Below are 113173 nucleotides of genomic sequence, written 5' to 3'. Positions count from 1 at the left end.
CGAGCCCCAATGGCATCGTGCTGTCGCTCGACGAGAAATTCCTGTTCGTGGCTGCCACGCGCGGCAACTGCGTCTGGCGCATGCCGCTGCTGGCCGACGGCGGTGTGTCCAAGGCCGGGCAGTTCTTCACGTCTTATGGCCCGAGTGGCCCGGATGGATTGGCGATGGACGGTGCCGGACGTCTGCTCGTGGCAAACCCCGGTCTGGCCTATGTGTGGGTCCTCAACCACCGGGCTGAGCCGGTGCAGGTGTTGACCACGGACACCGGGGCATCGCTGACCAACCTGGCCTTTGGCGGTGCAGACCGCAGAACCTTGTATTGCACCGAGTCAACCAGCGGCGTCATCCTGCGTGCCGATATGGACGAGGCCGGAACCCTGGTTCACGCAGGGAGCCACCACCCATAACGAACGGCCAGCAACGAACCAACGCTTGCCAACGCCTGTCCGCATTACGGACATCAACCATGAATGGAGACATCACCATGAACCCGATATCCCGTCGCTCCCTGGCACTCGTCGTCAGCCTCTGTGCCCTGGCACCTCATGCAATGGTGCAGGCGCAGTCGACCTATCCAAGCCGTCCGATCAAGCTGATCGTGCCGTTCCCACCTGGAGGCAACGTGGATGTCAGTGCCCGCATACTTGCTCCTGAGTTTCAGAAGGTTCTGGGCCAACCGGTCATCGTCGACAACAAGGCGGGCGCCAGTGGCACGCTGGGCCTCGACGCAGTTGCCAAGTCGCCCCCCGATGGTTACACCCTCGGTGTCGCTTCGCCGATCAACCACCTGACGGCGCCTTCCCTATATCCCAAGTTGCCCTATGACTCGATCAAGGATTTCACGCCGGTCGGTCTGATCGCCAGTGTGCCCATGGTGCTTGTGGTGGGGCCTTCCATGTCTGCCCGCTCGGTGCAGGAGTTGTTGACTGCCGCCAAAGTAAAGCCAGGTGGAATGACTATGGCTTCTGCTGGAAACGGCAGCGGAAATCACATCGTCGGGGAGCTTTTTCAGGATGCCACCGGCGTGCGCTTTGCGCACATTCCCTACAAAGGCAGTGCGCCGGCGAACTCTGATCTGATGGGAGGGCATGTCGACCTGCATTTCGACCAGCTCTCGTCGGTCCTGCCCATGATCAATGGCGGCAAGCTGCGACCGCTCGCCGTCACCACCATCACCCGTTCGGAGCAGCTTGCTGATGTTCCGACGTTGGCCGAATCGGGTGTGCCAAACTTTGACGCATCCACCACACTCGGGCTTGTGCTGCCCGGGGGCGCGTCGACCGAACTGGTAGGCAAGCTGAACCAGGCGCTCATCACGGTGCTGAAGAACCCGGCGGTGAAAGAAGCGTTCGCCCGTCTGGGTTCGGAAGCCCGCGAGAGTTCCCCGGCCGAGTACGCGACGTTCATCCGCAGTGAGATCGACCGCACGGCGCGCATCGTGAAAGAAGCCAAGATCACGCGCGACTGAAGCAAAGAAACGCAACCGCAGCCAACACTGTGATCATCGATTGTCACTTTCACGTCGTCGCACCGGCCGATGACTCCCCGATGGTGGCAGGGCGTTCCTATACGCCTGAGCCCGCATCCCTCGATGACTGGAAGGCAACTCTGGAACCCGTGGGAGTCACACACGGCGTGGTGGTTCAACCCAGCTTTTACGGTACAGACAACAGGGTCTTGTTGCGCACTTTGGGGCAGACGCCAAACCGGTTGGTCGGGGTGGCGGCCGTTGACATCGATGTGGACGACGCGGCGTTGAATCGATTGACTGCCGCTGGTGTCAAGGGTGTTCGGATGGCGCACTTCGAAGAAGGTGATCCGCGCTGCGGGGGTGGCTTTGTGAGGTTCTCGGCGTTCCAGCAACTGTTGCAGCGGCTGCGAGACCACAACCTCCATCTGCAGTTGTTCACCGACAGCCGGCTGCTGCCAGGCATCGCCGATCAGTTGGCCAACGCCGACATATCCATCGTCATCGACCACATGGGCCGCGCACCGGCCGATCTCGGGCCTGATCACGACGGCATTCGAGCAATGCGGGGATTGCTGTCGCTGGGCCAGGTGTGGATCAAACTGTCCGGCATCGCGAACTTATCGAACCAGGCTCCCGAGTTCGCGAACGTGCGCTCCATTCATGAGTCTCTGATCGATGCTCGCCCTGATCGCCTGATATGGGGTTCAGACTGGCCCCACACCAAGCCTTATGGACAAAAGCCGAGCGCCCTGCAACTGCTGCGTCTGTTTCAAAGTTGGACGCCAAAGAATTTTCAGCCGAGGATATTGAAGGACAACCCGGCAAAGCTCTATGGCTTTGCCGAACCTTGAATCGAATCGCTGGCGGTACGTCATCCCATGTGGTAGCTCAGGCCTCTCAGAGGAGATTGAGGCGTCGCGACCTCGCCAGTAGTGGCCCGATGTTCCGCATGGACGACGACCTGTCTCCCACTGCGCCGCTTCGCCAGTCGCTCTTCCGCGTGGTGTGGGCGTACCCACCGACGGCAATCGCTGCACACCCGACGCCCACAGGCCCTGTCCGAGCACCAGTTGCAGGTCGAAATGCCCCACCCGCAACTGGGCAGCTTTGGCCAGCGGCCCCAGCCTCAGTCCAGCAACTCTTTCGGAATGTTGCCGCCATTGGCCGCAATGTGCGCCAGCACGTTCTTGTGCAGCCACATGTTCATCTTGGCCGAGTCGGCCATCAGCTCGTCGGGGCAATAGAGCTCCTTGGCCAGTTCCTTACGGGCGGCCAGGCTGCTGTCCATGTCGAGCAGCTTGAGCAGATCGACGATGGAGGTGCGCCAGTTGAGCTTCTGCGGGTTGGCCGCGGCGCGCTTTTCCATCTGTGCGACCACGTCGACCATGGTGATGGACGCCACGGCGGGGGCAGCCACCGGGGCGGGTGCGGCAACCGCAGCGGGGGCGGCAGCTGGTGCCGGGGCCGCGGTGGCAGGCGCGGGCGCGGGAACGGGGTCGGCCTTGGCGCTGCCGATGCCCAGTTTTTCGAGAATGTTGTTGAAAAGTCCCATGAAGTACTCCTTGGTGAATGTTGATGGAAATCCGGTACGCAATCAGTATGGCGGCAGAAACATGAAAGTCACAAGCGCGGCATGAACTGGCGCTGGCCGGCTTCCCCCAGGTGTGCGATACGAACGTTTCCGTGGCGTCTACACGCCAGATGGGGTTTCGCCATCAACGGGGCGCCGGCCGCCCCATCCGGGCGTGGAAATGGCACGCCAGCCCCACCATACCCCCAGCAGCACCAACAGGGGCAGCACAATGGTCTGTGCAACGAACACCACGATCAGGTCGATCACGTGCGACACCACCCGCTCGGCATCGCGCTTGAGTTCTTCGATTTTTTCCCCCAGCTTCTCGCGCAGGTCCCACCAGGGCGTGCTGGAACCCGTGCCGCTGCCCAGGGCGCCCAGTTCGGCCGTCGACAATTCAATGGCCTGCTGGCTGGCCGCGTACTTGTCGGCCATGAAGACCCGATGACTGAGCTCGCTGGTGATCGCGACCACCGGGACCAGAAACCGCACGATCAGGAGCGCCATCAGCAGCCGACCCACCCAGGGAGGCGCGGCTCCCTGCCTCAGCTTCAGCCACGCCCAGCCCACCAGCAACACGGTCAGCAAAAGCGACACCAGCCAGGTCGCACCCATCTGCATCAACAACAGCTGCACCCCAAACACCACGCTGACCACCAGCATCAGCTTGGCGAACTGCTCGATCAGGTCGTTGACCGGGTCCAGCACCTGCCCCAGCGCCAGGGTGACGTTGACGAACGCGCCGCCCGTGACTTCGGTGCCCTGAATGACCGAGATCACGGCGTTGAGGCCTCGTGCGGTAGCGAACGCAGCCAGCGCACGCTTCAACCCGGCTTCGGAATGGGCCACGGCCAGCTGATCCAGCGGCTGGTACCAGGCCAGACCCACCAGCACGACGACCAGGACCAACAACAGGGTTCGGTGCACGATTCGCATGGTTCAGCACCCTAGCACAGGCCGGCGTCCTGCCAACGAAAGCGGTCTGGCCGAAACGGCTCGAGTGCGATGGAAGGGCTTTGATCCGCCAGCAACTGGGCCACCAGATGCCCCGTGGCGGCGCTTTGGGTCAGGCCTAAATGCCCGTGCCCGAACGCGTACACCACCTGCCGGCTCGCCGTGGCGTGTCCGATGACCGGCAAGGAGTCTGGCAGCGAGGGGCGGTACCCCATCCATTGCGTGCCGCCCTCGGTGCGCAGCCCCGGCAGCAAGCGCGCAGCCTTGCCCAGCATGTGGGCCGATCGCTCGAAGTTGGGCGGCAGCTTGAGGCCCCCCAGCTCCACCGCACCGCCCACGCGGATGCCGGTGGACAGCGGGGTGACCACAAAGCCGTGGGCGCCAAAGATGATCTGGCGCTTGAGGTCGAACGCCCCGGGCGGTAGCGTGGTGTTGTAGCCGCGTTCGGTTTCCAGCGGAATGGCATCCCCCAGCTGGGCCGCGAGATGGCGCGACCATGCGCCGGTGGCGATCACCGCCTGCTTTGCATGAACGGCGCTGCCCTGCGCGAACCGCAGTTCCACACCGCCACGGCGCAGCGCGATGGACCGCACCTCCGCCTGCCGCCAGGCAGCGCCCGACTGCATCACATGGCGCCCCAGCGCCGAGGCCACTTCAAACGGGTCGCTCACGGTTTCCCAGTGCGGCACGAAGGTGCCCGCCACGATGGAATTGGCCAAGCCCGGTTGCAACGCCCGCAAACGCTCCCCTTTCACGTGCTCGAAGGCAATGCCCGCTTCGGCGCGCAACTGCCAGCCCGCGAGGTTCGACTGGAACTCCGCATCGCTTTCATAGACTTGCAAGGAGCCGTCCTGGTGGATCATGTGCGAAGCCTTCGCGCGCGCCAGCATGGTGTGAAACGCGGGCGCGGCCAGTCGCATCAGCTGCGTCTGCGCCTGCAGGCTCGCCCGGTAAGCCGAAGGCCGGCTGGCCAGGCCGAAGCGCGCCAGCCAGGGCAGCATCTGGAGCGCGTAACCCGGACGGATGGACAGCGGGCCCAGAGGATCGAGCAGCCAGCGCGGCGCCTGGCGCAGGATGCGCGGTGAGGCCAGGGGCAGGATGTCGGAAAAGGCCAGCGCGCCGGCGTTCTGGGCGCTGGTTTCCTGGGCAATGCCTTTGCGGTCAATCAGCAGCACCGAACGGCCCTGGGCCACCAGATGCATCGCCACCGACAGGCCAATGATGCCGGCGCCCACCACCGCCACGTCGGCGGGTGCGGGCTCGGGGCTGAAGTTTGAACTCATGCGTCGGGCGAACTCACCGAACGAAACGCCGCGGGCAGCAAGGGATCGGCCGGGTCGGCGATCAGCCGCGCTTCGGCGGTGACGTAGGCGCGGCCGGTGATGCTGGGGATGACGCCGTGTTCGGTGGCCTGGTAGCTGGCCTCGAAGCGGCTACCGATCACGCTTTCCTGCACCCAGGTCTGGCCCGGCTGCAACTTGCCGGCCGCGGCCAGGCAGGCCAGCTTGGCGCTGGTGCCGGTGCCACACGGAGAGCGGTCGTAGGCGCCTCCGGGGCACAGCACGAAGTTGCGGCTGTGCGCGTCGGCGGCCACCGCGGGGCCGAAGAACTCGATGTGGTCGATCTCGGCACCGTCACGCCCGGTGATGCCTTCGCGCACCAGCACGGCCTTGACGGCCTCGGCCTGGCGGGTGAGTTCGCCAATGTTCTGCAGCGTCAGCTCGCAAGGCGTGCTGTGGCACAGGAAGAACCAGTTGCCCCCCCAGGCGACATCGCCCACGATCCGCCCCAGGCCCGGCACGTCGATCGCCACGTCGCGCCGGAACACCAGGCTCTCGACGTTCTGGATCGTCACCTCGTTGGCGGAGCGGAGGTGCACGCTCACAACGCCGACCGGTGTTTCGAAGCGGTGCACACCGGGCGCGATGCGGCCCATGTGGGCGAGCGTGACGGCCGCGCCAATGGTGCCGTGGCCACACATGCCCAGGTAGCCGGTGTTGTTGAAGAAGATCAGGCCGACGGCGCAGTTGCTGTCCACCGGTTCACACAGCAAGGCGCCGACCACCGCGTCGTAGCCGCGCGGTTCGTTGGCGGCCAGGGCCCGGTAGTGGTCAAAGTCGCGGGCAAAGAGGGCCTTGCGTTCGCTCAGGGGGCCGTTGCCCAGCGGTGGCCCGCCAGCCACCACCAGGCGCGTGGGCTCACCCTCGGTATGGGAGTCGATGACCTGCATCTCGATCCGCGTCATGTTCGGTGCCATGGTCAGGCCCTCCCCAGCCAACTGGCGTACCAGCGTTTGAAGAGCTCAAGCTGGCTCGTGGCGTAGTTCTTCTGGCTGTCCGACAGCGCATCGCTGGGGTTGAAGTGCAAGCTGTAAGCCTTGTGGCCCTGCAGCACCATCAGGTGCTTGAAGTACAGCACCAGGTCCACGCCTTCATCAAAAGACGACAGCACCGCCAGCGCCGCCTCCAGCTCTTGCGCCTGCTGGCGGGCCAGCACGTCGCCACGGGCCGCCTGCTCGCACAAGGCCACCAGGTGCAGCACCTCTTGGGGCAGCACGTTGCCAATGCCGGTGATGGCGCCCTGGGCGCCGCAGTTGACAAAGCCGTGGAACACCTGCGTGTCCACCCCGACCATCAGAGTCACCCCTTCATCGCGCGAGGTGATATGCTCCGCCGCGTAGCGCAAGGAGGCCGCGCCGCCGAACTCCTTGAAGCCGACCAGATGGGGAAAACGCGAGCGAAGTTCGAAGAACAGGTCGGCCTTGGTTTCGTAGCCGTAGTAGGGGCTGTTGTAGATCACGCTGGGCAGGTCGACCGCCGCGCTCAGGATGTCGGCAAAGTGGGCGCGCTGGGCCGCCGCCGAGTTGCCGCGCGACAGCACGCGGGGAATGATCATCAGCCCCTGGGCGCCACAGGCCTTGGCGTGCGCGGCCAGCGCGCAGGCGCGCGCCGTGTTCTGCGCCCCGGTGCCCACGATCACGGGCAGGCCGGCCTTGCTCAGCCGCTCGACACCTTCCATGCGCTGCTCGTCGCTCAGCAAAGGCCAGTCGCCCATCGAGCCACAGTACACCAGGGCCGACATGCCGGCCTCAACAAGGTCTCGGCCGGTCTGGACCAGGGCATCGAAGTCCGGCTGCCGGTCGGGCGTGCAAGGGGTCATCAAGGCGGGGATCGTGCCGCTGAAAATGCTGCTGTTCATGGTTCGTGTGCTCCGTTCAAGTGACTGTCGGTGACTGTTAAGCTGCCGGCAGTCTCGCAGCTTGGGCGCTCCACGTCTTGTTGGAAAGTGGGGTGCCGACTGGGGAAATTGCACAAACCCTCGGGCCCTGAATGCCATGGATGTTTCTCTGCCAGCACCCCTGTCACCAGGGTTCCTGATCGCCCAGGGCTTGTTCCGGGGCGACCTGCTGTTCGACCACGTGCCCGATACCGTGTTCTTTCTGAAAGACGCGCAGGGGCGCTACACAGCGGTCAACCACACCCTGGTCAAGCGCTGCGGCTTCGAGCACAAGGCGGAGCTGATCGGCAAGACGGCGGAGCAGGTGTTCCCGCTCCCGCTGGGCTCCGGGTTCTCGCAGCAGGACCAGCGCGTTTTGCAAGGTGGTCCTGCGATCAACGCTCAGCTGGAGCTGCACCTGTACAGCAACCGCAAACCTGGCTGGTGCCTCACATGGAAGGTGGCGATCACCGACCCACAAGGCCACATCGTCGGGCTGGCCGGTCTGTCGCGCGACATCCAGCAGCCCATGGGTTCAACAAACGAGACCGCTGCGGTCTCGCGGGTCGTCGAGCATGTCGCACAGCACCTGGACTCACCATTGCATCTGGAAGAACTCGCGGCCCTGGCGGGCCTTTCCGTGTTCCAACTGGACCAGCGCATCCGTGGCCTGTTTGGCGTGACGGCAGGTCAATACGTGATCCGGGCGCGCATCGAGCGGGCGTGCGACTTGCTGCGCCACGGCCGGGACCCGATCAGCGAGATTGCCCTGGCGTGTGGCTACGCCGACCAGGCCTCGTTCACGCGCCAGTTCCGCAAATCGGTGGGGCTCACGCCTTCGGCCTACCGAGGGATGAAGTGAAGTCAGCGGGCTGCTGAGGTGGCGTTCGGGAAGAACAGCTGCTCGCCACCAATTTTGTAAGACGCAATAGCCTTCTGCCCTGCGTCGCCAGTCACCCAGTCCACGAACTTCTGGCCTTCGGCGGCTTTCACCTGCGGATGCTTGGCCGCGCTCACCAGCATCACGCCGTACTGGTTGAACAGACGCTTGTCGCCCTCAACCAGCACCGTCATTTCTCCCCGGTTCTTGAAGTTGAGCCAGGTGCCGCGGTCGGTCAAGGCGTATGCACCACTGCTGGAGGCGATGTTCAGCGCCGGCCCCATGCCACAGCCGCATTCCTTGTAGCCCGTTCCCTTGTTGGCATCGGTATCGGTCATCTTCCAGAAGCGCAGTTCAGCCGCGTGGGTGCCGCTCTTGTCGCCACGTGAAATGAACTCGGCATTGGCGCTGGCAATCTTCTTGAGTGCACTGACGACGTCACTGCCCTTGGTACCCACCGGATCGGTCTTGGGGCCCACCAGCACGAAGTCGTTGTACATGACCTCCTGTCGCTTGGCCGAAAACCCATCGGCCACGAACTTCTCTTCCGCCACCTTGTCGTGCACGAACAGCACGTCGGCATCCCCCCTACGCGCCATGTCGATGGCCTGGCCGGTGCCCAGCGCCACCACTTTCACATCAATGCCGCTGGCCTTCTTGAATTCGGGCAGCAGGAAAGAATACAGGCCAGACTGTTCGGTGGACGTGGTGGAAGCCACCACGATGCTTTGTGCCATGGCGCCGGCGCTGGCCAGCACGGCGGTACCGAACACGGCAGCGAGGGTCAAACGGCGGAATGCATTCACAAGCTTTCTCCTTGAACAAACAAATGGGCCTGCGGGCACAGGGCACGCAGTAGGTCGTGGTTGAAAAAATCGGTAACAGGCAGATCGGCCAGCAACTGGCCCTGCTCCAGATAGATCACCCGACTGGCCAGGCGCTTGACCTGACCCAGGTTGTGGCTGCTGAACACCAGCGTGGGGGGGCGACCTGCCGCCTCTTTGCCTTCTGATGCAGCGCCCTGCGTGAATTCGGCAATCAAGGCTTCCACTTCGCGTTTGGCGTGTGGGTCAAGGCTGGCGGTGGGTTCGTCCAGCAACCACACATCGGGCCTCAATGCCCAGGCTCGCGCCAGCGCCAGACGCTGCTGCTGCCCACCGGAGAGCGCCCGTGCATTGCGCTCGGCCAGATGGGTCATACCCACACGCGCCAGCGCTACCTGTGCCCGCTCGCGCGCTTCGCGCCAGGGAACACCCTGCAACCACAAGCCCAGCACGATGTTGCGAAGCACGCTCAGGCGCAACATGTGCGGGCGCTGAAACAGCATGGCCATGCGCAGGGTCGATGCGCGGTGAACCTCGCCGCCACTGGCTCGCTGCAGCCCATGCAGGGTGCGAAGCAAGGTGCTCTTGCCGCTGCCGTTGGCCCCCACCAAGGCCACTCGCTCGCCGGCCTGAACGCGCAGGTAGATGTCGCTTAGCGCATGCAGGCGCCCTGCAGTGCCCAGGTGCACCTGTACATTGCGCAAATCGAAGCACACCGTTGGCACCTGCGACGCGTGGGTCGCCACCGGCAAGCCGCTCATGCTGACACCGCCCCGGGCAAGGCCGTCTGCGCGCTGTCCGCCCGCTCGCGCCAACGGCGCAGCCCAGCCACCAGCGCGTTGAGCAAGAGCACCACCGCCAGCAGCACCAGACCCAGACCCAGGGCGAGCGGAAGGTCGCCTTTGCTGGTCTCCAGAGCGATGGCGGTGGTCATCACACGGGTGAAGCCTTCAATGTTGCCGCCCACTATCATCACGGCACCCACTTCGGAAATGGCGCGGCCAAACGCCGTGATCAACACGGTGAGCAGCGCGTAGCGCTCGTCCCAGACCAGCAACAGGCTGCGACTCGCTTTGCCCGCACCCAGCGAGGCCAGTTGCTCGCCATGGCTGCGATCGGCGTCTTCCACCACCTGGCGGGTGAGCGCGGTCACCAGCGGCAACACCAGGCAGGCCTGTGCCACCACCATCGCCTGGAAGCTGAACAGCCACCCCAGAAAGCCCAGCGGCCCTGAGCGGGAAAGCAGCAGGTAGACCACCAGGCCGACCACCACGGAAGGCACGGCCAGCGCGGTGTTCAGCAGGGTCAGCAACATGCCACGCCCAGCAAAGCGCGACACAGCCAACCAGGCTCCCAGCACCACGCCGGCTCCGCAGGCAATCAGGCATGCGGTGGAGCTGACCGCGAGCGAGCGCCACACCACCAGCCACAGACCTGGGTCGCCGGAAAGCACCAGTTGAAAGGCAGTGGCGATACTGTCAGAGAAGGTGTTCATGGCGCGGCTCAGCATACCGCTCAAAGACTTGCTGGGAAGTACGTGAAGACGCGGTATGAACACGCCAACATAGGCATGTTTTTGCATATGTCAGACCTTGAGGCACACTCGCGCCCATGAGAAAAGTCGAGCTTTCCTACGCACTGCACCACCAGCGAACAGGTGAGTCAGACTCGGCGGCCATGTTGCGCAACCCCATGATGGATGTGCTGCACGCAGTGCGCAGCCACGGCTCGATTTCTGCTGCGGCGCGGCACCTTGGCCTGTCGTACCGGCACGTGTGGGGACAACTCAAGCAGTGGGAAGCCGAGTTGGGCCAGGAGCTGATCGTGTGGGAGCGTGGTCAGGCGGCCCTGCTCAGCCCTTTTGGTCAGCGGCTGCTCATGGCAGAGCGGTTGGCACAAGCCCGGCTGGGACCGCAGATGGAGCACTTGCGAGCCGAGCTCGAACGCGCGTTTGCGCAAGCCTTTGAACCCGCCTCCGAGGCCGGGTCCAAGAGTCTGCTCACCCTTTACGCCAGCCACGACCATGCCCTCAACGCCTTGCAGGACATGGCCGCTGGATGGGGCCCTCAACAGGCTGACTCATTGAGGCAGGCGCTGCACCTGGATCTGCGTTTCTGCGGCAGTGTGGACGCAATCCGTGCCCTGAACGAAGGACGCTGCCAGCTCGCCGGCTTTCACACCCAGCCGTTCGCCGACACCAACAGCCTCAGTGCCCGCACCTACCGGCCGCTGCTCAAACCCGGATCGCACAAGATCATCGGGTTTGCGCGGCGATCACAAGGCCTGATGGTGGCGCCTGGCAACCCGCTGCGCCTGAGGAACATGCAAGACGTGGCTCGGCTTCAGGCCAGGTTCGTGAACCGCGCCAAGGGCACAGGCACGCGCCTGCTGCTGGACGAACTGCTGGAACAGAGCCAGCTGTTGCCGCAGGACATCGACGGGTTTGACAACGTGGAGGCTTCGCATGCCGCCGTGGCACAGGCGGTGGCCAGCGGGTCTGCCGATGCCGGGCTGGGCACCGAGTACGCTGCGCGCGAAGCAGGGCTGGATTTCGTGCCGCTCACCGAAGAGCGCTACCTGCTGGTGGGCCTCAAATCCGCGCTCGATCAGGCCCCGGTGAAGCAGTTGCTCGCGCTGTTGCGCAGCCCGTCATGGGGAAAGCGCCTGGCCGAACTGCCCGGCTATGCGCCCGATCACTGCGGTGAAGTGGCGGCCATGAAACGCCTGCTGCCCTGGTGGCGGTAGAAGAAACTCAAGCCGGCAGGCGACGTGCAATTTCAGCCACCAGCTGGCGCGCCAGCGCCAGCTTGGGCGCCCGCGGCAACTCGGTAGCGCCCTGCTCGTCCACCAGCAGCAGCGCGTTGTCGTCCTGACCAAACGTATCGGGCCCGATGTTGCCCACCAGCAAGGGCACGCCCTTGCGTTCGCGCTTGGCCTGGGCATGGGCCAGCAGGTCGTGGCTTTCGGCGGCGAAGCCCACGCAGTAGAGTTTGTGCTCGCGGGCGCGCGGGCTGCTGGCAATGTCGGCCAGGATGTCCGGATTCTCTACAAACGCGAGGGTGGGCACGGCACCAGAGCCGTCTTTCTTGATCTTCTGGTCGGTCGCTTCGGCCGGGCGCCAGTCGGCCACGGCGGCAGCAGAAATGAAAATCGTCGCGTTCTGGCTCAGCACATGGAGCGACTTCTGCATGTTCAACGCCGACTTCACGTTGATACGACCCACCCCGCGCGGCGTGGGCAAACTCACGGGGCCGGCCACCAGCGTCACGTGCGCGCCGGCCTCGTGCGCCGCGCGGGCAATGGCAAAACCCATCTTGCCGCTGGAGAGGTTGGTCAGGCCCCGCACCGGGTCGATGGCTTCAAAGGTGGGCCCGGCGCTGATCAGCACATGCTGGCCCGCCAGCACCTTGGGCGTGAAAAAGCGCACCAGTTCGTACAGCAGTTCGTCGGGCTCCAGCATGCGGCCGTCACCGGTTTCGCCGCAGGCCTGGTCACCGGCACCCACGTCGAGCACGGTAGCGCCATCCTGGCGCAGCTGGGCCACATTGCGCTGGGTGGCCGGGTGGGCCCACATTTCGCGGTTCATCGCAGGCGCCAGAATCAGCGGCACCTGATCAATAGGCCGGGCCAGGCACATCAGGCTGAGCAGGTCGTCGGCCCGGCCGTGCAGCAGCTTGGCCATGAAGTCCGCACTCGCAGGCGCCACAAAAATCGCATCGGCCTCGCGGCTGAGGTTGATGTGCGGCATGTTGTTGTCAATGCCAGCCGAGGTGCGCGCATCCCACTGCGAAGTGAACACCGGCCGCCCGGAGAGGGCCTGCATGGTCACCGGTGTGATGAACTGTTCGGCAGCCTCGGTCATGACCACCTGCACCGTGGCCCCCTGCTTGATCAGCGCCCGGCACAGTTCAGCCGCCTTGTAGCAGGCGATGCCACCCGAGAGCCCCAGGACGATGTGTTTGCCAGCCAGGTCATTCATGGCGGCAATGTAGCAGAGGGACCGTGCCCTTGCTGGCATCCGGCCAAGGCCTGCAAGCAGGGGTAACCGGCCCCGGGGCGCCAGCGTCCCCCCTCTATAATCGGCATTTCCACCTCCAGCGAGCGACAGGCTCGCCCGAGACATGACCAAATTTGTGTTCGTCACCGGCGGCGTGGTGTCCTCTTTAGGCAAGGGCATTGCGTCAGCATCTCTGGCCGCGATTCTTGAATCCCGCGGCCTCAAAGTCACCCTCATCAAGCTCGACCCGTACATCAACGTGGATCCGGGCACCATGTCGCCCTTCCAGCACGGCGAGGTCTTCGTGACCGACGACGGCGCCGAGACCGACCTGGACCTGGGCCACTATGAGCGTTTCATTGAAACGCGCATGAAAAAGACCAACAACTTCACCACCGGCAAGATCTACCAGTCGGTGCTGGAGAAGGAGCGCCGGGGCGACTACCTGGGCAAGACGGTGCAGGTGATCCCGCACGTCACCAATGAAATCCAGGAATTCATCAAGCGCGGTGCCGGCATCGGCACGCCAGACGCGGTGGATGTGGCGATAGTGGAAATCGGTGGCACTGTGGGCGACATCGAGTCGTTGCCTTTCCTGGAAGCCGTGCGCCAGATGAGCCTGCGCATGGGGCCGAACAACGCGGCCTTCGTGCACCTGACCTACCTGCCCTGGATCGCTGCCGCCGGCGAGCTGAAAACCAAGCCCACACAGCACACCGTACAGAAGCTGCGCGAGATCGGCATCCAGGCCGACGCCCTGCTCTGCCGCGCCGACCGCCGCATTCCTGAAGAAGAACGCGCCAAGATTTCGCTGTTCACCAACGTGCCCGAATGGGGCGTGATCAGCATGTGGGACGTGGACACCATCTACAAGGTGCCGCGCATGCTGCACGAGCAGGGCCTGGACGGCCTGATCTGCGACAAGCTGCGCCTGAACACGCCGCCCACCAGCCTCAAGCGCTGGGACGAACTGGTGTACGAGACCGAGCACCCGCAGGGCGAAATCACCATTGCCATGGTGGGCAAGTACGTCGACCTGTCCGACAGCTACAAGTCGGTCAACGAGGCCTTGCGCCACGCCGGCATGCGCAACCACGTGCGCGTGAAGATCGAGCACGTCGACTCCGAAACCATCGAAGGCGACGCATCGGAACGCCTGGCCCGCTACGACGCGATTCTGGTGCCCGGGGGTTTTGGCATGCGCGGGGTGGAGGGCAAGATCGCCACCGCCCGCTTTGCCCGTGAGCACAAGGTGCCTTACCTGGGCATCTGCCTGGGCATGCAGGTGGCCACCATCGAATATGCGCGCCATGTGGCCGGCCTCACCCACGCCAACAGCACCGAATTCGACCCGAACACGCCGCACCCGGTGATCGCGCTCATCACCGAGTGGAAAGACGCCGACGGCAGCATCCAGAAACGCAGCGCCAGCTCCGACCTGGGCGGTACCATGCGCCTGGGCGCACAGAGCTCCGACGTGCAACCCGGCACCCTGGCGCACAGCATCTACGGCAATATCGTCACCGAGCGCCACCGCCACAGGTACGAGGCCAACGTGAACTACCTCGATCAGTTGCGTGCAGCCGGCCTGGTGATCTCCGCCCTCACTCAGCGCGAGCAACTCACGGAAATCGTCGAATTGCCCCAGTCGGAACACCCCTGGTTCATCGGCGTGCAGTTCCACCCGGAATTCAAGTCCACGCCCTGGAGCGGCCACCCGCTCTTCAACGCCTTCATCAAGGCGGCGGTTGAACACCAGCAAAGCCGACAGGCTGTGCCGGCCTGAAAGCAATCATCATGAAACTCTGCGGCTTCGACGTCGGACTGGACCAGCCTTTCTTCCTGATCGCGGGCCCCTGCGTGATCGAGTCCGAACAGTTGCAGATGGATACGGCCGGCACCCTCAAGGAAATCACCGCCAGCCTGGGCATTCCCTTCATTTTCAAGAGCAGCTTTGACAAGGCCAACCGCAGCAGCGGCACCAGCTACCGTGGCCCGGGTCGCGACAAAGGGCTGGAGATCCTGGGCAAGATCAAGAAGGAACTGGGTGTGCCGGTGCTGACCGATGTGCACAGCGAAGAAGACATCGCCGACGCCTCGCGCGTGGTCGATGTGCTGCAGACGCCCGCCTTCCTGTGCCGCCAGACCGATTTCATCCGGGCTGTCGCTCAGAGCGGCAAGCCGGTGAATATCAAGAAGGGCCAGTTCCTTGCGCCGCACGACATGAAAAACGTGATCGACAAGGCGCGTGCTGCCGCGAAGGAAGCGGGCCTGAACGAAGACAACTTCATGGCCTGCGAGCGCGGCGCCAGCTTTGGCTACAACAACCTGGTGAGTGACATGCGCAGCCTGGCCATCATGCGCGAGACAGGTGCACCGGTGGTGTTTGACGCCACCCACAGCGTGCAACTGCCTGGTGGGCAAGGCACCAGCAGCGGTGGCCAGCGCGAAATGGTGCCGGTGCTCTCTCGTGCCGCGGTGGCCGTGGGCGTATCCGGGCTGTTCATGGAAACCCACCCAGACCCGGCCAAGGCCTTGAGCGACGGCCCCAATGCGGTGCCGCTCAAGCACATGAAGGCGCTGCTGGAGACGCTGGTCGCGCTCGACACCGTGGCCAAAAAGCATCCCTTTCTTGAAGACAGCTTCAACTGAAGCGCCTACCGGAACCCGAACCCATGGCAGCCGCGTACATCATTGTCAACATGCAGATCTCCGACATGGAGCAGTACAAGCAGTACATGGCCGACGCACCGGCCGCCGTGGCGGCCTTTGGCGGTGAGTACCTGGTGCGCGGCGGACGCTTCGAAACCCTGGAAGGCGACTGGCAACCGGCACGGCTGGCCATGTTGCGCTTCCCCAGCTTCGAGCAGGCCAAGGCCTTCTACGACAGTGAGCTGTACCGGCAGGCCCGCGCCAAGCGCGAAGGTGCCACCGATTTTTTCAACCTCGTCCTGGTGGAGGGCGTGCAATGAAGCGCCTGGCCGGCATGGGGTTAGGGGCAATTGGTTCCGCCCTGCTGGGTCTGTGGCTGGCGCTCCAGTACGCGACCCCTTTGCTGGACCGTTATGTGTGCCCGCCACCCGACGGACCCAATCTGTGCCTATTGGTGGGCACCATCGCCGCAGTCGTCGGCACGCCCATCGTCTTTGCCGCCGTAGCGTCCATTGTGGTGGCGCTCTGGCCATCTTGATCTTTTTGAACCTTCAAACAGGAAAACACACATGAGTGCAATTGTTGACATCGTTGGCCGCGAAATCCTGGACAGCCGGGGCAACCCCACCGTCGAATGCGACGTGCTGCTGGAAAGCGGCGTGATGGGCCGCGCGGCTGTGCCATCGGGCGCCTCCACCGGCTCGCGGGAAGCCATCGAACTGCGTGACGGCGACAAGTCCCGCTACCTGGGCAAGGGCGTGCTCAAGGCGGTAGAGAACATCAACACCGAAATCAGCGAAGCCGTGCTGGGCCTGGACGCGTCCGAACAGGCTTTCCTGGACAAGACCCTGATCGACCTCGACGGCACCGACAACAAGGGTCGCCTGGGCGCCAACGCCATGCTCGCCGTGTCCATGGCCGTGGCCCGTGCGGCGGCCGAAGAGGCCGGCCTGCCGCTGTACCGCTACTTCGGTGGCATGAGCGCGGTGCAAATGCCGGTGCCGATGATGAACATCATCAACGGTGGCGCACACGCCAACAACTCGCTGGACCTGCAGGAACTGATGATCATTCCTGTGGGCGCACCGAGCTTCCGCGAAGCCCTGCGCTGGGGTGCCGAGGTCTTCCACGCCCTCAAGGCCATCCTGCACGACAAGCACATCAGCACCGCCGTGGGCGACGAAGGGGGCTTTGCCCCTTCCGTGGAGAACCACGAAGCCGCTCTGCAGCTGATCCTGCAAGCCATCGACAAAGCCGGCTACACCGCCGGCGAACAGATCGCCCTGGGCCTGGACTGCGCCGCCAGCGAGTTCTACAAGGACGGCAAGTACGTGCTGGAAGGCGAAGGCGGCGTGTCCCTGAGCGCCGAGCAATGGACCGACATGCTGGCCACCTGGGTCGACAAGTTTCCCATCATCAGCATCGAAGACGGCATGGCCGAAGGCGACTGGGACGGCTGGAAGGTGCTCACCGAGCGCCTGGGAACAAAAGTGCAGCTGGTGGGCGACGACCTGTTCGTCACCAACACCAAGATCCTGAAAGAAGGCATCGACAAGTCAATTGCCAACTCGATCCTGATCAAGATCAACCAGATCGGCACCCTGACCGAAACGTTCGCCGCCATCGAAATGGCCAAACGCGCAGGCTACACCGCCGTGATCTCGCACCGCTCGGGCGAAACCGAAGACAGCACCATCTCCGATATCGCCGTGGGCACCAACGCTGGCCAGATCAAGACCGGTTCGCTCTCGCGCTCGGACCGCATGGCCAAGTACAACCAGCTGCTGCGCATCGAGGAAGACCTCGGCGAAGTGGCGGTGTACCCGGGCCGCGACGCTTTCTACAACTTAAAGTGATGGCGTCCCCCTGCGTCGCTCCGCGTCTTCCCCCCGAAGGGGGGACCACATCAGTGGCCCGGCAAAGCCGGTTCCACGATGTGTGCTGGACGGCGCTCCTGGCATTCGCTCAACCTGAGCGATAGACTCGCGCCATATGGGCCACCGCCTTATCCCTGCCCTGCTCCTCGGACTGCTGTTGGTGCTGCACGCGCAACTGTGGTTCGGACGGGGCAGTGTGCCGCAGGTGACGAGCCTGAAGCAGCAACTGCTCACACAGGAAAAAGAAAACCGCGAAGCGCAGTTGCGCAACGACCAGGTGGCCAACGAAGTGCGCGATCTGCAGGAAGGCCTGGGCATGGTCGAAGAACTGGCGCGGCACGACCTGGGCATGGTCAAGCCCAACGAAATCTTTGTTCAGTTCGCGCAGCGCGGGCAGTGACGCTGATCGTGACCCTGCTGGGTGGCGAGTCCACCGGCAAAACCTCGCTGGCCCGGTCGCTCCGACAGCACCTTGTTCAACACACGTCCCTGCACGCGATCTGTGTGCCGGAAAACCTGCGCCAGTGGTGCACGCTGGCGGGACGCGCGCCACAAGCGCATGAGCAGGCCGCGCTGGCCGTGGAGCAACACCACCTCATCGTGGCAGCCACCCAGGCCCAGCCTGCACCGGATGTGGTGATTGCCGACACCACGCCGCTGGTGATCGCGGCCTACAGCGAGCTGTACTTCAACGACAACACTTTGTGGCCCGGTGCCATTGCGCATCAGCGTGGCTACCACTTGCATCTGCTCATGGGCCTGGACCTGCCTTGGATGCCAGACGGACTTTTCAGGGAGAGTCCTGCGATCCGAGACGCGATTGACACCCTTCTTCGCCGCGAACTGCAGGCAGCAGGTCTGCCGTTTCAAACGGTCTATGGTCGGGGCGATGCGCGCCTGCACCAAGCCTTGTCGGTCATGGGCCCGCTGCTTGGATGCTCCCTGGTCGACAGCGACCCCACCCTGGCCCAAGGGCGGGTGACCTGGAACTGTGAAAAATGCAGCGACCCAGACTGCGAACACCGTCTCTTCACCGCCTTGCTCAAAAAAAACGCGCCCTTGAGGCATTGACCATGACGCCCCAACACCCGCTGCCCGACTTTCGCTCACCCGCCTTCCTGAAGGCGCATATCAGCGACTGCATGGCCTTCTATCACCCGCGCGCCTTCGACCCCAGCGGCGGCATGTTCCACTTCTTTCGCGACGACGGCACGGTGTACGACCCGCACACGCGTCACCTGGTGAGCAGCACTCGCTTCGTCTACACCTACGCCATGGCGGTGCGGAACGGCTTGGCTTCAGACGCCGGGCAACCTTCACACGCCCAAGGCCTGGCTCACGCTTTTGATTTCCTTCGCCGCGCTCACCGCGATGAATCGAGCGGCGGCTACGCCTGGCAGCTGAACTGGCGCGACGGCCAAAAAACAGTGACGGACGGAACGAACCACGCCTACGGCCTGGCCTTCGTGCTGCTGGCCCATGCACACGCCCACATGGCCGGCCTGCCCGAAGCACACGGCGGCATCGCAGAAACCTTCGAACTGCTGGAGCGGCACTTCTGGGAACCCGCGCACAGGCTGTACGCCGACGAGGCCACCGCAGACTGGCGCCTGAGCGGCTACCGCGGACAGAACGCCAACATGCACCTGTGCGAAGCCCTGCTGGCTGCCTTCGACGCCACGGGCGAGACCCGCTACCTGGACCGTGCACAAACCCTGGCCGACCACATCTGCATCCGGCAGGCTGCCCTGGCAGAAGGATTGGTGTGGGAGCACTACCGGGCCGATTGGTCGGTGGACTGGGACTACAACCGCCACGACAGCAGCAACATCTTCCGGCCCTGGGGTTTCCAGCCAGGGCACCTCACCGAATGGGCCAAGCTGCTGCTGTTGCTCAATGAGCGCCGCGCCAGAGCCGACCTTATTCCCCTGGCCCGCCATTTTTTCGACACGGCCATGGAGCGAGCCTGGGACCCGGTGCACGGGGGCCTGTTCTACGGCTTTGGTCCGGACGGTCAGGTTTGCGACGATCACAAGTACTTCTGGGTGCAGGCCGAATCACTGGCTGCCGCAGCACGTCTGGCAGCAGCCACTGATGAGTCAGCGTACTGGACGCACTACGACCGGCTCTGGGCCTACGCCTGGGCGCATTTTGTGGACCATGAACACGGCGCCTGGTGGCGTATCCTGCGCGCCGACAACAGCAAGATCAGCGATGAGAAGAGCCCGGCGGGCAAGGTGGACTACCACACCATGGGCGCCTGCTACGACATATTGGAAGTGATTGAGCAGCCCCCCTGCGCCGCTTCGCGTCTTCCCCCCGAAGGGGGACCACACCTCTGACCGGCAAAGCCGGATCTTCGGTGTGCCTGGATTGAGGCACGTCGCGCCGGAGAGGTGCTCAATGCACCCCTGGTGATCCGGGGGCTTGGCTTGCCGGTTGCAGGAACACTTGCGCTGCATCCACCGGGTCAAAGAGGTACTGTGCGCCACAGAAGTCACACCCCACTTCCACTTGACCTTGCTCGGCCAGGATGGATTCGATCTCTTCCTGGCCGAGGCTGCGCAGCATGCTGCCCACGCGTTCACGGGAGCAGGTGCAGGCAAAACGGGGGCCTTCGCCGCCGACCATGGGGTCGAAGTGGCGCACGTCTTCTTCCCAGAACAGACGGCGCAGGATGGTGTCGGCGTCCAGTTCCAGCAGCTCCTCGCGCTTGAGGCTGGCGGCCAGGATCGAAATGCGGTTGTAGTCTTCGTTCCTGCCGATCTCGTCTTCATCGCTGCGCATCACGCCACTGCCGGCGAGGTTGCCCTCGCCCTGCAGGGGCAGGCGCTGGATCAGCAAGCCGGCCGCAACTTTGTCGTTGGCTGCGAGCACCAGACGGGTGTCGAGCTGCTCACTTTGCAGCATGTAGTGCTCGATGACCTCGCTGAGCTTTTCCAGTTTTTCGCGCCGGTCGCCAAACAGCGGCACCACGCCTTGATAAGGCTGGCGGCCGGGAACGCGGTCCTTGGGGTCAAGCGTGATCGCGCAGCGGCCTTCGTTGTTCACATTGACCATGTGCGACAGCGGTGCATCGGTGGCCACCTCGCCCACCACCGTGGCAGTGGCGCGCAGGCTCAGGTCGGGCTGCACTTCGGCCACGGCCAGCTTCACCGGTCCGTCGCCCATGATCTGCATGATCAGTGCGCCTTCGAACTTGATGTTGGCCTGCATCAGCGTGGCCGCTGCGGTCATTTCGCCCAGCAATTCGGTCACTGCCGCCGGGTAGCCGCCGGCCTGCTCACGCCGGCGAAGGATGTCCTGCCAGGCATCGGTCAGGCGCACCAGCATGCCGCGCACCGGCAGGCCTTCAAACATGAATTTGTGGAGTTCGGACAAAACGGTCTTTCTAAATCAAGCTGAAGCAACTGGGGGTCAGCCGATCTTTTTCAAGCCGGCGCGGTAGCGTTGCGCGTTTTCGACATAGTGTTGTGCGCTGCGCCGCAAGCCTTCGATCTGCTCCGGTGTGAGCGTTTTCACCACTTTGGCGGGGCTGCCCATGATCATGCTGCCGTCCGGGAAGGTCTTGCCTTCCGTCACCAGCGACCCTGCGCCCACGAGGCAGTTCTTGCCGATGACCGACCCGTTGAGCACGGTGGCGCCAATGCCGATCAGCGATTCATCGCCGATGGTGCAGCCGTGCAGCATCACCATGTGGCCTATGGTGACGTTCTCGCCCACAGTCAGGGGGTAGCCGATGTCGGCATGCATCACACTGCCGTCCTGCACATTGCTGCCGCGCCCGACTGTGATGGTCTCGGTATCGCCCCGCAGCGTAGCGCCAAACCAGACACTGCTGTCCTCGGACAACACCACATTGCCCATCACCTGCGCGCTGTCGGCCACCCAGGCAGATTCGGCCATGCGCGGCGCAACACCATCGAGTTCGTAAATTGCCATGTGGGGTCTCCTGTCGCGAAACCTAGAATTGTAGGGATGCAAGCCATTTCCACGCCCGCTCCGGTTTCTCTGCGCACGGAGGCCCTGCGTGCGTTGTGCATGAAGGACCCGGGTGCGAAGGTGCTGGCCACCCATGTGCTGTTCGAAGCCATGCAGATGGGCAACACCACGCTGGACCCCTCCGCCCGCCTTGAACCCGAAGCCGGGGCCCTGCTGCCCGGCCGCCCCACGAAGCCCCACCTCATTGCCCCGACGGCGGGGCCCCAGCGCTCACCCTTCACTCCCGAAGGCCTGGCCGCGCTGCTGCACGCCGTCACCCACATCGAATTCAACGCCATCAACCTCGTTGTTAAAACCTAACCAAAAGAACTACATTAATTCTTTCGTTCAACCTTGTAGTGCTTTTAGTTCAACTTCACTGAAGCCAGCTTGTCTTCTGGCATCCAGATTGAACGGACCACGCAGTCTCGGGGCGTCGTACTTCTCGGCAAGTTCTGCGTAGGTCTGAACCGGATCAAGGTCCCGCTGTTCACATAGGTAGCCGAACCACCGGTTGCCGACAGCCACATGGCCGATCTCGTCACGCAGGATCACATCCAGAATCTCGCCAGCCCGCACATCACCCGCTTGGACAAGCTTCTTCTTGATCGGTGGTGACGCATCCAGCCCACGAGCCTCAAGGGTCCTGGGTACAAGCGCCAAGCGGGCTAGCAAGTCGTCCTTCGTTTTCTCAGCCATTTCCCACAGTCCGTTGTGCGCCGGGAAATCACCGTACTCGTAGCCCATCTGCCGAAGATGGTCCCGCAACAGCGAGAAGTGCAGTGCTTCTTCTTTGGCGATCTGTGCCCATTGGACATAGAACAGATCAGGCATACACGGAAAACGCCAAACGATGTCGCAAGCCAAATCGATTGCGTTCAGCTCAATATGACAGATGGCGTGAATAAGGGTTGCCCTACCCTCAAGCGTATGCACCGACCGCTGTTTAACTTCAGTCGGTGGCACAAGGATTGGTTTCGTTGGTCTGCCGGGGACAGCACCTTGCGCTTCTACGAGCTGGTCTGCGCTCACAGGCAAATTCAAATCAAGCGAAAGCCCTGCTTCTGCCTTGTCATCAGCCTGCGTCAGGCACAACGGTTCAAGCACCGCCTGTCTAAGTGTCGTCATGTCGCTGATCGTAGCGCTCAGATCCTTCACACCGGTCCCGACTTCGTCTATATTTGGCTCACTATGTCCATTCTGGAAGTCAGCCAAATTGCAGCCAACTATGCGTCCGTCGTCTCGATGGGGCTGACTGCCGTGGTTGTGATGGTCAGCATCCTGACCTACATGGATTGCTCACCTGCTTCAAAAAAAAGAAACCTGGTTGCCGTTTGGCAATCTTGAAATAGCGTGCTAAGCAAACAAGAAGGGCTGACATTCAATGTCAGCCCTTCTTGTTTCTGGATGCTCAGTCTGCGGCCTTGGTCTGAGCTGTGCCGCTCAGACCCTTCAACCAAAGGCCGACTCACAGATCGCTACAGGGCGTCGAGTCGGCCTTTTTACGGTACCTACATTAAAACCAGTCAACCTCGCGCTCGATGCGGTCTGGCGCTTTGCCGACATGCCGGCCACCTACTACAGCGACTGGATGTGCGTGGCCCATGAAGAGGCGATTCATTTCGGCCTGCTGCGCGAGCACCTGCAAAGCCTGAGCCACGACTACGGTGACTTCGCCGCCCACGATGGGCTGTGGGAAATGTGCGTGAAGACGCAGCACGATGTGACCGCGCGCATGGCGCTGGTGCCGCGCACGCTGGAAGCGCGAGGGCTCGATGCGACACCGCCGATGCAGGCGCGGCTGCGCAAGGTGGGCACGCCTGCAGCACTGCGTGCTGTGGAGATCCTCGACGTGATTCTGCGTGATGAGGTGGGTCATGTGGCCGTGGGCAACCGCTGGTATGCCTGGCTGTGTGAGCGGGAGAGCCTGAATCCGGTGGCCCACTACCGGACGCTTGCCCGTCGCCATGCGGCGCCGCGACTTCGCCCTCCATTCAACGAAGCGGCGCGCCTGGCTGCAGGCTTCATTGCGCAGGAAATACAAGAGCTTGGCATCTGCGATCAGACGCATCCCCCAATTGGGGGATGGCCTTCAGCGCTCTCCCCTAAAAGCACGTAAAGCTTTGTGTCTTTTCCCAGTATTTGCCTAAGATGTCATGCATAACCAAGAGGCGGACTGGGCATGACAGAGAGGCGGATCGAACTCGACAAGTTTCTGGGGGAGGCATTTGATCGCATCCCCGTGGCCATGATTGTGGTCAACCAACACGGTGCCATCACTCGACTGAACCAACTCGCCGAAACCACCTTCGGCTACACAAGCGCCGAACTCATCGGTCTGCCTGTAGAAACCTTGATCCCGGCCCGCTATCGGCACGCGCATCCCGGCTATCGCCAGGGGTTTCTGGCCGAAACCACCGCTCGGCCCATGGGGGCAGGTCGCGATCTGAGCGGGCTTCGAAGGGATGGCAGTGAGTTTCCTGTGGAGATCGGCATCAACCCGGTGCAGACCAACGAAGGGCCGATGATCCTTTCGGTGATCCTCGACCTGAGTGAGCGCAAACAGAGCGAGAAGCGGATCCAGGACGCACTGGCACAAAAAGAGCTGTTGCTGCGCGAGGTGCACCACAGGGTGAAGAACAACCTCCAGGTCATCCACAGCCTGCTGGACCTGCAAGCCCTCAAGTGTTCCGACAGCGAAATGGTGGGCATGCTGCGGGACAGCCAGAACCGGGTCCGCTCGATGTCGCTGATCCACCAGACGCTGTACCAGTCGCAGAACTTCGCGCAGGTGGATTTCCAGCGCTTCCTGGGGGAGCTGCTTCCCCGCCTGACTGAGGCGTATGGATCCATGTCGAGCCAGGTGGCAATCCACGTTCAGGCCAATGAGGTGAAGCTGCCCATCAACGAAGCCATTCCCTGTGGACTGATCGTCAATGAACTCGTGAGCAATGCACTCAAGCACGGGTTCTCCCAGCGCAGCCAAGGGACGATCCAGGTCGATATCCGACAGATGGAAGAGCAACATGTGCAACTGTCCATCACCGACGATGGCCAAGGCATTCCCGAAAGCCTGGACCTGCTACACACAGGTTCGTTGGGCCTGCAACTGGTGCACCTGCTCACGCGCCAGTTACACGGCCAGCTGGATATTCACCGAGCGAACCCGACGCGCTTCTCACTGCACTTCCAGCTGGGTGCTTCGATATGACCGTACCGACGAAGATCCTGATCGTGGAAGATGAAAGCATCGTCGCTTTCAACCTCCAGCAGCGGCTGGCGCAATTGGGCTACGACGTCCCGCACGTGGCGGTCTCGGGACAGCAAAGTCTGGACATTGTCTCGCGCTGTCAACCCGACTTGGTGCTGATGGACATCCACATTGAAGGCGCAATGGATGGCATCGAGGCGGCGGCACGACTCAATGAGACGAACCCGGTACCGGTGATCTACCTGACCGCCTATTCGGAAGACTCCACGCTGGAGCGAGCGCGCAAGACGAGGCCTTACGGCTACCTGATCAAGCCGTTCTCCGAGCGCGAACTGCATGCCACCATTCAGATGGCACTGGAGCGGCACGCAGTGGAAAAGGATCTGGCAGAAAATCGCCGCCTGCTGCAGCAAGCGCTGGATGCGGCCAGCATGGGCATCCTCGAACTCGACACGTCGACCAAGGCCATGACCATCAATGGCCGCACGGCAGAGTTGCTCGGGCGGCTTGGGGGACAGCCACTGTCCCTGGACGACTTTCTGGCCGGCATCGACGAAAAAGACCGCCCAGCCGTTGCCGCCCGCTTCCAGGAGGTCCTTGGACCACTCAAAAAATTCAGCGAGGAATTCCGGTTGATGACCAGCGAGCAACCCTTGCGCTGGATCAAGGTGGACGCCAGCGTGCTGCCTGGCGGACGCATCAGTGGCGTGTTGCAGGACATTTCAGAGCGAAAGCACACTGAATGGCACCTTAGAAAGCTCAACGAGAGCCTGGAAAGCCTGGTGAGCGAACGCACCATCGAACTGCGCGAAACCCTGCGTGAACTGGAAAGCTTCAGCTATTCGGTGGCGCACGATCTGCGCTCACCCATACGCGCCATTGCTGGGCTCAGCACCATGCTGCTGAACGAATACCGCGACAACCTGAACCCCGAAGCGGTGAAGCTGGTGGCCAGGATTTCTGCCAAGAGCACACAGATGGGCAACCTCATCGATGCCTTGCTCAATCTCTCCAGGCTGTCGAAGGTGACGCCCATTCGCACCGAGATCGACATGAGCGAATTGGCCAGCGAGATCATGGCCCAGCAAATGGAGACCGAGCCCGAACGGGTGGCTACCGTGTCCATTGCGCCTGGGTTGAAAGTCCGCGGCGACGCCACCCTGGTGCGCAGCGTGCTGGACAACCTGCTGCGCAACGCCTGGAAATTCAGTGCCAAGCGGGAGATCACACGCATTGAACTGGGCAGCCAACTGCAGGACTGGGAGGAGGTGTTCTTCCTCCGGGACAACGGCTGCGGCTTCAACATGGCCCTGGCAGACGACCTGTTCAGCCCTTTCCGACGCCTGCACAGCGACGCGGACTTCAATGGCACCGGCATCGGCCTGAGCATCGTGCAGCGCATCTTGGCGCGGCACGGTGGGCGCATCTGGGCTGAGGCCCAACCCGACAAGGGCGCCACCTTCTTCTTCACAATCCCGGACTGAGCACACCCACGCGTCAGATCTGAGAGACAGAGGCCGCTGATAATCGGGGATGACTTCCGCATCCCAGACCGCTTTCGGCACCCTCCCCCTCTCCCCTGCCATGCTGGCCAACCTGGAACAGCTGGGCTACCTTTCCATGACGGCCATCCAGGCAGCAGCCCTGCCGCCCGCGCTGCTGGGCAAGGACATCATTGCGCAGGCCAAGACCGGCAGCGGCAAGACCGCCGCCTTCGCCCTCACCCTGCTTGCGAATCTGAACCCGCGACGCTTCGCTGTGCAAACCCTGGTGTTGTGCCCCACCCGCGAACTGGCCGACCAGGTGACCACCGAAATCCGCCGCCTGGCGCGAGCCGAAGACAACATCAAGGTGGTCACACTGTGCGGCGGCGTGCCGCTGCGCGGACAGCTGGCGACACTGGAACACGGCGCGCACATCGTCGTGGGCACGCCAGGCCGCATCATGGATCACCTGGAACGCGGCAGCCTGCAACTCGATGCGCTCAACACCCTGGTGCTCGATGAGGCCGACCGCATGCTCGACATGGGATTTTTTGACGACATCGTGACGGTGGCCAAGCGCTGCCCCAAAACGCGCCAGACCCTGCTGTTCTCCGCTACTTATCCGGATGGCATTGCGAAACTGAGCGCTCAGTTCATGCGCGACCCCGTCACTGTGAAGGTGGAGGCGCAGCACGCCGGCGCACAGATCGAGCAACGCTGGTACGAAGTGGCCGAGAACGAGCGTCTGGATGCGGTCAGCAAGCTGCTGGCCCACTTCCGGCCTGAGAGCACGCTCGCGTTCTGCAACACCAAAGCCCAGTGCCGCGACCTGGTGGCCGTGCTGCAGGCACAGGGCATCAGCGCATTGGCGCTGTTCGGTGAGCTGGAGCAGCGCGAGCGAGACCAGGTGTTGGTGCGATTTGCCAACCGCAGTTGCTCGGTGCTGGTGGCCACCGATGTGGCCGCTAGAGGCCTGGACATCGCCAGCCTGGCCGCTGTGATCAATGTGGACGTGACCCCTGACGCCGAAGTGCACATCCACCGCATCGGCCGCACCGGTCGCGCCGGTGAAAGTGGTCTGGCCCTCAACCTGGCCAGCATGGACGAGATGGGCAGCGTGGGCAAGATCGAACAGATGCAGGGGCGCGAATCGAAGTGGCACCCTTTGAGTGAACTCAAGCCCGCCAGCAACGAACCACTGGTGCCGCCCATGGTCACGCTGCACATCCAGGGCGGTCGCAAGGAAAAGATCCGCCCCGGTGACGTGCTGGGCGCCCTCACCGCTGACCTGGGCTACACGCGCGAGCAGGTGGGCAAGATCAACGTGAACGAATGGTCAACCTACGTGGCCGTGAACCGCGACATCGCCCAGCAGGCCGCCAGCCGGCTCAGCGCCGGGCGCATCAAGGGCAAGAGCGTGAAGGTGCGGGTATTGGAAGACTGAAACGGGCTCAGAACGTGACCTTGACCGAAGGTGCACTTCGGGTGGCTTCGCCGTGGTACACGGCTTCGATGTTGTTGCCGTCGGGATCGATGACAAAAGCGCCGTAATAGCCCGGGTGGTACTTGCGCTCACCCGGCGCACCGTTGTCCTTGCCGCCCGCAGCGAGGGCCGCCTGGTGAAAGGCATCGACCATGGCCCGGTCTTGTGCCTGGAAAGCGATGTGATGCCGGCCGGTGAGTTCGCCATTGGCGGCTTCGCTGTCGGCCGTGGAAACAAAAAGTTCGTCGGCCCAGAAGTAGTTTTCGCCGCTGCCGCCCATGGGTATCTTCAAGACTTTGAACACCGCTTCATAAAAAGCCCGGCTTGCAGGGAGGTCCTTCACAACAAGCTGGATGTGGTCGATCAGGCGACCTCGATGCAGTTCCTGTGTTTCCATGGCTATGGTCCCGTTCTGGAAAGGTTGAAACAGGTCACTGATCCTAAGGGACGCTCCCACTAAACTCTGTGCGACAGCGCTCGTAAAAAACTGAAAGCCCTGTCTCGGACCGCTGCATGATGCAGGCCGGCCGAGCCAATCAACCTGAAGGAACACGCCATGGGCGCGCAATGGAAAGCCAAACACAAAGACCTCGCCGCCAACGCCAAGGGCCGGCTGTTCGGCAAACTGGCCAAGGACATCATGATCGCCGCGCGTCACGGGGCCGATCCGGCGGCGAATTCGCGGCTGCGGCTGGTGGTGGAGCAGGCACGCAAGGTGTCCATGCCCAAGGACACGCTGGACCGTGCCATCAAGAAAGGGGCAGGCCTCACGGGCGAAGCGGTGCACTTCGAGCATGTGATGTACGAAGGCTTCGCCCCACACCGGGTGCCGGTGATGGTGGAGTGCCTGACCGACAACGTGAACCGCGCGGCCTCGGAGATGCGTGTGCTGTTCCGCAAGGGGCAGTTGGGCACTTCGGGTTCGGTGGCTTGGGACTTTGACCACGTGGGCCTGATCGAGGCCGAAACGCAAAAACCCGAGACCGACCCCGAGCTGGCCGCGATTGAAGCAGGAGCGCAGGATTTTGAGGCCTCCGACGAAGACGGCGTCACGCTTTTCCTGACGGATCCGGCCGATCTGGACCTGGTGAGCAAGGCGCTGCCCGCACAAGGCTTTACCGTGCTGTCTTCCAAACTGGGTTACCGTCCCAAAAACCCGGTCGACCCTGCCAGCCTGAGTGCCGAACAACTGGAGGAGGTGGAAAGCTTTCTTGCGGCGCTGGACGCCAACGAAGACGTGCAGAACGTGTTCGCCGGGCTCGGCGGGTAAATTCCACACCCGAACTCACCGACAATGGCGCCATGAGCGACACCCTGAAACCCACCCAACCTCCCCTGCCCGACCGCCTGTCCATCGATCCGCGCAGCCCGCACCATGTGGCTGCTGTGTTCGAACACGACATCGGCATCCGCTTCAACGACAACGAACGCTTCGACGTGGCCGAGTACTGCATCAGCGAACGCTGGGTCAAGGTACCGGCTGGCAAGACACTGGATCGCAAAGGGCAGCCCTTGATGATCGTGCTCAAGGGCAAGGTCGAGGTGTTCTACAAGTAAGGCATCCGGTGCCCTCCTGCATGCCAACGAAAGCACATTGAATGCATCGCCGATTGTTTGCAGCTTCGCTTGGCGCCATGGCATGGAGTGCGCCGGGCTGGGCCGGTTCGCAAGACGCTGAAGTGTCCTCCCCGTCCGGCTACACCGTGCCCGAAGCCTTGCTTCAACAATCGGTGGCGCGGCGCTTTCCGCTGCGTTACCCCGTGCCAGGGCTGCTGAATCTGGACGTGCAGGTGCCGCGCCTGCGGCTATTGCCCGATCAGAACCGCCTGGGTGCCGACATGGAGGTGATCGCTGCCGGACCTGCACTGAATCGCACCCATCGCGGTACCTTCGACCTGAATTTCGCGCTGCGCTACGAGGCCAGCGACCGCAGCGTGCGCGCGCACCAGTTGCGCTTCAATCGCCTGCGCTTTCCCACCCTGCAGCCCAGCGTGGTAGACCTGCTCAACACCTATGCGCCCATGCTGGCCGAACAGTCCTTGATGGAGGTGGTGGTGCACCAACTGAGTCCGAAAGATCTGGCCATGGCCGATGCACTCAACATGCAGCCGGGCAGCATCACCGTGAGCGATCAGGGACTGGTGATTGGCCTGGTCCTGAAGCCACTGTGAAAAACTGCGCCAGCAATGTCGCAACGCGCCCTGGCGCAGAATCTCCCGCATGAAAGCACCACCCAGACTGCAAACCCTGATTGACGAGGGCCTGATCGACACCGTGGTGCGCCAGCTCATGAGCGGCAAGGAAGCCACGGTGTACGTGGTGCGCTGCGGCAACGAAACCCGCTGCGCCAAGATCTACAAGGAAGCACACAACCGCAGCTTCCGGCAGGCGGTGGACTACACCGAAAACCGCAAGGTGAAGAACACGCGGCAGGCGCGCGCCATGGCCAAGGGTACCCGCTTCGGCCGTGAAGCCCAGGAAGCGGCCTGGCAGAGCGCTGAGGTGGACGCGCTCTACCGCCTGGCAGCGGCGGGCGTGCGCGTGCCACAGCCCTACACCTTTCTGGATGGCGTGCTGCTGATGGAACTGGTCAGTGACGCCGAAGGCGACGCAGCGCCACGCCTGAACGACGTGGTCTTCACACCCGAGGCCGCCAGAGCCCACCACACTTCGCTGATCAGCGAAGTGGTGCGCATGCTGTGCGCAGGGGTCATCCACGGCGACTTGTCGGAATTCAACATCTTGCTGGCGCATTCGGATGAGCCGGGCGTGACCCACGTGCCGGTGATCATCGACCTGCCTCAGGCAGTGGATGCCGCCGGCAACAACCACGCCCAGCGCATGCTGCTGCGCGATGTGAACAACCTGCGCGACTTTTTCGGGCGCTTTGCACCTGAGCTGCTGCACACCCGCTACGGGCCCGAAATCTGGTCGCTGTACCAGAGCGGCCTGCTGTCCACCGACACAGTGTTGACCGGCCGTTTCGAGCAGAAGCAGCAGCGAGTGGACATGGAGGGCGTGTTGCGCGAGATCGATGACGCGCGGGACGAATACGCCGCGCGGCGCGAGCGGCTGCTGGCGGCTGCACGGAACTGAGCCTTTTTATCCCCTGGGGTGGTGCTGCGCCACGATGGCCTTGAGGCGTTCGCGCGCCACGTGGGTGTAGATAGTGGTGGTGGAAATGTCGGCATGCCCCAGCAGCATCTGCACGGCGCGCAGATCGGCCCCGTGATTGAGCAGGTGCGTGGCGAACGCATGGCGCAGGGTGTGAGGCGACAGCGGCACGGTGATGCCGGCCTGCAGCGCGTATTTCTTCACCAGCGACCAGAACATCACCCGGCTCATGGCCTCGCCCGCGCGCGAACCGCGTGCGGTCACGAACAAGTCTTCGCTCTGCAAACCACCCAGGATCTCACCCCGCCCCTGGCCCATGTACCGCTGAAGCCACTGGCCCGCGATCTGGCCGAACGGCACCAGGCGCTCCTTGTTGCCTTTACCAGTGATGCGCAACACGTGCTCGTTCATGCCCACATGCCAGTTCTTTAGCGTGACGAGTTCGCTCACCCGGAGGCCACTCGCGTACATCAGCTCCAGCATGGCCCGGTCACGCAGGCCCAGCGGCGTGCCGGTGTCCGGCGCGTTCAGCAAGGCCTCCACCTGCGCTTCCGACAGCGTCTTCGGCACGCGCATGGGCTGGCGGGCGGCACTCAGGCGAAGCGTGGGATCCTTGCTCAGCAAGCGTTCGCGCAGCGCCCAGAGAAAGTAGCGCTTGAACACCGTGAGACGCCGGTTCGCGGTGGTGGCGCGGGTCTGGGCATGGCGATCCGCGAAGTAACCGTTCAGATCGGCCTCTGTGGCCTCCATGAGCGCCTTGCCTTGCCCACCCAGCCACTGCCCCAGCAGCACCAGGTCGCGGCGGTAGGCATCCAGCGTATTGCGCGACAAACCCTCTTCCAGCCACAACGCGTCCACAAAGGCCTCGGCGCTCGCCTGGCTGCGCAGGGACTCGGGACCGGGAACCGGAGAGGACGGTGGCTTGGATTCGTGAGAAGGCATGCTTGGCCGCGTTCAAGGAAACAAAAATACCCGGCTCGAAAAGGGCTGGCAGGGCCTGTGCGGATGGGGGAAAACCCGCCCCCCGGGGTACGCATTTACCGGGTGTGCCCTGGAATTGAATTGGGTTATTCTGCCCTTTTGCCCTCATCACCAAAACAGGAGACTCGTCCATGCGTTGGATTCACAAAATCGGTCTGGGACTCAGCGTGGCAGCCGCCATTGCATCGGGCGCGGCCGTGGCCCAGCAACAGCAGTTCATCAACGTGCTCACGGGTGGCCAGAGTGGCGTCTACTACCCGCTGGGTGTGGCCCTCTCCCAGATCTTTGCCAAAGACATCCCCAACGTGCGCTCCACCGCCCAGGTCACCCGCGCCTCGGCCGAGAACCTCAACCTCCTGCAGGCCGGTCGCGGTGAGCTCGCCCTGACCCTGGCCGATGCCCTCTCCGACGCCTGGAAAGGCAATGCCGAAGCCGGCTTCGCCAACAAGCTCGACAAGCTGCGCGGCCTCTCCGCCACCTACAACAACTACATCCAGATCGTCGCCAGCGAAGACTCCGGCATCAAGACCCTGGCCGACCTCAAGGGCAAGCGCGTCTCGGTGGGCGCGGCCAAGTCGGGCACCGAGCTCAACGCTCGCGCCATTCTGAAGGCCGCTGGCCTGAGCTACGGCGATCTGGCCAAGGTCGAGTACCTGCCCTTTGGCGAGTCGGTCGAGCTCATGAAGAACCGCCAGCTCGACGCCACCCTGCAGTCCGCCGGTTTGGGCGTGGCCTCCATCCGCGACCTCTCCACCGCGGTCAAGATCGTGGTGGTCTCCGTGCCTGCCGACGTGGTGACCAAGGTCGGTGACCCGGCCTACCAGCCCGCCGTCATTCCGGCCAACACCTACACCGGCCAGACCGTGGACATCCCCACTGCGGCCATCCCCAACTTCCTGGTCACCCACAGTGGCGTCTCCGACGATGTGGCCTACCGCATGGCCAAGGCCATGTACGACAACATCGACACGCTGTACGCCGCCCACAACGCGGCCAAGTCCATCAAGCGCGACAACGCCATCAAGGGCATGCCCGTCCCCCTGCACCCGGGCGCCGAGCGCTACTACAAGGAAATCGGACTGGTCAAATAAACGCCTCCGGCCTGCCTCTCGCGAGGCGCCTGTCGAGCCCGATCTGCCGATCGGCAAGCGGCCTCCAGCTTCTGCTAGGGGCCGTCTTTTTTTTGGGTCCATCCAAGCCCTATGCCATCCATCGCGCTACCGTCACCTCCTGAACAGGCACCATGGTCCCGCCGGCCCATGAGGCGCCCCTGGCTGGGCCTCGCATCGATCATCGTCCTGCTGATGGTGACGGTGTGGCTCGCCTTCGTCTGGTTCCATCAGGTAGCCTTGCGCGAAGCGGGGGCAGAGGGCAATGCGGCGATCCAGCGCCTTGGGCGCGACCTGCTTGTTTCAGTAGAAAAATTCGAGCACCTGCCCTACCTGGTGGGCGCAGAACAGATGCTGACGCAGGCCCTGCAATCGCCCGACGACTCTGCCCGCATTGCCAACGCCAACCGCTACCTGGTGTTCGCCCAGAAGCGCACCGACGTGGCGGCGGTGTACCTGATGGACACCGAGGGCCAGACCCTGGCCGCCAGCAACTGGGACACGCCGGCCAGCTTCGTCGGACGCAATTACCGCTTCCGCCCCTACTTCCAGGATGCGCTCAAAGGCGGTACCGGCAGGTTCTATGCGGTGGGCGCCACCACCGGTGAACCGGGCTTCTTCATCGCCGCACCGATCCTGGCCGCGTCCCGGGTCATCGGCGTCGTTGCGGTCAAGATCGACCTGAACGCCTTCGAAGACAAGTGGCGCGCCGAAGGTCTGCAACTGGCGCTCGCGGACGAAAAAGGCGTGCTTTTCCTGACCACCGAACATGCATGGCGCTACCGCAGCCTCTACCCGCTGGCGACTTCCGTGTTGACTCAATTGCACGAGACCTTGCAATACGGCAACCTGACGCCTGACAAGCTGATCGAACGTGTGGGCACCGCCCCGGGGCCTCAGGTTCAGGCCATGAAGGTCGGCGGTGTGCCCTACCTGGTTCAGGGGCACGCCCTCGACCGCTTTGGCTGGCAACTGCTGCTGTTCTCCGACCCGGCCAAGCCGCGTGCCCGCGGGCTGCTCGCGGCCGAGCTGGTCGGCATGGCGCTGACCCTGTTGCTGCTGCTCATGGCACTGGTGTGGCAGTACCGGCGCCGCATGGCCGAGCGCCAGGCCTCCATGCGTGAACGCGCACAGGTGGTGGCCGAGCTGGAGCAACGCATCGCCACCCGCACCGCTGAGCTCACCGCCGCCAACGACGCGGCGGTGCAGACCGGCAAGCTCGCCCTGCTGGGCCAGATGGCCGCCGGCATCAGCCACGAGATTTCGCAACCCTTGACGGCACTGCGCACACTCGCCGACAACGCCAGCAAATTCCTGGAGCGGCAGGACGCCGGCAATGCGGGCAACAACCTTCGCCTCATCGGTGAGCTGTGCACGCGCATGGGCAGCATCGTGGGCGAACTCAAGGCCTTTGCACGCAAGGAGCCGGCGCGCTTGCAACCGGTTTCGCTCAAACATGTGATCGGCAGTTCACTGATGCTGATCGAGCCCATGCGGCATGCCACCGGCACGCGCATCGTCAGCGACGACATCGATCGGCAGGTGATGGGCGACCCGATCCGTCTGGAGCAGGTGCTGGTGAATCTGCTGCGCAATGGCATCGATGCCATGGAGGCACAGCGCGAAAAAGAGATCGAAATTCGCGTGCAAGACACCGAAGATGGCCATGTTTGCGTCTCGGTACAGGATCGCGGACCCGGCCTCAGCCCCGACGTGCAGCAACACCTGTTCGAACCCTTTTTCACCACCAAACCCAGCGGCAAAGGGCTGGGCCTGGGCCTGGCATTGTCCAAGGCCATCGTTCGTGAAATGGGCGGACGCATCAATGCCACCAACACCCATCCCGGTGCAAGGTTCGACCTGATCCTGCAACCCGCACCCACCACGCCTCATCCCCATGCAAGTCCTGTTGATTGAAGACGATCCGACCGTGATGCTGGGCGCCGTACAGGCGTTTCAGCTCGCAGACATTCCGGTGGCCCAGGCCACCACGGTCGAGGCCGCCCTGCAGCTCTGCGCCCGCGAATGCCCGGCCGCCGTGCTGAGCGACGTCTGCCTGCCGGACGAAGACGGATTCGAGCTGCTCAAGCGTGTGCGCGCGCTCGACGCCGAAGTGCCGGTGATCCTCATGACGGGGCACGGCGACATCCGCATGGCGGTGGAAGCCATGCATCTGGGGGCCTACGACTTTCTTGAGAAGCCGTTTTCTTCCGAGCGGTTGGTCGACGTGATGCGCCGCGCCCTGGAAAAACGGCGCCTGGTGCTCGACAACCGCCGCCTGCAGGCCTTGGTGGCTTCCCGGCATGAACACGGCCTGGTGGGCCAGACACCCGGCATGATCGAGGCGCAGCGGCGCATTGCGGCGCTGGCACCCACGCAGGTCGACGTGCTCGTGCGCGGTGAAACCGGCACCGGCAAGGAGGTGGTGGCCCGGGCCATCCACGAAGCGTCGGGACGCACCGGCCCTTTTGTGGCGGTCAACTGCGGTGCGCTGCCCGAGTCGATCTTCGAGAGCGAAATGTTCGGCCACGAAGCCGGCGCCTTCACCGGTGCGTCGCGCAGGCGCGTGGGCAAGCTCGAATACGCCAGGGGCGGCACAGTGTTTCTCGACGAGATCGAAAGCCTGCCCATGACACAGCAGGTGAAGCTGCTGCGGGTGCTGCAGGAACGCGCCATCGAACGCCTCGGCGGTAATCAAAGCCACCGCATCGATTGCCGCTTTGTTGCAGCAGCGAAGGAAGATCTCAAAGCGTTGTCGGATGCCGGTCAGTTCCGCGCCGATCTCTACTACCGCCTGCATGTGGCCAGCATCGAGCTGCCACCCTTGCGCGAACGGCGCGACGACATTCCCCTGCTCATGGCGCACTGCCTGCGCCTGTCGGCTGAGCGCTACCAGACCGAACCCCCTCAGCTCTCACCCCCCCAGATGGCGCAATGGATGGCGCACCCCTGGCCTGGCAACGTGCGCGAACTGCGCAATGTGGCCGACCGACTGTGCCTGGGCCTGGAGCCGGAAGCGCACGTTCCCGCCGAGGCGGGGCCGGTTGCATCGTCGCTGAGCCAGCAGGTGGATGGCTTTGAACGGCAGTTGCTGGTGCATGCCCTGACGAACTGCCAGGGCAGCGTGGCCGCAGCGGCGGAACACCTGCAGGTACCGCGCAAGACGCTGTACGACAAGCTGGCGCGGCACGCGATCGATCCGGCCGATTACCGATGAACAAGGCAAACCGACACCGCTGTGCGGATATCCGCACAACACCGCTTCAGCGATTCTGGATAGCCGCACACGCGAAGCTCCCTTTCGTAACAAAATCAAGCACTTGGGCGAAGCCAGAAGTTGGCAAGCAAGTTGCTCACAGGAACACGACCCCGCGACCGACGGTGGCGAGGTTGCATCAACCCTCAACTGGAGACAACATGAAAAAATTACGAGCCTTCACGACCGCTTGCGCCCTGGTGGTCGCCTCAAGCGCCGCCCTGATCACCGGCACGGCCGTGGCCCAGCAACAGCAGTTCATCAACGTGCTCACGGGTGGCCAGAGTGGCGTCTACTACCCGCTGGGTGTGGCCCTCTCCCAGATCTTTGCCAAAGACATCCCCAACGTGCGCTCCACCGCCCAGGTCACCCGCGCCTCGGCCGAGAACCTCAACCTCCTGCAGGCCGGTCGCGGTGAGCTCGCCCTGACCCTGGCCGATGCCCTCTCCGACGCCTGGAAAGGCAATGCCGAAGCCGGCTTCGCCAACAAGCTCGACAAGCTGCGCGGCCTCTCCGCCACCTACAACAACTACATCCAGATCGTCGCCAGCGAAGACTCCGGCATCAAGACCCTGGCCGACCTCAAGGGCAAGCGCGTCTCGGTGGGCGCGGCCAAGTCGGGCACCGAGCTCAACGCTCGCGCCATTCTGAAGGCCGCTGGCCTGAGCTACGGCGATCTGGCCAAGGTCGAGTACCTGCCCTTTGGCGAGTCGGTCGAGCTCATGAAGAACCGCCAGCTCGACGCCACCCTGCAGTCCGCCGGTTTGGGCGTGGCCTCCATCCGCGACCTCTCCACCGCGGTCAAGATCGTGGTGGTCTCCGTGCCTGCCGACGTGGTGACCAAGGTCGGTGACCCGGCCTACCAGCCCGCCGTCATTCCGGCCAACACCTACACCGGCCAGACCGTGGACATCCCCACTGCGGCCATCCCCAACTTCCTGGTCACCCACAGTGGCGTCTCCGACGATGTGGCCTACCGCATGGCCAAGGCCATGTACGACAACATCGACACGCTGTACGCCGCCCACAACGCGGCCAAGTCCATCAAGCGCGACAACGCCATCAAGGGCATGCCCGTCCCCCTGCACCCGGGCGCCGAGCGCTATTACAAGGAAGTGGGCCTCATCAAGTGATGGCACGCTGAAACCAGGGGGCGATGAACGCCCCCTGAGAGACTCAGGCGCCACTCCCCGGCGCACGGGAAGCGGCCCTAAGCTGGACCGCTTCCCTTCCCAGACCCGAGGTTTCCATGAACGAAAAAAGCAGAGACAACACCCCGAGCAGCGCCCCCACCGGCACACCGGACGAGCACCCCAGCGAGCTCACTGGCGCCATCTTCTGGGTGGCCATCCTTTTCTCCGCCTTCCAGATCTGGATGGCGGCTTTTCACCCGTTTTCCAGCCAGGTGATCCGTGCGCTGCACGTGGGTTTTGTGCTGCTCATGATCTTTGCCCTCTTCCCACCCATGGGTGGGCGCCACATGGGCTGGCGCACGCTGGGCTGGCTGCTTGGCGGGATCGGCTTTGCCACCGGCCTGTACCAGTTGGTCTTTGAAGCCGACCTGACCCTGCGCGCCGGTGAGCTCACCCAGGCCGACTGGGTGGTGGGCGTGATTGCCGTGGCGCTGGTGTTTGAAGCCGCGCGGCGCGTGATGGGCTGGGGACTGCCGCTGATCTGCCTGATCTTCCTGGTCTACGCCGTGTTCGGCCAGCACCTGCCCGGAAACCTCGCGCACCGCGGTTACGGCCTCGACCAGATCGTGGGGCAGCTTGGCATGGGACTCGAAGGCATCTACGGCACCCCGACCTACGTGTCGTCGACCTACATCTTTCTGTTCATTCTGTTCGGCGCCTTCCTTGAACAGGCAGGCATGATCCGCCTGTTCAACGACTTCGCCATGGGCACCGTGGGCCACACGCGCGGCGGGCCGGCCAAGGTGTCGGTGATTTCATCCGGCCTGATGGGCACCATCAACGGCTCGGGCGTGGCCAACGTGGTCACCACCGGCCAGTTCACCATCCCGCTCATGAAACGCTTCGGCTACAGCCCCGCGTTTGCAGGCGGCGTGGAAGCCACTTCCAGCATGGGCGGGCAGATCATGCCGCCCGTGATGGGCGCGGTAGCGTTCATCATGGCCGAGACCATCAACGTGCCCTACCTGTCCATCGTGCAGGCGGCCGTCATTCCAGCCATCCTCTACTTCGTGACCGCGTTCTGGATGGTGCATCTGGAAGCCGGCCGCAAGAACCTGACCGGCCTGGCCAAGGAAGACTGCCCCAACCCGTGGACCGCCGTGCGTGAGCGCTGGTACCTGCTGATTCCGCTGGCCGGCCTGGTGGCGCTGCTGTTCTCGGGCTACACACCACTGTTCTCCGGCACCGTGGGCCTGGCACTGACCATCATTCTCATCTTCGGTGCGGCGGTCATGACCGGCGTCAAGGGCAATGCGCTGCGTGGTCTGTTCTGGGTGCTGCTGGGTCTGGCCTGTGCAGGCTTCATTGAATTCGGCGTGATCACCTTCTTCGTGATCACGGCGGTGCTGTTGACGATCACCTTCGTTCGCAAGGTGGGTGGCGATGCGCGCCAACTGGCGGTGCGCGCGCTCGTTGAAGGCGCTCGCCATGCGCTGCCGGTCGCCATCGCCTGTGCGCTGGTGGGTGTGATCATCGGCGTGATCAACCTCACCGGTGTGGCCGCAGAGCTCGGTGGCTACATCATTGCGGTCGGTCGGGAAAGCCTGTTCCTGGCGCTACTGCTCACCATGTTCACCTGCCTGATCCTGGGCATGGGCATCCCCACCATCCCGAACTACATCATCACGAGCTCGCTGGCCGCGCCGGTGCTGCTGGAACTGGGCGTTCCGCTGATCGTCTCGCACATGTTCGTGTTCTATTTCGGCATCATGGCCGACCTGACTCCGCCGGTGGCGCTGGCGTGTTTTGCTGCAGCGCCGATTGCGCGAGAAACCGGGCTCAAGATCAGCATGCAGGCCATCCGCGTGGCCATTGCCGGTTTCATCGTGCCCTTCATGGCGGTCTACAGCCCGGCACTCATGCTGCAGTCGGGCGACTGGATGGACACGCTCTGGGTCGTGTTCAAGGCCCTGGTGGCCATCAGCATGTGGGGCGCCGGTGCCATTGGCTACCTGTTTGGCCGCCTGAACGTGGTGGAACGCGTCGTGGCTGTGGTCTCGGCCAGCTTCCTGGTGGTGGCGTTGCCTCTGACCGATGAGATCGGACTGGGAGCGGTGGCCGTGTTCGTGGCATGGCACTACTGGCGCACCCGTCAGCAGCGCACGCTCAGCACAGCGCGCTGAAAAGCAGGCCGTCAGGTGGCAGGCTTGGGCGTGTGTCTGGTGCTGGTGGCCATGGGCCCCACGCCCGGCCACGCGCCCGCCTTCGTGGCCACTGATCACTTCACGCTGGCCTGGACCCACTCCATTGAAAAGGTGCGCTGGGAAGAAGACTACGCCGTGCTCAGGCCATCCACGCCCGGTGCCCTGCCCGTGCTGCACGCGACCGAAGCGAGAGTCAAAGGTTCTGCCGCCGGCATGGAGCCACCGCCTGATGCGGTGCTCCAGAACGGGTGGTTCCAATACAAACCCACGCAGCGTTTCCCTTTGGCGCTGCGCCTGAGCCGCTCCGAGTTCGTTCCGGATTACGAGTTGTGCATGAACGGCACCTGCTGGCCGCTGTCGCACTGGCTGCCGTCCGATGGCGGTGTGACGCTGCTCACAGCTTGCCAGGCACCCTGATGACCTTCTTCTGAGGGGCATACGCCGCCCCGTTATGCTCACCCGGTGAACTTCGCCCAACTCCTATTCCCCGACTTTTCCCTCATCCTCTGCGGCTACCTGGTGTGCCGCTTCACGGCGCTCAACCGCAAGGTGTGGGAACAGGTCGAGAGCCTGGTGTATTTCTTCCTGTTCCCGGTGCTGCTGTTCCACAGCATCGTGAAAAGTCCGCTGGACCTGGGTGCAGCCTCCAGCCTGATGGGCGCCGGCCTTTCGCTGGGCGTGTGCGCCATTGCTCTTTCATATTCGCTGCCTCACTGGCCCTGGATCGGCAAACGGCTGGACGTACGCCTGCACGCTGCCAGCGCACAGGTGGGCTTCCGGTTCAACTCCTTCATCGCGCTGGCCTTGGCCGAAAAAGTTGCAGGACCACAAGGCCTGCTGATGATCGCCGTGCTGATCGGCGTTTGCGTGCCACTGTTCAACGTGGGCGCGGTCTGGCCCATGGCCCGCCACGCCAACCGGGGCTTCCTGCGCGAGCTGCTGCGCAACCCCCTGATCATCGGCACCGTCACGGGTCTCACCGCCAATCTGCTGGGTTTCTCCATGCCCGTGTGGCTGGAGCCCACGGTCAACCGCATCGGTCAGGCGTCGCTGGCCCTGGGCCTGATGGCCGCTGGCGCGGGCATGCAGTTCGGCATGCTGGCCAGTGCCAAGACCCTGGGGGCCCTGGTGCTGTCGGTCAAGCACCTGGGCATGCCCCTGATGGCGCTGGGCCTGTCGCTGCTGTTCCGGCTGGACCCGACCCAGATCACCATCCTGCTGATGTTCTCGGCCGTGCCCACCGCCTCCAGCTGTTACGTGCTGGCCGCGCGCATGGGCTACAACGGCCCATATGTGGCCGGGCTGGTCACTTTGTCCACGCTGCTGGGCATGTTGAGTCTGCCCTTGGCGCTCGGCGTTCTCAGACCGCTGGCGGGTGCATGATGGAGACCGTTGTTCAATTCTGAAGCTTCCGGGGTTCACATGAAACGCTTCGCTTTTCCTCTCTCGCTGAGCCTGTTGATGGCAGCCTCAGCGGTTAGCGCCCAATCCATTGGTGAGGTCGACACGGTCTTCAAGCTGCTGGGACCCGACCACAAGATCGTCGTCGACGCCTTTGATGACCCCAAGGTCAAGGGCGTGACCTGCTATGTTTCGCGCGCCAAGACAGGCGGCATCAAGGGCGGGCTGGGCCTGGCCGAAGACAAATCCGAAGCCAGCATCGAATGCACGCAAGTCGGCCCGGTCTCCTTCACGGGTGAGCCGCTGCGCCAGCAGGAAGAAGTGTTCACCGAGCGCATCTCGCTGGTGTTCAAGAAGCTGCGGGTGGTGCGCATGGTGGACAAGACGCGCAACACCCTGGTGTACCTGACCTACTCCGACCGGGTCATTGAAGGCTCACCGCAAAACAGCATCACGGCCGTGGCGCTGCCCGCTGCACAGACCATCCCGATGCGCTGAACGGTCAATCAGCCGCCGGCCGACAGCACCAGATCGATGCGCCGCTGCAGGCTGGCCGCCGCGGCGCTATCACCAGCGGCTTCCGCCCGCTGCTGCTGCACCTTCAACCAGGCCAGCAAAGGCCGCCGCCAGCCTCGCGCAGACGCCGTTTCCACCGCCTGCGCAATCACGCCCGGTGTGGCGCGCCCGCTGCGCATCAGCGCACCCGCTGCCACCAGACGTGACAGGGGATCCTGGATCGCAGCCAGGGCCGCATCGGGGGCAGCGGCAACCACCAGCGCACGGTGCGGTTCAGGCAGCAGCGCCGCATCACCCGCCTCAATCGCCCCGCTCAGGTAGCGAGCGTAGGCCCGCTCCGGCGCATCCGCATCCCCTGCGACAACCTCGAAACCATCGCAGGGAACGAAGTCGAGCGACGCCACACGAGCAGCGCAGCGAAGCAGTTCCAGGCGGGCGACCAGCTCAGGCCGGCCCGTTCTGGTCACCTCCGAACGCGCCCGCGCAAATTCAGCCGCCTCCACCCGCGTTTCCCCACTCAACCAGGCCTCGGTCGCCCGCTCGGCACTGCCCTTGGCATTCATTTGCCACTGGGGCGGTTGAGGGGTGTTGCTGCAGGCGGCCAGCGCCAAACCCATGACAACAACGCTCCAGCGAGCGAGTCTGCTCCAGCACAGCACTGCCAGAAAAGCATCCGGAGCGAAATGCCTTGTTCCAGAGATACCGTGGAACCGGCTCCGCCGGGCCACTGGTATCGCCCCCTTGAGGGGGGATGCGGCTACGCGCAGCGAGCAAGCAACGGGGGTGGTCCTCTTCATGGCAGTTTGATCTCCGTGTCTCGGGCGAAGGGCCATCGGCGATTGATGTCGTTGATGAGCGAGTCGACCTGACGCAGGCTGGATTCGACCTCGCCGCGCAGTGCACCCAGATCGGTGGTGGCCTCGCGGGTGTTGCTGGCAATGCCCTGCGCCTCCACCAGCAAGGCGTCCACCTTTTTCAGACTGGTTCGGGCGTCGTCCAGCAACTTGTTGAGCGCCTGCACAGTGGTGCGTGCGTCGCTCACCAAGCCTCCCTGTGCCACCCCACCTGGGCCTTCGCCCTGTCCAAATACCTGGCGGTCGGCATTGGCCACCAGGCTGTCCAGGCGCACAGCCAGTGCATCGGCGCGCGCGAGCAGGGCGTTGGTCCGATCAATGGTCGTGATCAGCTTCTTCGCATCTTCTTCGCTGCCCATGACCGTGCCCAACAATCCCTGCGGACCCTTGAGCTGTTCGGTGAGGGCCTGCACGTTGGCCAGGCTGGCCGACAAAGCCGCCTCAGATGCCGTCAGCGCAGTCAGGTTGTCCAGCAACTCACGCACCGACGCCATCAACTTCGGGATCTCTGCAGCGGTGTCGCCGCGCAGCACCGTGCGCTCGGCACCGTCTTCCAGCGGCGGATCGTCAAGCAGGCCGCTGTAGGCGCGGATACGGGTACCGCCCACCAGCCCCCGCTCCATGGTGAAGATGCTGGAGGTTCGCAGCCACTTGGCATCCTTTTGGGGCACATCGACCAGAATGCGCGCATTGCCGTCGTCACCAAGTTCAATGCGTGCCACGCGACCGATCGCGAACCCGGCAAAGGTGATGTCCATGCCCACCACCACGCCTTCGGAATCGTCCGCGATGAGCACCAGCCGCTGGGTGCTCTCAAACACGCCACGGGCGTACAGCACGTAGGCGGCCGATCCCACCAGCAGCAACACCATCAGCAGCATCAGCAGCGCAGCCTTGATTTCCAGGTTTCTGATGGAGGGCGCGTCGCTCCGCGGCGCGTCGGATGGCGGGTTCTGAGGAGCGTTCATTGGCAGGGGGTTCTAGGTCGCTCAATCAATAGTAGTTGCCGAGCAGGGACACCACCTCGATCAGCAACAGCACGGAGAACAAGCGGGCGAACTCGGAAATATCGCTGCGCCGACTGTACCGGCCTTCCGTATCGCGCTGGGCGCTGCCGGCCAGCGGCACCACGGCCACGGCCAGGCTGAAGAAAAATGTCTTCAAACAAAAGATGAGCGATACAGCGGGGGTGAACACTTGGCCCACGCTGCGCGTGTAGGCAGGGAAGCCCCAAGGTGAAAAGCCGTAGAGGGTGAGATAGGTCAGCACCAGCGCCACCACGCAGCTCAGGGCAGCCAACATCGGCACAGAGAACATGCTGCCCAGCGCGCGCGGCAGCAGTTCGATACGCAGCAACTCCCGGTGTTCCCATTCGACCCCCTGTCGCTGCTGATCGGCCAGTTGCTTGCGCACCCGTTGTGCGCCTGGCATGGCAAAGCGCAGCGCCACGAACATGGCAGCATAGAGCGGGATGAGTTCCAACACCAGCGTGCGCACCAGCACCTCGATCGCGTACTGCGTGAGCCCGTAGCTGTAGGCCGTGGCCACCACGATGCGAATCAGCACGATGCTGATCAGGGCCGAGAGCACCATGAACCAGGTCAGCAGCGGTGCCGTGGCCATGTACAGGTTGCGCAACACGGCCAGACGGTGCGCGCCACGCCGATAGCTCGAAGGCGTGAGCGACAACACCAGAATCTGCGCACCCAGCAGCAGCACATGCCACCAGGCAAACACGGATGTGCGCACGCTCCGACCCCAGCGGACCAGCGTTCCCTGCATGGCAGAAGCGGCATTCATGACGCGATGATAGCCCCCGGCCATGAGAACAATCCGGGCGCAGAGGTGTGCAAAGGTGACAGCATGCTGGTGTAAACGCGCATGGCAATCGCGCCCAACTGGCTTTCAATGTCGGCTGGAACCTTGCTCTCATGACAACCGTCACACATTTCATCAGGAGCCTGCTGGATGCTGCCCACCCTCCCCGCTTCGGTCCGCCGCCAGACCATCGCCGACGCCCTGCACCGCACCGCATGCCGCCTGCCGAACAAGCTGGCCATCGCTTGTGGCGACGTGCGCTGGACCTACGCCGAGTTCGACGCATTGGTGGACCGCCTGGCGGCCGGTGTGGCCTCCCTGGGCGTGACGCAGGGCGACAAGGTGGCGGTGCTCGCGCGCAATTCCCAAGGTTTCGCGGCCCTGCGTTTTGCGCTGGCGCGGTGTGGCGCGGTCCTAGTGCCCATCAACTTCATGCTCAAGGCCGACGAAGTGGCCTACATCCTGCGCCATGCGGGCGCCAGGGTGCTGGCCACTGACAGCGGCCTGGCGGCCCTGGCGCGCGAAGCCGCGGCACTCGACACCCAAGTCGGCCAGTTCATCTGGCTGCCCTCAGAGGACCCGAGCGAGCCAGTGCCGGGCATGCGCACGTTTGACGAGTTGGCGGCCTGCACCGAACCGATACCAGACGTGTCCCTCGGCAGTTTCGACCTGGCCCAGATCGTCTACACCAGCGGCACCGAGTCCACGCCCAAAGGTGCCATGCTCACCCACGACGCCGTGCTGTGGCAGTACGTCAGCTGCGTGATCAACGCCGAAATTGCCGAAGATGACCGGGCGCTGCACGCCCTGCCGCTGTACCACTGCGCCCAGCTCGACGTGTTCTTCGGCCCCGCCATCTACATGGGCAGCAGCAACTACATCACCAGCAAGCCGGTGCCCGACAACCTGCTGGCCCTGATCGAACAGCACCAGATCACCAGTTTCTTTGCGCCGCCCACGGTGTGGATCGCGCTGCTGCGCTCGCCGCTGTTCGATCCGGACAAGCTCAAGACGCTGGTCAAGGGCTACTACGGTGCGTCCATCATGCCGGTGGAAGTGCTCAAGGAACTGGCAGCCCGCCTCCCCGGCGTGCGGCTCTGGAACCTCTACGGCCAGACCGAGATTGCCCCCCTGGCCACCATGCTCGGCCCGGAAGACCAACTGCGCAAACCGGCTTCGTGTGGCAAGGCCGTGCTCAACGTGGAGACGCGGGTGGTCAACGATGCCATGCACGACGTGGCGGTGGACGAAGTCGGCGAAATCGTGCACCGATCGCCGCACCTGATGCTGGGCTACTTCAACGACCCGGAACGCACAAGCGCCGCCTTCGAGGGCGACTGGTTCCACAGCGGCGATCTGGCCACCATCGACGACGAGGGCTACATCACGGTGGTGGACCGCAAGAAGGACATGATCAAGACCGGCGGCGAGAACGTGGCCAGCCGCGAAGTCGAAGAAATGATCTACCGCCTGGGCAGCGTGAGCGAGGTGGCGGTGATCGGCCTGCCCGATGCCAAATGGGTGGAAGCCGTAACGGCGGTGATCGTGGTGAAGACCGGCCAGACCCTGACGGAAGACGAGGTCATTGCCCACTGCACCACCCACATGGCCAGCTTCAAGGCGCCCAAGCGCGTGGTGTTTGCCGACAGCCTGCCGAAGAACCCGAGCGGCAAGCTGCTCAAACGGGAGCTGCGTCAGCGCTACGTGAACTGACCGCTCTACAGGTTTTCATGGTGCGCAGAAGCGCCCCGCTTCCAGTACGCCGCCACACGCATGCGTTCTTTCACCACGCCGTGCTGCTCCACCAGCACACGCCGCGTGGCGGCCATTTCTGCCGCTTCACCCGCGGCCCAGGCGTAACCCTCTCCCGTCGGTCGACGCCATGCCGCCACCGCAGCGGCAAGCCCACCATCCGCGCCTTCCGTCAGCCATTGCACCGTCACGCCGGCACGACTTTCCAGCACGCGGCGGTCGGCCGGGTCGGCGGTTTCAGCGATCACAAAAGCTTGCGCACCCGGTGGCAATTCTTCCAGGCGCCTGGCCATGGCCGGCAAGGCGGTTTCGTCGCCTACCAGCAGATGCCAGTCGAACCCGGTGGGCACCACGAAGGATCCTCGTGGCCCACCCACGCCCACTTCCTGACCGGGTCGGGCCTGCATGGCCCAGGTGGCAGCCGCACCAGTGCCATGCAATGCGAATTCCAGATCCAGAAGGCCAGCCGCCGGATCAAACCAGCGAGGCGTGTAGTCGCGCATGATCGGGCGCTGCGCGTCGGGTGGATAGCTCAATCCTTCGGCGCCAGACTCGGGCAGCACCAGAGGCGCCTCCGGGTGGTGTGGCAGCATGAGCTTGAGGTGGTCGTCAAACGACGCGCTGATGAAGTCATGCAGATCGTCGCCCCTCAGACGCACGCGTACCAAGTGGGGGCTGGGTCTGAACACTTCCTGCACGCGCAGCCGCCGGACCTTCAAGGGGTGGCGCATACGTTCAACGTTGTAGGGAGAGTCGGAGATGGAATCGGTCATGGGCTGGGCAGTGCGGCTCCAGTCGCTGGAGCACAGCACCTGCTTGGTTGATAATGACAACCATTCTGCGCGATTTGGATGATAGTGTCAACCAATAGAAAGAAGCCCATGTCTGCCCCTGACTCGCCCGATGTGCTGGAGCGCCTGCACAGCCTCGTGGCGCGATTCCACCGGCGCATGCACGAGGCCGTCCGAGACGACGGCGACGGCATCGCCATCATGGAAGCGCGCGCACTGAACCACCTCGCCCGGTTTGAGGGCAGCACGCAGCGCGATCTGGTCTCCCACACCGGTCGCGACAAGGCGCAGATCGCCCGCATCGTCAAAGCCCTCACCGATCGCGGCCTGATCGAATGCAGCACCGATCCTGCCGACCGGCGCGTGCAGCGCTTGCACCCGACGACAGCCGGCCGCGCCATGCACCGTCGCATGCAGCAGCACCGGCAGCGCTTTGCGAAGGACATGACCCGGGGTTTCAGTACCGAAGAGCTGGAGGGGTTGAAGGCGCAGCTGGAACGTTTGCTGGCCAATGTGAGCGACCCTTGAGTCCTGCTCTGGACTACGCAGGAACCGCGGTTTCAGCGTCCGCCGTTCTCCTCGCTGCCTTGCGCCAAAGCCCATAGCACGTGTTCGCGCACCAGTCCGCTGCTGTGATCCCGCCGGGCAATCAATGAGGCCTTGACAGTGCTGCACCCCTGCGCGTCCATGCTCTCAAGGGCGCGGAGGGCATTGCCCATTGCCACCGCGATGTTGCGCAACCAACGCTCGTGACCAATACGCCGGATCGGGTTGCCCTCCGTGCGCTGAAGAAATTCGTCTTCAGACCACGCAAACAGCTCGATCAGCTGCGCGCCGCTCAATCCCGCACGCTCATCAAAATCGGGCAAGGCGCTGCGCTGCGCGAACTTGTTCCACGGGCACACGAGCTGGCAGTCGTCACACCCGTAGATGCGGTTGCCCATGAGTGGGCGAAGCTCTTCCGGTATGGCGCCGGCGTGTTCGATGGTCAGGTAGCTGATGCAACGGCGTGCGTCCAGCCGGTGCGGGGCCACGATGGCGCGCGTGGGACAGACGTCGATGCAGGCCGTGCACGCACCGCAATGCGCGCTCACCGGCTCGGTCACGGGCAGCGCCATGTCCAGGTAGATCTCGCCCAGGAAGAACATGGAGCCGGCCTCGCGGTTCAGCAGCAGCGTGTGTTTGCCGCGCCAGCCTTGTCCGCTGCGCTGCGCAAGCTCTGCCTCCAGCACCGGTGCGGAGTCCGTGAAGACGCGATAGCCCAATGGTCCGACCGCCTGTTCAATGCGCTCTGCAAGCTTCTGAAGCCTGGAGCGGAGCACCTTGTGGTAGTCACGCCCCCTGGCATACATCGACACGATGGCTTCGCCGGGACGCTGCAGGCGTTCGAACTCCTGCGCCTGCCAGTCGTCGGTGGTGTCCCTCGGCAGGTAGTCCATGCGGGCGGTCACCACGCTCACCGTACCGGGCACCAGCTCGGCCGGACGGGCCCTTTTCAGGCCGTGCGAGGCCATATAGCCCATCTGACCGTGACATCCAGCCGACAACCAGGCCTTCAAACCGGCTTCTGCGCTGGACAAATCCACATCTGCGATCCCAATTTGGGAAAATGACAGCTCCTGGCCCCAGGCCTGAATCTGAGAGACGAGTTGATCAGCAGCAAGACCGGTGTTCATGTTCCGACCATTGTAGGAACGCAGCTCTCCAGCGGTGCGGCCGGTGATGCATCGACCTGGACGGGTGCCTGGGCAGATGAAGCAGGCACGGCCGAATTTGCACGCACACTGGCCACCAGCCCGGCCATGGCCCACGCCACGCTTTCACTTCAAGGCGATCTGGGCGCCGGCAAAACCACCTTCGTTCGACACCTGCTTCGGGCACTGGGTGTTCGCGGGCGCATCAAGAGCCCGACCTACGCCGTGGTGGAGCCTCACAGCGCCATCGACTGCCCGCTCATGCCGGCAGGTGAGCCACTGGCCATCTGGCACTTTGATTTCTACCGTTTCAACGACCCGCGCGAATGGGAAGACGCAGGCTTTCGCGAACTTTTTGCCGCCCCGGGTCTCAAGCTCGTGGAATGGCCAGAGCGTGCCGGCGCCTTCATGCCGGTGGTGGACCTCATCATCGACATACAACCTGACGAATCCCTTGCCCAACCACCCAGCGATCCCGACATGACCGAACACCCGGCCGAAGCCCGCCGTGTGCGCGTCAAGGCGCTCACACCCACAGGACATCGATTGCTGGAGGCGCTCCCATGATCATCCCGCCCGCTTCGGTTCTGAACCGGCGCAGCCTGCTGCGCGCGGGGTCGTTGGTGCTGCTGCTGGGCGTGCAGGAGATCGCACGCGGTGCCAACGTGGTCGCGGTGCGCATCTGGCCGGCAGATGACTACACCCGCGTGACCATCGAGTCCGATGGTCAATTGCAGGCAAAGCAGTTTTTTGTGAGCGATCCGCCACGGCTCGCGGTGGACATCGAGGGCATCGACCTGTTGCCCGGCCTGCGCGAACTGGTGGGACAACTCAAATCGGACGATCCCAACATCGCCCGCATCCGGGTGGCACAGAACGCGCCCAACGTGGTGCGGCTGGTGGTCGATCTGAAGCTGGCCGTGAAGCCGCAGGTGTTCAACCTGCAACCGGTGGCCGCTTACCAGCACCGCCTGGTGCTCGACCTCTACCCTTTGAACCCGCCGGATCCGCTGGAGCAGCTCATCAGCCAGCGCCTGCGCGATCTCGACGCAGCCAGCGAAAAGGCCGCGAGCCTGCTGGGGCTGGAAACCGGGCGCATGGAAGAACGCGGTGCAAGCGCAGGGGACCCTGATCCTGCCACCGATCCACTCGGCGCACTGATCGCGCAGGCGGAACGCGCCGCCGCCAACGGAACGAAAAGCAAAGCCCCTCCAGCAGTGGCAGAAGGGGCGACGGAGCCACTTCCGGGCAAAGCAAAAACGGACCGCCTGATCATCGTGGCGCTGGACCCTGGACATGGCGGAGAAGATCCTGGCGCCATCGGCCCGGGCGGCACGCACGAAAAGGACGTGGTGCTGGCCATCGCCCGCCGGCTGCGCGATCGCATCAATGCCACCCGTGTGAACGGCAACCCCATGCGCGCCTTCATGACGCGCGACGCCGACTTCTTCGTGCCGCTACAGGTACGCGTGCAAAAAGCGCAGCGCGTGCAGGCAGACCTCATGATCAGTCTGCACGCCGACGCCTTCTTCACGCCGCGGCCGCAGGGCGCCAGCGTGTATGCCCTGAGCACCAAGGGTGCCAGCAGCGCGGCCGCGCGCTGGATGGCGGACAAGGAAAACGCATCCGATCTGGTGGGTGGCCTCAATGTGAAAGCCAAGGATGCGACACTGCAGCGTGCCCTGCTCGACATGAGCACCACCGCTCAGATCAATGACAGTCTCAGGCTGGGTGCCTCGATGCTGGGTGAGGTCAAACGCATCGGCAAGCTGCACAAACCCCGCGTGGAACAGGCCAACTTTGCCGTGCTGCGGGCACCCGACATTCCCAGCGTGCTGGTGGAGACCGCGTTCATCAGCAACCCGGACGAAGAAAAACGCCTGCGCAGCCCGAAGTACCAGAACGATCTGGCCGAAGCCCTGCTGCGCGGCATCGTGAGCTACTTCTCCAAAAACCCGCCGCTGGCGCGAAACCGGCAGATCTAGACCCACCCCGCGCCGCGCCAGAGGCGCGTCACCCCTCAAGGGGCAACACCATTGGACCGGCAGAGCCGGATCCTCGGTGTTCTGGACTGGGGCATTTCGCGCCGGAGGGTATGAGCGGCGCGGGAGTGGGCTTATACCTCCCCTGCCCTTGCCTTCTCTGCCCTTGCCGCCCGCCAGCCACCGAAAATGGCAATCAACCCCGGTACGATGATCAACGCCCAGATGATCTTGGAAAGGTTCGCCTGCACCCAGGGCAGGTTGCCGAAGAAGTAGCCGGCGGCGGTCAGGCCATTCACCCAGATGATGGCGCCAATCACGTTGTAAGCAGTGAATTTGCTGCGCGTCATTTCGGCCACACCCGCCACGAAGGGGGCAAAGGTGCGGATGAAGGGCATGAAGCGCGCGATGATGATGGTCACGCCGCCGTAGCGTTCGTAGAAGTTGTGCGCCTGGTTGAACGCGTTCTTGTTGAAGAAGCGCGAGTTCTCCCACTGGAACACCTTCGGGCCAAAGTAGCGCCCGATCGTGTAGTTGGTCTGGTCGCCCAAGATGGCCGCCACCAGCATCAGGCCCGCCGCCAGCGACCAGTCCATCAGTCCGGCGCCGCAGAGCGCGCCAACAATGAACAGCAGCGAGTCGCCCGGCAGAAAGGGCATGACGACCAAACCGGTCTCGACAAAGATGATGAGAAACAACAGCGCGTAGACCCAGGCGCCGTAAGTTTGCACGAAAGCCTGCAGGTGTTGATCCACGTGCAAGATGAAGTCGATCAAGAATGCAATGAGTTCCATGGGCAGGGATTATCCCTGCCACCTACAATTTGGATGTGAACGCCCGTCTCCCCCCCTCCGAACGCTCCCCTATTCTTGAACTGCCGGACGAGCTCATCAGCCAGATTGCGGCGGGCGAGGTCGTCGAACGCCCTGCCTCGGTGGTGCGCGAACTGGTGGACAACGCGCTGGATGCTGGCGCCTCACAGATCACATTGCGCTTGCTGGCGGGCGGCGTGCGGCTTATCAGCGTGGAAGACGATGGCTGCGGCATTGTGCGCAGTGAGTTGCCCACCGCGCTCAAGCGCCACGCCACCAGCAAGATCGCCAGCCTGTCAGACCTGGAATCGGTGCACACCATGGGCTTTCGGGGCGAGGCGCTGGCTGCCATCTGTTCGATCGCTGAAGTCTCCGTGCTCACGCGGGTGGAAGACGCGCCCGAATCCCATGGCTGGTTGCTGGACGGTCGCAGTGGTGAACTGCAACCCACCGCGCGCAACCGCGGCACCACGGTGGAAGTGCGCGAGCTCTTTTTTGCAACGCCTGCGCGACGCAAGTTCCTCAAGACCGATGCGACCGAGCTCGCGCACTGCATCGAGGCGGTACGCCGGCATGCGCTGGCTCGCCCCGACGTGGGCTTTGCCATTTGGCACGAAGGCAAGCTGGTGGCCCAATGGAGAGCCGTGGCCAGCGACCATGCCGACCCTTTGCGTCAGCGCCTGGCCGACGTGCTGGGTGAGGACTTCGTGACGCAAGCCGTGGCGGTGGACTGGCCGATCGACCTGCCCGACGACGGCAGCGGCCAGCGATTGCGCGTGCAAGGCTTCGCCGGCGTGCCCGACGCGGCCCGCTCGCGCAACGACTGGCAATTCGCCTACGTGAACGGTCGCTATGTACGCGACAAAGTCATCACCCACGCGGCACGCAGTGCCTACGAAGACGTGTTGCACGGGCACCGGCAGCCGGTGTATGCGTTGTTCGTGTCGCTGGACCCGACGCGGGTAGACGTGAACGTGCACCCGACCAAGATCGAAGTGCGGTTTCGCGAAAGCCGCGAAGTGCACCAGGCAGTGCGGCGCGCCGTGGAATCGGCGCTGGCGGTCCCGCGCTCCGCAGGCAAGGTTGAAACCGAGCCCGCTGCTGTGACTTCTGTTGCAGAGGTGATGACCTGGAGACCGCCCTCACAACAGACAGGCCTGGCCTTCGCTCCACGCGAACCTGAGATCGGCCATCGGGTCAGCGATCTGGAGGCCCTTTGGGGTGACAGACAACCCACTGTCCCCACCGGCTCAGCGCGGTCCGGTACATGGGCCTACCCAGCTTCTGCGCCTGAAGGTGCGCCTCAACCTGTGGCGCAACAGGTTTTCGTTCCGGCGGCGCCTGCGGAGGCCCCAGCTCACCCCCTGCCGCAGGGCGACTGGCCACTGGGCCGCGCCATTGCCCAATTGCAGGGCGTCTACATCCTGGCGGAAAACGCCCAGGGCCTGGTGGTGGTGGACATGCATGCCGCACACGAGCGCATCGTCTACGAGCGCCTCAAGCAGCAGATGGACGATGAACAACTCGCCAGCCAGCCGCTGCTGATCCCGGCCACTTTCGCGGCCACGCCTGAAGAGGTGGCCACGGCCGAAGACAGCGCTGTGGTGCTCGCCATGCTGGGCCTGGAAGTGGTGCCGTTTTCGCCCAAGACGCTGGCCGTGCGTGCCGTGCCCACCACCTTGTCTCAAGGCAACCCGGTGGAGCTCGCCCGCAGCGTGCTCGCCGAACTGAGCCAGCACGACGCCTCCACCGTGGTGCAGCGCGCCCGCAACGAGTTGCTGGCCACCATGGCCTGCCACGGCGCCGTGCGCGCCAACCGCCGGCTCACTCTGGAAGAAATGAACGCACTGCTCCGGCAGATGGAAGTCACCGAGCGTTCGGACCAGTGCAACCATGGCCGGCCCACCTGGCGGCAGGTGAGCATGAAGGAGCTGGACGCACTGTTCCTTCGCGGGCGCTGAGGCTGGGCGCACACGTCCAGAACGCACCACTCAAGAGTCATCATTACGTACAAGATCAGTTAAACGCACCGAAAAACGGCATTAACCGAGCAGATGTGAAGAGAAAACACCATTTAGGTGCAAAATCACTGAGCCCAGCGAGGCTCTGCGTATCATTCAATGCACCAACTCAATGCATTGAATGTCATGAAATACACCTCGGTTCACCACTTTCTCGAACACGTCACCGCCCGGAACCCGGGTCAACCTGAATTCATCCAGGCGGTGGCGGAAGTGATGGAGAGCATCTGGCCCTGCATTGCCACCCACCCCCGTTATGCAGAGCATGGGCTGCTGGACCGGCTGGTGGAACCTGAGCGGGTGGTCATGTTCCGCATTTCGTGGGTGAACGACCACGGCGACGTGCAAGTCAACCGCGGCTACCGCATCCAGCACAGCTCGGCCATCGGCCCCTACAAAGGCGGCATGCGGTTTCATCCTTCGGTGAACCTCTCCATCCTGAAGTTTCTGGCCTTCGAGCAGACCTTCAAGAACGCACTGACCACGCTGCCCATGGGCGGTGGCAAAGGCGGGTCGGATTTCGACCCCAAAGGCAAGAGCCCAGGTGAAGTGATGCGCTTTTGTCAGGCCCTGGTGAGCGAGCTGTTCCGCCATGTGGGTGCAGACACCGATGTCCCCGCAGGCGATATTGGCGTGGGTGCACGCGAGGTGGGCTACATGGCCGGCATGATGAAAAAGCTCAGCAACCGGGCCGACTGCGTGTTCACCGGCAAAGGTCTGAGCTTTGGCGGATCGCTGATTCGCCCGGAAGCCACCGGCTATGGCACGGTGTACTTTGCCGAGCAGATGCTCAAGCAGCAAGGCAAGACCTTCGACGGCCTGCGCGTGAGCGTGTCCGGTTCGGGCAATGTGGCGCAGTACGCCGTGGAGAAGGCCATGGCGCTGGGTGCGAAGGTGGTCACGGTGTCGGACTCCAGCGGCACCATCATTGACGAAGACGGCTTCACACCAGAGAAACTCGCCGAACTGATGGAAGTGAAGAACCATCTGTATGGCCGCGTGAGCGATTACGCCGAGCGCACCGGATCGCGGTTTGTGGCAGGCGTGAAACCCTGGGGCATACCGGTGGACGTGGCCCTGCCCTGTGCCACGCAGAACGAAATCGATGTCGACGATGCCGACACCCTCATCCGCAATGGTGTGACATGCGTGGCTGAAGGCGCCAACATGCCGACCTCCATGGCAGCGGCCCAGCGCTTTGAGGATGCCGGTGTGCTGTTCGCGCCGGGCAAAGCGAGCAACGCCGGTGGCGTGGCCACATCCGGGCTGGAAATGAGCCAGAACGCCATGCGCATCAGCTGGCCACGCGAAGAAGTCGACCAGCGCCTGCACAGCATCATGGTCGGTATCCATGATGCCTGTCTGGTGCATGGGCGCCGTGCAGACGGCACGGTCAGTTACGTGGACGGCGCCAACATCGCCGGGTTCGTGAAAGTGGCTGACGCCATGTTGGCGCAAGGCATCATTTAGAGAACTCCCCCCTGGATTCGGCGCCCCCCCTGCGCCGCTGACGCGGCTTCCCCCCTCTCTGGCGCGCCTTTGGCGCTGGGAGGGGGGACGCTCCCTGTGGCCCGGCGGAGCCGGTTCCACGGGTGCCTTGGAACAAGGCACTTCGCCCCGGCGGCATTGTGAGGCACCCCTCTGCGCCGCTCCACGGCTTGGACTGAGGCACTTCGCGGCAGAGGCGCTTTGGCTCCCCAAGTCCGCTTTGAGGTCAGACCTGTAGGCGTTTGGCCAGCGCCTGCAACTCGCTCAACGGCGGGTCCTTGCGAGGCCAGACCAGTCCGACGCCGTCATCGGCATGCCTTGGCAGCACATGCACGTGCACATGCGGCACGGTCTGCCAGCCGTCGGGTTTGTTGGTTTGCAGCAGGGTCATGCCGCTGGGCTGGAATTCGGCCTGGACGGCTTTGGCGATGCGGGCGGCGACAGCAAAGAGGTGGGCCGCCTCAGACTCGTCCAGCTCCATCAGGGTTTCGACCTGGCGCTTGGTCGCCACCAGCACGTGGCCGGGGTTCACCTGGCCGGCGTCCATGAAAGCGATCACCTGATCGTCCTCGAAGACGACGGCAGCCGGAATTTCGCGCCGGATGATCCGGGTAAAAACAGTGTCGATCATGGCTTTTCTTTCGGGATAGGGCGTGTCGCCATTTGGTACGGTGCTTGGTACGGTGCTTGGTACGGATCTTGCCATTCCGACCTGAACTTTTGTCCGGGCACCCGCTCCATATCCGCAATGAAAAAACTGATCGCGGCCCTGCTGGCCACCATTGCCCTGCTCGCCGGCTGCGCCACGCTGGACGAAAAACAACGCGCGTGGATCTTCCAGCCATCGGACCGCAGCTGGTACGGCGGCACCCTTGCAGCCGAGGGCATGAGCGACGTCTGGATCGATTTTGTATCCAGGGAAACCCGCCAACCCGTGAAACTGCATGGCCTGTGGACCCAGAATGCCAACTTTGACGCCAGGCCCGACGCCCCGGTGCTGCTGTACCTGCATGGCGCGCGCTTCAACGTCACCGGATCGGCCTTCCGGGTGCGGCGCATGGAAGAACTGGGCTTCTCGGTGCTCGCCATCGACTACCGGGGCTTTGGCAAAAGCACCAACCAGCTGCCGTCTGAAGCCCTGGCAGTGGAAGACGCGCAGGCGGCGTGGAAGTGGCTGGGGCAGCAGTACCCTGAGCGGCCACGCTACATCTTTGGTCACTCACTCGGGGGCGCCATCGCCATCGAGCTGGCGGCCAAGGTGCCTGACGAAGCGGGCACCCTGGTGGAAGGCACCTTCACGTCCATCGCAGACGTGGTCAGCACGTTCAAGTGGGGCTGGCTGCCCGTGTCGCTGCTGATCACCCAGCGCTTTGAGGCCGTGCGGCGCGTGCCGGACATCGGTTCACCGCTGCTGGTCGTGCACGGCGGCAACGACATGCTGATTCGGCCCGAACTGGGCCGACGCCTTTATGAAGCCGCCGTCGGGCCTAAGGCTTTTGTGCTCGTCGAAGGCGGGTCGCACCACAACACCAATTCGGTGGGGCAGGTGCAGTACCGGGAAGCGCTCGCGAGCCTGTTCGGCTGGAACGACATCCAGGAAACCGCCTTGCACTGAGGGTGCCGCTGCACGCACTGGCTGCCATGCCCTCGGCCGGCCATCGCCAGCGCCATCTGCTACCCTCGACCGGATGTCCGCCCCTCTCACTTCGTCGATGTCGCCGGGCCTGATCGTGCTCGTGCTGTCCCTGCTGCTCGGACTGCAGCCCGTCACCACCGACCTCTACCTCCCCGCCCTGCCCGCCCTCACCCAGGGTTTTGGCGCACCCATGTCGCAGGCCCAACTCACGCTGACCGCATTGCTGCTGGCGTTCGGCATGTCGCAGATGGTGTGGGGCCCCATGTCTGACCGGTTCGGCCGGCGTCCCGTGCTGCTCGTGGGCATGACGCTCTATGTGATCGCGTCGGTCGGCAGCACGTTTTCGGCGTCCATGGAACAGCTGGTGCTGTGGCGCACGCTGCAAGGGGTGGCCATGGGCGCCGGCGTGATGTGTGCACGGGCCATCGTGCGCGACCTGTATGCGCCTGCAGAAGGGGCGCGCATCATGTCCAAGGGCCTCACCGGGCTGGGCGTGATCGCCTGCGCCAGCGCCCCCCTGGGCGGGCTCGTTGCGGAATACCTGGGCTGGCGCATGGCCTTGCTGGTATTGGCGGTGTTCGGTGCGGCCACGCTGCTGGTGCTGGCGCTGCGCTTTGAAGAAACCCTGCAGCGCAAGAACCCCCAGGCCTTGCAGCCGGGCACGCTGGTGCGCACCTGGTGGCAAATCGTGCAGCACCCCACGTTCTGGGCGTTCACGCTGCTGTCGACCGCCTCGTACGGCGGCCTGTTCACCTTCCTGGCCGCTTCATCCTTCGTATTCATTCAGGTGTTGGGGCTGTCCAAGCTGGCCTATGGCTTGGTGATGTTCACTATGTCGCTGAGCTACATCGTGGGCACCCTCATCTGCCGCAGGCTGTTGCCGCGCCTGGGCGTGCGGCGCACGGTGGCGCTGGCTGGCGCCTGCACACTCACCGCTGGCACTCTTATCGGCGGACTGGCTCTGGCCGGCGTTCAGCACGTGATGGCGATCATGTTGCCGTTCTACCTGTTCATGCTGGCCCACGGCGTGCACCAGCCTTGCGGGCAGAGCGGTGCGGTCGGGCCGTTTCCCCAGGCCGCGGGCGCGGCATCGGCACTGAGCGGGTTCCTGATGATGGTGGCGGCCTTTTTCATGGGCGGCTGGCTCGGTCGCAGCCTGGCCAGTGTGGCGGACGGGGCAGGAACAGTGCTGCCGCTGACCAACGGAATCTGGTTCTGGAGCGTGGTGATCGCAGGAATCGCGTGGACGCTGGTGCAGCGCCACGGCAAGAGTGAGATCCCCGCCCTTACCTCAGGTGGCCAGGAGCCGCTTGACCCACTGAAAGCTTCGGGTTCCAAACCATGAACGCCGGCGCTTCGCGACCCAAGTGCATTGCCCTGGCTGGCCCCACGGCGAGCGGAAAAAGCGCTGCCTCGCTGGCCATTGCGCAGCGCTGGCCGGTGGAGATCATCAGCGTCGATTCGGCCCTGGTGTTTCGCGGCATGGACATCGGCACCGCCAAACCCACTGCACAGGAACGCGCGCTGGTACCGCACCACCTGATCGACATCATCGATCCGCTGCAGGCCTACAGTGCGGCCGATTTCGTGAGGGATGCCACCCGCCTCGTGCACGACATCGAGGCGCGCGGTCGCACACCGCTGCTGGTGGGCGGCACCATGCTGTATTTCAAAGCGCTGATGCACGGGCTGGACGACATGCCCCGCGCCAACCCCGCCGTGCGCGCCCAACTCGAAGCACGCGCCCAGGCAGTGGGCTGGCCGGCACTTCACGCAGAACTGGCAAAAGCTGACCCCGCCACCGCTGCCCGGCTGTTCCCCAACGACTCGCAGCGCATCCAGCGTGCACTGGAAGTGTTCGAGGTGTCGGGCCGACCCATTTCATCTTTTCAGACCGGAGGCACCCTGCACGCTGGGCCACTGGCCCCCGAGCACCTGATTTCACTGGAGCCTGCGGATCGCGCCTGGCTGCACGCACGCATCGCCCAGCGCTTCGACGCCATGCTGGCCGGTGGTTTCATTGACGAGGTGCGCCGATTGCGGGCACGCGGCGACCTCCACCCGGACCTGCCATCCATGCGCTGCGTGGGCTACCGACAGGCATGGGAAGCGCTGAATGCAGCAGGCGATCAACTGACACACGCCCAGACCGCCGAACTGCACGACCGAGGCATCTTTGCGACGCGTCAGCTGGCCAAGCGCCAGATCACCTGGCTGCGCTCCATGCCCGAACGCCAGATCATCGCCTGCGACGCGCCTGATGCCCTGGCGCTCGTGCTGCGTTCGGTGGAGGATCTGCTCGGTCCGCCAGTTCACGGGTTCGGCAGGCCCCAGTCTTCGGGCTTCAACCCATGTTGAAAAGCCTGATCAACCGCCTGCCCCCCGCCATTCGTTGCCGCTGCACGCTGGGACATCTGGCATGGTGGGTGCTGCTGTTGGTGGTGTTCCTGACCTGGGGGCACCTGCCATGAGCGCAGCGCCGGGCCGTTCCCAAGCCAGCTCGCACCGCAGCCCGGAGGGCGAAGGTATTCTGGTGAGCACACCCAGTCTGCTCGTGCAGAACCTGAGCAAGCGCTACGGTGACACCCCTGTCTTCAGCCATGTCAGCCTGCGCGTGGAGCCGGGCGAGTTCGTCGCCATCGTGGGCGAATCGGGCGTGGGCAAGTCGAGCCTGCTCAACTGCCTGGCCGGACTGGACGACTGGAACGAAGGCACGATCACACACCACGGCGTCGACCTGGGCGCACTCTCGGAAACCCAGCGCGCCCACTGGCGGCGCGAACAGCTCGGTTTCGTGTTCCAGGCTTTTCACGTATTGCCGCACCTGGACGTGGCGCAGAACGTGGGACTGCCCCTGTTGCTGCTCAAGCGTCCGGACCCAGCCCGTGTGGGGCAAATGCTTGAAGCCGTGGGGCTGGGGGGACTGGGTGAGCGCCTGCCGGCCCAGCTCTCCGGCGGGCAGCTTCAGCGCGTGGCGATCGCCCGCGCACTCGTGCACCGCCCCGGCTTGCTGCTGGCCGACGAACCCACCGGCAACCTGGACCCGGGCACCGCACAACAGGTCATGGACGTGCTGCAACAACAGGCACAGGAAAGTGGTGCCGCAGTGATCCTCGTGACCCACTCCGACGCGGCCGCGGCGCGGGCCCATCGCGTGCTGCGGCTAACGGCTTCGGGCTGCTTTTGACGGCTCGCTGAGACAGCGCGTGTGGGCGGCCTTCCGGGCCCCTTGCCCGCCCTGTCCGATCCACGCGCAACGATTTTCCTCGTGGCACTTCTAGCTGAATGCAAACCTTTGCACAATGAGGTGTTTCCATACTGTGACTTCGGCGCAAATCTCAAAAAAATTCAATAATTATTGGTGCTTTTGAGGGTTTTCACGGAATGCAATCGTTTGCTTGAATGGTCGAATACGGCCACCTTTTCTGGCGACTGCGCATATCCCAGCGCGGTTGGCAGGCAAGGAACGTCATTCCCCACCTTCGGAGCAAACACATGCCTCACGCCTTCAAACTGGTCGCCCTGGTCGCCCTGTGCGCCACCACCGCTGCTGCCCACGCCGACCTTGGTTTCGACGCCAACCTGGAACTCGACACCACCCACTACAACGCGGTCGACGCACCCGCAACCAATGCCCGCGACAGCGATCTGTCGATGGGGGGCCGCGTGGAAGTCAATGTGGCTGCAAAAGCCACCAACGGCGACGCCTTCGTGGCCGGCCGGGCCAGTCTGCTGCTGAAAAAAGACGGTGACACCGGCGTGGATGACATGTGGGTGCAGTTCGGCAATGCCGGCATGGACATCAAGATGGGACGCTTCGAAGCGCTGGACCTGTTCCCGGTGGGCAAAGACACCGTGGTCGAGTACGCCGGCTACACCCCTTACCTGGCCAACACCCTGCGCGGACGCAAAGGCAGCGATGTGGTGCACGGCGCCCTGGGCCTGAACGCCGCCACCGGCCTGCGCGTGGAACTCGGACTGGTGTACAGCAAAGAAGACGGCGAGGCCCGTGGCTTTCGACCGGGCGTGACCTACACCACCGGCCCCGTCACCCTGCGCGCCGGCATCGAGAGCGTCAAGGTGGTGGGCAGCACCGCCGGCAGTGAAAACGGTGTCGGCCTGTCGCTCGGCTATGCACTGGGCAAAGACAGCAACCTGAACCTGAACCTCGCCAAGAAGGAGGACGACAAATCCATCGGCGTCAATGCGGTGTTTGGTCCTGCGGGCGTGGGCCTGATCGTTGGCAAGGGTGCCACCTCGGCCGACAAGGTCACCACCGTGTACGCGGCCTACTCTCTGCCACTGTTCGGCGTGAAAGGAGCCACCATCACCCCGGCAATCAGCTATTCCAAAGGCGGCACCGGTACCGATCCACAACTTGCCGTGCGTGCGCGCATCAACTACGCGTTCTGATCGACACGCATGGCGGGACTGTGGCTCTGGTGAATCATCACGGGGCCACGTCCGCACTGCTTTCTCCCTGGCAATCAGTTTCGCCCGGCGCTTCACAGCCCCGGGCTTTTTTTGGGCCAACCCAACGCCGGGGTATCCGCTGCGCGACCTGTGCGTTGCCTTGCGGGGTGAAATAATGAAACGATGCCGCGCACCCCCACCTCTCCCATCAGCACTGACACCGACACCGCACCCACCACCCTCACACCCCCGGACAAAGGGCGCAGGCGTGTACAGATGATCGACATCGCGCGCATGGCGGGTGTGTCGACATCCACGGTCTCCCGCGCGCTCAGCGGCAGCACGCTCATCCCCGAAGCCACCCGCAACCGCATCACCGAACTGGCGCGCTCGCTGCACTACCGCGTCAACGTGGGTGCGGCCAACCTGCGCAAAGGCGATCTGCAGACCATTGGTGTCGTGCTGCTGAGCGACAGCACCCAGATGATCTCTGACCCTTTCGTTCTGGGTATCCTCGGCTCGCTGACCGACACCGTGAACGATCTCGGCATGAACCTGCTGCTGACGCGCCTGCAGGAGGGTCGCCAGGACCAGATGCGCTCGCTGGTGGAGTCGGGTCAGGTCAGTGGTCTGGTCGTGATCGGCCAGCTGTCGCTGCATGACCATCTCAACGAGCTCGCGCTGCAGGGCATTCCCATGGCCGTGTGGGGCGCCGCTCTGGATGGCGCCTCGTACCCGGTCGTGGGCGGTGACAACTTCAGGGGCGGCTATCTCGCAACGCGCCACCTGATCGAGAAGGGTTGCCGCCGCATTGCATTCTTCGGCGACGCCGCACACCCGGAGGCCAGCCTGCGCTATCGCGGCTATGAGCGCGCCCTGCAAGAGGCTGGCATCGAACCCGATCCCCGCCTGCGACAGCATTACCTGTTTGGCGACGCGCGCATCCGCGAAACCATTGATGGCTGGCTCAACCAGCATCTGGACTTCGACGCCATCTTCACCTGCAGCGATGTGACGGCCATTTCGCTCATGGGCGCACTGCGCGAGCGAAGCGTGCCGATTCCCGAGCAGGTGCGTGTGGTGGGCTACGACGATATCCTGCTCGCCAGACACGTGCACCCCACCCTGTCCACGGTTCGCCAGCCCATCGAACTGGCCGGCCGCGCGCTGGTCGAGCTGCTGTTCGAGTCCATTGCCGGCGCACCGCGCAGAAACATCGCCCTGCCCACCGAGCTGGTCGAGCGCGACAGCAGCCGCTAGCAGGACCAAGGACGCCAAAGAATCGAACCCGCTGGGCTCGCGCATTTCCCGCTGGCCTGATCGGCACCGGCTCTGGGGCCACTGCGTGCCGCGCTGGCTGAAAGCGCGAGCGACGACGCAGCCCGGCGTCGCACACCGCCCAACTCGCCCGGCACACGCCCGTGCCCCCCGGGCACGCCTTCCGTCCTAAGGGTAATTCCCAACATGCAATCGTTTGCATTAGTGTTCCAATTGCGTGCAAGGACGAAGTTCAACGCTGCCCCATTCCGGTTTCATCCGACCCCACACACGCTCATGAGCCAATCCAATCTGCGCCTGCGCAACATCCAGAAGAACTACGGAAAGGTCCCTGTCATTCACGGCGTGGATCTGGACATCGAGCCGGGCGAGTTCGCAGTGTTCGTCGGCCCGTCGGGCTGCGGCAAGACCACGCTGCTGCGCATGATCGCGGGGCTTGAGGACATCTCCGGGGGCACACTCACCATCGCCGGGCAGACCGTCAACGACCTGCCGCCCAGCCAGCGCGGCGTGGCCATGGTGTTTCAGAGCTACGCGCTCTATCCGCACAAGACGGTCTACGACAACATGGCCTTCGGCCTGAAGATCGCCAAGGTTCCAAAGGCAGAAATCGACCGGCGCGTGCGCGAAGCCTCAGAGATTCTGCAGATCACCGAATACCTGGAGCGCCTGCCCAAAGCCCTCTCTGGCGGGCAGCGCCAGCGCGTCGCCATAGGCCGCGCCATCGTGCGCAATCCCAAGGTGTTCCTGTTCGACGAGCCCCTGTCCAACCTGGACGCGGCCCTGCGCACCAAGATGCGCGTGGAGCTGGCCACCCTGCACCGCCGCCTGGGCGCGACCATGGTCTACGTGACCCACGATCAGGTCGAGGCCATGACGCTGGCCGACAAGATCGTGGTGCTCAACAAGGGCCGCATCGAACAGGTTGGCGCGCCGCTGGAGCTCTACCACCGCCCCGCCACCCGCTTCGTGGCCAGCTTCATCGGCTCGCCCCAGATGAACTTCATCGAAGGCAGCTACGCCCGGCAATTCGACGCCCATGCCGTGGGCATCCGGCCCGAGCACCTGCGCATCGACACGGCGGGCCAGCTCGAAGGCACGCTGCGCCACGCGGAGCAGCTGGGCAACGAAACCTTCGCCTATGTGGACGCCGGTCCGCTGGGCGATCTGACAGCGCGCATCGACGGGTCCATCTCGGTGGAACCTGGCGAGCGTCTGAGGCTGGGTCACCAGCCGGAGCACCTGTACCGCTTCGATGCGGCGGGGCTGCGCATTTGACGGGCCCCATCCCGGGGATATCCAACCCATGGCGTCGCGGATGGTCCGTGATGTTGATAGAGGAGCAACAAAAGATGTTCAAGACAAGCACCATCGCCGGGGCTGCCGCCCTGGCCCTGACCTCCCTGAGTGGCGCGGCCATGGCGGCCGACTACAAGGGTCCTGACCTCCAGGGCGAGGTCGTCACCATCACCTGCCCCTGGACCGGTGCCGAAGAAGGCATGTTCAAAAAGGTCATCGCCCATTTCGAGAAGGCCACAGGCGCCACAGTGAAGCACTCGTGCTCGCAGAGCTCCGAGCAGCAGATCGTGATCGACATCAAGGCCGGTTCGCCACCCAACATCTCCGTCTTCCCGCAACCCGGGCTGGCCGCCAACATGGCCGCCGTGGGTGGTCTCACGCCGCTGGGCAACAAGGCGCGCGACTGGGTCAAAGCCAACTACGCGGCCGGCAGTTCCTGGGCCGACCTGGGCACCTACAAGAACAAGGCTGGCAAGGAGGAGTTCTACGGATTCTTCTACAACGTGAACGTCAAGAGCCTGGTCTGGTACATCCCGGAAAACTTCAAGGAAAAGGGCTACAAGGTGCCCAAGTCCATGGAGGAACTGCAAGACCTGACCAAGCAGATCGCCGCCGACGGCGGCAAGCCCTGGTGCATCGGACTGGGCAGTGATGCTGCCACCGGCTGGCCCGCCACCGACTGGGTGGAAGACATGATGCTGCGCACCCAGAGCCCGCAGGTCTATGACGACTGGACCACCAACAAGGTGAAGTTCAACGACAAACGCGTGGTCGAAGCCATCGAGGCTTATGGCTGGTTCGCCCGCAACGATGCCTACGTGGACGGTGGCGCCAAGGCTGTGGCCACCGTGAGCTTCAAGGACAGCCCCAAAGGATTGTTCGACTCGCCGCCCAAGTGCTACATGCACCGCCAGGCCAGCTTCATCCCCGCCTTCTTCCCCGAAGGCAAGGCCGAAGACGCCGACTTCTTCTACCTGCCGTCTTTCGCTGGCAAGCAACTGGGCAACCCGGTGCTGGGCGGCGGCACGATCATGACCATCACCAAGGACAGCAAGGGCGCCCGCGCCTTCATGGAATACCTGCAGCATCCGCAGTCCCACGAAATCTGGATGGCCGAGGGCGGTTTCATCACCCCGCACAAGGGCGTCAATCTGGACCACTACAAGACCAAGGCCCTGCGCAAGCAGGGCGAGATCCTGCAAGGCGCCACCACCTTTCGCTTCGACGGCTCCGATCTGATGCCCGGCGCTGTGGGTGCCGGCAGCTTCTGGAAAGGCATGGTCGACTACTCGGGTGGCAAGTCTGCGCAGGCGGTGGCCGATGACATCCAGAAGTCCTGGGAGGCGTTGAAATAACCCCCTTGCGCCGCTTCGCGTCTTCCCCCCTGAAGGGAGGACGCTCCCTGTGGCCTGGCAGAGCCAGTTCCACGGGAGCCCTGGATGGCGGAGCGGCGCGCGCAGCGCTTTCTCTGCTTCGTCGCATTCTTTTCCAAGACCACCATGACTGATTCAATCTTCCAGACATTCCTGGCCGTGGTGGTCAGCGTCGGCTTCTGTCTGCTGTATTTCGCGGGCAGCAACTTCCTGCTGGACCGCATCGTGGCCCTGCCTTTTGCGACGCGCAATCGGCGTGAGGCGATCCGTACGAATGTTCAGCCCTGGCTGTTCCTGGCGCCTGCCCTGGTGCTGCTGGGCGTGTACCTGGTCTATCCGCTGTTCGAGACCTTCCGCCTGAGCTTTTTCGACGCGGTGGGCCAGACCTTCGTGGGTCTGGCGAACTATGTATGGGTGTTCAAGGACGAGAATTTCCTCATCACCATCCGCAACAACTTCATGTGGCTGCTGGTGGTGCCCGCCGTGTCCACGGCCCTGGGTCTGGTGGTGGCCGTGCTGGCCGATCGCGTGTGGTGGGGCCATGTGGCCAAGACGCTGGTGTTCATGCCCATGGCGATCAGCTTCGTCGGCGCCAGCGTGATCTGGAAGTTCGTGTTCGATTTCCGTGGTCCCGACGCCGAGCAGATCGGCCTGCTCAACGCCATCGTCACCGGCATGGGGTTCGAGCCCCAGGCCTGGGTCACGCTGCCGTTCTGGAACAACTTTTTCCTCATGGCCATCCTGGTCTGGATTCAGACCGGCTTCGCCATGGTGATCCTTTCGGCCGCGCTGCGAGGCGTGCCCAACGACACCCTTGAAGCTGCGCGCATCGACGGTGCCAGCGAGCTGCAGATCTTCTTTGCCATCATGGTGCCGCAGGTCATGTCCACCATCCTCGTGGTCTGGACCACGATCACCATCACGGTGCTCAAGGTGTTCGACATCGTCATGGCCATGACTGGCGGCCAGTGGGACACCAGCGTGCTGGCCAACCTCATGTACGACTGGATGTTCCGCGGCGGTGGCGACTACGGGCGCAGCTCCACCCTGGCCATGGTGCTCATGCTGGCGGTGATCCCGGTGATGGCCTTCAACATCCGCCGCTTCCGCGCCGAGGAGGCCCAACGATGAAACTGCGTCTGTCCCCCACATCACTGGCCGCCCATGCCTTGCTGCTGGTCATCGTGCTGGCCTGGGTGCTGCCGACCTTCGGCCTGCTGGTCTCCAGCTTCCGGGACCGCGAACAGATCGTGAGCAGCGGCTGGTGGACCGCCCTGTCCACCCAGACCCGGGCCGACATGCGCCGTACCGGTGGTGCCCAGAGCGTGGTGCCCGAGGGTGACCACTTCGTGATCGCCGGGCGCCTGTTTCCCGAAGGCGCGTCGGTCAAGCTGAGCCGCTTCTCGCTCAAGTCGTCCAGCCCGGACGAGTTTCCCGCCGACGAGACGATCGAGATAGCAGACGCGCAGGTGTTCGACGACGAAGACGGCCAGCCCGACGGCACGCTCACAGTGTCTGCGGACGGCAGCTACCGGCTCGTGCTGACCCAGGCATATGAAAGCCAACGCGGCGTGCGCATCTTCTTTGTGGCAGAGAAACCGCCCTCATTCACAACCGCCAACTACCAGAAGGTGGTGGCTTCGGAAGGCGTGGGCAATGCCTTCCTCAACACCTTCAAGCTCACCATTCCCGCGACCTTCATCCCCATCCTGATCGCCGCCTTTGCCGCCTACGCCTTCAGCTGGATGGAATTCCCCGGCCGGCGCTGGCTGTTTGTGGTGGTGGTGGGGCTGCTGGTGGTGCCCCTGCAGATGTCGCTCATCCCGCTGCTGCGGCTGTACAACGACCTCGGCGAAACGCTGGGCATGGCGTCCAAGTCGTACCTGGGCATCTGGCTGGCGCATTCGGCTTTCGGCCTGCCGCTGGCCATCTACCTGCTGCGCAACTACATCGCCTCGCTGCCGCGCGACATCATCGAGAGCGCGCGCATGGACGGCGCCACGCATTTCCAGATCTTCACAAGCATCGTGCTGCCGCTGTCCATCCCCGCGCTGGCGAGTTTTGCCATCTTCCAGTTTCTCTGGGTCTGGAACGACTTCCTCATCGCGCTCGTGTTCCTGGGCAAGTCGCCTGATCAGGTGGTGCTGACGATCCGGCTCAACGACCTGCTCGGTTCGCGCGGCGAAAGCTGGGAAATCCTCACTGCCAGCGCCTTCGTTTCCATCGCGGTGCCGGTGCTGGTGTTCTTCTCGCTGCAACGCTTCTTCGTGCGGGGGCTGCTGTCCGGCTCGGTGAAGTAGAGCCCCCTGCGCCGTGAGCATTGCTCCCCCCTGCGCCGCTGCGCGGCTTCCCCCCAGGGGGACCACGCCCTTGGACCGGCGGAGCCGAATCTTCGGCGTGCGCTTGCAGAGACATCCCTCTCCGACCAACTTTTCTCTCCATCACCAATGACCAACGGATTGACTTTTCCCGCTGCTTTTGAATGGGGTTGCGCGACCGCCGCTTTCCAGATCGAGGGGGGTGCCCACGAGGGCGGCAAGTTGCCCAGCATCTGGGACGATTTCTGTGCGCAGCCCGGTCGCATCAGGGACGCCAGCGACGGCTTGGTGGCTTGCGACCACTACCACCGTTACCCCGAGGACGTCGCTTTGATGGCCTCACTGGGCTTTCGGCATTACCGTTTTTCGATTGCCTGGACGCGCGTGATGGACGCGCAGGACCGCCCCAACCCGGCCGGCCTGGACTTCTACCGGCGCCTGCTGGACGAACTGCACCGACACGGCATCACGCCCAACGCCACCCTGTTCCACTGGGACCTGCCGTCCCACCTGGAAGGCGGCTGGCTGAACCGCGACACCGCGCATCGCTTTGCCGACTACGCCACCCTGATCGCGCGTGAACTGGGCGACCGCCTGCCGCGCGTGGCCACGCTCAACGAACCTTGGTGCAGCGCCTTCATGGGCCACGACCAGGGTGTTTTTGCTCCTGGCCTGAAGGACCGCGAAGCTTCGCTGGTCGCCGCCCACCACCTCATGCTGGCCCACGGCCTGGGTGTGCAGGCCTGGCGCGCGGTGCGACCCGACACCGCGCTGGGCATCGTGCTCAATCCCGACCTGTGCGACCCGGCCAGCGCCGCCCCCGCAGATGCGGCGGCCGCGCGCATGGCCGAGCTCGAACGCAACGACGTGTTCCTCGACCCCCTGTTCGGCAGGGAATGGCCGACCGAAATGCTGGCCCAGATCGGTACCCGCTCGCATGAGCGCCGTGCCGAAGACCTGGCCATCTGCGCGCAGCCACTGGACTTCATCGGCCTGAACTACTACACCCGTTCGGTCGCGCGTGCACCTTCCGCTGCCAGCGAAGTCCGCCGTGGCTATGCGCTGGTCCCACCCAGCGGAGCCGATGTGCCCTTGACCGACATCGGATGGGAGATCTGCCCATCGGGACTGAGCCGGTTGGTGCAGAACCTCAGCCGCCAGTGGCCCCTGCCGCCGGTCTGGATCACGGAAAACGGTGCCGCCGACAACACCGGTGTGAACGAGGGCGACTGCCCCGATGTGATGCGCACCAACTACCTGCAGGTCCATCTGGCCGAACTGGCCACCCTAATCCAGGCGGGGCACGACATCCGTGGGTATTACGTCTGGAGCCTGCTCGACAATTTTGAATGGGCCGAGGGTTACAGCCAGCGTTTCGGCATCGTTCACGTGGACTACGCCACACAGACCCGCACCCCAAAACACAGCGCCCGCTGGCTGCAGGCCCTCATGCAGCGCTCCGCTGGCGCAGCCCACAACCTCTGAAACTTTCCACAGCCCGTTCATCCCATCCATGAACTCACAAAATGATTCCCGGAACCAGCCGTGGTGGCGCGGTGGCGTGATCTATCAGGTCTACCCACGCAGCTTCCAGGACAGCAACGGCGACGGCATTGGCGATCTGGCCGGCATCACCCAGCGTCTCGATCACATCGCGGCGCTGGGAGTCGACGCCATCTGGATCTCTCCCTTCTTCAAGAGCCCCATGAAGGACTTCGGCTACGACGTCAGCGACTACTGCGACGTGGATCCGATGTTCGGTACCCTGGGCGACTTCAAAACCCTGTTGGCCCGCGCCCACGCCCTGGGCCTGAAGGTGATGATCGACCAGGTGCTGTCGCACTGCTCTGACCAGCACCCCTGGTTTGTCGAGAGCCGCGCCAGCCGCGACAACCCCAAGGCCGACTGGTTCGTCTGGGCCGATGCCAGGCACGACGGCACGCCGCCCAACAACTGGCTGTCCATCTTCGGCGGCAGCGCCTGGCAGTGGGACACGCGCCGGCGCCAGTACTACCTGCACAACTTCCTCAGCAGCCAGCCCGATCTGAACTTCCACAACCCCGAGGTGCAGGACGCGCTGCTTGCCACCGTGAAGTTCTGGCTGGAGCTCGGCGTGGACGGCTATCGCCTCGACGCCATCAACTTCTGCTTCCACGACGCGGCCCTGCGCGACAACCCGGGGCGCGGCGTGCCGCTGGTCGAAGACCCTTCGGCCCCCTCGTCCAATCCCTATTCGTGGCAGCACCACCGGTACGACAAGAGCCAGCCTGAGGCACTGGGCTTCCTGCGGCGCCTGCGCAAGCTGGTGGACCAATACGACGACACCACCATGGTCGGCGAGATCGGCGACGAGGCCGGGCTGACCATGATGGCCGACTACACCGGCGGCAGCGACAAGCTGCACATGGCGTACTGCTTCACCCTGCTCGGCGCCTTGCACAGCGCCCCCTTCCTGCACGACGTGATCGATCAGTTCCAGCGCGTGGCGGGCGACGGCTGGCCCTGCTGGGCACTGTCCAACCACGACGTGGCACGGGTGAGCACGCGCTGGGGTGGCGAGCACCCCGACCCGCGCCTGCTGCGCCTGGCCGCTGCCTTCCAGATGAGCCTGCGCGGCACCATTTGCCTGTACCAGGGCGAAGAGCTGGGCCTGCCAGAAGCCAGCATCGCGTTTGAGGATCTGCAGGACCCTTACGGCATCAGCATGTGGCCCGAGCTCAAGGGCCGCGACGGCTGCAGAACCCCCATGCCCTGGGCCACCGAGGCGCCACACGCCGGCTTCTCCACGGCACCCCGTTGCTGGCTGCCGGTGCCACCGGAGCATCGTCCCCTTGCGGTGGACCGCCAGCAAGGCAACGCCAGTTCGCTGCTCAGCTACTTCACACAATTGCTCCACTGGCGCCGCGATCAGCCCGCGCTGTGGCAGGGCGACATGGACCTGCTGCCCATGGATGAACAAGTGTTGGCTTTTGTGCGCACCGCGCGCGACCAGCACCTGCTCTGCGCCTTCAACTTCAGCGATGCGCCCGCCACGCTGGTGCTGCCGGCAGACTGGTCAAGCGCCCGCTTGCTTGAAGGCAGCGGCCTGAAGGGCGCGCGCATCGAGGGTGCCGCGATTGTGTTCGAACCCTGGGGTGGCCTGTTCCTGCAGGCTTGAAGGGACACACCCCCGCGCCGCTTCGCGTCACCCTCTCAGGGGTCGCCACCGTCTGTCAGACCTTCAGGAAAACATCCCGGTCTGGCGCGAAGCACGCGTGCAGCGGCAGCAAGGCGCCACCGAGCGCGCGCGCGTCCGAGCCGATGCTGCCCAGCTCCACCCGCGGCATCTGCTGCAAGCCTTCCCAGTTGTAGGCCTTGAGTGCCTCGGTGATCTGCTGGAGCAGGTGTTGCAGCAACGGCGCGGCAATGGAACCGTCCACCACCACTGCATCCAGGTCCAGGAACGCGGTGCCGGAGACGATGCAATGCGCCAGCGCTAGCGCGGCGCGGTCGATCCATTCGCGCGTGTAGGGCACCCATGGCTCCTGCAGGGCACGGTCGTCGTAGGCGGCCATGGGATCGAGCGCGTGCGCCCGGAAGCGCTGCTCCAGATCCCACAGGGAAGCCTGGCTCACCAGCTGGGGCGGCGGCTCGCCCCCGGTGGACACTCGCAGCGGCAGCGACGCCACCGCACCGGCGTTGCCCTGTGCGCCACGGTGCAGGTGGGAATGCAGCACCAGGCCGCCCCCGACAAAAGTGTCCATGAACAGGTACAGAAAACTGCGGATATCGCGACCGCGGCCTTGCAGCAGTTCGGCCACGCAGGCGGCGGCGGTGTCCTTGGCGAAGCTCACCGGCAGGTCGGTCATGGCCTGCACCTGCGCGCCCAGGTCGATCTGGTTCCATGCCTGGGACTGCGCTTCGGTGAGCCCCAGCATGCGGTGCCATCCCCCCAGCTGGAACGGGGCGGCCACGCCCACGCCCACCACGCGCGAGCGCAGTCCGCCCAGACTTCGAAGCAGCCGGTTCATATTAGCTTCGATGATGGGAAGCAGCGTTTCGCTGTCGGGAAACGGGTAGTCGAGCACCAGCCGGTCGCGCACCTTGCCGGTGAAATCCACCAACAACCAGTCGGCGCTGCGGCGCCCGATCTTGATGCCGATGGCAAAAGCGCCGTCAGGGTTGAGCCCTATGGGCACCGAGGGCTGCCCCACCTTGCCGCGCACTGGCGCTTCACGGGTGAGCAACTGGTCTTCGTCAAGACGCGCGGTGATCAGGCCGATGGTTTGCGCGGTCAGGCCGGTCAGCCGTGCCAATTCGGCCTTGGGGCAACTGCCATGCACCCTGAGCGCCTGCAACACCACACGCTCATTGAACTGGCGCATGCCCACCTGGTTGGAGCCCCTCGGGCGCAGTCTTGCCGAGGCCGCAGCGTCAGCGGCGGGTCCATCCAAATCATCTGGAGCGTGTGAGTGAGGCACAGGCACCGAGTTTGACACGGTCAAGGCCTGCGTCAGGCCCGCAGGGTCTCACCAATGACACCCTTGCGCAGAATGAAATTGCCCCAGGGTTGGCTTTCGCCGGTGACGACAATGGCGTAGGCCTTCTTCACACGTTCATAGAAGGCATAGCGCTCCACCGCTTCTGCACCCTCCTCCGGCAGACCTCCGCTGGCCAGCACGGCCAGCGTCTCGCGCTGCAACGCCGAGCGGTATGGCGCCTCCGTGCCCCCCACCTGCATGTAAGCCACCGGCTGGGGCACGTCAGCGGCCAACGGCAGCACACTGACCACAGCCTGCACCGCGCGCGCCATGCCAATGCCCGGCAGACGCAACACCGGCTTGCCCGCCCCCAGGCTCATGGCCGTGAAGTTGGCATCGGCCATCACCAACGCGTCGTCATGCCCCATCTCGGCCAGCAACTTGAGCAGGTCGGGCGTGAGCAGAGGGTCAATGCCTTTGAGCATCTGGGTCTTTCAGTGTGCAAGGGCTTGAGGCGGCAAGTCGTCGACCGACTTCGCCCCCGTCATCACCGCCACGGTGTCGCTCATGCTGATGTGTTTGGGGTCGACCACGGCGGCCCGCTTGCCCAGGCGCGCGATGTGGATGCGGTCGGCGATCTCGAACACGTGCGGCATGTTGTGCGAAATCAGGATCACGGGCAGGCCCTTGTCGCGCACGCGGCGGATGAGTTCGAGCACCATGTTGCCCTCCTTCACGCCCAAGGCGGCGGTGGGCTCGTCCATGATCACCACATGCTGTGCAAACGCCGCCGCACGGGCCACGGCCACGCACTGGCGCTGTCCGCCAGAGAGGGTTTCCACCGCCTGCGTCATGGAGCGAATGCCGACCTTGAGATCGTTCATGCGCGCGATGCTCTCGTCCAGCATTTTTTTCTTGTCGATCATCTGCAGCACACGCCCCATGAAGCCCGGGCGGCGGATCTCTCGGCCCAGGAACAGGTTCTCGGCGATCGTCATCGCAGGTGCCACCGCCAGGTCCTGGTAGACGGTTTCAATGCCGGCCCGGCGCGCATCGATCGGGCTGCGGAACTTGGCGGCCTTGCCGTCCAGGAAGATCTCGCCTTCATCAGGAATGGTGGCACCGGCCAGGCATTTGATGAGCGAGGATTTACCGGCACCGTTGTCGCCAATCACGGCCAGGATCTCGCCCGCGCGCAACTCGAAGTCGGCGCCATCCAACGCGGTGACCTGGCCATAGCGCTTGACCAGCCCTTTGGCCTGGATCACGAGTGGTGCAGAAGAGGGTTCTGGGCTCATGTCAGTTCTCCAACGCAGGAAGTTTGGGGTGTGTGAGAGATGCCATCATCGGTTTCCCTTGCGCGACATCTGGTCGGTGGCCACCGCCAGGATCACCAGAATGCCGGTGACCAGAATCTGATAAACCGACGACACGCCCATGAGCGTGAGCCCGTTGCGAAACACACCCACGATGAGCGCGCCCACCAGAGTGCCCAGAATGATGCCGCGCCCACCGAACAAGCTGGTGCCACCCAGCACCACGGCGGTGATCGCGTCCAGGTTTTCGGTCTGACCCGCATTGGGGTCGCCCGCACCAATGCGCGCCACCGACAGCAGCGAAGCAATGCCGTAAAACACCCCGGCCAGCATGTACACACCGAGCAGCACCTTGTCGGTGGAAATGCCCGTGAGACGCGAGGCTTCAGGGCTGTTGCCCACCGCGTAGATGTGCCGTCCCGGCGCGGTCTCGCGCAGGAACAACCAGGTGATGAGGTACAGCGCCAGCATCAGCACCACGCCATAGAGCACGTTGGTCTGGCCGATGCGGAACGAGTTGCCCAGCCAGGTCATGCCTTCAGACACTTCGGTGATGGTCTGCGAACCCGAATACAGCTGCGTGATGGCAAACGCGATGTTGAGCGTGCCCAGTGTGACGATGAAGGGCGGCAACTTGGCCTTGGTGACCAGCAAGCCGTTGGCCAGACCAAACAAGGCCGTCACACCAATGCCCAGCGATATGGCCACCGGCGCAGAAAGCCCGAAGTCGGCCGCCATCTTGGTCATCACGATGCTGCCCAGCGCCATGATCATGCCGCACGACAAATCAATGCCGGCGGTCAGGATGATCAGCGTCTGGCCAATGGCAATCGTACCCACCACCATCACCTGCTGCAGGATCAGCGAGAAGTTCTGCAGCGTGAGAAAGCGATCGCTTTGGGTAGCGAAGAACCCACAGGCGACGATCAGGGCGATGAACGGCCCCAGCGTGCCCATGGGCGGAAGCTTGGAGGCAAGGGTTTTCAATGGAGTTCTCCAATAGGCGATTCATTCACCGCGCCGGAGCGCGATCCAGAAGAGCGAGATGCCCCCATCCAGGGGCACCGAGGGTCCGGCTCCGCCGGCCCAAGTTGCCGTCCCCCCTCCAAGCGCCGAAGGCGCGCCAGAGAGGGGGGAAGCCGCGTCAGCGGCGCAGGGGGGAGTTACTTATTCCCCCAGCACAAGTCCATGCCGGTCTTCACGTCCTTGCTGTCCACCCCAGCCACCGGCTTGCCGGCAATCAGAGTCACACCGGTGTCGGTGTAGCCACTGACCTTCTTGCCGGTCTTGGCGTATTCCACGCCCGCCGCCACACCCATGGCCGCCATCTTCAAGGGATACTGCTGTGAAGTCGCAGCGATCACGCCAGCGCCCACGTCCTTGACGCCGGCACAGCCACCGTCCACCGACACGATGACCACGTCCTTCTCCTTGCCCGCGGCCTTGAGCGCCTTGTAGGCGCCGGCGGCGGCTGGTTCGTTGATGGTGTAGACGAGGTTGATGTTCGGGTTCTTCTGCAGGCAATTTTCCATGCCGGTCTGACCCTTGGCTGCGTCACCAAAACTGTCGGCCATGCAGGCCACGCCCGCAGCGGCACCGCCCAGGTTGTTGCTCTTGGCGTCAGGGGCGGTCAGGCCAAACCCTTTCAGGAAACCGTTGTGGCGCTGCGCGCCCACCGGGTGGCCTGGGAACAGGTCGAGCGTGGCGATCACAGGCTTCTTGTCGCCCAGTGCGGCCTTGGCGTACTGGCCGATCAGCTCACCGGCCTTGTAGTTGTCGGTGGCGAACAGACCGTCCACGGCGGAGGCAGGGTCGGTGGGGCTGTCCAGCGCGATCACCATCACGCCTTGTTGCTGGGCGCGTTTGATGGCGGGAATGATGGCCTTGGCGTCGCTGGGGGTGATGAGGATGGTCTTGGCGCCAGCCGCGATCATGTTTTCCATGGCGGTGACCTGGCCCGCGTTGTCGCCATCGGTCTTGCCGGCGGCGGACAACAGCTTGGCGCCGAGTTTTTTGGCTTCGGCGCTGGCTCCCTCTTTCATCTTCACGAAGAAGGGGTTGGATTCGGTCTTGGTGATCAGGCCAATGACCGGTTCACTGGCAAACGCCATGCTGGAGGCCAGAGCAAGCGTGGACAAGGCGAAGGCGTGTGCAACGGCACGGACGGATTTTTTCATGGATGTCTCCGGATCTTGGGTGGATAAAAAAGCGGCAAATTCACATCCCGGCAGCCAGACTCTTGGGGTTTTCACGCTGGTGCGCCGCCGAGTGCCTCCACTATATTTCGGTTCAGGTTAATAAATCAATTGGATTTACTTATGGTTTTCCCTAGTTCAACCCCACCCATCCAGGTCGCCACCGCTGGCGAAGCCCTGATCGACATGATCGAAGAAGCCGATGGCCGGCTGCGCCCGTGCGCCGGCGGTGCGGTCTACAACCTGACTCGCGCGCTCGGGCTTCAGGGCGTGGGCGTGCTCTATCTCAATCCCCTGTCTGGCGACCGCTTCGGGCAGATGCTGGCCGAGGGCCTGCATGAAGCCCAGGTGCAGCCGGCTCACCCGCACCCTGTGATGGAACCGACATCATTGGCGGTGGTGGGGCTGGATGCTCACGGCAAAGCCAGCTACAGCTTCTACCGCGAAGGCGTGGCCGACCGGCACGTGAGCGCGTCCGAGATGAACGCCCAGTGCCGCGCACAGCCCACGCTGTCGGTGGTGGCCACGGGCTGCCTGGCCCTGGTGGCCGACGACACGCCCAAATACCTTCCGTGGCTGCAAACGCAGCGTTCCGAGGGCCGGCTGGTGGTGGTGGATGCCAACCTGCGGCCGGCCATCGTGCCCGACATGGCGCCCTACCAGGACAGCGTGCTCGCGGCACTGCGCGAAGCGCACATCGTCAAGGTCAGCGACGACGACCTGCAGACCCTGGGTTTCACGCAGAGCGATCCGATTGAGGCCGCGCGACAGTTGCTGAAACAGACCCGGGCCCGCTGGCTGGCGCTCACGCTGGGCGCCAAGGGTGCGGTGCTGCTGCAGCGCGACGGCAGCGGCTGGCACGCCGTGGAGTCAGAAAATGTCAAAGTGGCTGACACCGTGGGCGCAGGCGACTGCTTCCTGGCGGGCATGTTGACGGCGCTCCTGGAACGCGCCCGTGCGCAGAACACACCCGACGCCGCTGCGCTTGAACTTGACGCCACCGATCTGGTGCACATACTGGGGCATGCGATTGCCAGTGCCAGCCTCTGCGTACAAGCAACCGGCTGCGTGCCGCCCAGCCTGGCCCAGGTGAAGCACCGGCTGGCCACCGTTGGCCAAGTGGTGAACACGCTCTGAGGGGACGGCGGCGGCTTGTGCTCTGGCTCCTTGAGACCTGTACAGAACCGAAAAAGAAGAAAGAAACCGTGATGTAACTTGATTACATTAAACTCATCGTTTTCAAGTAACTTAATTAGACAGAGACATGACGCCCTACACCGCTCCAGCGCCCTCCACTTCCCCACTCGACCTGGTGATCTTCGGCGGAGCGGGTGACCTCTCAGTGCGCAAGCTGCTGCCGGCGCTGTTCATGGCGCACCTGCACAACAACCTGCCGGCGCAGACCCGCATCCACGCACTGGGCCGCCAGCCCTGGGACCGCGCCGACTTTCTGGCCTTCATCGAAGACAAGGTACCCGGTTTCATTGATGCCAAGGCCCGCACGGAGGCCGCTTGGCAAGGCTTTCTGGACAGGCTGAATTACGTCAGCCTGGACGCCACCCAGGCCGCCGACTTCACGGCACTGGGCGAAGCCTTGCAAGCTGGCTCCGACCGTGTGTATTACCTGGCAACCGCCCCCAGCCTGTTCACGGCCATCTGCGAGCATCTGGCGGGCGCCTCTCTGATCGACGCCCGTTCGCGTGTGGTGCTGGAAAAGCCGCTCGGTCACGACCTGGCCTCCGCCCGCGAGATCAACGACCAGGTGGGCCGCCATTTCCAGGAATCGCAGATCTTCCGCATCGACCACTACCTGGGCAAGGAGACGGTGCAAAACCTCATGGTGCTGCGCTTTGGCAACACCATCTTCGAGCCGCTGTGGCGCAGCCCGTACATCAAGAGCGTGCAGATCACGGTGGCCGAATCGGTGGGCGTGGGCAGCCGCGCAGGCTTTTACGACGGCACCGGTGCACTGCGCGACATGGTGCAGAACCACCTGCTGCAACTGCTGTGCATCGTGGCCATGGAACCGCCCGTGTCGCTCGACCCGGACGCTGTACGTGACGAAAAACTGAAGGTGCTGCGCTCGCTGCGCCCCATGACCGTGGCCGATGTGGCGCGCGACACGGTGCGCGGCCAGTACAGCGCGGGTGCTTCCAACGGCGACAAGGCCATTGGCTACCTGCAGGAAGAAAACGTTCCCTCCGGCAGCACCACCGAAACCTTTGTGGCCCTGCGGGCCCACATCAACAACTGGCGCTGGGCCAACGTGCCCATCTTCCTGCGCACCGGCAAACGCATGGCCGAGCGCCGCAGCGAAATCGTCATCGAGTTCGCCGACCTGCCCTACACCATCTTCCCCGATGCGCCGCGCCAGCCGGTCAACCGGCTCATGATCCGCCTGCAGCCCGAAGAGCATGTGCAATTGCAGATGATGGCCAAGGAACCCGGCAGCGGCATGCGCCTGCGCCCGGTGAACCTGAACCTGGACCTGGAACTGGCGTTTTCAGAGCGACGCGCCGAAGCCTACGAGCGCCTGTTGATGGACGTGATCAAGGGGCGGCTCACGCACTTTATGCGGCGCGACGAACTCGAAGCCGCCTGGACCTGGGTCGAACCGATCCTGGACGGCTGGAAACAGCTCCATGAAAAGCCCAAGGCCTACACAGCGGGCACCTGGGGGCCGGCCGCTTCGTCGGCCTTGATGGCGAGAGAAGGCTCTGCTTGGGTGGAGGAATCGTGACCCACCCCCGCGCCGCTTCGCGTCACCCCCTCGAGGGGGCAACACCTGCGGCCTGGCAAAGCCAGTTCCGCGGCGTTTCTGGAATGGACCTCTGACATGCCTGCACCTCTACTGCGCGAACACCCCAGCGCAACACCCCAAGCCATTGCTGCACACATTGCCGAAGCTCTGCGCACAGCCATCGCCGAACGCGGTCAGGCCAGCCTTGCAGTCTCTGGCGGCAAGTCGCCCATCCCCATTTTCGAAGCCTTGCGCGAACAAGACCTGAACTGGTCCAAGGTCTGCGTGATGCTGGTAGACGAGCGCATCGTCCCGCGCGACCACGCCGACAGCAACACCGCACTCGTCGCCCGCCACCTGCTGCAGGGAGCGGCTGCGGCAGCCCGCTTTGTCCCCTTCTTCCGCGAACTTCCAGCGGCATTGACCGAACAAGTGCTCGACGCCCTCGCCGCCGATGCGAACAAGCGCATCGCCCACCTGCCCTGGCCGCTGGACGTGGCGGTGCTGGGCATGGGCGAAGACGCCCACACCGCCTCGCTGTTTCCCGGCGCATCGGGTTACACGCACGCGCTGCAATCCACCGAACGGCTGGCCTGGGTGACACCCCTGACCGCACCGCACGCACGCCTCACGCTCACCCTGCCCAGCTTGCTGGCAGCGCGTGAACTGCTGCTCTCCATTGCCGGCGAGAAAAAACTCGCCGTCTACCGCCAAGCCGCCCAAAAGGCGGACGCGGCACTTCCCATCTCGCTGGTGATCAACCAGACCCAGACGCCGCTGAGCGTCTGGATGAACTGAGGAAAAGCCCCGTGAAAATCCCACCATTGAACCCCGTCATCGAACGCGTGACGCGCCGCATCGAAGAACGCAGCGCCAGCAATCGCGCTACCTACCTGGCCAGCGTCGAAGCCCAGCGCAAGACGGGTACCCAGCGCAGCGGCATGGGCTGCGCCAACATGGCGCACACCACCGCCGCCCTGCCCGCCAACGACAAACTCAAGATCCACGCCGAGCGCGTACCGCACGTGGGCATCGTCACCGCCTACAACGACATGCTCTCGGCCCACCAACCCTACGAGCACTACCCCGAACAACTGCGCCAGCACGCCCACGCGCTGGGGGTGACGGCCCAGGTGGCCGGCGGCGTGCCCGCCATGTGCGACGGCGTCACGCAAGGCGCAGCGGGCATGGAGCTTTCGCTGTTCTCGCGCGACGTGATCGCGCTGTCCACGGCGGTGGCGCTGTCGCACAACGTGTTCGACGCGGCGCTCTTCCTCGGCATCTGCGACAAGATCGTGCCCGGCCTGTTCATGGGTGCGGCGCAGTTCGGCCACCTGAGCGCGGCGTTTGTGCCCGCCGGCCCCATGACCAGCGGCCTGTCCAACGACGCCAAGGCCAAGGTGCGCCAGCAATACGCCCAGGGTCTGGTGGGCCGCGACGCCTTGCTCGAATCCGAAGCCCAGGCCTACCACAGCCCCGGCACCTGCACCTTCTATGGCACCGCCAACAGCAACCAGATGCTGATGGAAATCATGGGCCTGCACCTGCCCGGTGCCTCCTTCGTGAATCCCGGTACACCTTTGCGCGACGCCCTCACCCAGGCCGCCATGCAGCGCGCCGTGGCCAACACCGGGCGCCACGCAGGCTCACCAGACGCCAACGCCGTCTGCCTGGCCGACATCCTGAGCGTCCACACCATCGTCAATGGCGTCATCGGGCTGCTGGCCACCGGTGGCTCCACCAACCACACCCTGCACCTGGTGGCCATGGCGCGCGCGGCCGGCGTGCTCATCGACTGGGACGACTTCGCCGAACTCTCCAGCGTGGTGCCCTTGCTGGCGCGCGTCTACCCCAATGGCAGCGCCGACGTGAACCACTTCCATGCCGCCGGCGGCATGGGTTTTCTCATGCAGGAACTGCTGGCCAATGGCCTGCTGCATGGCAATGTGATGACCGTGATGGGCGCCGGCCTGCAGGCCTACACCCAGGAACCCTGGCTCGACGGCGAACGCCTGGCCTGGCGCCCGGTGCCTGCGAAGAGCGGCGACACGAGTGTCCTGCGCCCCGTGGCGGACCCCTTCAGTGCCGACGGCGGCCTGCGCCTCCTCAAGGGCAACCTCGGCCGCAGCGTGGTGAAGGTCTCGGCCGTGAAGCCCGAGCACCGTCTGGTGCGCGCCCAGGCCGTGGTGGTGAGCGACCAGCAGGACCTGCTGGCCCTGTTCAACAGCGGACAGCTTGAAAAAGACCTGATCGCCGTGGTGCGTTACCAGGGCCCGCGCGCCAACGGCATGCCCGAACTGCACAAACTCACTCCACCACTGGCCGTGCTGCAAGACAAAGGCTTCAAGGTGGCCCTGGTCACCGATGGGCGCATGTCGGGCGCCTCTGGGAAAGTGCCTGCCGCCATCCACCTCAGCCCGGAGGCGCTGGCCGATGGCCCGATCGCCAAGGTGCAGGACGGCGACTGGATCACGCTCGACTGCGAACGGGGCGTGCTCGAGCTGGAGGTGGACGCCGCCACTTTGGCTGCGCGCAGCGTGACCCACCCTGATCTCAGCCACAACGCCCACGGCACCGGCCGAGAGCTGTTTGGTCTGTTCCGTGCACATGCGAGCACCGCCGAATCCGGCGCATCTCCTTTGTTTGGTGACCGCCCTTGAGATATGAAACACCCCCGCGCCGCTTCGCGTCACCCCCTCTCAAGGGGGCGGCACTGGCCGTCCGGCAAAGCCGGCCCGGCGGTGCCCCTGAATGGCGCTGTTTCATGCGTCGAGGTGGCGCGTAGCGCCGTGGAAAACTGAAATGGATACCTCTATGACCACCACCTGCTTCACCCGCCCCGCCTTCACCTCCCGTGTCGTGCCCGTCATCGTTTTGACCGACCCGGCCCACGCGGTGCCCCTGGCCCACGCCCTGCTCGAAGGCGGCGTTGACGTGATGGAAATCACCTTGCGCTCCGACGCCGCGCTCGCGGCCATTGAAGCGGTCGCCAAAGCCGTGCCGCAGATGCACACGGGGGCAGGCACCGTGACCCGGGTGGCCGAGGTGCAGCAGGTGATCGACGCCGGCGCCACTTTCGCCCTCTCACCCGGCTGCACCGATGCGCTGGTCGATGCCGTCAAAGCCGCCAACCTGCCCTTCATCCCCGGCGTGATGACCCCCGGCGAAGTGATGCACCGGCGCGAACAAGGCTTCGGCCTCATGAAGCTGTTCCCTGCTCAACAGGCCGGCGGCCTGGGCATGCTCAAGGCGCTGGGCGCACCCCTTCCCGACGTGCAGTTCTGCCCCACCGGCGGCGTGAGTCCGGACAACCTGAAGGACTTCCTGAAGCTGCCCAACGTGGCCATGGCCGGCGGAAGTTGGCTCACCCCGGCCGACGCGCTTGCCCGTGGCGACTGGGCACTCATCACGCGTCTGGCGCGAGAAGCCACCGCCCTGGCCAACGATTTGTGACGGCTTGGCGCGACCAAACAGGGACAATCCGCTTCGGGTCGCTACCCAGGCCGGTGATCCCATCTGCCGCGCCTGTCCTTCGACAAGACGAACACTAGCCAAACATTCCCCATGACCGATCTGCACACCTCGCCGCTGAACCTTCCCGCCTGGTCCCAACTGGCCACCCTGGCAAAGGCCCCGCAACAACATCTGCTCGAGGTGCTGAGCGAAGGCAGCTTGCGCACCCAGCGCATGACCCACACGGCCGCCGGCATCACGCTGGATGCCAGCCGGCAACGGGTGTCACCCATCATTGAAACGGCTCTGCTCGATCTGGCCGAACAGGCCAGCGTGGGCGCGCAGCGCGACGCAATGTTCCGGGGCGACGCCATCAACCTCACCGAAGACCGCCCAGTGCTGCACGTGGCCCTGCGTGGTGACCCGATGCACACCGGCCCCTGGGGCACCGACGTGCAGGCCGATGTGCAGCGCGAGCTGGCCCGCGTGTGCGACTTCGCCGAAGCACTGGCCGCAGGCACGGTGACTGGCTATGCCGGCGACGCCATCACCGATGTGGTCAACATCGGCATCGGCGGCTCCGACCTGGGTCCGCGCATGGCGTCTGACGCGCTGGCGCACCTCGCAGACCCTGCCGTCCCAGGCATCCGCGTGCACTACGTCTCCAATCCCGACGCCTGGGCGCTTTGGAGCGTGCTGCGCGGGCTTGATGCCCGGCGCACCTTGCTCGTGGTGTCGAGCAAGACCTTCACCACACAAGAAACCCTCACCAACGCCGCCAGCGCGCAACGCTGGCTCACCGACAGCGGCTGCCCGACCGACCAGTTGGGCAAGCACCTGGTCGCCATCACGGCCAGCCCGGCGCAGTCGGCCAAGCTCGGCTACCCCGCTGAGCGCACTTTCCTGTTCTGGGACTGGGTGGGGGGGCGCTACTCGGTGTGGTCAGCACTCGGCCTGCCCTTGGCCATCGCCATTGGCCCGCAGAACTTCCGCGCCTTTCTGGCCGGCGCCCGTGAAATGGACGAACATTTCTGCACCGCCCCGCTGGCCCAAAACCTGCCGGTGCAAATGGCCCTGCACGGCATCTGGAACCGCAACTTCTTGCAGATGCCGACGCAGCTCATCGTGCCATACGCATCGCGGCTGGTGCGCTTCACACCGTTCGTGCAGCAGATGGACATGGAGTCCAATGGCAAGCGCACGCACATCGATGGCAGTGCCACCGGCATCGACACCGGCCCCATCGTCTGGGGCGGGCTCGGCATTGATGGGCAGCACGCTTATTTCCAGCTGATCCACCAAGGTCGTCACAGCGTGCCGGTGGATTTCATTGGCGTACAGAGCGAAGACACGCCGCTGCCCCTGGCCGCCACGCACCACGGCGTGGTCAACCTCAACCTTCGTGCCCAGGCCCAGGCCATGGCCGAAGGCCGCAGCCTGGAGGACACGCGTCAGTTGCTGCTCAAGAGCGGCATGAGTGAGGCGCAGGCCACGGCCATGGCCGGCCACCGCAGCTTCGAGGGCAACATCCCCAGCAGCATCCTCTGGCTGGATCGGCTCGATCCCCAGCGCCTGGGTGCCCTCGTTGCCTTGTACGAACACAAGGTCTTCGTGCAGGCTGCGATCTGGCGCATCAACGCATACGACCAGTGGGGAGTCGAACTGGGCAAGACCATCGCCAAACAAATGGAAAAAACGTCATGATGCGAAGCGCCGACGAACCTGCCGCCGGGCCGCCCCAAGGCGGGTTCAGCCCCTCGGGGGGCAGCGACCCGCGCAGCGGTGGAGCGTGAGGGCCAAAAGATGACCATGAGAATCGCCCTTGTTGCCCATAATCAGAAAAAGGACGACATGGTGGCCCTGGCCATCGAGTTCGCGCCGCTGCTGCGGCAGCACACCCTCATGGCCACTGGCACCACGGGCGGGCGTCTGCAGGATGAGGCTGGTCTGACGGTCGAACGACTGCTCAGCGGTCCGCTGGGCGGCGATTTGCAGATCGGTGCGCGGCTGTCGATGGGTGAGGTCGACACCCTGATCTTTCTCCGCGATCCCATGACCGCGCAGCCCCACGAGCCCGACATCAATGCGCTGGTGAGGGCCTGCGACGTGCATAACGTGCCGTGCGCGACCAACATGGCGACGGCGCGCATGCTGCTGGAAGACCTGTCACGGCGCTGAGGGTCAGGCGAAGCTTGCGAGCGCTTTGGCCTTCCAGATGCTTTGCAGATTCACAGGTAGGCCGTTCGCGCCTGCTTCATGTCGATGCGCCCTTGCACGACCTTCTCCAGCGCATCGTGTCGCAGACTGCGCATGCCCTCACCCACGGCGGTGTCGAAAATGTCCGAGGGGCGGGCACGGTTCTGGATCAATGACTTGATGGCACGGCTGTTCTGCAGGATCTCGTAAATGCCCATCCGACCCTTGTAGCCCTTGCCACCGCAATGCTCACAGCCCACGGCATGTCGGGTTCGGACGTGACTGCAGGTGCTCAGGCCAGCGGCCTTGAGCAGGCGAGCCTCGGCCTCAGACCGGCTCAGCGCGCTGCCCTCCCTATACTCATCCAGCAGTGTCTCCCAAGCCAGGTCATCCATTGGTTGATCCTCCGCGCAGCGGGGGCACAGGGCACGCACCAGGCGCTGCGCCACGATGCCCAGCAGCGAGTCGGCGAAGTTCATGGGGTCCATGCCCAGGTCCAGCAAACGCACCACGCTCTCGCATGCATTGTTGGTGTGCAGCGTGGACAAGACCAGATGTCCGGTCAATGAGGCCTCGATGGCGATGTGTGCGGTCTCTGCATCGCGCACCTCACCGATCATGATGATGTCCGGATCGGCGCGCAGAAAGCCGCGCATGGCATTGGCAAAAGTCAGGCCGATCTTGGGGTTCACCTGCACCTGGCGCAACCCCGGTTGCGTGATCTCGATGGGGTCTTCTGCCGTCCAGATCTTGCGCTCGGTGGTGTTGACTTCCGCCAGCATGGAATGCAGGGTGGTGGTCTTGCCCGAGCCGGTGGGGCCGGCCGCGAGCACCAGGCCAAAGCTGCGCTGCGAAAAGCTGGCGATGAGGTCCTGGTCGCGCGACTGCAGGCCCAGTTTCGATAGGGGCAAGGGTTTGGCCGATTCGAGCAGTCGCAGAACCACGTCTTCGAGGCCATCATGGGTGGGCATGACGGCCACACGAAGCTCCAGTGCCTTGCCACCAAACTCGGAAAAGTCAATTTTTCCGTCCTGCGGTCGGCGGCGCTCGGCAATGTCGAGTCTGGCCATGATCTTGATGCGCGAGACCAGCGGACCCCGCAACCGCGCGGGCACCCACAGATAGTGCTCCAGGTCGCCATCGCGCCGCATGCGGATCGCGGTCCGGGCATCGCCCGGATTGGCCTCGATGTGGATGTCGGAGGCACCCGTCTGTTGGGCCTCGCTGATCAACTGATTGACCAGGCGCACCATCCCGGCGGATTCGGTGGCCGACGCCAGTTGCTCAGCGTCGGCCGCATTGCCCACTTCCACCATGGCCTGCGCCACCAGCTCGGCCAGTGGCACCGCGGCATGGCTGTGAACCCATCCCGTCTCCAGGGGGCCCGTTCCCGGTTGCCCCAGGTCCAGTGCCGGCAGAACCTGCAGGCCATGCTCGTCGTGTTGGCCGGGATCCAGCAGTTCCAGCCGGCGCTCGATCGCCTCGCGACTCGCCCAGACGAGCCCCACCGAATGACCAGTCAGCGAGCAGAGTTCGTGATAGAGCGATTCGCTGGTGGGCGCCCATGAGGCAACAAAAAACTGCTCATTCGCCATGCCCAGCGGCACCACCCCATGGGCTTGAGCTATGCGCAGCGGCAGAATGTCCAAGGCCTCTTCATCAAGCTCAAAAGTGAGGGCGTCAACCTCCGCCAAGCCCGCCACCATCGCCAATGCATGTTGCCAGTCCTCTTCTGTGAGCAGCAAGCGGTGCACCAGCTCCACCGAGCGGGACCGAAGCAGATCAGGGTCTTCCGCTGCCAGGTCATGCAGGGTCTTTTCGTCCAGCAGCCCAAGCAATCGCAGGGCGGCACCCAGACTCAGAACCGGTGCGCGGTGGCGCCGTTCGATGGCTTGCATGAGCTGGGGCAACGTGCGGACCAGTCTGGCCCCTGGCGTCAAACCAATGGTCGATGGGTTCATTTCAGGTATTAAAGACGGCATCTGATTTCCTTGATCGCAGGCACGAATATGTAACTAATGTTTACAAGGTAGCCGCCCTTGCTTTCAGTCGGGCTGATCTGCGTCAAGCTTGTTTCCGACATCCCGCCACTCATTTCCGCAAAAAAGGCTTTCCATGAAATTTTCAACACCCATGCCCCCCCGCTTTGCACTCTCGCTGGTGCTTTGTGGGCTGCTTTTGGCTTGTGCCGGTTCGCCAGACAGCAGCGGTTCGGGCGCGCCGGCTGCAAACCCACCTCAACCCGAAGGCGCCTCTGCGATCACAGCCAAACCCGGCTGGGTGCACCGGCGCCAGGCAGTGGCGGCCGCCAACCCGCTGGCGGCCGAGGCGGGAGCCAACATCCTGCGGTCAGGTGGCAGCGCGGTGGATGCGGCGATCGCCGTGCAGATGGTGCTGACGCTGGTGGAGCCGCAGTCCAGCGGTATCGGCGGCGGCGCCTTCTTGCTGCACCACGACGGGCAGCGCGTGCAGGCCTTTGATGGCCGCGAAACCGCGCCGGCTGCGGCCACCGAAGCCCTTTTCCTGAACGAACAGGGTCAGCCACTGCCTTTTGCCATGGCGGTGAACAGCGGGCGTGCGGTGGGTGTGCCAGGTGCGGTCGCCATGTTGGCCATGGCACACAAGGCGCACGGACGCCTGCCCTGGGACCGTCTGTTTGAACCCGCCATCTCGCTGGCAGACAAAGGTTTCGCGGTCAGCCAGCGGCTGCACAGCCTGTTGAAGGACGACGCGACTCTGCGCAACGACTCGGTGGCCAAGGCCTATTTCTACCGGGCCGACGGCACGCCCCACCCTGTGGGCCATGTGCTGCGCAACCCGGAACTCGCCCATGTGTTGCGCCAGATCGCAGCCAAAGGCCCGGCCGCGCTGCACGAAGGTGCGGTGGCCCAGGCCATCGTGGAAAAGGTGCAGCAGCATGCCAGCCTGCCTGGCCACATGAACATGGGCGACCTGCAGCGCTACCAGCCCAGGCAGCGTGAGGCCCTGTGCCACGACCACGCCGCTGCCGAGCGCGCCCTGCGCATCTGCGGCTTTCCGCCGCCGAGCAGCGGCGCCATCGCCGTGGGCCAGATCCTTGGGTTGCTGTCGCGCACGCCGTCAGCCGCTGCGGGTCTGGAAGGTGGCGCGCCATCGGCCGACTGGTTGCACCACTATGCAGAAGCCTCGCGCCTGGCGTTTGCAGACCGCGCGCAATACGTGGCCGATCCGGACTTTGTGGCCGCACCCGGCGGCCAATGGCTCAGCCTGCTGGCACCCGCTTACCTGGACCAGCGAGCAAAACTGATCGGCGACAAGGCCGCCGCATCGGTCACCCACGGTCGACCCGGCGGCGCCACCAGCGCCTGGGCGCCCATGCCGGCGCAGCCCGAATACGGCACCAGTCACATCAGCATCGTGGATGCCCAAGGCAACGCGCTGTCCATGACCACCACCATCGAAGCGGCGTTCGGCGCGCGCCTCATGGTCACCACGGATCCCTCACGCCCCGGCGGCTTCCTGCTCAACAATCAGCTCACCGACTTCAGCTTCGCACCACGCAGCGCCGATGGCCGGCCCGTGGCCAATCGGGTGGAACCCGGCAAGCGACCCCGCTCGTCCATGTCACCCACCCTGGTGTTCGACCGCCACACCGGCGAACTGCTCGCCAGCGCCGGCAGCCCCGGTGGGGCCTTCATCATCCACTTCACGGCCAAAACCCTGCACGGGATGTACCAGTGGGGACTCACGCCCCAAGCCGCCATCGACCTGCCCAACTTCGGCACGCTGGGTGGCCCGCTGATGCTGGAAACTGGTCGCTTCCCGCCTGCCACCGTGCAAGCACTGGAACAACGCGGTCATGAAGTGCGTGAAGCCCCCATGCCGAGCGGGCTGCAGGCGATTCAACGGGACGAAGTCAATGGTCGTAAGGTCTGGCTGGGCGGTGCTGACCCACGCCGCGAAGGCATCGTCTCAGGAAACTGAGATCTGTCCGGAGCGAAGTGCCTAAGTCCAAAACGCCGCGGAACCGGCTTCGCCGGGCCGCCAGCGTTGCCCCCTGGGGGGTGACGGCCGCAGGCCGGCGCGGGGGGGGCTATATGTCAATCGCTTGGGCAGAACCTGCCCGCGCTCGCAGTTCAAATTTCTGGATCTTGCCGGTGCTGGTCTTGGGCAGTTCACCAAACACCACCGTGCGCGGCACCTTGAAGCCGGCCAGGTGTTGCTTGCAGTGGGCCACAATGTCTTCTGCCGTCACCTCGGCGCCGGCCTTCAGCTCCAGGAACGCACACGGGGTCTCGCCCCATTTGGCGTCGGCCTTGGCCACCACGGCCGCAGCCAGCACGGCCGGGTGGCGGTAGAGCACGTCTTCCACCTCGATGCTGGAGATGTTCTCCCCGCCCGAGATGATGATGTCCTTGCTGCGGTCCTTGATCTTGAAGTAGCCGTCGGCGTACTGCACCGCTAGGTCGCCGCTGTGGAACCAGCCGCCCTTGAAGGCCTCGGCGGTCGCCGTCGGGTTCTTCAGGTAGCCCTTCATGGCGATGTTGCCCTTGAACATGATCTCGCCCATGGTCTCGCCGTCCTGCGCCACGGGTTGCATGGTTTCGGGGTCCAGCACGCGCACATCGCGCTCCAGGTGGTATCGCACGCCCTGGCGCGCGTTCAGGCGCGCACGCTCCCCAATGTCCAGCGCATCCCAGGCTTCGTGCTTGGCACACACCGTTGCGGGCCCGTACACCTCGGTCAGCCCGTACACGTGGGTCAGGTCAAAACCCATCTGTTCCATGCCTTCGATCATCGACGCCGGCGGCGCGGCGCCGGCCACCATGGCTTTCACGCCAGCGGGCACACCTTCCTTCATGGCAGCGGGCGCGTTCACCAGCATGCCGTGCACGATAGGCGCGCCGCAGTAGTGGGTCACCCGGTGGTCGCGCATCGCATCAAAAATGGCCTGGGCCTCCACCCGCCGCAGGCACACGTTCACGCCTGCGCGGGCCGCCACCGTCCAGGGAAAGCACCAGCCATTGCAGTGAAACATGGGCAGTGTCCACAGGTACACCGCGTGCTTGGGCATGTCCCACTCCAGCACATTGGATATGGCGTTGAGTGCCGCACCCCGGTGGTGGTAGACCACCCCTTTGGGGTTGCCGGTGGTGCCGCTGGTGTAATTCAGCGCAATGGCATCCCACTCGTCGCCCGGCAAGTCCCATTTGAATTCGGCGTCGCCGCCCGCCAGCAGGTCTTCGTAGGTGACGCTGCCAATGCGCTCGGAGCCGCCTGTGAACAGGCCATCTTCCACATCGATCACCAGCAGCGGCGTGGTGGCCTTGCGCAATGCCAGTGCCTTTTTCACGCTCAGGGAAAACTCCGGGTCCACGATGACGGCCTTGGCCTCGCCGTGGTCGAGCATGAAGGCGATGGTTTCTGCATCGAGCCGGGTGTTGATGGCGTTGAGCACCGCGCCCGCCATGGGCGCGCCGAAGTGGGCTTCCACCATGGGTGGCGTGTTGGGCAGCACCACGGCCACCGTGTCGTTCTTGCCGATGCCCGCTCGCTGCAGGGCACTCGCCAGGCGCCGGCACCGGGCGTAGGTGTCCTCCCAGGTCTGGCGCAGCGACCCGTGCACCACCGCCAGCCGATCGGGGTAGACCTCGGCCGTGCGCTCGATGAACGTCAAGGGCGACATGGGGGCGAAATTGGCCTCCACCCGTGGCAGATCCTGGTCGAAGATGCTGATCATGTGGCTTGTCTCCGTGTAATTGGGGCCGTTCTGTGCGTTCTGAGCCCGTGCGAGAGAATACCCCCGTGGCGATCCCTCAGACCTTCATCCAGGAACTTCTCAACCGCGTCGACGTGGTCGACGTGGTGGGCCGTTACGTGCAGCTCAAGAAAGGCGGCGCCAATCTGATGGGCCTGTGCCCTTTTCACGGCGAAAAATCACCCTCGTTCAGCGTCAGCCCTACCAAACAGTTCTATCACTGCTTCGGCTGTGGCGCCAACGGCAACGCCATCGGTTTCCTGATGGAGCACGCCGGCATGAGCTTCATCGAGGCAGTGAAGGATCTGGCGCAGCAGACCGGCCTGCAGGTGCCCGAAGACGAAGCCTCGCCGCAAGACCGCGAACGCGCCGCTCAGCAGCGGCAAAAGCAGGTCACGTTGACCGGCGTGCTTGAAAAAGCCGCGCAAGCCTACGCCAAGGAACTCAAGGGCACACCACGCGCCGTGGCCTACCTGAAGGGCCGGGGCCTCTCAGGCCAGATCGCCAAGTCCTTTGGCCTGGGCTATGCCCCCGAAGGCTGGCGCGCCCTGGCCAGCGTGTTCCCGGACTACGCCGAACCGCTGCTGGTGGAATCCGGCCTGGTGATCGAACACGAAGACGAAAAAGGCGCCGACGGCCAGGCCAAGCGCTACGACCGGTTTCGCGACCGCATCATGTTCCCGATCCGCAACGTCAAAGGCGAGTGCATCGGCTTTGGCGGTCGGGTGCTCGACAAGGGCGAGCCCAAGTACCTGAACTCGCCTGAAACGCCGGTCTTCAGCAAGGGCCGCGAGCTGTACGGCCTGTTCGAGGGGCGCACCGCCATTCGCGTGGCAGGCTACGCCCTGGTCACCGAAGGCTACATGGATGTGGTGGCGCTGGCCCAACTGGGTTTTGCCAACGCCGTGGCCACGCTGGGCACCGCCTGCACGCCCGACCACGTGCAGAAACTGTTCCGCTTCACCGACAGTGTGGTGTTCAGCTTCGACGGCGACGGCGCAGGCCGGCGTGCCGCGCGCAAAGCCCTGGACGCAGCCCTGCCCCTGGCGACCGACACCCGCAGCGTCAAGTTCCTGTTCCTGCCCCCTGAGCACGACCCCGACAGCTTCATCCGCGCCAACGGCGAAGCGGCTTTTGCCCAGTGCGTGAAGGAAGCCGTGCCACTCTCGCGCTTCCTGATCGAGTCCGCCAGCGCCGATTGCGACCTCACCAGTGCCGAAGGCCGCGCCCGCATGGCCAGCCAGGCACGCCCGCTGTGGAGCGCCCTGCCCGATGGGGCTCTGAAACGTCAGCTGATCGGCGATCTGGCCGAAGGTATTGGCCTGGGTGCGCAAGACCTGCTGCAACTCTGGCAGCAAGCCGGTGGCAGGCCGCGCAGAACTGCACCCGGCGAGCCAGCGGCCAAGCCCCGCGATCACGGACAGAACATTGGCGGCGAAGACCCGTACCCGCCCTTTGAGGAGCATGGGGGTAGCCAGGCATCTTACGGCGACCCGGGTGGCTACAGCGCGTCATACGGCAGCGGTTCAGGTGGCGGAGGCGATTTCAAGAAGAAACGCTTCGGCAAATACCGCCGTGAAGCCCCGCCCCCACGCATGCTGGGCTCCCGCACCGCCGTGGCCAGCCGGGCCGACCGCGCCGTGGGCCTGTTGCTCGCGAACTCGCAGGCCTGGGACAGCCTCACCAGTGACGACCACAGCCTGCTGGCCCACTTGAACGCCCCTCACGGCCCCGTGGTGGCCTGGCTGGAAGCCCAGTTCCACGAACACGGGCCGCAAGCCTGGGCGGCGCTGCGCGAGGCCCTGCGCGGTCACGAGAACGAAGTCTGGGCCTGCGCCCAGGTGGACCAGGTGTTGCTGGGCAACGACGCCGACGCCGAACTCACCGAACTGGCCGGCATCATGCAGCTGCTGCGCGAAGACGACCTGAAGGCCCAGGCCGACCAGCTTGCCCGGCGTGTGCAAGAGGGCGACCCCACCGCCTACGAGGAGTTCAAGCTGGTGAATGCGCGCATCAAAGCCCTGAAAACCAGTCCGCTGGTATAATTCAAGGTTTTGCACGCAAGCGCGACAGCAGCACCTCCGGCACCGGCCCGGCCCCACAGACAGGGGCTACATGGAACCTTTTCCTGGCCACCTCAGCGACCACAGCGGTCCTGAGACACCCCCGCAAGGACTGCACACCAAATGTTCGCCCCCACAGCTTGCAGCCCGCCTTTGCCGGCAAACGGCGGGACCATGTGCTTCACAAAATCACCGGGGTGACCGCGACGCGCGGCTAATCTGGCGTTTTTTGTCTGTTCTGCCGGTTCCAGTTCGACATTTTTTTGAGGTCCTCATGCCCGCGAAGAAGTCCAGTACGCCCGTCGTGTCCAGCGCCAAAAAAACAGCCAGCAAGGCCAGCGCAGCCAAAGCCGCCCCGGAAGCCCGCACCAAGAAAGCTCCCGCTGTGACCACGAAACCCGCCACCAAAGCCGCCGCCAAGTCCCCTGCACGCAGCAAGGCCACTCCCGAAGAGCTCGACGCCGAACTGAGCGCCGAGACCGCCACGGCCAAGAAAAAGCCCGGCCGCCCCGCCAAAGCAGCCGCCGGTGACAAACCCGCCGCCAAACGCGGCCGCAAACCCAAGACCGGCGCCAGCAAAGACGCCGACATGGACGATGCCGACCTGAGCGACATCGAAGACGATCTCACCGGCGAACCCGAAGCCGAGGTGGCCGACGCCACCGCGCAGCCGACCGAAAAGGTCAAGCCGCTGCGCATGAAGATCAGCAAAGCCAAGGAGCGCGCGCTGATGAAGGAGTTCGGCCTGGACGAGACCGTCCTGTCCGAAGAAGAAGCCAAGACCCGCCGCGAGCGCCTGAAAACCCTGATCAAGCTGGGCAAGACGCGCGGCTACCTCACGCACGGCGAAATCAACGACCACCTGCCCGACAAGCTGGTCGAAGCCGAAACGCTGGAAGTGGTGGTTTCGCTGCTCAACGACATGGGTGTGGCTGTCTACGAACAGACGCCCGATGCCGAAACCCTGCTGCTGAACAACACCGGCCCCACCGCCGCCACCGAAGAAGAAGCCGAGGAAGAAGCCGAAGCCGCCCTGTCCACCGTGGACAGCGAATTCGGCCGCACCACCGACCCGGTGCGCATGTACATGCGCGAAATGGGCACGGTGGAGCTGCTCACGCGTGAGGGCGAGATCGAGATCGCCAAACGCATCGAAGGCGGCCTGAACGACATGATGGCCGCCATCAGCGAGAGCCCGGCCACCATCGCCGAGATCCTCGTCATGGCTGACGACATCCGCGACGGCAAGGTCGTGATCTCTACCGTGGTCGACGGTTTTGCCGACGCCGACGAAGCCGATGACTACGTGGCCGAAGAAGACTTCGACGACTACGACGAAGCCGACGACGACGACGGCAAGGGGGGCTCCAAGGCCCTCACCCGCAAGCTCGAAGAACTCAAGCGCGAAGCCCTCACCCGCTTCGACACCATGCGCACCCTCTTCGAGAAGCTGCACAAGACCTACGACAAGGAAGGCTACGGCACGCCGACCTACCTGAAGACACAGAAGGCCATCACCGAGACGCTGATGTCCATCCGCTTCACCGCCAAGGCGATCGAGAAGCTGTGCGGCACCATGCGCAGCCAGGTTGACGACGTGCGCAAGAAGGAGCGCGAGCTGCGCCGCATCATCGTGGACAAGTGCGGCATGCCGCAGGATAAGTTCATCGCCGACTTCCCCGCCAACCTGCTCAACCTGAAGTGGGTGGAGAAGCAGGCCGCCGCCGGCAAGCCCTGGAGCGTGGTGATGGAGCGCAACATCCCGCCGATCCAGGAATTGCAGACCGGCCTGATGGAGATCCAGAACAGCGTGGTCGTGCCGCTGGCGCACCTGAAGGACATCCACAAGCGCATGAACTCGGGCGAGTCCACCTCGCGCGATGCCAAGAAGGAAATGATCGAGGCCAACCTGCGCCTGGTGATCTCCATTGCGAAGAAGTACACCAACCGTGGCCTGCAGTTCCTGGACCTGATCCAGGAAGGCAACATCGGCCTGATGAAGGCGGTGGACAAGTTCGAATACCGTCGCGGCTACAAATTCTCGACCTACGCCACGTGGTGGATCCGCCAGGCCATCACCCGATCGATCGCCGATCAGGCACGCACCATCCGCATTCCGGTGCACATGATCGAGACCATCAACAAGATGAACCGCATCAGCCGCCAGCACCTGCAGGAGTTTGGCTTCGAGCCCGATGCGTCCATCCTGGCCGAGAAGATGGAGATGCCCGAGGACAAGATCCGCAAGATCATGAAGATCGCGAAGGAGCCGATCTCGATGGAAACCCCCATCGGCGACGACGACGATTCGCACCTGGGCGATTTCATCGAAGACCAGGCCAACACCGCGCCCATCGAGGCTGCGATGCAGGCCGGTCTGCGCGAAGTGGTCAAGGACATCCTCGACAGCCTCACGCCCCGCGAAGCCAAGGTGCTGCGCATGCGCTTCGGCATCGAAATGTCCACCGACCACACGCTGGAAGAAGTGGGCAAACAGTTCGACGTGACCCGCGAGCGCATCCGCCAGATCGAGAGCAAGGCGGTGCGCAAGCTCAAGCACCCAAGCCGCTCGGACAAGCTGCGCAGCTTCATCGATTCGATCTGATTCTTTTCGGATCTTTGATTTGGTAACGGGGGCCTTCGGGCTCCCGTTTTGTTTGGCTGCTCAAATATTGAGTGCCTGCAGTGCTTGTGGCAGCGGGAGCACCCGGTACCCGCCTCCGCGAATGTCCCCCGGCGGCGGGAGGCCGCCTCCTCCTTTATTTCGCTGCGGCAGGCACCGGATACTCCCACTGCAACGACTGACTGTCTCTCTACCGCTGGCGAGCGAACACGCTTGTCGGTGCCGGGAGTGTCGAGTATCCGACGCAGCGAAATAAAGGAGGAGGATCGGCCGCAGGCCGATCCGGGGGACATTCGCGGAGTCGGATACTCGACACTCCCGGCACCCGCCAACACGCAGGCACGCAAAAAAAGGGCTCCCTCGGGGAGCCCCAATGAATCACGAAAACAAAAACCTCAAACGGTCTCCAACGCCAACAGCCCGGTCGCCGTGTTCGAAATCGGAATGTGGTAATTGCTGTGCACCTTTCGCACACCCGAACCACCGGCCGTCAGCGCCGCCCTCATGGCCAGCCACATCAGCAGCTCCACCCCCTGCGTACCTGCCTTCTCCACCAGTTCCAGGTCACTGAACTGCGTGGCCCATTCGGGGTTGGTTTCCATGCTGTCGAGGAACTGCAGATCAAACGCCTTATTGATGAAGCCCGCGCGCTCACCTTCAAGCTGGTGCGAAAGTCCACCTGTGGCCATCACGGCCACGCGCTTGTCGCTGTCCCAGCTCCGGATCGCCTCACCCACCGCCGTGCCCAACTTGTACACGCGCCTGGCCGTGGGCAGCGGGAACTGCACCGTGTTGATGTCGATCGGCACGATCTGCACCGGCGTCACTTCATCGTTCGGCCAGAACAGTTTGAGTGGCAAGGTGCAGGCGTGGTCCACCAGCATTTCCTGGCAGGTCACGATGTCGAATTCCCTGGCAATCAGCTGGTTGATGATGTGCCACGACAGTTCCGGGCAGCCTGCCACCGGCGCGCTCGTGGGAATACCCCAGCCTTCGTCGGCATTGCTGTAGCTGGCCGCTGCACCCACCGCGAACGTCGGCATCTTGTCCAGGAAGAAGTTCAGGCCGTGGTCGTTGTAGAACACCACGACCACGTCGGGCTTGACCTTGCCCAGCCACTGGTGAATGGGCGGAAAGCCGTCAAAGAAGGGCTTCCAGTAAGGCTCGTTCTGCTTGCCTTTGTGAATGGCGCCGCCAATGGCAGGAATGTGCGATGTGGCCAGGCCACCGATGAGTTGTGCCATGTGGTTTCTCCGGGTTCAGTTCAACACTGCTCATTCGCGGCAACGAGCTTTGCCTTGAATTCATCTTTCGTCATGCCGGTCTGCTGCGCACCGATGTCCTGCATGTCCAGACCGAAGATGCCGGCGAACTTGGCGAGGTAGTAGGCGTTGCCGCCAGCGGCCAGCAAGGCCAGCACCTGCTTGGAGCGGATCGCGTCGGCCTGCTGCTGGTTGAGGCCGTACTTCGTCATGTAGGCCTCCGGGTCGGCCATAAAGGCTTCGCGGTTGGCTTGCTCGTTGAACGAGAAGCACATCTTGTTCAGGGCATAGCCCTTCTGGGCCATGCCGCCGTCAAAGGGCGTGGTGCCGGGAATCGTCTTGCTCACATGGGCCTCCTGCGTGGGGTGGTTTGACCTGGGTCAAGCGCGAGTATCTCCAGCTCATTGCCAAAGATAAACAGATGAATGATCATCAAACGCATGAATCATTTCGATTGGTCAGACCTGGATGCCCGCCTGCTGCAACTGCTGGTAGCGGTGGTCGAGGCTGGCAGCGTCACGGGTGCGGCGCAGTCGCTGGGGGTCACACAATCGGCGGTGAGCCACCAGCTCGACAAGCTGCGCGCCATCACCGACGACACGCTGTTCGTCAAGAGCGGGCGCGGCATCGTGGCCACGGCGCGCGCCCAAGCACTGGCCAGGGAAGCCCGCGAACTGCTCGGGCAGCTGGAGCGCTTCGCCCGGTCAGGCGATTTTGATCCGGCGCGCTGGCACACCACCTTCACCATCGCCGCCAACGACCTGCAGCGCGACACGCTGTTGCCGGCGCTGGCACTCCGGCTCAATGAACAGGCACCGGGCGTGGTCCTGCGGGTGATTCCGTCCAACGTGCCCACGCTTGACATGCTGCGGCACGACCAGTGCCAGTTGGTGATCAGCCCACGACCGCCCGAAGGCAGCGACATTTTTCAGAAGCGTTTGTTCGAAGACCGCTACCGCGTGTTCTACGACGCCCAGGTACGCGAAGCCCCGCGCACCAAGGCAGAGTATCTCGCGGCCGACCACGTCACCGTGGTGTACGAACCCCAGCGTGCGCTGGACCTGGACAACGATCTGGCCAGGCGCGGCGTGCTGCGCCGCTTCACCGTGCTGGTGCCGGGCTTTGCGGGTCTGCCGCCTTTCATTCGGGGGTCGCGGCGCCTGGCCACTGCGCCTGGGCTGCTGCAGATGCACCTGATGCAGGGACTGGCCAGCGCCAAGGTGCCACTGCCCTGCCCCACCTTGCCCATGTACATGATCTGGCACCGCCGCCACCAGGACGACGCAGCCCATCGCTGGCTGCGCGAACAGCTGGTTGCGCTGGCGCCGGACGCAACGGCGCAGATGCCGCAAACCGTGCGCTGAACATCACGCAGCAGGCGCGCGCTGCGCCTCGCGCCAGCGCTGCGGGCTCAGGCCCGTGCGGCGTTTGAAAAAGCGCGAGAAGTAGGCTGGGTCTTCAAAGCCCAGTTCCAGCGCCAGACTGGCGGCAGGCGCGGCGATGTACACCAGCCGCCGACAAGCTTCGCGTGTGAGCCGTTCGTGCACCAGCTCCAGCGCACTGCGCCCGCTGCCCGCGCGCACCAGGCGGTTGAGCCGCTGGATGGAAAGCCCGAGGTGCGAGGCATAGCGCTCCATGGGCCAATGCTCCAGAAAGTGCTGCTCCACCAGCAACAGGAAACGGGTGAAGAGCGCCTGGTGCGAATGGGCGTCGCTGCCTTCGCGTTGGCCCTGCGCGCTGGCGCGAGCCAGCCGCCAGACCACGGCACGCGCCAGCCACTGCACCACCGGCGCGTCGGCCGAGCCCGGCAAGGCAAACTCGGCCGCCAGTTCGCCGAGCTGCACGCTCAGCCGCTGCGCCTCGCCATCATCGGTTGAAAAATGCAAGATGCCAGGTGCCGAGAAGAGCGACCGGAACGCGTCACCCACGGCCTGGAAATCCCCCTCCACCAGAAAACGCGCACTGAGCGTGAGCACAAGACCGTCGGTTTCCGGTGCAAACACAAAGCCGTGCACCACCCCCGGCGGCGCCACGATGGCGGCAGGCCCGGTCACCGAAGCACGCCATTCGTCCAGCACCACCTCCGCCGATCCCCTTTGCAGCCAAAGAATTTGGTACAGCCCCTGGTGCACATGAGGCTCGATCTCCCAGTGGTAGAGGCGACTGCGCGACTGCACGTCTTCGATGTGCAGCATCTCCTGGCCGGGCGTTGCGGCCTCGCCGTAGAGCGCAAAGCGCGGGATGACGGCAGGCTGGCCGCGCGGCGGTCGGACGCGCGAGGGAGAATTTTTCGTTTGCGGCATGGCGGCTCACATTGATCGAAAAGTACAAGAATTATCCCTGCTATGTGCAGTGCCAATGCACGCCACAAAGCCTACAGTTCAGTTCGCATTCCACCCCACAGGAGACAAGAGATGCCGCTGGACCGCTTCCACTTCGACCCGTATTCCCCGGCCATCGACGCCGACCCCTTCCCCTACTACAAGCACCTGCGCGACGAAGCCCCCTGCTTCTGGAGCGAGGAAGCCCAGATGTGGATCCTCTCGCGCTACGCCGACATCGTCTCCGCCGGCCAGGACTGGCAGACCTACTCCAGCGCCAGCGGCAACCTCATGACCGAGTTGCCCGGCCGCGCCGGCGCCACCCTCGGCAGCTCCGACCCACCGAAGCATGACCGCCTGCGCGGCCTCATTCAGCATGCCTTCATGAAGCGCAACCTGCTGGCGCTGGAAGAGCCCATCCGCGACGTGGCCAGGCTGGTGTTCGGCCAGTTGAAAGACGCGAAGCAGTTTGACTTCAAGGATGTGTCGTCACAGTTCACGGTGAAGGTGCTGATGGCCGCGCTCGGCCTGCCCATGGGCGAAGATGCGCTGGTGCCCGAACACGAAGTGCGCGAGAGCGCCGTGCTCATGGTGCAGAGTGACGCGCGCACCCGTGCCAAAGGGCCGGAGCACATCGCCGCCTACAACTGGATGCAGGAATACGCCAGCAAGGTGATCGCGATCCGCCGTGCCGAACCCTGCAACGACCTGATCAGCAACTTCGCATTGGCCGAGATCGACGGCGACCGGCTGGACGACCGCGAGGTGCTGCTGACCACCACCACGCTGATCATGGCCGGCGTGGAATCGCTGGGCGGTTTCATGATGATGATGGCCTACAACCTCGCCAGCTTCGACGAAGCCCGCCGTGCCGTGGTGGCCAAGCCTGAACTGCTGCCCGACGCGGTCGAAGAAAGCCTGCGCTTCAACACATCGGCCCAGCGCTTCCGCCGCCGCCTGATGAAAGACGTGACCCTGCACGGCCAGACCATGAAGGAAGGCGATTTCGTCTGCCTGGCCTACGGCAGCGGCAACCGCGACGAGCGCCAGTACCTCAACCCCGACGTGTACGACATCAGCCGCAAGCCGCGTGGCCACCTCGGTTTTGGCGGCGGCGTGCACGCCTGCCTGGGCACAGCCATCGCGCGCCTGGCGGTGAAGATCGCCTTCGAGGAATTCCACAAGGTCGTGCCTGACTACAAGCGTGTGGCTGACCAGCTTCCCTGGATGCCCTCCAGCACCTTCCGCAGCCCGCTGGTGCTCGAACTCAAGGCCGTCTGATCGCCTGACCTGACCACCGCGCTGCCTCCAACCGGGCAGCGCCTTTTTGCATTCCGGAGACACCATGGCAAACATCACCTTCATCGAGGCCAACGGCCAATCCACCACCCTCAACCTCGCGGATGGCTGGAGCCTGATGCAGGGCGCCACCGCCAACGGCGTGGACGGCATCGTGGGCGAATGCGGCGGCTCCTGCGCCTGCGCCACCTGCCACTGCTACGTGGACGAGCTGCTGGCCGGCGTGCTGCCTGCGCCCTCACAGGGCGAGCTGGACATGTTGGAAAACGTGGTGGCCGAGCGCCGCCCCAACAGCCGCCTCGCCTGCCAGATCAAGGCCAGCCCCGCGCTGGAAGGCGGCGTGGTGCACCTGCCGGAGTGCCAGGAATGAGCGCAGAAGCGGCCGTGGCCGGCATCGTGATTGTCGGCGCGGGCCAGGCCGGCGTGATGACCGCCGAAGCCCTGCGCAGCGGCGGCTTTGAGGGCGCCATCACCCTGCTGGGCGACGAAGCTTATGGCCCCTACCACCGCCCGCCCCTCTCCAAGGCCTGGATGGCCGGCGAGATCGAAGCGGCCCAGTTGGTGATGCGCGCGCCCGAGATGCTGGCGCGCAAGCACATCGATCTGCGCACAGGTGTGACCGTCAAGGGAATCGACCGCGACGCCAAGAACGTGATCCTCGGCGATGGCACCATCCTGCCCTACACCGGCCTGGTGCTCGCCACCGGCAGCACACCACGCGCCCTGACCTTGCCCGGCGGCGACGCGCCCGGCGTGCTGGCCCTGCGCACGCGCGACGACGCCAGCGCCATCGCCGACCGCCTGTCCTCGTGCATCGAACAGCAACGCCCGGTGGTCGTGATCGGCGGCGGCTTTATCGGCCTGGAAGTGGCGGCCACCGCGCGCAAGAAAGGCTTGGCCGTCACTGTGCTCGAAGCCGCGCCGCGCCTGCTCGGCCGCGTGCTCGCGCCGGTGTTGAGCGACTGGTACGCCGGCTTGCACCGCAGCCACGGCGTGCAGCTGATGCTGGGTGCGCAGGTCGCCGCCATCGAGACCGGCGCAGACGGCGCGGTCAGCGGCCTGAAGCTGGCCGACGGCAGTGTCGTGCCCGCGGGCCTCGTGGTGGTCGGCATCGGCGTCAGTGCCAACGACCAGCTCGCCCAGGCTGCCGGGCTCGAATGCGACCGCGGCATCGTGGTCGACGCATGCTGCCGCACCAGCGACCCGCTCATCGTGGCCGCCGGCGACTGCACCGCGCGCCGCCTGCCTGACGGCAGCCTGCTGCGGCTCGAATCGGTGCAGAACGCCACCGAACAGGGCAAGAGTGCCGCCGCTGCACTGCTCGGCCAGGACCGCCCCTTCACCGCCACGCCCTGGTTCTGGAGCGACCAATACGACAAGAAGCTGCAGATGGCGGGCCTGTCCATGGGCGCTGACGACTGGGCCATACGGGGAAAGATGAACGGCGACATGGCCGCCGGCACGTTCACTGTCTACCACTTCAAGGGCAACCAACTCATCGCCGCCGACAGCGTCAACGCCAGCAAGGATCACCTGTTGGTGCGCAAGCTGCTGGATGCAGGTGTGTCGCCCACGCGCGAGCAGGCGGGCGATGTGGGCTTTGATCTTGCGAGCTTGCTGGTGAAGTAAACGGCTGCACGAGTTTCAGCCTTCGCGGGGTTTCACCACCAGCTCCGCGTAGCCGGTGGCGGCATCCGCCTCACGCGTGAATACCCATTCGGGCAACAGAGCCAGCAAGACCTCGGCCGTGGTGCGCACCCGGCAACCCGGCGCCACATGACCACCAAACACTTCGCCCTTGGCGTTTGCCACCGCCATGTGCAGGTGCGAATGCCCCTGCCCGGCATTGCCCGCCGCCCCCACTCCCACCGTGCCCGACAGGCTCAGGATTTCCGATTCACCGCGAATGAGCAAGGGCTCGTTGGCTCCGGCGAACCGGATGCGCGCATCGACCAGGCTGCCGATGCCAGAGAGCACGAATGCGGCCTGGCAACCTTGCTCGCGCACGGCGGCTTCGAGGGACTCGCGCAGATCCTGGCCGGGCTTGAGGCGGAGTGGAAAGGTTTTCATGACGGTGTTTCCAGCAAGGAAGGCGACCAACGCCTGAACGACGCGACGCTCCATGAGTTGCCACGCAATGTGCCAAGGTACCCAAAAACAATGAATCGAATCAAAGCACTTCGACAGCCCGATCTGGCTCCACCAATGCCCCCAGCGCCGTGACCCCTACCGGCGACGCCGACAGCCAGGGCAACACATACGTCCGTTTCGCCAACCCGCCCGCAATCCGCTCGGTCTGCCGGATTTCGCCTTGCAGCCGCGCCTGCAGCAGCGGGTCTGTGGTGCCGGTGGCGGCGATGCTTTTGTTGATGACCCAGGCCCAGGGTTCGATCCTGGCGCGGCGCAGGTCGTCTTGCAGTGCGGCGGCTTGTGTGACGGGGGTGGTCTCGGGCAGGGTGACGATGATGACGCGGGTCATGGTGGTGTCCTGCAGGCGCATGAGCGGGGTGATGATGTGCAGGCCCTTGCTTTCCGGGTTGGTTTCTGTCTTGCCTTCGTACTGCTGCACCATCTGCCGGTGGTAGGCGCCGGTGGCGTCCATGAGCAGCAGGCTGTGGCCGGTGGGCGCGGTGTCCAGCACCACGAACGAGCTGCGCGCTTCGTTGACCACACGGCTGAAGGCGTGGAACACGGCCACCTCTTCGGTGCAGGGTGATTGCAGGTCTTCGAGCAGCAAGGCCTTGCCTTGTTCGTCCAGATCCTTGCCTTTGCTGGCCATGATCTTGGTGATGTAGGCGGTGGTCTCTGCCTTGGGATCGATGCGGCCGACTTTCAGGCCTTCCAAGCTGCCGTTCAGGGTGTCGGCCACATGGGCGGCCGGGTCGGTGGTGGTGAGGTGCACGCTGTGGCCGCGCTGCACCAGGCCCACGGCGAGTGCAGCGGCGATGGTGGTTTTGCCCACGCCGCCTTTGCCCATGACCATGATGAGGCCGTGGCCGATGGCGGCGAGTTCGTCAGCCAGGCGGCTCAGGGGTTCGGCGGGCAAGGTTTCGTTTGCGGTCGAGCGCTGGGCAGGCCCGTCGACAGGCTGACTGCCAGCTGCTGAAGGTGCTGCGCCGCCGAGCAAAGCGCGCAGCGCGGGCAGGCCCACAGTGTCAAAGGCGCGCAGGGGCACTTCGTCGCGCGGAAGCTTGGCGAGAGCATCCGGCATGGTAGCCAGAGCCTCACGCCCCAGTGCTTCGATAGCGTTGGCGACCGGATCGCCGGGGTCGGTGGCGTGAAACACGCCGTTGATGGCGAGGCGTTGGTTGGCCAAGCCCAGGGTGCTGAGTTCTTCGGCGGTGCGGGCGGCTTCCTGCATGGGGCGGGGGTCTGGTCGGGTGACGAGCACCACGGTGGTCAGTGCGGGATCGCTCAGCGTCTGCAGGGCGGCGTTGAAGCGCGCTTCCTGCATCTTGAGCCCGGAATGTGGCCCCAGGCACGATGCGCCGCGGTCGTTTCCGGCGAGGAAGCCGGTCCAGGCCTTGGGCAGGCTGAGCAGGCGCAGGGTGTGGCCGGTGGGCGCGGTGTCGAAAACGACGTGTTCGTAGCCACCATCGACGCCCTCGCCCGCCAGCAGCGCGGCAAACTCGTCGAACGCGGCGATCTCGGTGGTGCACGCACCTGACAACTGCTCGCGCACGGTCTGGCGATCCTCGTCGGTGGCGCCGGCTTCAAGTTGCGCCAGCACGCGCTGGCGGTAGGCTTCGGCAGCGGCATCGGGGTCGATGTTGATGACCGACAACCCCGCCACGCCAGGCACATCCACCGGCTGGTTGGACAGCGTGATGCCCAGCATGTCGTCGAGGTTGGACGCGGCGTCGGTACTCACCAGCAGCACGAGCTTCCCGGCATCGGCAATGGCAATGGCTGTCGCGGTGGACAAGGAGGTTTTGCCCACGCCGCCCTTGCCGGTGAAAAACAGGAAGCGGGTGGGTGCGGTAGCAAAACCAGGCAATGTGGTGGTGTTCATGGATGCAGCATGGCACGGCCTGCGCTGGCGCGGGCTGACCCTCATCAAGCCGGCGACGAATGGAGTCACTCAGCCCGGCGGAAGCGTGACCGTCACCGCCAGACCAGGCTTGGCATTGCGCACCGCGAACGTGCCCCCGTGCGCCTGCGCCACCAGACGGCACAGGTACAAGCCCAGCCCCACGCCACCGGCGGCACGGGTGCGCGCTGTGTCGGGGCGGAAGAAGGCTTGTGCCAGCTGGGGCAACTGGTCGTCGGGCACGCCGGGGCCGTGGTCGCGCACTTCCAGTTCAACCCCCTGCCCGTCCACACCGTGGGGGCGCAGGTGCAGCTCCACCGCTTGTGGGGCGCCGGCGCTGTGGCGCAGTGCGTTGTCGAGCAGGTTGCGCAGCAGCAGGCGCACGCGGGTGCGGTCCAGTGCAATGGTGGGCACGTCCGGTGCGGCGTGCACGGTGATGCTGTGGGCGGCGGGCTGGGTGGTGGCGAGTTCTTCGATGAGTTCGTAGGCCAAAGCCACGGGATCGGTGGGTTCGCGGTGCAGGGCCTGGTGGCGCCCCGCCAGGCGCTCGCTTTCCAGCAGGTCGCTGATGAGCCGCGCCATCTCGGCCAAGTCGCGCAGCAGGGCCTGACGCTGGGCCAGTACCTCGGGCGTTTCGGGTAGCAGTTCGGTGTTCAGCCTTGCGCGTGTGAGCGGGCTGCGCAGTTCGTGGCTGATGGCCAGCAGCAGTGCGCGCTGGGCTTCGAGCATCTGGTGGATATCGTGGCCCATGGTGTTGATGGTGGCGGCCAGCTCGCCCAGCTCGTCGGGCCGCTTCGGGTGCTTCACGGGAATGGGCACGCCGAATTCGCCGGAGCCAAAACGCAGGGCGCCCTGGCGGATGTCGTCCAGCGGACGCAGCAGGCGGCGCACATACAGGAACGCCAGCAGCGTGAGCACCAGCAGTGCGGCGAGTGTGTAGCCAATCACCTTGGGCCGCTTCTTGAGGGTGGCTTCGTCCATGCCAAAGGAAATGCGGTGCCCGTCGGCCGTCTGGCGCACCAGCAGCGGCTCCCAGTCGGGTTCGTCGTCCCAGGCTCTGCGCCCACGGTCATTGCCGCGTTCCTTGCGCCAGTAGGGCTCGGCTTGGTCGGGGTGTGAGCGCCAGTTGACGATCGGCCCGGTGATGTCCACGGTGATGGGCAGGCGGTTCATCACGGCCTGGGCGCGTTCAATCTGCGGTGGTCCGCCAGCTGGCGCGATGTCGGTGGCCAGTCGATCCACATAGTCCATGAGCAATGGTCTCGCCGCTTCGCGCCAGCCCATGGAAAACGCCTTTTGTGCACCGCTGATGAACGTAAAAGCCACGCCCATGGCCAGCAGCAGAAACACCAGCATCAGCCGCAGCTTGAGCGAGCAGCGCAGCGCGTGCAGGGCGCGGCGGTACCAGGGCAGCTTCAATGAGGGCTTCACTGCGAGAGCCGGCGCAGTGCCAGGGAATAGCCAGCGTTGCGCAGTGTCTTGATGCAGTCCAGCGGTTCAAGTTTCTTGCGCAGGCGGCTCACCACGATGTCGACCGCACGGGTATAGAGCTCGGCGTCGTGTCCGCGCAGCTGGTTCAGGATGTCGTCGCGACTGAACACGCGACCCGCCTCGCGTGCGAGCAGGAGCAACAGGTCGAATTCGGTGCTGGTCAGGTCCAGCGCCTGACCCTGGCGCAGCACGCTGCGCTGGGTGGGGTCGATGGTGAGACCTTCAAAAGCCAGCACCCCGGGTGCCTGCGCGGTTGCCGGACCATTGTGGCCATTGCGACGGCGCAGCACGGTCTGGATGTGCGCCACCAGTTCGCGCGGCTCGAAGGGTTTGGGCAGGTAGGCATCGGCGCCGAGTTCCAGGCCCACCACACGGTCCATCACATCGCCGCGCGCGGTGAGCATGACGATGGGAATGTCGCTTTCCTTGCGGATGGTGCGGCAGAGTTCAAAGCCGTCCATCTCGGGCAGCATCACGTCCAGAATGGCGGCGTCGAACCCGCCACTGCGCAGCCGGGCCAGGCCGTCGCTGGGGCGCAGCGCGTGGCTCAGCTCCAGCTCAAAGCGCTGGAAGTAAGTGGCCAGCGGTGGCCCCAGTTGTTCATCGTCATCGATCAGCAAAACGCGGTGCATGCGGCATTCTCACATCACCCGGCCGGCCGCAGCGCCACAGAGTGCGCGATGGCGCATGATCAGGCGGCGCACGCGGCGCTGGTCGGTCAGGTCCATCGCGTCGTAGCGGTCGGCGGTGGCCAGCAGTTCGGGCAGCACGGGCACCGCAGCGCCTGGGGCCAGCCGCGACAGTCGTGACCACAGCCACAAGGCATGTTCACGGTCGAAGCGCGGGCCCCACACCATGGCCAATACTTCTTCGTGCGGGTTGGGCACCTGCGCAAGCAGGGCCGGGCCGTGCTCGCGCAGGGGGCGCGCTATGGGCAACAAAGCGGGCGACATGGCGTGCCGCCTCAGCCGCGTTTCCACCAGCCGCGGCGCTTCTCCATCTTCTCGCGCACCTGGGCTTGCTGTGTGGGGGTGAGGCTGTCGTAGAAATCGGCCATGGCGGCGATCACGCGCGGACCACCGGCCTGCACGGCCTGGGTCTTTTGCTCCAGCAAAGTCTGTGCACGGGTGCGGTCGAACTTCTCGCCTGCGATGAGGGCCTGCATTTCGGCGCGCGGGTTGGCGGTGTCGCCGCGCAAAGCCTTGCGCTGTGCCAGCATCTCGTCGGCCAGCACGCCCAGCTTCTGCTTCTGCGCTTCGTTGAGTTCAAGTTTTTCGCTGACCTTTTGGATGGCCTTGCCGCGCATTTCGGTGATGCGCTCTTCGCTCCAGCCGCCCCCGTGGCGGTGCTCGCCGCGAGAGCCGCAGGCGGTCAGGCCACCCACCAGAACGGTGGCGCTGAGGGCGCCGATGAAGGTGCGTTTGATCCAGGTTTTCATGACGGTTTCCTTGAATAGAAGGAGGGGTTGAACATGACCGTCATGGTGCCGGGTGGCGCTGTGCGCGTCGTCTCGCCGCCGTTTCGCTTTGTATCGTTTTTTTTCAGTGCCGGATCGCTCTCACCCTGGCCAGGTAGGCCTGCACATGCGCGCCCAGCCGCTCGGCCACCACGCGCCCGATGCGTGACAGCGGTCGATTGGCACTGATCACCACGGCCACCGTTTGGGCCTGCGCACTCTTGTCGCGCAGCGGTATGAAGCGCAGACTGCCGTCCAGGATTTCCGGGCCGGCATCGAGTTCGGACGTCAGCGCCACATGGCTGCCACTGCGCACCAGTGACTTCACCAACTGCAGCGAATTCGTCACCAAAGGCGGACGGGCCTCTTCCAGCAACCAGTTGTGGCGGCGCTCCAGGTAGCGCCGGATTGCCAGTGCACGGCTTTGCGCGGCCAGCGGCCAGGCGGCCACGTCCTTGAACGTGGCGTGCTTCTGCACCGCCAGCGGATGACCGGATGCCACCACACAGCCCAGCGGCAGGTCGGCGGTGCTGACGATGTGCAGGTCGCGGCCAGGCTTCACGTTGAAGGCCACGGTCAGGTCCACATCGCCGTCCTGCAGGTGGCGCAGCGCGTCGTCGGTATTGACCACCTCCACATCGAGCACCACGCCCGGGTATTCGGTGGCCACGGTGTGCACAAACTCCGGCATGAGGCCATTGGCGTGGCTGTCCATCACGGCCAGCCGCAGTTGCCCATGGCTCACCCCCTGCAGGTGCTGGATGTCGGACAGTGTGCGGTTCAGGTCGGCCCGCCAACGCAGCGACAGCGCCAGCAGCAACTCGCCCGCAGCGGTGAGCCGCATCCCGCGCGGCTGGCGTTCGAACAGGGGCACGCCCAGACTCTCTTCCAGCAACAGGATCTGCCGGTCGATGGCCGAGGCAGAAATGGACACCTCGCGCGCGGCGGCCTGCACCGAGCCGAGCTGGGCCACGGCCGTGAGGTAGCGCAAGGCCTTGGGATGCAACGGGCTCTGGGCAGGCATGCGGGTTCCTTGGCTGCGTTCTAAATATTAGGGATATGGGATGCAAATTATGCGCTGGACAGCAACACAGTCGAAGCCACAAACTGCACCCCGGAATGACCTCGAAACACCTGCCCCCCATTCATCTGGCCACGCTCAACACGCTGGACCAGGAAGCCTTCTGCGACCTGCTGGGCGGCGTGGTGGAACACTCGCCCTGGGTGGCCCGCCGGGCCTGGGGCGATCGCCCTTTCGCCAACCTGGACGCTCTGTACGACGCGCTGGCCCGCGCCATCCGACTGGCCCCGCGGTCGCAGCAACTGGCCCTGCTGCGCGTGCACCCGGAGCTGGCAGGCAGCGAGGCAACCGCAGGCACCATGACTGCCGACTCCAACAGCGAGCAGGGCCGACTGGGCCTGCTCGACCTGCACCCCGACGACGTGGCCCGCCTGACCGACCTGAACCGGCGCTACCGCGAACGCTTCGGTTTTCCCTATGTGGCGGCCATGCGGCTGCACGGCTCACTGGCCGACGTCTTCCGCAGCTTTGAACAACGCCTGCACAACGACCCGGAGACCGAACTCGCCGTATCGCTGCTGCAGGTTTGTGAAGTGATGCGCGGGCGTCTGGCACGCACCGTGCTGCTTGAAACCACCACCCACACCTTGTCCCTCGTTTCCACCCCCCTCAGGAGCCTTTCATGAAAACCAGCAAGCGCCAATTCATGCTGACCGCGGCCGCGATCGGCCTGCTCGCCATGGCCACCACCAGCGTGCAGGCCCAGACCTGGCCGCAACGGCCGATCCGCGTGGTGGTGACCTTCGCGCCGGGTGGCTCGTCGGACATCGTGGCGCGCCTGATCCAGCCAGGTCTGCAGGAGAAACTGGGCCAGCCCGTGATCGTGGAGAACAAGCCCGGTGGTGGCAGCACCATTGGCGGCTACGAGGTGGCCAAGGCTGCGCCGGATGGCTACACACTGCTGCTCTCAAACACCGCACCCATCAGCATCTCACCCTTCATGCTCGACAAACCCACCTACGACCCCATCAAAAGCTTCACGCACATCGCCTACATCGGTTCGGTGCCCAATGTGTTCGTGGTACACCCCTCGGTGCCGGCGCGCACCCTTCCCGAACTGGTGAAGTGGATCAAGGTGCAAAGCAAGCCCGTGAACTATGGTTCGGGCGGCGTGGGTTCCATCGGCCACATCGTGGGCGAGATGTTCAAGCAGCAGCAAGGGCTGAACATGGAGCATGTGCCCTACCGGGGATCAGGCCCCATGCACAGCGATCTGCTGGGCGGCACGCTGCAGTTCGCGGTGGACACACTGACGCAGAATGTGCCCTACATGAAAGACAAGCGACTCAATGGATTGGCGGTGACATCGCGCGCGCGCATGCCGCTGGCGCCCGATGTGCCCACGGTGGGCGAAGCGGGCTTTGCCACACTGCTGGCCGAGAACTTCCTGGGCGTGTCTGCCCCGGCCGGAGTGCCCCAAGAGGTGATCGACAAGGTGCACAAGGCGGTGAGCGAGGTCATCATGCAGCCCACCATCCTCAAACGCTTTGAAGAAATGGGCATTGCCGTGGACAAGATGAGCCAGCCGGAATTCGCGGCCTTCGTGGACAAGCAGGTGGCCGACTGGGGGCCGGCGGTGAAAGCCACCGGTGCCAAGCTGAACTGATGGGGGGCGGTATTTCCATTCACTGTGTGGACGTGGCCAACGGCAAGTTGGCGGTGGGCATGCGCGTGGAGCTTCGGCGGCTCTCGGCGCAAGGTGAACCCTTGTCGCCCCTGCTAGCCGAAGGATGCATTGCCGACAACGGCCTGCTGCAACACCCGGTGTTGATGAGCGAAGCCATCACCGCGGGTGGCTACGAGGTGATGTTCGACGTGGGCGGCTACTACCGGGCGCGCGGTGACGTCGTACCTTCACCGGCCTTCCTGGAGCGGGTGCCCTACCGCTTCCACATCGCTGACACGGCGCAGCACTACCACTTGCCGTTCAAGTTCACCGCCTGGGGCTTCTCGCTGTTTCGCGGCGGGGCGTGAGCCTGGGCACAATGGGCGCTTTCGCACCCTTCGGTGCCGGGAGCCTTTGCATGACATTTGGTGTTTTCTTGTCTCCGCGCACCTGGGTGCTGAGCCTGGCCGCATGTTTCAGCATTGCACTGTCCACCGCGCAGACACCTGCCAGCGAAGTGGCGGACTGCGCGGCAGAGGCGACGACACAGATGCAGCTCAACGCCTGCGCCCAGCAAGACTTCGAAGCCGCCAGCGCTGCCTACAGCGCCAGCTACCGCAAACTCTCACAAAGCGTGGGCAACAAGCAGCGGCAGTTGCTGCGACAGGTGCAGACCGAATGGATGCAGTTCCGCACCAAGGCTTGCGAGTTCGAACAGAACGCGGTGGCGGGAGGCAGTGCCGCACCCATGGTGCTCTGGCAGTGCCAGGCACGCATGACACGCGAACGCACGGCCGAACTGGAGCGCCACCTCAGCTGCGAAGAAGGTGACATCAGCTGTGTGAGGCCCGCGAGGTAGCTTGACCTCCGCAGCACCCCACACGGGGCGTCAAGCAAACACTTCCGTGTCCACTTCCCGGTTCGACTGGTCGTTGTATCGATTGCCGCTCACGGTCTGCTGATTGATCAGCGCGTCCAGCTTCACCAGGGTGGCGGCATCCAGCTTCACATCGCTTGCGCCCAGGTTGTCCTTCAGGTGGTCTTCGCGGGCGGTGCCGGGAATGGGCAGGATGTGCTCGCCCTGGTGGAGCAGCCAGGCAATGGCCAACTGGGCCGGGGTACAACCCACCTCATCGGCGATGGCCATGTAGGGCGGCAGCAACTTCAGGTTGGCCGCATGGTTCTCGGGCGAGAAGCGCGGCATACCGCGGCGGATGTCTTTGGGGTCGAGCGTGCTCACGTCGATGGGGCCGCACAGAAAACCGCGCGCCACCGGGCTGAAGGCCACGAAGGCGGTGCCCAGTTCGCGGCAGGCATCGAGCACGGCAATCTCGGGGTTTCGCGTCCACAGCGAATACTCGGTCTGCACGGCGGTGATGGGATGCACCGCATGCGCCTTGCGCAAGGTGGCGGCTGAGACCTCGCTCAGTCCGATGGTCTGGATCTTGCCCGCGCGCACCAGGTCAGAAAGCGCGCCCACGCTGTCTTCGATGGGCACCTGTTTGTCCCAGCGATGCAGGTAGTAGAGGTCGATCACATCGGTGCGCAGTCGCTTCAAAGCGGCTTCGCAGGTGGCCCGAAGCGTGGCCGGGCGGCCGTCGATCACGCGCACCAGCTTGCCGTCGCCCGCCACGTCTACGCCCTGCATGCCGCATTTGCTGGCGAGCGTGAACTGAGAGCGATGCTTTGACAGCGCTTTGCCCACCAGCGTTTCGCTGGCGCCAAAGCCGTAAAGCGCTGCGGTGTCGAAGTGGGTTACCCCCTGATCCAGCGCGGCCAGCAGCAGGCGCTCGGCTTGCGCTTCGGACACGGGGGCGCCGTAGGCATGGCAGATGTTCATGCAGCCCAGGCCGATGGCGCTGACGGTGAAGGAGCCGAGTTGACGTTGTTGCATCAGTGGATATTCCGGTAAGCAGGCCTGAGGGTTCAGAGGACCTGGAGGTTATTGACAAAAATGAGTTCACAGGCGCCAGCGCCAGTGTCGTCGCGCGTAAGCGAGCTGCGCCAGAAGAATCCGTCCGGGCTTCTGGCTTCCACCAGCCAGCCTTCGATGCGCACCACCTGCCCCACACGCACCGATTTGAGTCGACGTTCGATGGCTTTGTCGGCAGGGATCATGTGCATGTTGGCACTGGAGCGTTCGATGTCACGCTGGGGAACCGGCAGGGTCTTGCCGCGCCAGAAGTAGAAGCGGCCACTTTGTGAAATGTCGATGTGCTGGAGCACTTCGCTGTCAGACATGGGGCCCCAGCCCAGCGCCAGGTCCACGGGTGAGAGGCTGGCTTCGCGGTCGAACCGGTATTCTTCGACGCCCAGCACGCGCGCCTGGATCGAGAAATCATGCAGCGGCGTCACGCGGAAGCCATTGAAATCAAACGCATCTTGCCTGGTACCGCCCTGCCGAGGCACCTCGGCCGCCAGCACACCGGCGGGCGGTTTCACCGGCCGGGAGGCCTGGTGCTGGTAGGCGCCAAAGGCGACCGCAGCGATGAAAAAAGCGGCTTTCCAGTTCATGAGGTGGTCCACATACGGCGCTCATTGTCGCCGCCCATAGCCCACCCCGTTCGCGACGCTCAGCCTGCGTTGAGCTGCTGCTCCAGCTGGTGCAGCACCTGGTAGCAGTTGAACACTTGCGCCACGCTGGAATTGGGTTCGCGCCCTTCCTTGATCGCGGCAAAAAACTCGCGATCCTGCAGTTCGATGCCGTTCATGCTCACCGCTACCTTCGACACGTCGATCTTTTCTTCCTTGCCATTGAACAGGTCGTCGTAGCGCGCGATGTAGGTGGCCGTGTCACCGATGTAGCGGAAGAAAGTGCCCAGCGGGCCGTCGTTGTTGAAGCTCAAGCTGAGCGTGCAGATGGCGCCGCTGGCGGCCTTGAGCTGGATGCTCATGTCCATGGCGATGCCCAGCGCGGGATGGATCGGGCCCTGGATGGCGTTGGCTTGAACAATGGGGCTACCGCACTGGTAGGCGAACAGATCCACCGTGTGGGCGGCGTGGTGCCACAGCAAGTGGTCGGTCCAGCTGCGTGGCTGGCCCAGCGCATTGGTGTTGGTGCGGCGGAAGAAGTAGGTTTGCACATCCATTTGCTGGATGTTGAACTTGCCCGCCGTGATCTCGTTGTGCACGTACTGGTGGCTGGGGTTGAAGCGGCGGGTGTGGCCGCACATAGCCACCAGGCCGGTCTGCTTCTGCAGGGCCACCACTTCTTCGGCGCCCTTGAGGCTGTCAGCCAGCGGGATTTCCACCTGCACGTGTTTGCCGGCTTTCAGGCAAGCAAGGGTCTGCTCGGCGTGCATCTGCGTGGGGGTGCAGAGGATCACGGCGTCCAGCTCTTTCAGCGCCAGGCTGTCGGCCAGATCGGTGGTGACGTGTTTGATGCCGTACTTGTCAGCCACCTCTTTGGTCTTGTCGAGGTCGCGACTGATGAGCGAGATCACCTCCACACCGTCGATGTTCTTGATGCCGTCCAGGTGCTTGATGCCGAAAGCGCCAGCGCCGGCGAGGGCGACTTTGATGGTCATGGTTCAGTTCTCCTGTTTGAGGGGATTGACGCCCTCTCCTTTTGGGAGAGGGCGTAAGAGATGTCAGCTGTTCTCGAGGATGAGGTGCCCCACCGCGGTGTTGCTCGCAGGCACATGGTAGAAGCGCTGCGCCACCTTCGGCTTGGCGCCACCGGCCACATCGGCCATGGCGCCGCGAGCGATCAGCCACATCACCAGCTCAATGCCTTCGCTGCCCGCTTCGCGCACGTAGTCGATGTGCGGAATGCTGGCAGCGGCTTCGGGGTCGTTGATGAGCTTGTCGAGAAAGGCGTTGTCGAAGTCCTTGTTGATGAGGCCGGCGCGCGGCCCCTGCAACTGGTGGCTCATGCCGCCGGTGCCCCAGATGTGCACATTGAGGTCTTCGTCGAAACTCTCCACCGCCTTGCGGATGGCCTGGCCCAGGTTGTAGCAGCGACGGCCACTGGGCACCGGGTACTGCACCACGTTGACTGCGAACGGGATCACCGGGCAGGGCCAGGCTTCGGGCTGGCCACACATCAGGCTCAGCGGCACGGTCAGGCCATGGTCCACGTCCATCTTGTTGACGATGGTGAGGTCAAAGTCCTGCTGGATCACGCTCTGCGCGATGTGCGAGGCCAGGTCAGGATGGCCGATGACCTTGGGCACCGGGCGCGGCCCCCAGCCTTCGTCAGCCGGCTGGAATTCGGCCGCCGTGCCGATGGCGAAGGTGGGAATCATCTCCAGACTGAAGGCGGTGGCGTGGTCGTTGTAGACCAGAAAGACGACATCGGGCTTGTTGTCCTTCATCCACTGCTTGCCGAACTCGTAGCCCTGGAAAACAGGTTGCCAGTAAGGCTCCTGCGTTTTGCCCAGGTCGAGCGCAGCGCCAATGGCCGGGACGTGCGAGGTGTAGACGGATGCGGTGATGCGTGCCATGTCAGTTGCCCTTGTTCGAGAATGCTTTGCCTGCGGCACCCTGGGGTTGGCGGTGCGCCTGCGCGTCGCCGTCTTCACCCACCACGCGGTTGCCCTCGGCAGAACGGCCGCCAGCGATCATCATGTTGCGGTACTCCTCTTCGCTCATGCCGGTCATGGAGCCTGCCATCTGCTGGAAGCTCTTGCCGTCGGTGGCGCCGATCTTGGCCAGGAAGTAGATGTTGCCGCCCAGGCGGATGCACCAGTTGAGGTCACGCGCGAGCACCGCCTGCTTCTGCTCCTCGGTCATGGCCCACTGGTCCAGGTAGGCGCGCTCGTCGGCCTTGAATTTTTCGCGGTTCTCGGCCTTCATGAGGCTCATGCAGAACTGGTTGAGCCAGTAGCCCTTGCGGGACTGCTCGGCGTCGAAGATAGTCGTGCCGGGCACGTCCTTGTAGGGTTTGTCGAGTGCCATGTCAGTTTTCCTCCGGCCAGTAAAGGCGCATGGGGTTGTCCACCAGCAGTTTTTTCTGCAATTCAGCCGTTGTCGCGATGTGCGGAATGAAATCGACCA

110 protein-coding genes and 1 pseudogene (2 of these 111 cut by a window edge) are annotated in these 113173 nt (G+C 64.3%); 67 read left to right on the top strand and 44 right to left on the bottom strand.

The window, feature by feature from the left end:
- The 3 genes from J2W49_RS05405 to J2W49_RS05395 all read left to right on the top strand — a co-directional run.
- Positions 1-407: the 3' end of an SMP-30/gluconolactonase/LRE family protein gene (locus tag J2W49_RS05405; protein ID WP_310312637.1), read on the top strand. The gene continues 520 nt to the left of window position 1, outside the view; the window shows 407 of its 927 coding nt (coding positions 521-927); its start codon lies beyond the left edge, outside the window; the stop codon is at positions 405-407.
- Positions 408-484: 77 nt separating this feature from the next.
- Positions 485-1468, top strand: a complete 984-nt coding sequence (locus J2W49_RS05400) for a Bug family tripartite tricarboxylate transporter substrate binding protein (protein ID WP_310312634.1) — start codon at positions 485-487, stop codon at positions 1466-1468.
- A 29-nt stretch (positions 1469-1497) separates the two neighbouring features.
- Complete coding sequence (locus J2W49_RS05395; RefSeq protein ID WP_310312631.1) at positions 1498-2322, top strand: amidohydrolase family protein; 825 nt, start codon at positions 1498-1500, stop codon at positions 2320-2322.
- A 275-nt stretch (positions 2323-2597) separates the two neighbouring features.
- Here J2W49_RS05395 and J2W49_RS05390 read toward each other — a convergent pair whose 3' ends face one another.
- The 5 genes from J2W49_RS05390 to J2W49_RS05370 all read right to left on the bottom strand — a co-directional run bounded on the left by J2W49_RS05390 (position 2598) and on the right by J2W49_RS05370 (position 7196).
- Positions 2598-3023 carry a DUF3597 domain-containing protein gene (locus J2W49_RS05390; protein WP_310312628.1) on the bottom strand — a complete coding sequence of 142 codons (426 nt, stop codon included), beginning with the start codon at positions 3021-3023 and terminating at the stop codon, positions 2598-2600.
- Positions 3024-3161: 138 nt separating this feature from the next.
- On the bottom strand, positions 3162-3980 hold the full coding sequence (locus J2W49_RS05385; RefSeq protein ID WP_310312625.1) for a hypothetical protein: 819 nt from the start codon (positions 3978-3980) through the stop codon (positions 3162-3164).
- An 11-nt stretch (positions 3981-3991) separates the two neighbouring features.
- Positions 3992-5281 carry an NAD(P)/FAD-dependent oxidoreductase gene (locus J2W49_RS05380; RefSeq protein ID WP_310312621.1) on the bottom strand — a complete coding sequence of 430 codons (1290 nt, stop codon included), beginning with the start codon at positions 5279-5281 and terminating at the stop codon, positions 3992-3994.
- Complete coding sequence (locus J2W49_RS05375) at positions 5278-6255, bottom strand: 4-hydroxyproline epimerase (protein ID WP_310312618.1); 978 nt, start codon at positions 6253-6255, stop codon at positions 5278-5280. Before J2W49_RS05375 ends, J2W49_RS05380 begins: the two co-directional genes overlap by 4 nt.
- A gap of 2 nt (positions 6256-6257) precedes the next feature.
- Positions 6258-7196 (bottom strand): dihydrodipicolinate synthase family protein, encoded by a 939-nt coding sequence (locus J2W49_RS05370; protein ID WP_310312615.1) that lies wholly within the window; start codon positions 7194-7196, stop codon positions 6258-6260.
- A 136-nt stretch (positions 7197-7332) separates the two neighbouring features.
- On the opposite strand from J2W49_RS05370, the gene J2W49_RS05365 reads away from it, so the two are divergent.
- Complete coding sequence (locus J2W49_RS05365) at positions 7333-8076, top strand: AraC family transcriptional regulator (RefSeq protein ID WP_310312612.1); 744 nt, start codon at positions 7333-7335, stop codon at positions 8074-8076.
- Between the two features lie 2 nt (positions 8077-8078).
- On the opposite strand, the gene J2W49_RS05360 is transcribed toward J2W49_RS05365, so the two are convergent.
- The 3 genes from J2W49_RS05360 to J2W49_RS05350 all read right to left on the bottom strand — a co-directional run bounded on the left by J2W49_RS05360 (position 8079) and on the right by J2W49_RS05350 (position 10413).
- The gene (locus J2W49_RS05360; RefSeq protein WP_310313744.1) at positions 8079-8831 is read right to left on the bottom strand and encodes an ABC transporter substrate-binding protein; all 753 of its coding nucleotides are present in this window, start codon (positions 8829-8831) and stop codon (positions 8079-8081) included.
- A gap of 65 nt (positions 8832-8896) precedes the next feature.
- Positions 8897-9679: an ABC transporter ATP-binding protein gene (locus J2W49_RS05355; protein ID WP_310312608.1), complete on the bottom strand. Its 783-nt coding sequence runs from the start codon at positions 9677-9679 to the stop codon at positions 8897-8899.
- A complete protein-coding gene (locus tag J2W49_RS05350; protein WP_310312606.1) occupies positions 9676-10413 on the bottom strand; it encodes an ABC transporter permease in 738 nt (245 codons plus the stop codon). The genes J2W49_RS05355 and J2W49_RS05350 overlap by 4 nt, the downstream gene beginning before the upstream one ends.
- A 116-nt stretch (positions 10414-10529) precedes the next feature.
- Between J2W49_RS05350 and J2W49_RS05345 the strand changes: the two genes are divergently transcribed.
- Complete coding sequence (locus J2W49_RS05345; RefSeq protein WP_310312603.1) at positions 10530-11663, top strand: substrate-binding domain-containing protein; 1134 nt, start codon at positions 10530-10532, stop codon at positions 11661-11663.
- A gap of 7 nt (positions 11664-11670) precedes the next feature.
- Here J2W49_RS05345 and coaBC read toward each other — a convergent pair whose 3' ends face one another.
- On the bottom strand, positions 11671-12897 hold the full coding sequence (coaBC, locus tag J2W49_RS05340) for a bifunctional phosphopantothenoylcysteine decarboxylase/phosphopantothenate--cysteine ligase CoaBC (protein WP_310312600.1): 1227 nt from the start codon (positions 12895-12897) through the stop codon (positions 11671-11673).
- 142 nt (positions 12898-13039) lie between these two features.
- Here coaBC and J2W49_RS05335 point away from each other — a divergent pair, with 142 nt between their 5' ends.
- From J2W49_RS05335 to J2W49_RS05300, 8 genes are all read left to right on the top strand, one after another.
- On the top strand, positions 13040-14701 hold the full coding sequence (locus J2W49_RS05335; RefSeq protein WP_310312597.1) for a CTP synthase: 1662 nt from the start codon (positions 13040-13042) through the stop codon (positions 14699-14701).
- Positions 14702-14712: 11 nt separating this feature from the next.
- Positions 14713-15567 carry a 3-deoxy-8-phosphooctulonate synthase gene (gene kdsA, locus J2W49_RS05330; protein ID WP_310312594.1) on the top strand — a complete coding sequence of 285 codons (855 nt, stop codon included), beginning with the start codon at positions 14713-14715 and terminating at the stop codon, positions 15565-15567.
- Between the two features lie 23 nt (positions 15568-15590).
- Entirely contained in the window at positions 15591-15887 is a 297-nt protein-coding gene (locus tag J2W49_RS05325) for a DUF1330 domain-containing protein (protein ID WP_310312591.1), read from the top strand.
- Positions 15884-16105 carry a hypothetical protein gene (locus J2W49_RS05320; protein ID WP_310312589.1) on the top strand — a complete coding sequence of 74 codons (222 nt, stop codon included), beginning with the start codon at positions 15884-15886 and terminating at the stop codon, positions 16103-16105. The genes J2W49_RS05325 and J2W49_RS05320 overlap by 4 nt, the downstream gene beginning before the upstream one ends.
- A 31-nt stretch (positions 16106-16136) precedes the next feature.
- Positions 16137-17423 (top strand): phosphopyruvate hydratase, encoded by a 1287-nt coding sequence (gene eno / locus J2W49_RS05315; RefSeq protein WP_310312587.1) that lies wholly within the window; start codon positions 16137-16139, stop codon positions 17421-17423.
- Positions 17424-17559: 136 nt separating this feature from the next.
- The gene (locus tag J2W49_RS05310) at positions 17560-17844 is read left to right on the top strand and encodes a septum formation initiator family protein (protein WP_310312584.1); all 285 of its coding nucleotides are present in this window, start codon (positions 17560-17562) and stop codon (positions 17842-17844) included.
- Positions 17841-18515 carry an ATP-binding protein gene (locus J2W49_RS05305; RefSeq protein WP_310312582.1) on the top strand — a complete coding sequence of 225 codons (675 nt, stop codon included), beginning with the start codon at positions 17841-17843 and terminating at the stop codon, positions 18513-18515. Before J2W49_RS05310 ends, J2W49_RS05305 begins: the two co-directional genes overlap by 4 nt.
- Before the next feature lie 2 nt (positions 18516-18517).
- The gene (locus J2W49_RS05300; protein ID WP_310312579.1) at positions 18518-19786 is read left to right on the top strand and encodes an AGE family epimerase/isomerase; all 1269 of its coding nucleotides are present in this window, start codon (positions 18518-18520) and stop codon (positions 19784-19786) included.
- 58 nt (positions 19787-19844) lie between these two features.
- Here J2W49_RS05300 and hslO read toward each other — a convergent pair whose 3' ends face one another.
- Both hslO and J2W49_RS05290 read right to left on the bottom strand, forming a co-directional pair.
- Positions 19845-20825: an Hsp33 family molecular chaperone HslO gene (gene hslO, locus J2W49_RS05295; RefSeq protein ID WP_310312577.1), complete on the bottom strand. Its 981-nt coding sequence runs from the start codon at positions 20823-20825 to the stop codon at positions 19845-19847.
- 36 nt (positions 20826-20861) lie between these two features.
- Positions 20862-21386, bottom strand: a complete 525-nt coding sequence (locus tag J2W49_RS05290) for a gamma carbonic anhydrase family protein (protein WP_310312574.1) — start codon at positions 21384-21386, stop codon at positions 20862-20864.
- A 36-nt stretch (positions 21387-21422) separates the two neighbouring features.
- Here J2W49_RS05290 and J2W49_RS05285 point away from each other — a divergent pair, with 36 nt between their 5' ends.
- On the top strand, positions 21423-21746 hold the full coding sequence (locus J2W49_RS05285) for a DUF455 family protein (RefSeq protein ID WP_310312571.1): 324 nt from the start codon (positions 21423-21425) through the stop codon (positions 21744-21746).
- Between the two features lie 27 nt (positions 21747-21773).
- On the opposite strand, the gene J2W49_RS05280 is transcribed toward J2W49_RS05285, so the two are convergent.
- Positions 21774-22553: a ferritin-like domain-containing protein gene (locus tag J2W49_RS05280; RefSeq protein ID WP_310312568.1), complete on the bottom strand. Its 780-nt coding sequence runs from the start codon at positions 22551-22553 to the stop codon at positions 21774-21776.
- 63 nt (positions 22554-22616) lie between these two features.
- Between J2W49_RS05280 and J2W49_RS05275 the strand changes: the two genes are divergently transcribed.
- The 5 genes and pseudogenes from J2W49_RS05275 (at position 22617) to dbpA (ending at position 27564) form a co-directional block, all read left to right on the top strand.
- Positions 22617-22772 (top strand): hypothetical protein, encoded by a 156-nt coding sequence (locus tag J2W49_RS05275; protein ID WP_310312565.1) that lies wholly within the window; start codon positions 22617-22619, stop codon positions 22770-22772.
- A gap of 178 nt (positions 22773-22950) precedes the next feature.
- Positions 22951-23544 (top strand): annotated as a pseudogene (locus tag J2W49_RS05270) (ferritin-like domain-containing protein); the annotation flags it as partial.
- Between the two features lie 63 nt (positions 23545-23607).
- The gene (locus tag J2W49_RS05265; RefSeq protein ID WP_310312563.1) at positions 23608-24636 is read left to right on the top strand and encodes a sensor histidine kinase; all 1029 of its coding nucleotides are present in this window, start codon (positions 23608-23610) and stop codon (positions 24634-24636) included.
- Complete coding sequence (locus tag J2W49_RS05260) at positions 24633-26120, top strand: sensor histidine kinase (RefSeq protein WP_310312559.1); 1488 nt, start codon at positions 24633-24635, stop codon at positions 26118-26120. The genes J2W49_RS05265 and J2W49_RS05260 overlap by 4 nt, the downstream gene beginning before the upstream one ends.
- A 49-nt stretch (positions 26121-26169) precedes the next feature.
- Positions 26170-27564 carry an ATP-dependent RNA helicase DbpA gene (dbpA, locus tag J2W49_RS05255; protein WP_310312555.1) on the top strand — a complete coding sequence of 465 codons (1395 nt, stop codon included), beginning with the start codon at positions 26170-26172 and terminating at the stop codon, positions 27562-27564.
- Positions 27565-27571: 7 nt separating this feature from the next.
- Here dbpA and J2W49_RS05250 read toward each other — a convergent pair whose 3' ends face one another.
- Positions 27572-28000 (bottom strand): VOC family protein, encoded by a 429-nt coding sequence (locus J2W49_RS05250; protein WP_310312552.1) that lies wholly within the window; start codon positions 27998-28000, stop codon positions 27572-27574.
- A 159-nt stretch (positions 28001-28159) separates the two neighbouring features.
- On the opposite strand from J2W49_RS05250, the gene J2W49_RS05245 reads away from it, so the two are divergent.
- Genes J2W49_RS05245 through J2W49_RS05230 form a run of 4 tightly spaced genes read left to right on the top strand, consistent with a single transcriptional unit; the run spans position 28160 to position 30699 of the window.
- A complete protein-coding gene (locus tag J2W49_RS05245) occupies positions 28160-28873 on the top strand; it encodes a YebC/PmpR family DNA-binding transcriptional regulator (protein ID WP_310312548.1) in 714 nt (237 codons plus the stop codon).
- A gap of 32 nt (positions 28874-28905) precedes the next feature.
- Positions 28906-29160, top strand: coding sequence for a DUF3297 family protein (locus J2W49_RS05240; RefSeq protein WP_304913384.1), 255 nt, complete (start codon positions 28906-28908; stop codon positions 29158-29160).
- Between the two features lie 41 nt (positions 29161-29201).
- Positions 29202-29774, top strand: coding sequence for a DUF1439 domain-containing protein (locus tag J2W49_RS05235; RefSeq protein WP_310312544.1), 573 nt, complete (start codon positions 29202-29204; stop codon positions 29772-29774).
- Positions 29775-29823: 49 nt separating this feature from the next.
- Entirely contained in the window at positions 29824-30699 is an 876-nt protein-coding gene (locus tag J2W49_RS05230) for a PA4780 family RIO1-like protein kinase (protein ID WP_310312541.1), read from the top strand.
- Positions 30700-30705: 6 nt separating this feature from the next.
- Here the strand turns inward: J2W49_RS05230 and xerD are convergent, their stop codons facing one another.
- Positions 30706-31659 (bottom strand): site-specific tyrosine recombinase XerD, encoded by a 954-nt coding sequence (gene xerD / locus J2W49_RS05225; RefSeq protein WP_310312539.1) that lies wholly within the window; start codon positions 31657-31659, stop codon positions 30706-30708.
- 170 nt (positions 31660-31829) lie between these two features.
- Here xerD and J2W49_RS05220 point away from each other — a divergent pair, with 170 nt between their 5' ends.
- The 8 genes from J2W49_RS05220 to J2W49_RS05185 all read left to right on the top strand — a co-directional run bounded on the left by J2W49_RS05220 (position 31830) and on the right by J2W49_RS05185 (position 41299).
- On the top strand, positions 31830-32789 hold the full coding sequence (locus J2W49_RS05220) for a TAXI family TRAP transporter solute-binding subunit (RefSeq protein WP_310312537.1): 960 nt from the start codon (positions 31830-31832) through the stop codon (positions 32787-32789).
- 168 nt (positions 32790-32957) lie between these two features.
- The gene (locus J2W49_RS05215) at positions 32958-34724 is read left to right on the top strand and encodes a sensor histidine kinase (protein ID WP_310312534.1); all 1767 of its coding nucleotides are present in this window, start codon (positions 32958-32960) and stop codon (positions 34722-34724) included.
- Positions 34705-36024 (top strand): sigma-54-dependent transcriptional regulator, encoded by a 1320-nt coding sequence (locus J2W49_RS05210; protein ID WP_310312532.1) that lies wholly within the window; start codon positions 34705-34707, stop codon positions 36022-36024. The genes J2W49_RS05215 and J2W49_RS05210 overlap by 20 nt, the downstream gene beginning before the upstream one ends.
- Positions 36025-36224: 200 nt before the next feature.
- Entirely contained in the window at positions 36225-37196 is a 972-nt protein-coding gene (locus J2W49_RS05205; protein WP_310312528.1) for a TAXI family TRAP transporter solute-binding subunit, read from the top strand.
- Between the two features lie 116 nt (positions 37197-37312).
- Entirely contained in the window at positions 37313-39379 is a 2067-nt protein-coding gene (locus tag J2W49_RS05200) for a TRAP transporter permease (protein ID WP_310312525.1), read from the top strand.
- Positions 39380-39394: 15 nt separating this feature from the next.
- Entirely contained in the window at positions 39395-39817 is a 423-nt protein-coding gene (locus J2W49_RS05195) for a DUF1850 domain-containing protein (RefSeq protein WP_310312523.1), read from the top strand.
- A 45-nt stretch (positions 39818-39862) separates the two neighbouring features.
- A complete protein-coding gene (locus tag J2W49_RS05190; protein ID WP_310312522.1) occupies positions 39863-40783 on the top strand; it encodes an AEC family transporter in 921 nt (306 codons plus the stop codon).
- A gap of 39 nt (positions 40784-40822) precedes the next feature.
- On the top strand, positions 40823-41299 hold the full coding sequence (locus tag J2W49_RS05185; RefSeq protein ID WP_310312520.1) for a CreA family protein: 477 nt from the start codon (positions 40823-40825) through the stop codon (positions 41297-41299).
- 8 nt (positions 41300-41307) lie between these two features.
- Here the strand turns inward: J2W49_RS05185 and J2W49_RS05180 are convergent, their stop codons facing one another.
- The 3 genes from J2W49_RS05180 to J2W49_RS05170 form a co-directional block, all read right to left on the bottom strand.
- Positions 41308-41934, bottom strand: a complete 627-nt coding sequence (locus J2W49_RS05180) for a hypothetical protein (RefSeq protein WP_310312518.1) — start codon at positions 41932-41934, stop codon at positions 41308-41310.
- Between the two features lie 176 nt (positions 41935-42110).
- Positions 42111-43139, bottom strand: a complete 1029-nt coding sequence (locus J2W49_RS05175) for an MlaD family protein (protein WP_310312514.1) — start codon at positions 43137-43139, stop codon at positions 42111-42113.
- A gap of 25 nt (positions 43140-43164) precedes the next feature.
- Complete coding sequence (locus J2W49_RS05170; RefSeq protein ID WP_310312511.1) at positions 43165-43971, bottom strand: MlaE family ABC transporter permease; 807 nt, start codon at positions 43969-43971, stop codon at positions 43165-43167.
- A 168-nt stretch (positions 43972-44139) separates the two neighbouring features.
- Between J2W49_RS05170 and J2W49_RS05165 the strand changes: the two genes are divergently transcribed.
- Complete coding sequence (locus J2W49_RS05165) at positions 44140-45702, top strand: acyl-CoA synthetase (RefSeq protein ID WP_310312508.1); 1563 nt, start codon at positions 44140-44142, stop codon at positions 45700-45702.
- Positions 45703-45707: 5 nt separating this feature from the next.
- Here J2W49_RS05165 and J2W49_RS05160 read toward each other — a convergent pair whose 3' ends face one another.
- A complete protein-coding gene (locus tag J2W49_RS05160) occupies positions 45708-46514 on the bottom strand; it encodes a siderophore-interacting protein (protein ID WP_310312505.1) in 807 nt (268 codons plus the stop codon).
- A 108-nt stretch (positions 46515-46622) separates the two neighbouring features.
- Between J2W49_RS05160 and J2W49_RS05155 the strand changes: the two genes are divergently transcribed.
- Positions 46623-47060: a MarR family winged helix-turn-helix transcriptional regulator gene (locus J2W49_RS05155; RefSeq protein WP_310312501.1), complete on the top strand. Its 438-nt coding sequence runs from the start codon at positions 46623-46625 to the stop codon at positions 47058-47060.
- Positions 47061-47092: 32 nt separating this feature from the next.
- On the opposite strand, the gene queG is transcribed toward J2W49_RS05155, so the two are convergent.
- The gene (gene queG, locus J2W49_RS05150) at positions 47093-48208 is read right to left on the bottom strand and encodes a tRNA epoxyqueuosine(34) reductase QueG (protein WP_310312498.1); all 1116 of its coding nucleotides are present in this window, start codon (positions 48206-48208) and stop codon (positions 47093-47095) included.
- 9 nt (positions 48209-48217) lie between these two features.
- Here queG and tsaE point away from each other — a divergent pair, with 9 nt between their 5' ends.
- Together tsaE and J2W49_RS05140 are read left to right on the top strand one after the other, a co-directional pair.
- Complete coding sequence (gene tsaE / locus J2W49_RS05145) at positions 48218-48793, top strand: tRNA (adenosine(37)-N6)-threonylcarbamoyltransferase complex ATPase subunit type 1 TsaE (RefSeq protein WP_310313740.1); 576 nt, start codon at positions 48218-48220, stop codon at positions 48791-48793.
- Positions 48790-50211 (top strand): N-acetylmuramoyl-L-alanine amidase, encoded by a 1422-nt coding sequence (locus J2W49_RS05140; protein ID WP_310312494.1) that lies wholly within the window; start codon positions 48790-48792, stop codon positions 50209-50211. Before tsaE ends, J2W49_RS05140 begins: the two co-directional genes overlap by 4 nt.
- Before the next feature lie 131 nt (positions 50212-50342).
- On the opposite strand, the gene J2W49_RS05135 is transcribed toward J2W49_RS05140, so the two are convergent.
- Positions 50343-51002 carry a DedA family protein gene (locus J2W49_RS05135; protein ID WP_310312491.1) on the bottom strand — a complete coding sequence of 220 codons (660 nt, stop codon included), beginning with the start codon at positions 51000-51002 and terminating at the stop codon, positions 50343-50345.
- Between the two features lie 35 nt (positions 51003-51037).
- Between J2W49_RS05135 and mutL the strand changes: the two genes are divergently transcribed.
- Both mutL and gdhA read left to right on the top strand, forming a co-directional pair.
- Complete coding sequence (gene mutL / locus J2W49_RS05130) at positions 51038-52981, top strand: DNA mismatch repair endonuclease MutL (RefSeq protein WP_310312488.1); 1944 nt, start codon at positions 51038-51040, stop codon at positions 52979-52981.
- Positions 52982-53167: 186 nt separating this feature from the next.
- Complete coding sequence (gdhA, locus tag J2W49_RS05125) at positions 53168-54511, top strand: NADP-specific glutamate dehydrogenase (RefSeq protein WP_310312485.1); 1344 nt, start codon at positions 53168-53170, stop codon at positions 54509-54511.
- A 244-nt stretch (positions 54512-54755) separates the two neighbouring features.
- Here the strand turns inward: gdhA and J2W49_RS05120 are convergent, their stop codons facing one another.
- Positions 54756-55160 carry an HIT family protein gene (locus tag J2W49_RS05120; RefSeq protein WP_310312483.1) on the bottom strand — a complete coding sequence of 135 codons (405 nt, stop codon included), beginning with the start codon at positions 55158-55160 and terminating at the stop codon, positions 54756-54758.
- Positions 55161-55277: 117 nt separating this feature from the next.
- Between J2W49_RS05120 and J2W49_RS05115 the strand changes: the two genes are divergently transcribed.
- The 12 genes from J2W49_RS05115 to J2W49_RS05060 all read left to right on the top strand — a co-directional run bounded on the left by J2W49_RS05115 (position 55278) and on the right by J2W49_RS05060 (position 70003).
- Positions 55278-56144: an alpha/beta hydrolase gene (locus tag J2W49_RS05115; protein ID WP_310312480.1), complete on the top strand. Its 867-nt coding sequence runs from the start codon at positions 55278-55280 to the stop codon at positions 56142-56144.
- A 73-nt stretch (positions 56145-56217) separates the two neighbouring features.
- Positions 56218-57510, top strand: coding sequence for a Bcr/CflA family efflux MFS transporter (locus tag J2W49_RS05110; RefSeq protein ID WP_310312478.1), 1293 nt, complete (start codon positions 56218-56220; stop codon positions 57508-57510).
- Positions 57507-58523 carry a tRNA (adenosine(37)-N6)-dimethylallyltransferase MiaA gene (gene miaA, locus J2W49_RS05105; RefSeq protein WP_310312475.1) on the top strand — a complete coding sequence of 339 codons (1017 nt, stop codon included), beginning with the start codon at positions 57507-57509 and terminating at the stop codon, positions 58521-58523. Before J2W49_RS05110 ends, miaA begins: the two co-directional genes overlap by 4 nt.
- A gap of 109 nt (positions 58524-58632) precedes the next feature.
- Positions 58633-59352, top strand: a complete 720-nt coding sequence (locus J2W49_RS05100) for an ABC transporter ATP-binding protein (protein WP_310312472.1) — start codon at positions 58633-58635, stop codon at positions 59350-59352.
- Positions 59353-59660: 308 nt separating this feature from the next.
- Entirely contained in the window at positions 59661-60578 is a 918-nt protein-coding gene (locus J2W49_RS05095; RefSeq protein ID WP_310312470.1) for a carbohydrate porin, read from the top strand.
- Positions 60579-60761: 183 nt separating this feature from the next.
- Entirely contained in the window at positions 60762-61838 is a 1077-nt protein-coding gene (locus J2W49_RS05090; protein ID WP_310312467.1) for a LacI family DNA-binding transcriptional regulator, read from the top strand.
- A gap of 294 nt (positions 61839-62132) precedes the next feature.
- The gene (locus tag J2W49_RS05085) at positions 62133-63134 is read left to right on the top strand and encodes an ABC transporter ATP-binding protein (RefSeq protein WP_310312464.1); all 1002 of its coding nucleotides are present in this window, start codon (positions 62133-62135) and stop codon (positions 63132-63134) included.
- A gap of 74 nt (positions 63135-63208) precedes the next feature.
- Positions 63209-64510 carry an ABC transporter substrate-binding protein gene (locus J2W49_RS05080; RefSeq protein ID WP_310312462.1) on the top strand — a complete coding sequence of 434 codons (1302 nt, stop codon included), beginning with the start codon at positions 63209-63211 and terminating at the stop codon, positions 64508-64510.
- Between the two features lie 144 nt (positions 64511-64654).
- The gene (locus tag J2W49_RS05075) at positions 64655-65659 is read left to right on the top strand and encodes a carbohydrate ABC transporter permease (protein ID WP_310312458.1); all 1005 of its coding nucleotides are present in this window, start codon (positions 64655-64657) and stop codon (positions 65657-65659) included.
- Positions 65656-66828 (top strand): carbohydrate ABC transporter permease, encoded by a 1173-nt coding sequence (locus tag J2W49_RS05070; protein ID WP_310312456.1) that lies wholly within the window; start codon positions 65656-65658, stop codon positions 66826-66828. Before J2W49_RS05075 ends, J2W49_RS05070 begins: the two co-directional genes overlap by 4 nt.
- 147 nt (positions 66829-66975) lie before the next feature.
- Complete coding sequence (locus J2W49_RS05065; protein WP_310312453.1) at positions 66976-68331, top strand: GH1 family beta-glucosidase; 1356 nt, start codon at positions 66976-66978, stop codon at positions 68329-68331.
- 28 nt (positions 68332-68359) lie between these two features.
- Complete coding sequence (locus tag J2W49_RS05060) at positions 68360-70003, top strand: alpha-glucosidase family protein (protein WP_310312450.1); 1644 nt, start codon at positions 68360-68362, stop codon at positions 70001-70003.
- A 55-nt stretch (positions 70004-70058) separates the two neighbouring features.
- Here the strand turns inward: J2W49_RS05060 and J2W49_RS05055 are convergent, their stop codons facing one another.
- The 5 genes from J2W49_RS05055 to J2W49_RS05035 form a co-directional block, all read right to left on the bottom strand.
- A complete protein-coding gene (locus J2W49_RS05055; protein ID WP_310312447.1) occupies positions 70059-71210 on the bottom strand; it encodes an ROK family protein in 1152 nt (383 codons plus the stop codon).
- A gap of 128 nt (positions 71211-71338) precedes the next feature.
- Positions 71339-71791, bottom strand: coding sequence for an RbsD/FucU family protein (locus tag J2W49_RS05050; RefSeq protein ID WP_310312445.1), 453 nt, complete (start codon positions 71789-71791; stop codon positions 71339-71341).
- 9 nt (positions 71792-71800) lie between these two features.
- Positions 71801-72604 (bottom strand): ATP-binding cassette domain-containing protein, encoded by an 804-nt coding sequence (locus J2W49_RS05045; RefSeq protein ID WP_310312443.1) that lies wholly within the window; start codon positions 72602-72604, stop codon positions 71801-71803.
- Between the two features lie 45 nt (positions 72605-72649).
- Positions 72650-73579 (bottom strand): ABC transporter permease, encoded by a 930-nt coding sequence (locus J2W49_RS05040; RefSeq protein ID WP_405000996.1) that lies wholly within the window; start codon positions 73577-73579, stop codon positions 72650-72652.
- 206 nt (positions 73580-73785) lie between these two features.
- Positions 73786-74799: a sugar ABC transporter substrate-binding protein gene (locus tag J2W49_RS05035; RefSeq protein ID WP_310312438.1), complete on the bottom strand. Its 1014-nt coding sequence runs from the start codon at positions 74797-74799 to the stop codon at positions 73786-73788.
- Positions 74800-74940: 141 nt separating this feature from the next.
- On the opposite strand from J2W49_RS05035, the gene J2W49_RS05030 reads away from it, so the two are divergent.
- The 7 genes from J2W49_RS05030 (at position 74941) to J2W49_RS05000 (ending at position 83188) form a co-directional block, all read left to right on the top strand.
- On the top strand, positions 74941-75954 hold the full coding sequence (locus J2W49_RS05030) for a PfkB family carbohydrate kinase (protein WP_310312435.1): 1014 nt from the start codon (positions 74941-74943) through the stop codon (positions 75952-75954).
- Between the two features lie 127 nt (positions 75955-76081).
- Positions 76082-77557, top strand: coding sequence for a glucose-6-phosphate dehydrogenase (gene zwf / locus J2W49_RS05025; protein ID WP_310312432.1), 1476 nt, complete (start codon positions 76082-76084; stop codon positions 77555-77557).
- Between the two features lie 96 nt (positions 77558-77653).
- Positions 77654-78355 (top strand): 6-phosphogluconolactonase, encoded by a 702-nt coding sequence (gene pgl / locus J2W49_RS05020; protein ID WP_310312430.1) that lies wholly within the window; start codon positions 77654-77656, stop codon positions 78353-78355.
- Positions 78356-78366: 11 nt separating this feature from the next.
- A complete protein-coding gene (gene edd / locus J2W49_RS05015) occupies positions 78367-80217 on the top strand; it encodes a phosphogluconate dehydratase (RefSeq protein WP_310312428.1) in 1851 nt (616 codons plus the stop codon).
- A gap of 142 nt (positions 80218-80359) precedes the next feature.
- Positions 80360-81010 carry a bifunctional 4-hydroxy-2-oxoglutarate aldolase/2-dehydro-3-deoxy-phosphogluconate aldolase gene (eda, locus tag J2W49_RS05010; protein WP_310312426.1) on the top strand — a complete coding sequence of 217 codons (651 nt, stop codon included), beginning with the start codon at positions 80360-80362 and terminating at the stop codon, positions 81008-81010.
- 111 nt (positions 81011-81121) lie between these two features.
- Positions 81122-82714 (top strand): glucose-6-phosphate isomerase, encoded by a 1593-nt coding sequence (pgi, locus tag J2W49_RS05005; protein ID WP_310312424.1) that lies wholly within the window; start codon positions 81122-81124, stop codon positions 82712-82714.
- Between the two features lie 99 nt (positions 82715-82813).
- Positions 82814-83188: a methylglyoxal synthase gene (locus tag J2W49_RS05000; RefSeq protein ID WP_310312422.1), complete on the top strand. Its 375-nt coding sequence runs from the start codon at positions 82814-82816 to the stop codon at positions 83186-83188.
- A 50-nt stretch (positions 83189-83238) separates the two neighbouring features.
- Here the strand turns inward: J2W49_RS05000 and J2W49_RS04995 are convergent, their stop codons facing one another.
- On the bottom strand, positions 83239-85167 hold the full coding sequence (locus tag J2W49_RS04995; protein WP_310312420.1) for a GspE/PulE family protein: 1929 nt from the start codon (positions 85165-85167) through the stop codon (positions 83239-83241).
- A gap of 172 nt (positions 85168-85339) precedes the next feature.
- Here J2W49_RS04995 and J2W49_RS04990 point away from each other — a divergent pair, with 172 nt between their 5' ends.
- Entirely contained in the window at positions 85340-87169 is a 1830-nt protein-coding gene (locus tag J2W49_RS04990) for a gamma-glutamyltransferase family protein (protein WP_310312419.1), read from the top strand.
- Between the two features lie 109 nt (positions 87170-87278).
- On the opposite strand, the gene J2W49_RS04985 is transcribed toward J2W49_RS04990, so the two are convergent.
- Positions 87279-88925 carry an acyl-CoA synthetase gene (locus J2W49_RS04985; protein ID WP_310312418.1) on the bottom strand — a complete coding sequence of 549 codons (1647 nt, stop codon included), beginning with the start codon at positions 88923-88925 and terminating at the stop codon, positions 87279-87281.
- A 65-nt stretch (positions 88926-88990) separates the two neighbouring features.
- On the opposite strand from J2W49_RS04985, the gene dnaG reads away from it, so the two are divergent.
- Both dnaG and rpoD read left to right on the top strand, forming a co-directional pair.
- On the top strand, positions 88991-90988 hold the full coding sequence (gene dnaG / locus J2W49_RS04980; RefSeq protein WP_310312417.1) for a DNA primase: 1998 nt from the start codon (positions 88991-88993) through the stop codon (positions 90986-90988).
- A gap of 292 nt (positions 90989-91280) precedes the next feature.
- On the top strand, positions 91281-93611 hold the full coding sequence (gene rpoD, locus J2W49_RS04975) for an RNA polymerase sigma factor RpoD (protein ID WP_310312415.1): 2331 nt from the start codon (positions 91281-91283) through the stop codon (positions 93609-93611).
- A 413-nt stretch (positions 93612-94024) separates the two neighbouring features.
- Here rpoD and J2W49_RS04970 read toward each other — a convergent pair whose 3' ends face one another.
- Positions 94025-94873 carry a class III extradiol dioxygenase family protein gene (locus J2W49_RS04970; RefSeq protein WP_310312413.1) on the bottom strand — a complete coding sequence of 283 codons (849 nt, stop codon included), beginning with the start codon at positions 94871-94873 and terminating at the stop codon, positions 94025-94027.
- Positions 94874-94893: 20 nt separating this feature from the next.
- A complete protein-coding gene (locus J2W49_RS04965; RefSeq protein ID WP_310312411.1) occupies positions 94894-95238 on the bottom strand; it encodes a protocatechuate 4,5-dioxygenase subunit alpha in 345 nt (114 codons plus the stop codon).
- A gap of 93 nt (positions 95239-95331) precedes the next feature.
- Between J2W49_RS04965 and J2W49_RS04960 the strand changes: the two genes are divergently transcribed.
- Positions 95332-96255, top strand: coding sequence for a LysR family transcriptional regulator (locus J2W49_RS04960; RefSeq protein WP_310312409.1), 924 nt, complete (start codon positions 95332-95334; stop codon positions 96253-96255).
- Between the two features lie 3 nt (positions 96256-96258).
- Here the strand turns inward: J2W49_RS04960 and J2W49_RS04955 are convergent, their stop codons facing one another.
- Positions 96259-97194, bottom strand: a complete 936-nt coding sequence (locus J2W49_RS04955; protein ID WP_310312403.1) for a helix-turn-helix domain-containing protein — start codon at positions 97192-97194, stop codon at positions 96259-96261.
- Positions 97195-97305: 111 nt separating this feature from the next.
- Here J2W49_RS04955 and J2W49_RS04950 point away from each other — a divergent pair, with 111 nt between their 5' ends.
- The 3 genes from J2W49_RS04950 to J2W49_RS04940 all read left to right on the top strand — a co-directional run bounded on the left by J2W49_RS04950 (position 97306) and on the right by J2W49_RS04940 (position 100140).
- Entirely contained in the window at positions 97306-98493 is a 1188-nt protein-coding gene (locus J2W49_RS04950) for a cytochrome P450 (protein ID WP_310312399.1), read from the top strand.
- Between the two features lie 64 nt (positions 98494-98557).
- The gene (locus J2W49_RS04945) at positions 98558-98881 is read left to right on the top strand and encodes a 2Fe-2S iron-sulfur cluster-binding protein (RefSeq protein WP_310312396.1); all 324 of its coding nucleotides are present in this window, start codon (positions 98558-98560) and stop codon (positions 98879-98881) included.
- Positions 98878-100140, top strand: coding sequence for an NAD(P)/FAD-dependent oxidoreductase (locus tag J2W49_RS04940; RefSeq protein ID WP_310312394.1), 1263 nt, complete (start codon positions 98878-98880; stop codon positions 100138-100140). The genes J2W49_RS04945 and J2W49_RS04940 overlap by 4 nt, the downstream gene beginning before the upstream one ends.
- Before the next feature lie 15 nt (positions 100141-100155).
- On the opposite strand, the gene J2W49_RS04935 is transcribed toward J2W49_RS04940, so the two are convergent.
- The 7 genes from J2W49_RS04935 to J2W49_RS04905 all read right to left on the bottom strand — a co-directional run bounded on the left by J2W49_RS04935 (position 100156) and on the right by J2W49_RS04905 (position 106512).
- On the bottom strand, positions 100156-100581 hold the full coding sequence (locus J2W49_RS04935; RefSeq protein WP_310312392.1) for a PPC domain-containing DNA-binding protein: 426 nt from the start codon (positions 100579-100581) through the stop codon (positions 100156-100158).
- A 100-nt stretch (positions 100582-100681) separates the two neighbouring features.
- On the bottom strand, positions 100682-102523 hold the full coding sequence (gene arsA / locus J2W49_RS04930; protein WP_310312390.1) for an arsenical pump-driving ATPase: 1842 nt from the start codon (positions 102521-102523) through the stop codon (positions 100682-100684).
- Between the two features lie 69 nt (positions 102524-102592).
- On the bottom strand, positions 102593-103960 hold the full coding sequence (locus tag J2W49_RS04925; RefSeq protein WP_473092260.1) for a HAMP domain-containing sensor histidine kinase: 1368 nt from the start codon (positions 103958-103960) through the stop codon (positions 102593-102595).
- 8 nt (positions 103961-103968) lie between these two features.
- Positions 103969-104664 carry a response regulator transcription factor gene (locus tag J2W49_RS04920; protein ID WP_310312387.1) on the bottom strand — a complete coding sequence of 232 codons (696 nt, stop codon included), beginning with the start codon at positions 104662-104664 and terminating at the stop codon, positions 103969-103971.
- 9 nt (positions 104665-104673) lie between these two features.
- Positions 104674-104985 (bottom strand): hypothetical protein, encoded by a 312-nt coding sequence (locus tag J2W49_RS04915; protein WP_310312385.1) that lies wholly within the window; start codon positions 104983-104985, stop codon positions 104674-104676.
- An 11-nt stretch (positions 104986-104996) separates the two neighbouring features.
- Positions 104997-105470, bottom strand: a complete 474-nt coding sequence (locus J2W49_RS04910) for a Spy/CpxP family protein refolding chaperone (RefSeq protein WP_310312382.1) — start codon at positions 105468-105470, stop codon at positions 104997-104999.
- Positions 105471-105573: 103 nt separating this feature from the next.
- Positions 105574-106512, bottom strand: a complete 939-nt coding sequence (locus tag J2W49_RS04905) for a LysR family transcriptional regulator (protein ID WP_310312379.1) — start codon at positions 106510-106512, stop codon at positions 105574-105576.
- Between the two features lie 95 nt (positions 106513-106607).
- Here J2W49_RS04905 and uraD point away from each other — a divergent pair, with 95 nt between their 5' ends.
- Genes uraD through J2W49_RS04885 form a run of 4 tightly spaced genes read left to right on the top strand, consistent with a single transcriptional unit; the run spans position 106608 to position 109034 of the window.
- Positions 106608-107195 carry a 2-oxo-4-hydroxy-4-carboxy-5-ureidoimidazoline decarboxylase gene (uraD, locus tag J2W49_RS04900; protein ID WP_310312376.1) on the top strand — a complete coding sequence of 196 codons (588 nt, stop codon included), beginning with the start codon at positions 106608-106610 and terminating at the stop codon, positions 107193-107195.
- A complete protein-coding gene (locus J2W49_RS04895) occupies positions 107192-108175 on the top strand; it encodes a Bug family tripartite tricarboxylate transporter substrate binding protein (protein WP_310312373.1) in 984 nt (327 codons plus the stop codon). The genes uraD and J2W49_RS04895 overlap by 4 nt, the downstream gene beginning before the upstream one ends.
- Positions 108175-108543, top strand: coding sequence for a hydroxyisourate hydrolase (locus J2W49_RS04890; protein ID WP_310312371.1), 369 nt, complete (start codon positions 108175-108177; stop codon positions 108541-108543). Before J2W49_RS04895 ends, J2W49_RS04890 begins: the two co-directional genes overlap by 1 nt.
- Before the next feature lie 50 nt (positions 108544-108593).
- Positions 108594-109034: a lysozyme inhibitor LprI family protein gene (locus J2W49_RS04885; RefSeq protein WP_310312369.1), complete on the top strand. Its 441-nt coding sequence runs from the start codon at positions 108594-108596 to the stop codon at positions 109032-109034.
- 30 nt (positions 109035-109064) lie between these two features.
- On the opposite strand, the gene J2W49_RS04880 is transcribed toward J2W49_RS04885, so the two are convergent.
- The 6 genes from J2W49_RS04880 to J2W49_RS04855 all read right to left on the bottom strand — a co-directional run.
- Positions 109065-110069 carry an aldo/keto reductase gene (locus J2W49_RS04880; RefSeq protein ID WP_310312366.1) on the bottom strand — a complete coding sequence of 335 codons (1005 nt, stop codon included), beginning with the start codon at positions 110067-110069 and terminating at the stop codon, positions 109065-109067.
- A 32-nt stretch (positions 110070-110101) separates the two neighbouring features.
- Entirely contained in the window at positions 110102-110689 is a 588-nt protein-coding gene (locus J2W49_RS04875; RefSeq protein WP_310312363.1) for a hypothetical protein, read from the bottom strand.
- 59 nt (positions 110690-110748) lie between these two features.
- Positions 110749-111702, bottom strand: a complete 954-nt coding sequence (locus tag J2W49_RS04870; protein ID WP_310312360.1) for a Gfo/Idh/MocA family oxidoreductase — start codon at positions 111700-111702, stop codon at positions 110749-110751.
- 63 nt (positions 111703-111765) lie between these two features.
- On the bottom strand, positions 111766-112620 hold the full coding sequence (locus tag J2W49_RS04865; RefSeq protein ID WP_310312356.1) for a class III extradiol dioxygenase subunit beta: 855 nt from the start codon (positions 112618-112620) through the stop codon (positions 111766-111768).
- Position 112621: 1 nt separating this feature from the next.
- Positions 112622-113074 carry a protocatechuate 4,5-dioxygenase subunit alpha gene (gene ligA, locus J2W49_RS04860; protein WP_310312354.1) on the bottom strand — a complete coding sequence of 151 codons (453 nt, stop codon included), beginning with the start codon at positions 113072-113074 and terminating at the stop codon, positions 112622-112624.
- Position 113075: 1 nt separating this feature from the next.
- Positions 113076-113173: the 3' end of an amidohydrolase family protein gene (locus J2W49_RS04855; RefSeq protein WP_310312351.1), read on the bottom strand. 835 nt of this gene lie beyond the right edge of the window; 98 of the gene's 933 nt are visible here — the last part of the coding sequence; its start codon lies beyond the right edge, outside the window; it ends in the stop codon at positions 113076-113078.

It is taken from the genome of Hydrogenophaga palleronii, assembly GCF_031457455.1.
Taxonomy (GTDB): domain Bacteria; phylum Pseudomonadota; class Gammaproteobacteria; order Burkholderiales; family Burkholderiaceae_C; genus Hydrogenophaga; species Hydrogenophaga palleronii_A.
The sequence above is the reverse complement of the archived record's forward strand: the minus strand, read 5'-3'. Positions and strand labels throughout refer to the sequence as shown.

Coding starts and splice junctions, on each gene's coding strand:
- J2W49_RS05170 (WP_310312511.1), bottom strand. CDS start 43,971: ATGAATGCCGCTTCTGCCATGCAGGGAACGCTGGTCCGCTGGGGTCGG.
- J2W49_RS05120 (WP_310312483.1), bottom strand. CDS start 55,160: ATGATCGACACTGTTTTTACCCGGATCATCCGGCGCGAAATTCCGGCT.
- J2W49_RS05265 (WP_310312563.1), top strand. CDS start 23,608: ATGACAGAGAGGCGGATCGAACTCGACAAGTTTCTGGGGGAGGCATTT.
- zwf (WP_310312432.1), top strand. CDS start 76,082: ATGACGCCCTACACCGCTCCAGCGCCCTCCACTTCCCCACTCGACCTG.
- J2W49_RS05030 (WP_310312435.1), top strand. CDS start 74,941: ATGGTTTTCCCTAGTTCAACCCCACCCATCCAGGTCGCCACCGCTGGC.
- ligA (WP_310312354.1), bottom strand. CDS start 113,074: ATGGCACTCGACAAACCCTACAAGGACGTGCCCGGCACGACTATCTTC.
- J2W49_RS04910 (WP_310312382.1), bottom strand. CDS start 105,470: ATGAAAACCTGGATCAAACGCACCTTCATCGGCGCCCTCAGCGCCACC.
- J2W49_RS05370 (WP_310312615.1), bottom strand. CDS start 7,196: ATGAACAGCAGCATTTTCAGCGGCACGATCCCCGCCTTGATGACCCCT.
- J2W49_RS05175 (WP_310312514.1), bottom strand. CDS start 43,139: ATGAACGCTCCTCAGAACCCGCCATCCGACGCGCCGCGGAGCGACGCG.
- dbpA (WP_310312555.1), top strand. CDS start 26,170: ATGACTTCCGCATCCCAGACCGCTTTCGGCACCCTCCCCCTCTCCCCT.
- J2W49_RS04895 (WP_310312373.1), top strand. CDS start 107,192: ATGAAAACCAGCAAGCGCCAATTCATGCTGACCGCGGCCGCGATCGGC.
- J2W49_RS04950 (WP_310312399.1), top strand. CDS start 97,306: ATGCCGCTGGACCGCTTCCACTTCGACCCGTATTCCCCGGCCATCGAC.
- J2W49_RS05200 (WP_310312525.1), top strand. CDS start 37,313: ATGAACGAAAAAAGCAGAGACAACACCCCGAGCAGCGCCCCCACCGGC.
- J2W49_RS04920 (WP_310312387.1), bottom strand. CDS start 104,664: ATGCACCGCGTTTTGCTGATCGATGACGATGAACAACTGGGGCCACCG.
- J2W49_RS05320 (WP_310312589.1), top strand. CDS start 15,884: ATGAAGCGCCTGGCCGGCATGGGGTTAGGGGCAATTGGTTCCGCCCTG.
- J2W49_RS05390 (WP_310312628.1), bottom strand. CDS start 3,023: ATGGGACTTTTCAACAACATTCTCGAAAAACTGGGCATCGGCAGCGCC.
- J2W49_RS04970 (WP_310312413.1), bottom strand. CDS start 94,873: ATGGCACAACTCATCGGTGGCCTGGCCACATCGCACATTCCTGCCATT.
- J2W49_RS05090 (WP_310312467.1), top strand. CDS start 60,762: ATGCCGCGCACCCCCACCTCTCCCATCAGCACTGACACCGACACCGCA.
- J2W49_RS05040 (WP_405000996.1), bottom strand. CDS start 73,579: ATGGGCACGCTGGGGCCGTTCATCGCCCTGATCGTCGCCTGTGGGTTC.
- J2W49_RS04915 (WP_310312385.1), bottom strand. CDS start 104,985: ATGTCGCCCGCTTTGTTGCCCATAGCGCGCCCCCTGCGCGAGCACGGC.
- pgl (WP_310312430.1), top strand. CDS start 77,654: ATGCCTGCACCTCTACTGCGCGAACACCCCAGCGCAACACCCCAAGCC.
- J2W49_RS05365 (WP_310312612.1), top strand. CDS start 7,333: ATGGATGTTTCTCTGCCAGCACCCCTGTCACCAGGGTTCCTGATCGCC.
- J2W49_RS04875 (WP_310312363.1), bottom strand. CDS start 110,689: ATGAACTGGAAAGCCGCTTTTTTCATCGCTGCGGTCGCCTTTGGCGCC.
- J2W49_RS05180 (WP_310312518.1), bottom strand. CDS start 41,934: ATGGGTTTGGCGCTGGCCGCCTGCAGCAACACCCCTCAACCGCCCCAG.
- J2W49_RS04935 (WP_310312392.1), bottom strand. CDS start 100,581: ATGAAAACCTTTCCACTCCGCCTCAAGCCCGGCCAGGATCTGCGCGAG.
- J2W49_RS05240 (WP_304913384.1), top strand. CDS start 28,906: ATGAGCGACACCCTGAAACCCACCCAACCTCCCCTGCCCGACCGCCTG.
- J2W49_RS05205 (WP_310312528.1), top strand. CDS start 36,225: ATGAAAAAATTACGAGCCTTCACGACCGCTTGCGCCCTGGTGGTCGCC.
- J2W49_RS05100 (WP_310312472.1), top strand. CDS start 58,633: ATGAGCGCAGCGCCGGGCCGTTCCCAAGCCAGCTCGCACCGCAGCCCG.
- J2W49_RS05000 (WP_310312422.1), top strand. CDS start 82,814: ATGACCATGAGAATCGCCCTTGTTGCCCATAATCAGAAAAAGGACGAC.
- J2W49_RS05285 (WP_310312571.1), top strand. CDS start 21,423: ATGCAAGCCATTTCCACGCCCGCTCCGGTTTCTCTGCGCACGGAGGCC.
- J2W49_RS05335 (WP_310312597.1), top strand. CDS start 13,040: ATGACCAAATTTGTGTTCGTCACCGGCGGCGTGGTGTCCTCTTTAGGC.
- J2W49_RS05115 (WP_310312480.1), top strand. CDS start 55,278: ATGAAAAAACTGATCGCGGCCCTGCTGGCCACCATTGCCCTGCTCGCC.
- J2W49_RS05230 (WP_310312541.1), top strand. CDS start 29,824: ATGAAAGCACCACCCAGACTGCAAACCCTGATTGACGAGGGCCTGATC.
- J2W49_RS04885 (WP_310312369.1), top strand. CDS start 108,594: ATGACATTTGGTGTTTTCTTGTCTCCGCGCACCTGGGTGCTGAGCCTG.
- uraD (WP_310312376.1), top strand. CDS start 106,608: ATGACCTCGAAACACCTGCCCCCCATTCATCTGGCCACGCTCAACACG.
- gdhA (WP_310312485.1), top strand. CDS start 53,168: ATGAAATACACCTCGGTTCACCACTTTCTCGAACACGTCACCGCCCGG.
- J2W49_RS05275 (WP_310312565.1), top strand. CDS start 22,617: ATGTCCATTCTGGAAGTCAGCCAAATTGCAGCCAACTATGCGTCCGTC.
- J2W49_RS05165 (WP_310312508.1), top strand. CDS start 44,140: ATGCTGCCCACCCTCCCCGCTTCGGTCCGCCGCCAGACCATCGCCGAC.
- J2W49_RS05355 (WP_310312608.1), bottom strand. CDS start 9,679: ATGAGCGGCTTGCCGGTGGCGACCCACGCGTCGCAGGTGCCAACGGTG.
- J2W49_RS05095 (WP_310312470.1), top strand. CDS start 59,661: ATGCCTCACGCCTTCAAACTGGTCGCCCTGGTCGCCCTGTGCGCCACC.
- J2W49_RS05065 (WP_310312453.1), top strand. CDS start 66,976: ATGACCAACGGATTGACTTTTCCCGCTGCTTTTGAATGGGGTTGCGCG.
- J2W49_RS05245 (WP_310312548.1), top strand. CDS start 28,160: ATGGGCGCGCAATGGAAAGCCAAACACAAAGACCTCGCCGCCAACGCC.
- miaA (WP_310312475.1), top strand. CDS start 57,507: ATGAACGCCGGCGCTTCGCGACCCAAGTGCATTGCCCTGGCTGGCCCC.
- J2W49_RS05185 (WP_310312520.1), top strand. CDS start 40,823: ATGAAACGCTTCGCTTTTCCTCTCTCGCTGAGCCTGTTGATGGCAGCC.
- J2W49_RS04865 (WP_310312356.1), bottom strand. CDS start 112,620: ATGGCACGCATCACCGCATCCGTCTACACCTCGCACGTCCCGGCCATT.
- J2W49_RS05380 (WP_310312621.1), bottom strand. CDS start 5,281: ATGAGTTCAAACTTCAGCCCCGAGCCCGCACCCGCCGACGTGGCGGTG.
- J2W49_RS04940 (WP_310312394.1), top strand. CDS start 98,878: ATGAGCGCAGAAGCGGCCGTGGCCGGCATCGTGATTGTCGGCGCGGGC.
- J2W49_RS04955 (WP_310312403.1), bottom strand. CDS start 97,194: ATGCCGCAAACGAAAAATTCTCCCTCGCGCGTCCGACCGCCGCGCGGC.
- J2W49_RS05075 (WP_310312458.1), top strand. CDS start 64,655: ATGACTGATTCAATCTTCCAGACATTCCTGGCCGTGGTGGTCAGCGTC.
- J2W49_RS05070 (WP_310312456.1), top strand. CDS start 65,656: ATGAAACTGCGTCTGTCCCCCACATCACTGGCCGCCCATGCCTTGCTG.
- J2W49_RS04890 (WP_310312371.1), top strand. CDS start 108,175: ATGGGGGGCGGTATTTCCATTCACTGTGTGGACGTGGCCAACGGCAAG.
- coaBC (WP_310312600.1), bottom strand. CDS start 12,897: ATGAATGACCTGGCTGGCAAACACATCGTCCTGGGGCTCTCGGGTGGC.
- eda (WP_310312426.1), top strand. CDS start 80,360: ATGGATACCTCTATGACCACCACCTGCTTCACCCGCCCCGCCTTCACC.
- J2W49_RS05350 (WP_310312606.1), bottom strand. CDS start 10,413: ATGAACACCTTCTCTGACAGTATCGCCACTGCCTTTCAACTGGTGCTT.
- arsA (WP_310312390.1), bottom strand. CDS start 102,523: ATGAACACCACCACATTGCCTGGTTTTGCTACCGCACCCACCCGCTTC.
- J2W49_RS05135 (WP_310312491.1), bottom strand. CDS start 51,002: ATGGAACTCATTGCATTCTTGATCGACTTCATCTTGCACGTGGATCAA.
- J2W49_RS05250 (WP_310312552.1), bottom strand. CDS start 28,000: ATGGAAACACAGGAACTGCATCGAGGTCGCCTGATCGACCACATCCAG.
- J2W49_RS05325 (WP_310312591.1), top strand. CDS start 15,591: ATGGCAGCCGCGTACATCATTGTCAACATGCAGATCTCCGACATGGAG.
- queG (WP_310312498.1), bottom strand. CDS start 48,208: ATGAACACCGGTCTTGCTGCTGATCAACTCGTCTCTCAGATTCAGGCC.
- J2W49_RS05400 (WP_310312634.1), top strand. CDS start 485: ATGAACCCGATATCCCGTCGCTCCCTGGCACTCGTCGTCAGCCTCTGT.
- J2W49_RS04985 (WP_310312418.1), bottom strand. CDS start 88,925: ATGATCAGCATCTTCGACCAGGATCTGCCACGGGTGGAGGCCAATTTC.
- J2W49_RS05360 (WP_310313744.1), bottom strand. CDS start 8,831: ATGGCACAAAGCATCGTGGTGGCTTCCACCACGTCCACCGAACAGTCT.
- J2W49_RS04945 (WP_310312396.1), top strand. CDS start 98,558: ATGGCAAACATCACCTTCATCGAGGCCAACGGCCAATCCACCACCCTC.
- eno (WP_310312587.1), top strand. CDS start 16,137: ATGAGTGCAATTGTTGACATCGTTGGCCGCGAAATCCTGGACAGCCGG.
- J2W49_RS04960 (WP_310312409.1), top strand. CDS start 95,332: ATGAATCATTTCGATTGGTCAGACCTGGATGCCCGCCTGCTGCAACTG.
- J2W49_RS05310 (WP_310312584.1), top strand. CDS start 17,560: ATGGGCCACCGCCTTATCCCTGCCCTGCTCCTCGGACTGCTGTTGGTG.
- J2W49_RS05080 (WP_310312462.1), top strand. CDS start 63,209: ATGTTCAAGACAAGCACCATCGCCGGGGCTGCCGCCCTGGCCCTGACC.
- J2W49_RS05345 (WP_310312603.1), top strand. CDS start 10,530: ATGAGAAAAGTCGAGCTTTCCTACGCACTGCACCACCAGCGAACAGGT.
- xerD (WP_310312539.1), bottom strand. CDS start 31,659: ATGCCTTCTCACGAATCCAAGCCACCGTCCTCTCCGGTTCCCGGTCCC.
- J2W49_RS05035 (WP_310312438.1), bottom strand. CDS start 74,799: ATGAAAAAATCCGTCCGTGCCGTTGCACACGCCTTCGCCTTGTCCACG.
- J2W49_RS05215 (WP_310312534.1), top strand. CDS start 32,958: ATGAGGCGCCCCTGGCTGGGCCTCGCATCGATCATCGTCCTGCTGATG.
- J2W49_RS05155 (WP_310312501.1), top strand. CDS start 46,623: ATGTCTGCCCCTGACTCGCCCGATGTGCTGGAGCGCCTGCACAGCCTC.
- J2W49_RS05110 (WP_310312478.1), top strand. CDS start 56,218: ATGTCCGCCCCTCTCACTTCGTCGATGTCGCCGGGCCTGATCGTGCTC.
- J2W49_RS05060 (WP_310312450.1), top strand. CDS start 68,360: ATGAACTCACAAAATGATTCCCGGAACCAGCCGTGGTGGCGCGGTGGC.
- J2W49_RS05045 (WP_310312443.1), bottom strand. CDS start 72,604: ATGAGCCCAGAACCCTCTTCTGCACCACTCGTGATCCAGGCCAAAGGG.
- J2W49_RS05375 (WP_310312618.1), bottom strand. CDS start 6,255: ATGGCACCGAACATGACGCGGATCGAGATGCAGGTCATCGACTCCCAT.
- J2W49_RS05290 (WP_310312574.1), bottom strand. CDS start 21,386: ATGGCAATTTACGAACTCGATGGTGTTGCGCCGCGCATGGCCGAATCT.
- rpoD (WP_310312415.1), top strand. CDS start 91,281: ATGCCCGCGAAGAAGTCCAGTACGCCCGTCGTGTCCAGCGCCAAAAAA.
- J2W49_RS05210 (WP_310312532.1), top strand. CDS start 34,705: ATGCAAGTCCTGTTGATTGAAGACGATCCGACCGTGATGCTGGGCGCC.
- J2W49_RS05300 (WP_310312579.1), top strand. CDS start 18,518: ATGACGCCCCAACACCCGCTGCCCGACTTTCGCTCACCCGCCTTCCTG.
- J2W49_RS05085 (WP_310312464.1), top strand. CDS start 62,133: ATGAGCCAATCCAATCTGCGCCTGCGCAACATCCAGAAGAACTACGGA.
- J2W49_RS05140 (WP_310312494.1), top strand. CDS start 48,790: ATGATCATCCCGCCCGCTTCGGTTCTGAACCGGCGCAGCCTGCTGCGC.
- J2W49_RS04990 (WP_310312419.1), top strand. CDS start 85,340: ATGCCCCCCCGCTTTGCACTCTCGCTGGTGCTTTGTGGGCTGCTTTTG.
- kdsA (WP_310312594.1), top strand. CDS start 14,713: ATGAAACTCTGCGGCTTCGACGTCGGACTGGACCAGCCTTTCTTCCTG.
- J2W49_RS04905 (WP_310312379.1), bottom strand. CDS start 106,512: ATGCCTGCCCAGAGCCCGTTGCATCCCAAGGCCTTGCGCTACCTCACG.
- J2W49_RS05260 (WP_310312559.1), top strand. CDS start 24,633: ATGACCGTACCGACGAAGATCCTGATCGTGGAAGATGAAAGCATCGTC.
- J2W49_RS05385 (WP_310312625.1), bottom strand. CDS start 3,980: ATGCGAATCGTGCACCGAACCCTGTTGTTGGTCCTGGTCGTCGTGCTG.
- J2W49_RS05160 (WP_310312505.1), bottom strand. CDS start 46,514: ATGACCGATTCCATCTCCGACTCTCCCTACAACGTTGAACGTATGCGC.
- J2W49_RS04870 (WP_310312360.1), bottom strand. CDS start 111,702: ATGACCATCAAAGTCGCCCTCGCCGGCGCTGGCGCTTTCGGCATCAAG.
- J2W49_RS05050 (WP_310312445.1), bottom strand. CDS start 71,791: ATGCTCAAAGGCATTGACCCTCTGCTCACGCCCGACCTGCTCAAGTTG.
- J2W49_RS05055 (WP_310312447.1), bottom strand. CDS start 71,210: ATGCGCCAGTTCAATGAGCGTGTGGTGTTGCAGGCGCTCAGGGTGCAT.
- pgi (WP_310312424.1), top strand. CDS start 81,122: ATGACCGATCTGCACACCTCGCCGCTGAACCTTCCCGCCTGGTCCCAA.
- J2W49_RS05220 (WP_310312537.1), top strand. CDS start 31,830: ATGCGTTGGATTCACAAAATCGGTCTGGGACTCAGCGTGGCAGCCGCC.
- J2W49_RS05280 (WP_310312568.1), bottom strand. CDS start 22,553: ATGACGACACTTAGACAGGCGGTGCTTGAACCGTTGTGCCTGACGCAG.
- J2W49_RS05235 (WP_310312544.1), top strand. CDS start 29,202: ATGCATCGCCGATTGTTTGCAGCTTCGCTTGGCGCCATGGCATGGAGT.
- J2W49_RS04880 (WP_310312366.1), bottom strand. CDS start 110,069: ATGCAACAACGTCAACTCGGCTCCTTCACCGTCAGCGCCATCGGCCTG.
- J2W49_RS04995 (WP_310312420.1), bottom strand. CDS start 85,167: ATGAACCCATCGACCATTGGTTTGACGCCAGGGGCCAGACTGGTCCGC.